General features: G+C 64.5%; 102 protein-coding genes (1 of these 102 cut by a window edge). 63 read left to right on the forward strand and 39 right to left on the reverse strand.

Translation table 11 applies throughout. The features are described 5' to 3' along the window. The first annotated feature begins 288 nt into the window (after positions 1-288). The 4 genes from LFL96_RS29760 to LFL96_RS29775 all read left to right on the forward strand — a co-directional run bounded on the left by LFL96_RS29760 (position 289) and on the right by LFL96_RS29775 (position 3091). On the forward strand, positions 289-714 hold the full coding sequence (locus LFL96_RS29760) for a phasin family protein (protein ID WP_281001477.1): 426 nt from the start codon (positions 289-291) through the stop codon (positions 712-714). 59 nt (positions 715-773) lie between these two features. Continuing rightward, positions 774-1028: a hypothetical protein gene (locus tag LFL96_RS29765; protein ID WP_281001478.1), complete on the forward strand. Its 255-nt coding sequence runs from the start codon at positions 774-776 to the stop codon at positions 1026-1028. A gap of 291 nt (positions 1029-1319) precedes the next feature. Next, a complete protein-coding gene (locus LFL96_RS29770; RefSeq protein ID WP_281003894.1) occupies positions 1320-1769 on the forward strand; it encodes a DUF2844 domain-containing protein in 450 nt (149 codons plus the stop codon). 11 nt (positions 1770-1780) lie between these two features. Continuing rightward, positions 1781-3091, forward strand: a complete 1311-nt coding sequence (locus LFL96_RS29775) for a DUF3443 domain-containing protein (protein ID WP_281001479.1) — start codon at positions 1781-1783, stop codon at positions 3089-3091. A 76-nt stretch (positions 3092-3167) separates the two neighbouring features. On the opposite strand, the gene LFL96_RS29780 is transcribed toward LFL96_RS29775, so the two are convergent. Beyond that, entirely contained in the window at positions 3168-4319 is a 1152-nt protein-coding gene (locus LFL96_RS29780) for a putative zinc-binding metallopeptidase (protein WP_281001480.1), read from the reverse strand. A 334-nt stretch (positions 4320-4653) separates the two neighbouring features. On the opposite strand from LFL96_RS29780, the gene LFL96_RS29785 reads away from it, so the two are divergent. From LFL96_RS29785 to hutG, 8 genes are all read left to right on the forward strand, one after another. Next, positions 4654-8127 carry a transglutaminase family protein gene (locus LFL96_RS29785; protein WP_281001481.1) on the forward strand — a complete coding sequence of 1158 codons (3474 nt, stop codon included), beginning with the start codon at positions 4654-4656 and terminating at the stop codon, positions 8125-8127. A 32-nt stretch (positions 8128-8159) separates the two neighbouring features. Next, on the forward strand, positions 8160-10865 hold the full coding sequence (locus LFL96_RS29790) for a circularly permuted type 2 ATP-grasp protein (protein ID WP_281001482.1): 2706 nt from the start codon (positions 8160-8162) through the stop codon (positions 10863-10865). Beyond that, a complete protein-coding gene (locus LFL96_RS29795) occupies positions 10862-11752 on the forward strand; it encodes a transglutaminase family protein (RefSeq protein WP_281001483.1) in 891 nt (296 codons plus the stop codon). The genes LFL96_RS29790 and LFL96_RS29795 overlap by 4 nt, the downstream gene beginning before the upstream one ends. Before the next feature lie 182 nt (positions 11753-11934). Continuing rightward, positions 11935-12684: an IclR family transcriptional regulator gene (locus LFL96_RS29800; RefSeq protein WP_281001484.1), complete on the forward strand. Its 750-nt coding sequence runs from the start codon at positions 11935-11937 to the stop codon at positions 12682-12684. A gap of 95 nt (positions 12685-12779) precedes the next feature. Further along, a complete protein-coding gene (locus LFL96_RS29805) occupies positions 12780-13535 on the forward strand; it encodes a transporter substrate-binding domain-containing protein (RefSeq protein WP_281001485.1) in 756 nt (251 codons plus the stop codon). Between the two features lie 17 nt (positions 13536-13552). Next, positions 13553-14221 (forward strand): amino acid ABC transporter permease, encoded by a 669-nt coding sequence (locus LFL96_RS29810; protein ID WP_281001486.1) that lies wholly within the window; start codon positions 13553-13555, stop codon positions 14219-14221. Further along, positions 14218-15003, forward strand: a complete 786-nt coding sequence (locus LFL96_RS29815) for an amino acid ABC transporter ATP-binding protein (RefSeq protein ID WP_281001487.1) — start codon at positions 14218-14220, stop codon at positions 15001-15003. The genes LFL96_RS29810 and LFL96_RS29815 overlap by 4 nt, the downstream gene beginning before the upstream one ends. Then, positions 15000-15968, forward strand: a complete 969-nt coding sequence (hutG, locus tag LFL96_RS29820) for a formimidoylglutamase (protein ID WP_281001488.1) — start codon at positions 15000-15002, stop codon at positions 15966-15968. Before LFL96_RS29815 ends, hutG begins: the two co-directional genes overlap by 4 nt. A gap of 74 nt (positions 15969-16042) precedes the next feature. Here hutG and LFL96_RS29825 read toward each other — a convergent pair whose 3' ends face one another. After that, a complete protein-coding gene (locus LFL96_RS29825; RefSeq protein ID WP_281001489.1) occupies positions 16043-17665 on the reverse strand; it encodes a DUF2957 domain-containing protein in 1623 nt (540 codons plus the stop codon). A gap of 686 nt (positions 17666-18351) precedes the next feature. Here LFL96_RS29825 and LFL96_RS29830 point away from each other — a divergent pair. From LFL96_RS29830 to LFL96_RS29875, 10 genes are all read left to right on the forward strand, one after another. After that, positions 18352-18774 carry a MarR family transcriptional regulator gene (locus tag LFL96_RS29830; protein WP_281001490.1) on the forward strand — a complete coding sequence of 141 codons (423 nt, stop codon included), beginning with the start codon at positions 18352-18354 and terminating at the stop codon, positions 18772-18774. A 148-nt stretch (positions 18775-18922) separates the two neighbouring features. Next, positions 18923-19375: a MarR family winged helix-turn-helix transcriptional regulator gene (locus LFL96_RS29835; protein ID WP_281001491.1), complete on the forward strand. Its 453-nt coding sequence runs from the start codon at positions 18923-18925 to the stop codon at positions 19373-19375. 130 nt (positions 19376-19505) lie between these two features. Continuing rightward, positions 19506-20621 carry an HlyD family secretion protein gene (locus LFL96_RS29840; protein ID WP_281001492.1) on the forward strand — a complete coding sequence of 372 codons (1116 nt, stop codon included), beginning with the start codon at positions 19506-19508 and terminating at the stop codon, positions 20619-20621. 7 nt (positions 20622-20628) lie between these two features. Next, a complete protein-coding gene (locus tag LFL96_RS29845) occupies positions 20629-22218 on the forward strand; it encodes a DHA2 family efflux MFS transporter permease subunit (RefSeq protein WP_281001493.1) in 1590 nt (529 codons plus the stop codon). Positions 22219-22228: 10 nt separating this feature from the next. After that, positions 22229-23716: an efflux transporter outer membrane subunit gene (locus LFL96_RS29850; RefSeq protein ID WP_281001494.1), complete on the forward strand. Its 1488-nt coding sequence runs from the start codon at positions 22229-22231 to the stop codon at positions 23714-23716. A gap of 139 nt (positions 23717-23855) precedes the next feature. Then, positions 23856-25133 carry a NupC/NupG family nucleoside CNT transporter gene (locus LFL96_RS29855; RefSeq protein WP_281001495.1) on the forward strand — a complete coding sequence of 426 codons (1278 nt, stop codon included), beginning with the start codon at positions 23856-23858 and terminating at the stop codon, positions 25131-25133. A gap of 16 nt (positions 25134-25149) precedes the next feature. Next, positions 25150-25539: a cytidine deaminase gene (locus LFL96_RS29860; RefSeq protein WP_281001496.1), complete on the forward strand. Its 390-nt coding sequence runs from the start codon at positions 25150-25152 to the stop codon at positions 25537-25539. After that, positions 25536-26510, forward strand: a complete 975-nt coding sequence (locus LFL96_RS29865; RefSeq protein WP_281001497.1) for a nucleoside hydrolase — start codon at positions 25536-25538, stop codon at positions 26508-26510. The genes LFL96_RS29860 and LFL96_RS29865 overlap by 4 nt, the downstream gene beginning before the upstream one ends. A 124-nt stretch (positions 26511-26634) precedes the next feature. Beyond that, complete coding sequence (gene panE, locus LFL96_RS29870; RefSeq protein ID WP_281001498.1) at positions 26635-27570, forward strand: 2-dehydropantoate 2-reductase; 936 nt, start codon at positions 26635-26637, stop codon at positions 27568-27570. 113 nt (positions 27571-27683) lie between these two features. Further along, on the forward strand, positions 27684-27983 hold the full coding sequence (locus LFL96_RS29875; protein WP_281001499.1) for a hypothetical protein: 300 nt from the start codon (positions 27684-27686) through the stop codon (positions 27981-27983). A gap of 75 nt (positions 27984-28058) precedes the next feature. On the opposite strand, the gene LFL96_RS29880 is transcribed toward LFL96_RS29875, so the two are convergent. The 7 genes from LFL96_RS29880 to LFL96_RS29910 form a co-directional block, all read right to left on the reverse strand. After that, positions 28059-29105 carry an ABC transporter substrate-binding protein gene (locus tag LFL96_RS29880; protein WP_281001500.1) on the reverse strand — a complete coding sequence of 349 codons (1047 nt, stop codon included), beginning with the start codon at positions 29103-29105 and terminating at the stop codon, positions 28059-28061. A 31-nt stretch (positions 29106-29136) separates the two neighbouring features. Further along, positions 29137-30330: an FAD-binding oxidoreductase gene (locus LFL96_RS29885; RefSeq protein ID WP_281001501.1), complete on the reverse strand. Its 1194-nt coding sequence runs from the start codon at positions 30328-30330 to the stop codon at positions 29137-29139. Beyond that, positions 30323-31768 carry an NAD(P)/FAD-dependent oxidoreductase gene (locus LFL96_RS29890; RefSeq protein ID WP_281001502.1) on the reverse strand — a complete coding sequence of 482 codons (1446 nt, stop codon included), beginning with the start codon at positions 31766-31768 and terminating at the stop codon, positions 30323-30325. Before LFL96_RS29890 ends, LFL96_RS29885 begins: the two co-directional genes overlap by 8 nt. Next, positions 31765-32124, reverse strand: a complete 360-nt coding sequence (locus LFL96_RS29895) for a (2Fe-2S)-binding protein (protein ID WP_281003895.1) — start codon at positions 32122-32124, stop codon at positions 31765-31767. Before LFL96_RS29895 ends, LFL96_RS29890 begins: the two co-directional genes overlap by 4 nt. Before the next feature lie 125 nt (positions 32125-32249). Next, positions 32250-33044 (reverse strand): ABC transporter permease, encoded by a 795-nt coding sequence (locus tag LFL96_RS29900; RefSeq protein WP_281001503.1) that lies wholly within the window; start codon positions 33042-33044, stop codon positions 32250-32252. A 106-nt stretch (positions 33045-33150) separates the two neighbouring features. Beyond that, positions 33151-33972 carry an ABC transporter permease gene (locus tag LFL96_RS29905; protein WP_281003896.1) on the reverse strand — a complete coding sequence of 274 codons (822 nt, stop codon included), beginning with the start codon at positions 33970-33972 and terminating at the stop codon, positions 33151-33153. A gap of 127 nt (positions 33973-34099) precedes the next feature. Next, positions 34100-35191 carry an ABC transporter ATP-binding protein gene (locus tag LFL96_RS29910; RefSeq protein ID WP_281001504.1) on the reverse strand — a complete coding sequence of 364 codons (1092 nt, stop codon included), beginning with the start codon at positions 35189-35191 and terminating at the stop codon, positions 34100-34102. Between the two features lie 301 nt (positions 35192-35492). Here LFL96_RS29910 and LFL96_RS29915 point away from each other — a divergent pair, with 301 nt between their 5' ends. Continuing rightward, positions 35493-36377 (forward strand): IclR family transcriptional regulator, encoded by an 885-nt coding sequence (locus LFL96_RS29915; RefSeq protein ID WP_281001505.1) that lies wholly within the window; start codon positions 35493-35495, stop codon positions 36375-36377. A gap of 79 nt (positions 36378-36456) precedes the next feature. Here the strand turns inward: LFL96_RS29915 and LFL96_RS29920 are convergent, their stop codons facing one another. From LFL96_RS29920 to LFL96_RS29950, 7 genes are all read right to left on the reverse strand, one after another. Beyond that, on the reverse strand, positions 36457-38040 hold the full coding sequence (locus LFL96_RS29920; RefSeq protein WP_281001506.1) for an OprD family outer membrane porin: 1584 nt from the start codon (positions 38038-38040) through the stop codon (positions 36457-36459). 269 nt (positions 38041-38309) lie between these two features. Continuing rightward, positions 38310-39344, reverse strand: a complete 1035-nt coding sequence (locus LFL96_RS29925; protein ID WP_281001507.1) for an oligopeptide/dipeptide ABC transporter ATP-binding protein — start codon at positions 39342-39344, stop codon at positions 38310-38312. Then, the gene (locus LFL96_RS29930; RefSeq protein ID WP_281001508.1) at positions 39341-40339 is read right to left on the reverse strand and encodes an oligopeptide/dipeptide ABC transporter ATP-binding protein; all 999 of its coding nucleotides are present in this window, start codon (positions 40337-40339) and stop codon (positions 39341-39343) included. The genes LFL96_RS29925 and LFL96_RS29930 overlap by 4 nt, the downstream gene beginning before the upstream one ends. A 1-nt stretch (position 40340) precedes the next feature. Continuing rightward, positions 40341-41255 carry an ABC transporter permease subunit gene (locus LFL96_RS29935; RefSeq protein ID WP_281001509.1) on the reverse strand — a complete coding sequence of 305 codons (915 nt, stop codon included), beginning with the start codon at positions 41253-41255 and terminating at the stop codon, positions 40341-40343. A 3-nt stretch (positions 41256-41258) separates the two neighbouring features. Next, on the reverse strand, positions 41259-42197 hold the full coding sequence (locus LFL96_RS29940) for an ABC transporter permease subunit (protein WP_281001510.1): 939 nt from the start codon (positions 42195-42197) through the stop codon (positions 41259-41261). A 16-nt stretch (positions 42198-42213) separates the two neighbouring features. Further along, on the reverse strand, positions 42214-43833 hold the full coding sequence (locus tag LFL96_RS29945; RefSeq protein ID WP_281001511.1) for a peptide ABC transporter substrate-binding protein: 1620 nt from the start codon (positions 43831-43833) through the stop codon (positions 42214-42216). A 171-nt stretch (positions 43834-44004) separates the two neighbouring features. After that, the gene (locus LFL96_RS29950; protein WP_281001512.1) at positions 44005-44577 is read right to left on the reverse strand and encodes a cupin domain-containing protein; all 573 of its coding nucleotides are present in this window, start codon (positions 44575-44577) and stop codon (positions 44005-44007) included. 419 nt (positions 44578-44996) lie between these two features. Here LFL96_RS29950 and LFL96_RS29955 point away from each other — a divergent pair, with 419 nt between their 5' ends. From LFL96_RS29955 to LFL96_RS30000, 10 genes are all read left to right on the forward strand, one after another. Continuing rightward, on the forward strand, positions 44997-45260 hold the full coding sequence (locus LFL96_RS29955; RefSeq protein ID WP_281001513.1) for a hypothetical protein: 264 nt from the start codon (positions 44997-44999) through the stop codon (positions 45258-45260). A 91-nt stretch (positions 45261-45351) separates the two neighbouring features. After that, positions 45352-46893 (forward strand): oligopeptide:H+ symporter, encoded by a 1542-nt coding sequence (locus LFL96_RS29960; RefSeq protein ID WP_281001514.1) that lies wholly within the window; start codon positions 45352-45354, stop codon positions 46891-46893. Between the two features lie 248 nt (positions 46894-47141). After that, complete coding sequence (locus tag LFL96_RS29965) at positions 47142-48620, forward strand: PLP-dependent aminotransferase family protein (protein ID WP_281001515.1); 1479 nt, start codon at positions 47142-47144, stop codon at positions 48618-48620. A gap of 181 nt (positions 48621-48801) precedes the next feature. Continuing rightward, entirely contained in the window at positions 48802-50895 is a 2094-nt protein-coding gene (locus tag LFL96_RS29970; RefSeq protein ID WP_281001516.1) for a bifunctional 2',3'-cyclic-nucleotide 2'-phosphodiesterase/3'-nucleotidase, read from the forward strand. A gap of 8 nt (positions 50896-50903) precedes the next feature. Next, a complete protein-coding gene (locus LFL96_RS29975) occupies positions 50904-51662 on the forward strand; it encodes a tetratricopeptide repeat protein (RefSeq protein ID WP_281001517.1) in 759 nt (252 codons plus the stop codon). 497 nt (positions 51663-52159) lie between these two features. Beyond that, positions 52160-52612 (forward strand): HU family DNA-binding protein, encoded by a 453-nt coding sequence (locus tag LFL96_RS29980; protein WP_281001518.1) that lies wholly within the window; start codon positions 52160-52162, stop codon positions 52610-52612. Between the two features lie 433 nt (positions 52613-53045). Further along, a complete protein-coding gene (locus tag LFL96_RS29985; protein WP_012426335.1) occupies positions 53046-54455 on the forward strand; it encodes a circularly permuted type 2 ATP-grasp protein in 1410 nt (469 codons plus the stop codon). 103 nt (positions 54456-54558) lie between these two features. Then, entirely contained in the window at positions 54559-55509 is a 951-nt protein-coding gene (locus LFL96_RS29990; protein WP_281001519.1) for an alpha-E domain-containing protein, read from the forward strand. Between the two features lie 13 nt (positions 55510-55522). Next, entirely contained in the window at positions 55523-56323 is an 801-nt protein-coding gene (locus LFL96_RS29995; protein WP_281001520.1) for a transglutaminase family protein, read from the forward strand. A gap of 201 nt (positions 56324-56524) precedes the next feature. Beyond that, positions 56525-57397, forward strand: a complete 873-nt coding sequence (locus tag LFL96_RS30000) for a proteasome-type protease (protein WP_281001521.1) — start codon at positions 56525-56527, stop codon at positions 57395-57397. A 239-nt stretch (positions 57398-57636) separates the two neighbouring features. Here the strand turns inward: LFL96_RS30000 and LFL96_RS30005 are convergent, their stop codons facing one another. Next, positions 57637-58803, reverse strand: a complete 1167-nt coding sequence (locus LFL96_RS30005; protein WP_281001523.1) for a porin — start codon at positions 58801-58803, stop codon at positions 57637-57639. A gap of 425 nt (positions 58804-59228) precedes the next feature. After that, positions 59229-60626: a YihY/virulence factor BrkB family protein gene (locus LFL96_RS30010; protein ID WP_281001524.1), complete on the reverse strand. Its 1398-nt coding sequence runs from the start codon at positions 60624-60626 to the stop codon at positions 59229-59231. Positions 60627-60867: 241 nt separating this feature from the next. Between LFL96_RS30010 and LFL96_RS30015 the strand changes: the two genes are divergently transcribed. Further along, positions 60868-61416, forward strand: coding sequence for a YbaK/EbsC family protein (locus LFL96_RS30015; RefSeq protein ID WP_281001525.1), 549 nt, complete (start codon positions 60868-60870; stop codon positions 61414-61416). A gap of 223 nt (positions 61417-61639) precedes the next feature. Then, positions 61640-63196: a methyl-accepting chemotaxis protein gene (locus LFL96_RS30020; RefSeq protein ID WP_281001526.1), complete on the forward strand. Its 1557-nt coding sequence runs from the start codon at positions 61640-61642 to the stop codon at positions 63194-63196. A 226-nt stretch (positions 63197-63422) separates the two neighbouring features. On the opposite strand, the gene LFL96_RS30025 is transcribed toward LFL96_RS30020, so the two are convergent. Together LFL96_RS30025 and LFL96_RS30030 are read right to left on the reverse strand one after the other, a co-directional pair. Then, complete coding sequence (locus LFL96_RS30025) at positions 63423-64013, reverse strand: YSC84-related protein (RefSeq protein ID WP_281001527.1); 591 nt, start codon at positions 64011-64013, stop codon at positions 63423-63425. Between the two features lie 195 nt (positions 64014-64208). Continuing rightward, on the reverse strand, positions 64209-64970 hold the full coding sequence (locus tag LFL96_RS30030; protein WP_281001528.1) for a 3-oxoacyl-ACP reductase: 762 nt from the start codon (positions 64968-64970) through the stop codon (positions 64209-64211). A 10-nt stretch (positions 64971-64980) separates the two neighbouring features. On the opposite strand from LFL96_RS30030, the gene LFL96_RS30035 reads away from it, so the two are divergent. Then, the gene (locus LFL96_RS30035; RefSeq protein ID WP_281001529.1) at positions 64981-65211 is read left to right on the forward strand and encodes a hypothetical protein; all 231 of its coding nucleotides are present in this window, start codon (positions 64981-64983) and stop codon (positions 65209-65211) included. Positions 65212-66519: 1308 nt separating this feature from the next. Here LFL96_RS30035 and LFL96_RS30040 read toward each other — a convergent pair. The 3 genes from LFL96_RS30040 to LFL96_RS30050 form a co-directional block, all read right to left on the reverse strand. Then, positions 66520-67818, reverse strand: coding sequence for a hypothetical protein (locus LFL96_RS30040; RefSeq protein ID WP_281001530.1), 1299 nt, complete (start codon positions 67816-67818; stop codon positions 66520-66522). A gap of 225 nt (positions 67819-68043) precedes the next feature. Further along, a complete protein-coding gene (pdeM, locus tag LFL96_RS30045; RefSeq protein ID WP_281001531.1) occupies positions 68044-68706 on the reverse strand; it encodes a ligase-associated DNA damage response endonuclease PdeM in 663 nt (220 codons plus the stop codon). Then, on the reverse strand, positions 68703-71444 hold the full coding sequence (locus tag LFL96_RS30050; protein WP_281001532.1) for a ligase-associated DNA damage response DEXH box helicase: 2742 nt from the start codon (positions 71442-71444) through the stop codon (positions 68703-68705). The genes pdeM and LFL96_RS30050 overlap by 4 nt, the downstream gene beginning before the upstream one ends. 248 nt (positions 71445-71692) lie before the next feature. Between LFL96_RS30050 and LFL96_RS30055 the strand changes: the two genes are divergently transcribed. Further along, on the forward strand, positions 71693-72550 hold the full coding sequence (locus tag LFL96_RS30055) for a carbon-nitrogen hydrolase family protein (RefSeq protein WP_281001533.1): 858 nt from the start codon (positions 71693-71695) through the stop codon (positions 72548-72550). Between the two features lie 37 nt (positions 72551-72587). On the opposite strand, the gene LFL96_RS30060 is transcribed toward LFL96_RS30055, so the two are convergent. Further along, the gene (locus LFL96_RS30060; RefSeq protein ID WP_281001534.1) at positions 72588-73928 is read right to left on the reverse strand and encodes an MFS transporter; all 1341 of its coding nucleotides are present in this window, start codon (positions 73926-73928) and stop codon (positions 72588-72590) included. A 72-nt stretch (positions 73929-74000) separates the two neighbouring features. Then, entirely contained in the window at positions 74001-75572 is a 1572-nt protein-coding gene (locus LFL96_RS30065; protein WP_281001535.1) for a sulfatase-like hydrolase/transferase, read from the reverse strand. A 219-nt stretch (positions 75573-75791) separates the two neighbouring features. Here LFL96_RS30065 and LFL96_RS30070 point away from each other — a divergent pair, with 219 nt between their 5' ends. From LFL96_RS30070 to LFL96_RS30080, 3 genes are all read left to right on the forward strand, one after another. Then, positions 75792-76298, forward strand: coding sequence for a MarR family transcriptional regulator (locus LFL96_RS30070; protein ID WP_281001536.1), 507 nt, complete (start codon positions 75792-75794; stop codon positions 76296-76298). A gap of 192 nt (positions 76299-76490) precedes the next feature. Continuing rightward, positions 76491-76841, forward strand: a complete 351-nt coding sequence (locus LFL96_RS30075; protein ID WP_281003897.1) for an FKBP-type peptidyl-prolyl cis-trans isomerase — start codon at positions 76491-76493, stop codon at positions 76839-76841. 230 nt (positions 76842-77071) lie between these two features. Continuing rightward, positions 77072-78145: a DUF6765 family protein gene (locus tag LFL96_RS30080; RefSeq protein WP_281001537.1), complete on the forward strand. Its 1074-nt coding sequence runs from the start codon at positions 77072-77074 to the stop codon at positions 78143-78145. A gap of 69 nt (positions 78146-78214) precedes the next feature. Here LFL96_RS30080 and LFL96_RS30085 read toward each other — a convergent pair whose 3' ends face one another. Next, positions 78215-78463, reverse strand: coding sequence for a hypothetical protein (locus LFL96_RS30085; RefSeq protein ID WP_281001538.1), 249 nt, complete (start codon positions 78461-78463; stop codon positions 78215-78217). Positions 78464-78772: 309 nt separating this feature from the next. Here LFL96_RS30085 and LFL96_RS30090 point away from each other — a divergent pair, with 309 nt between their 5' ends. The 11 genes from LFL96_RS30090 to LFL96_RS30140 all read left to right on the forward strand — a co-directional run bounded on the left by LFL96_RS30090 (position 78773) and on the right by LFL96_RS30140 (position 90981). Then, positions 78773-79057, forward strand: coding sequence for a hypothetical protein (locus LFL96_RS30090; protein WP_281001539.1), 285 nt, complete (start codon positions 78773-78775; stop codon positions 79055-79057). A 267-nt stretch (positions 79058-79324) separates the two neighbouring features. Continuing rightward, complete coding sequence (locus LFL96_RS30095; protein WP_281001540.1) at positions 79325-80194, forward strand: H-NS family nucleoid-associated regulatory protein; 870 nt, start codon at positions 79325-79327, stop codon at positions 80192-80194. A 22-nt stretch (positions 80195-80216) separates the two neighbouring features. Beyond that, a complete protein-coding gene (locus tag LFL96_RS30100) occupies positions 80217-80702 on the forward strand; it encodes a hypothetical protein (protein ID WP_281001541.1) in 486 nt (161 codons plus the stop codon). A gap of 154 nt (positions 80703-80856) precedes the next feature. After that, complete coding sequence (cls, locus tag LFL96_RS30105; RefSeq protein WP_281001542.1) at positions 80857-82119, forward strand: cardiolipin synthase; 1263 nt, start codon at positions 80857-80859, stop codon at positions 82117-82119. 399 nt (positions 82120-82518) lie between these two features. Continuing rightward, positions 82519-83466 carry an alpha/beta hydrolase gene (locus LFL96_RS30110; protein WP_281001543.1) on the forward strand — a complete coding sequence of 316 codons (948 nt, stop codon included), beginning with the start codon at positions 82519-82521 and terminating at the stop codon, positions 83464-83466. Then, positions 83463-84032, forward strand: coding sequence for an isoprenylcysteine carboxylmethyltransferase family protein (locus tag LFL96_RS30115; protein ID WP_281001544.1), 570 nt, complete (start codon positions 83463-83465; stop codon positions 84030-84032). The genes LFL96_RS30110 and LFL96_RS30115 overlap by 4 nt, the downstream gene beginning before the upstream one ends. Before the next feature lie 10 nt (positions 84033-84042). Then, a complete protein-coding gene (locus LFL96_RS30120) occupies positions 84043-85386 on the forward strand; it encodes a nucleotide disphospho-sugar-binding domain-containing protein (RefSeq protein ID WP_281001545.1) in 1344 nt (447 codons plus the stop codon). 113 nt (positions 85387-85499) lie between these two features. Continuing rightward, positions 85500-87053, forward strand: coding sequence for a DHA2 family efflux MFS transporter permease subunit (locus LFL96_RS30125; protein WP_281003898.1), 1554 nt, complete (start codon positions 85500-85502; stop codon positions 87051-87053). Positions 87054-87063: 10 nt separating this feature from the next. Next, positions 87064-88068 (forward strand): glycosyltransferase family 2 protein, encoded by a 1005-nt coding sequence (locus LFL96_RS30130; protein ID WP_281001546.1) that lies wholly within the window; start codon positions 87064-87066, stop codon positions 88066-88068. Positions 88069-88085: 17 nt separating this feature from the next. After that, a complete protein-coding gene (locus LFL96_RS30135; protein WP_281003899.1) occupies positions 88086-89648 on the forward strand; it encodes an efflux transporter outer membrane subunit in 1563 nt (520 codons plus the stop codon). Between the two features lie 61 nt (positions 89649-89709). Beyond that, on the forward strand, positions 89710-90981 hold the full coding sequence (locus LFL96_RS30140) for an HlyD family efflux transporter periplasmic adaptor subunit (protein ID WP_281001547.1): 1272 nt from the start codon (positions 89710-89712) through the stop codon (positions 90979-90981). Here LFL96_RS30140 and LFL96_RS30145 read toward each other — a convergent pair. The 5 genes from LFL96_RS30145 to LFL96_RS30165 all read right to left on the reverse strand — a co-directional run bounded on the left by LFL96_RS30145 (position 90978) and on the right by LFL96_RS30165 (position 96577). After that, the gene (locus LFL96_RS30145; RefSeq protein ID WP_281001548.1) at positions 90978-91865 is read right to left on the reverse strand and encodes a hypothetical protein; all 888 of its coding nucleotides are present in this window, start codon (positions 91863-91865) and stop codon (positions 90978-90980) included. The two genes, LFL96_RS30140 and LFL96_RS30145, sit on opposite strands and share 4 nt — an antisense overlap. Positions 91866-91951: 86 nt before the next feature. Further along, entirely contained in the window at positions 91952-92770 is an 819-nt protein-coding gene (locus tag LFL96_RS30150) for a MetQ/NlpA family lipoprotein (RefSeq protein ID WP_281003900.1), read from the reverse strand. 38 nt (positions 92771-92808) lie between these two features. Beyond that, the gene (locus tag LFL96_RS30155; RefSeq protein ID WP_281001549.1) at positions 92809-93924 is read right to left on the reverse strand and encodes a formylglycine-generating enzyme family protein; all 1116 of its coding nucleotides are present in this window, start codon (positions 93922-93924) and stop codon (positions 92809-92811) included. Between the two features lie 7 nt (positions 93925-93931). Next, a complete protein-coding gene (locus tag LFL96_RS30160; protein WP_281001550.1) occupies positions 93932-95875 on the reverse strand; it encodes an arylsulfatase in 1944 nt (647 codons plus the stop codon). Between the two features lie 159 nt (positions 95876-96034). Next, on the reverse strand, positions 96035-96577 hold the full coding sequence (locus tag LFL96_RS30165; RefSeq protein WP_281001551.1) for a hypothetical protein: 543 nt from the start codon (positions 96575-96577) through the stop codon (positions 96035-96037). Between the two features lie 114 nt (positions 96578-96691). On the opposite strand from LFL96_RS30165, the gene LFL96_RS30170 reads away from it, so the two are divergent. Continuing rightward, entirely contained in the window at positions 96692-97798 is a 1107-nt protein-coding gene (locus LFL96_RS30170) for a catalase family protein (RefSeq protein ID WP_348638430.1), read from the forward strand. 56 nt (positions 97799-97854) lie between these two features. On the opposite strand, the gene LFL96_RS30175 is transcribed toward LFL96_RS30170, so the two are convergent. Then, positions 97855-98514 carry a response regulator transcription factor gene (locus tag LFL96_RS30175; protein WP_281001553.1) on the reverse strand — a complete coding sequence of 220 codons (660 nt, stop codon included), beginning with the start codon at positions 98512-98514 and terminating at the stop codon, positions 97855-97857. Between the two features lie 7 nt (positions 98515-98521). After that, entirely contained in the window at positions 98522-99931 is a 1410-nt protein-coding gene (locus LFL96_RS30180) for a cache domain-containing protein (RefSeq protein WP_281001554.1), read from the reverse strand. A 159-nt stretch (positions 99932-100090) separates the two neighbouring features. Here LFL96_RS30180 and LFL96_RS30185 point away from each other — a divergent pair, with 159 nt between their 5' ends. Continuing rightward, on the forward strand, positions 100091-100288 hold the full coding sequence (locus tag LFL96_RS30185) for a DUF3311 domain-containing protein (RefSeq protein ID WP_074286653.1): 198 nt from the start codon (positions 100091-100093) through the stop codon (positions 100286-100288). Next, positions 100285-101766: a sodium:solute symporter gene (locus tag LFL96_RS30190; protein WP_281001555.1), complete on the forward strand. Its 1482-nt coding sequence runs from the start codon at positions 100285-100287 to the stop codon at positions 101764-101766. Before LFL96_RS30185 ends, LFL96_RS30190 begins: the two co-directional genes overlap by 4 nt. A gap of 155 nt (positions 101767-101921) precedes the next feature. Here the strand turns inward: LFL96_RS30190 and LFL96_RS30195 are convergent, their stop codons facing one another. Together LFL96_RS30195 and LFL96_RS30200 are read right to left on the reverse strand one after the other, a co-directional pair. After that, entirely contained in the window at positions 101922-103163 is a 1242-nt protein-coding gene (locus tag LFL96_RS30195; RefSeq protein WP_281001556.1) for an FAD-binding oxidoreductase, read from the reverse strand. Beyond that, a complete protein-coding gene (locus LFL96_RS30200; protein ID WP_281001557.1) occupies positions 103160-104071 on the reverse strand; it encodes a LysR family transcriptional regulator in 912 nt (303 codons plus the stop codon). Before LFL96_RS30200 ends, LFL96_RS30195 begins: the two co-directional genes overlap by 4 nt. A gap of 259 nt (positions 104072-104330) precedes the next feature. Between LFL96_RS30200 and LFL96_RS30205 the strand changes: the two genes are divergently transcribed. The 5 genes from LFL96_RS30205 (at position 104331) to LFL96_RS30225 (ending at position 110229) form a co-directional block, all read left to right on the forward strand. Beyond that, positions 104331-105272 (forward strand): aromatic alcohol reductase, encoded by a 942-nt coding sequence (locus LFL96_RS30205; protein ID WP_281001558.1) that lies wholly within the window; start codon positions 104331-104333, stop codon positions 105270-105272. A 204-nt stretch (positions 105273-105476) separates the two neighbouring features. Continuing rightward, positions 105477-106289, forward strand: a complete 813-nt coding sequence (locus LFL96_RS30210) for a DUF3348 domain-containing protein (RefSeq protein ID WP_281001559.1) — start codon at positions 105477-105479, stop codon at positions 106287-106289. A 10-nt stretch (positions 106290-106299) separates the two neighbouring features. Then, positions 106300-108918 carry a DUF802 domain-containing protein gene (locus LFL96_RS30215; protein ID WP_281001560.1) on the forward strand — a complete coding sequence of 873 codons (2619 nt, stop codon included), beginning with the start codon at positions 106300-106302 and terminating at the stop codon, positions 108916-108918. Continuing rightward, positions 108915-109544 carry an OmpA family protein gene (locus LFL96_RS30220; protein ID WP_281001561.1) on the forward strand — a complete coding sequence of 210 codons (630 nt, stop codon included), beginning with the start codon at positions 108915-108917 and terminating at the stop codon, positions 109542-109544. The genes LFL96_RS30215 and LFL96_RS30220 overlap by 4 nt, the downstream gene beginning before the upstream one ends. A 7-nt stretch (positions 109545-109551) precedes the next feature. Further along, positions 109552-110229, forward strand: coding sequence for a DUF2894 domain-containing protein (locus tag LFL96_RS30225; protein WP_281003901.1), 678 nt, complete (start codon positions 109552-109554; stop codon positions 110227-110229). Here the strand turns inward: LFL96_RS30225 and LFL96_RS30230 are convergent. Together LFL96_RS30230 and LFL96_RS30235 are read right to left on the reverse strand one after the other, a co-directional pair. Beyond that, entirely contained in the window at positions 110201-110587 is a 387-nt protein-coding gene (locus LFL96_RS30230) for a zf-TFIIB domain-containing protein (RefSeq protein ID WP_281003902.1), read from the reverse strand. The genes LFL96_RS30225 and LFL96_RS30230 overlap by 29 nt on opposite strands. Positions 110588-110629: 42 nt before the next feature. Further along, positions 110630-111376 (reverse strand): TerC family protein, encoded by a 747-nt coding sequence (locus LFL96_RS30235; RefSeq protein ID WP_281001562.1) that lies wholly within the window; start codon positions 111374-111376, stop codon positions 110630-110632. Between the two features lie 181 nt (positions 111377-111557). Here LFL96_RS30235 and LFL96_RS30240 point away from each other — a divergent pair, with 181 nt between their 5' ends. After that, positions 111558-112436: a LysR family transcriptional regulator gene (locus LFL96_RS30240; RefSeq protein ID WP_281001563.1), complete on the forward strand. Its 879-nt coding sequence runs from the start codon at positions 111558-111560 to the stop codon at positions 112434-112436. Here LFL96_RS30240 and LFL96_RS30245 read toward each other — a convergent pair. Further along, a complete protein-coding gene (locus LFL96_RS30245) occupies positions 112394-112873 on the reverse strand; it encodes a TerB family tellurite resistance protein (RefSeq protein ID WP_281001564.1) in 480 nt (159 codons plus the stop codon). The two genes, LFL96_RS30240 and LFL96_RS30245, sit on opposite strands and share 43 nt — an antisense overlap. A gap of 213 nt (positions 112874-113086) precedes the next feature. Here LFL96_RS30245 and LFL96_RS30250 point away from each other — a divergent pair, with 213 nt between their 5' ends. After that, positions 113087-113824, forward strand: coding sequence for a helix-turn-helix domain-containing protein (locus LFL96_RS30250; RefSeq protein WP_281001565.1), 738 nt, complete (start codon positions 113087-113089; stop codon positions 113822-113824). 120 nt (positions 113825-113944) lie between these two features. On the opposite strand, the gene LFL96_RS30255 is transcribed toward LFL96_RS30250, so the two are convergent. Next, positions 113945-114367: a 4-oxalocrotonate tautomerase gene (locus LFL96_RS30255; RefSeq protein WP_281001566.1), complete on the reverse strand. Its 423-nt coding sequence runs from the start codon at positions 114365-114367 to the stop codon at positions 113945-113947. A 177-nt stretch (positions 114368-114544) separates the two neighbouring features. On the opposite strand from LFL96_RS30255, the gene LFL96_RS30260 reads away from it, so the two are divergent. Both LFL96_RS30260 and LFL96_RS30265 read left to right on the forward strand, forming a co-directional pair. Beyond that, positions 114545-115144 carry a TetR/AcrR family transcriptional regulator gene (locus tag LFL96_RS30260; RefSeq protein ID WP_281001567.1) on the forward strand — a complete coding sequence of 200 codons (600 nt, stop codon included), beginning with the start codon at positions 114545-114547 and terminating at the stop codon, positions 115142-115144. A 136-nt stretch (positions 115145-115280) separates the two neighbouring features. Then, on the forward strand, positions 115281-115343 hold the 5' portion of the coding sequence (locus LFL96_RS30265; RefSeq protein ID WP_281001568.1) for a RidA family protein. 336 nt of this gene lie beyond the right edge of the window; 63 of the gene's 399 nt are visible here — the first part of the coding sequence; it begins with the start codon at positions 115281-115283; the stop codon falls past the right edge of the window.

A 115343-nucleotide genomic window follows, 5' to 3' on the forward strand; every position in this document is an offset into this window, starting at 1 on the left:
GCGTTACCGCGCGCCGCGCCACGACTTGCCGGACCTTGCAACGGCACGCGGCCGCCTCCGCTGGCGCATTGAAGCCGGATAGCGCATGATTGACCCGATGTGCCGTCCGACCCCAGATGCCGCGAGGCGGGATGGGCCGTGCGGTGCACGCCGCGCCGGCGGCGCATCGCGATGGCTTCGCGTCATGACGCAGGACGCCGCGATGCAGCACACGTACGCAGGGCAGCGTGATGCAGGGCGCCGCCCACGCGCCGCCGGCGAGTACTCAACCGTTAAGGAGGATTTCGCATGGACCGACCTGACGCCGCCAATCCGTTTGGCGATTTCACCAAAATGCTGGAGCAGTTCAAGCTCCCCGGCTTCGACGTACCCGCCATCATGGAAGCGCGACGCAAGGACATGGAAGCTCTCGTTCAGGCGAACCAGACGGCTTTCCAGGGCATGCAGTCGCTCGCGCAGAAACAGGCTGACATGCTGCGCACCACGTTGAGCGAATTGCAGTCGTTGACGGGGCAGTTGTCGACGGGCGGCGCGGCGCCGTCGTCGAAGGCTGCCGAGTTGATCCAGCAAAGCCTGCACAAATCGCTTGCCGACATGCAGCAGCTCGCGCAAGCCGCGTATCAGACGCAAGCCGAGTCGTATGCGGTGATCGCGAAACGCGTGGAAGAAAACGTGCAGGAATTGAAGTCGCTGCTTCAGCAACAGAAGAAGTAAGCGCGCGCGCGTCGCGCGTAATCGCCGGTCTTCGCATTGCGCGATGCCGGACCGATGCCGTGAATGACACTTTGTCATTCACGGCATTTTTTTCTGGCCTCCGAAGCATCACCGGGGCGGCTGGTTTTCTTCCCGCGTCTCTTCACACGAAAGCCACCTGCGCGCGGCTTATCGTCAGAGGAAAATCGGCATCCGCGAGGTTTTATTCAGCGCCCGCTTACATGAAAAACAGCGATGCGGGATGCATGGATGTTTTTTTGCCACAGCCGCTCGATTTCATGCGCGTGTTCGCTTTAAACGGCCTTGAACGCTAAAACGCACGCCTAAGCAGCGTCCTCTGGCGATCCACTTCCCGCCTGTCAAACAGCGACAAACGACGCCACGTCCCGCAGCGGTTTAAATCGCGCGGCAAACGATTGCAACGTCACGCCCCGCTAGCTAAAGTTTCGCGCCGCCACTCCGTTGACGCATTCACGCAACCCAACCGGTGTGAATGCAGAACCGGCACCGCCGATCAGGAGTGCGCCCCTGGATATTCCCGTTCATGACAGGTTTTCCCGGCTCGTCATGAGCGTTTCACCTCGAAGGAAACTCTCTTGAAACCGATGCTTTCTACCCGCATTGCGCGAGCAATGCTCGGGGCCGGCTGCGTGTTGTCGTTTGCCGCGCATGCCACGCTCGGCCAGAACGTCAGCACGATCGGCAGCGATCAGGCGCGTCTGCATGCCGTCGCGCACACGGCCACTACGCAAAGCGCGTATTCGGTACACCTGATCACGATGCCGTCCGGCACCCAGGTGCGCGAGTACGTGGCGTCCAACGGCATCGTGTTCGGCGTCGCGTGGGACGGTCCCACGCTGCCCGACCTCAAGTCGATGCTGGGCGCCTCGTTCGACACCTACGTCGCCGCGACCGCGACGCGCCGCGCCACGCCGCTCGCGGTTTCGACCAGCGATCTGGTGGTGTACTCGGGCGGCCATCTGCGCGCGTTCGCCGGTCACGCGTATCTGCCGCAAGCGGTGCCCGCGGGCGTCGATGCCGGCGTCATTCAATAACGGAGCGAATCATGCGTGACCATACTTCGCTTGCTCGTTCGCTTTCCGGTTCGCTTTCCGGTTCATTGCTGGCGTCTTCGTTGAAGACCTTCTTCGCCGCGACGTTGCTCGCGCTGCTGGTCGCCGCGTGCGGCGGCGGAGGCGGCGGCTCGGGCGGCACCGCTGCGTCGAGCAGTTCGGGCGGCACGACCACCGCGCTGTCCGCGCCATCGTCGCCGGCGCTCGCCGCGAATGCGGTGCGCGTGACCGTCGATTCGGGCGTGAGCAACGTGCCGAACATGCCGTTCGTCAGCATCACGATCTGCACGCCGGGCACCTCGCAATGCCAGACCATCGATCACGTGCTGGTCGATACCGGTTCGTGGGGCGTGCGCATTTTCGCGTCGCAACTGCCGGCCTCGGTGGCGCTGCCGCAGGAGAAGGACAACGCGGGCAACTCGCTGGCCGAGTGCATGCAGTTCTTCGACGGCTATACGTGGGGCTCGGTGCGGCTCGCCGATATGCAGATCGCCGGCGAAAAAGCCGCGTCGCTGCCGGTGCAGGTGATCGATCCGAACTACGCGTCGCTGCCGTCGACGTGCGCGAGTTTCGGCGCGTCGCGCAACACGCCGTCCGCATTGCAGGCCAACGGCATTCTCGGCATCGGCGTGTTCAAGCACGACTGCGGCGCGAACTGCGTGCAGCAGGCGGTGGACGGCACGTACTACGCGTGCAACGGCAGCACGTCGTGCACCTCGATTCCGCTGGCCGAGCCGTATCAGGTCGCCAACCCGATTCCGTATTTCGCCACCGACAACAATGGTTCGATGCTGAGCTTGCCGACCGTCTCGGGCGGCGCGCAATCGGTGAGCGGGCAACTGGTGTTCGGCATCGGCACGCAGACCAACAATACGTTGGGCGGCGCGCAGGTGATCGGCGTGAGTCCGTCGAACGGCACCTTCACGACCGTGCAGAACGGCACCACGTACTCGCAAAGTATTCTCGACAGCGGCTCCACCGGGCTGTTCTTCGCGACCAGCGCGATGCCGGTCTGCGCGAGCCCGAACAGCTCGTACTACTGCCCGGCCTCGACCGAGCAGATGAGCGCGATGATCCAGGGCGTGAACGGCGTGACGAGCGCGGTGAATTTCAGCGTCGGCAATGCGACCGCGATTGCGCAGACGTACAGCGGCAGTTCGGCGCTGCCGCTGCTCGCGGGCCCGGCGTTCGTCAAGTCGACGATCTTCGATTGGGGTTTGCCGTTCTTCTACGGCCGCAACGTGTATGCGGCGGTGGAACAGCAGGTGACGCCGGGCGGCACGGGGCCTTACGTCGCGTATTGAGCGATGGGAGGACGGGGCTGCGTTGAGTTGCCGGCGCGGCGAACAAGCGTCGGCTCGGCAACACGCCAGGACGGCGCTAGCCCGCCGCCGCATCAGGCGATGGTGACGGCGGCGATAGCGACGGCGGCGGCGCCACGGCACCCGCCGCCGTTTCCGTTTGCCGCGACCGGTCGCCCGCTTCCGCGATCACGCGATGCACGAAGCGCAGCTTGTCCACCACCGGCGCGGCGAGCGTAAACGGATAACCGTCCGGCATGCCGAGACTCCGGTTCAGGCTGTTCAACGCGTAGGTCAGCGGAAACCAGCGCTTCATCAGGTTCTCGAAGCTCGCATCCTCCACCGGCGTGCGGTCGGTCAGCGTCGGCTCGCTCGGATCGTCGGGCAGCAGCGCGACGCCGTACGACGTCGACGTATCCAGCACGTCGACGATCAGCATGTAGTGCGCCCACGTCTCCGCCCAGTCTTCCCATGGATGCATCGTCGCGTACGCGCTGATGTACGACGCCTGCCAGTCGGCCGGCGCACCTTCCGCGTAATAGCGGTTCAGCGCTTCGCCATAGTCCGCGCTTTCGTCGCCGAACAGTGCGCGGAAGCGCTCCAGTCGCCGCGGCTCGTGTTCCACCAGCTGGCTGAAATAGTAGTGGCCGGTCTCATGACGGAAGTGACCGAGCAGCGTCCGGTACGGCTCGCCCATCGCGGTGCGGACCTGCTCGCGGTGCGCGTCGTCCGCCTCGGCGATGTTCAGCGTGATCAGCCCGTTGTCGTGTCCGGTCATCACATGGGCGCCATCGCCGCCGTCTTCGAGAAACTCGAATGCGAGACCATGCTCGGGGTCGGTCTGCCGCGACGGCACGTCGAGTCCGAATTCCGCCAGCGTGTACAGCAGGCGTCGCTTCGCCACTTCCAGCCGGTACCAGTAGAGCCGGTTGTCCGGCGCGCCCAGATTCGGAATGGTCAGCGTCAGCTGGCACGAGCGGCACAACGTGTCCGGCGAATCGGCCGGGATCATCCAGTTGCAGACGTTTTCGACCGCGTAGTTATGGCACTGGCGGAACAGCTTGCCTTGCACGCCGGGATGCAGGCTGCGCCAGGCGCCGTCGCCGGCGTCCTCGAACGCGCTGATCTCCCTGACCTCCGGCACATAGCCGAGCAGCGATTCGCACCGCTCGCAGCGCACGTTTTCAAAGAAGACCAGATGCGAGCAGTGATTGCAGTGGAAGGTTTTCATCGACAAAGCCCGGTAGGTGGATGACGCGAGGAGCGACGTGTCGCCGCAATCTTTATGCCGCATTTGCCAGACGTCACCGGTTTAACGCACATTACATGCATGATCGTGGACGACGCTGCGCCGCTTTGGTGCGCGTCGCGGTAGAAGGCAATCGAAAGGCGGGGCGATCCCGAGGCGCGCGGCTCGCGTGTCCGGACGGCCGGCGGACGCGACACACCGGATGACGGGCGATGTGTCGCGCACGGCGGGCGGTTCGCGGGATTCGTCGCGTCTGTCCCTAAAACGGCATGAAGCTTGCTTTTTGGCGGGCTGCCCCTTCGTCCAGGAGTCCGGTGTGTCCATACGCGTCGCGTTGCATCACGTCACTCATTACCGCTACGACAGGCTGGTCGCGCTGTCGCCCCAGGTCGTGCGCCTGAGGCCTGCACCGCATTGCCGCACGCCGATCCACGCGTACTCGATGCGGGTCGAACCGGCGCAGCACTTCATCAACTGGCAGCAGGACGCGTTCGCCAACTATCAGGCGCGGCTCGTGTTTCCCGAGAAGACGCGGGAATTCAAGGTGAAGGTGGACCTCGTCGCCGAAATGGCCGTGTACAACCCGTTCGACTTCTTTCTCGAACCGTCGGCCGAGCAATGTCCGTTCGATTACGCGCCGGGCCTCGCGCAGGAGCTTGCACCGTACCTCGTCAAGCGGCCGATGACGCCGCGCTTCGCCGAATTCGTCGCGAGCATCGACCGCACGCCGACCGGCACCGCCGACTTTCTCGTCGCGCTCAACCAGCGGCTGCAGCGCGAGATCCGCTATCTGATCCGGATGGAGCCAGGCGTGCAGACGCCCGAGGAAACGCTGGTGAACGGCTCCGGCTCGTGCCGCGATTCGGGCTGGCTGCTGGTCGAAACGCTGCGGCAGCTCGGGCTCGCGGCGCGCTTCGTGTCGGGCTATCTGCTGCAGCTCGCGCCGGACGTCAAATCGATCGACGGCCCGAGCGGCACCGAAGTCGACTTCACCGACCTGCATGCGTGGTGCGAGGTGTATCTGCCGGGCGCCGGCTGGATCGGCCTCGATCCGACTTCCGGGCTGCTGGCCGGCGAAGGCCATATCCCCGTCGCGTGCACGCCGGAACCGGGCAGCGCGGCGCCGATCTCCGGCGCGGTCGACGAATCCGAGGTCGAGTTCGAGCACACCATGTCGATCGAGCGCGTGCTGGAGACGCCGCGCGTCACGCGGCCGTTCAGCGAAGCGGTGTGGGCCGACGTGCTGACGATGGGCGCCGAAGTCGACCGTCAGCTCGACGCGATGGACGTGCGCCTGACCATGGGCGGCGAGCCGACCTTCGTGTCGGTGCGCGACCGTGACGCGCCCGAATGGAACACCGACGCGCTGGGGCCCACCAAGCGCGGCTATGCGGTCGCGCTGATGGACAAGCTGCGTGCGCGGTACGGCGCGAACGGCTTCCTGCACATCGGCCAGGGCAAGTGGTATCCGGGCGAGCAACTGCCGCGCTGGGCGATGTCGTTGTACTGGCGCGCGGACGGCGAGCCGTGCTGGCAGGACCCCGCGCTGTTCGCCGACGAGCGCGATCCCGGCGCGTACACCGCCGCCGACGCGCAACGCTTTCTCGCGCATCTCGCGAACAAGCTGGACCTCGACACGGACTGCATCCAGCCCGGCTTCGAGGATGTCTGGTATTACCTGTGGCGCGAGCGCCGTCTGCCGGTCAACGTCGATCCGCTCGATGCGCGCCTCGACGACGAACTCGAACGCGTGCGCCTGCGCCGCGTGTTCGACTCGGGTCTGGGCAGCGCGACCGGGTTCGTGCTGCCGCTCGCGCGCGAACGCGACGTGCCGCACGCGGCGCCGAAATGGGTCAGCGGCCGCTGGTTCTTCCGCGACGAACGCATGTTCCTGATTCCCGGCGATTCGCCGATGGGGTATCGCCTGCCGCTCGATTCGCTGCCGTGGGTGTCGAAGACCGACTATCCGTATCAACACGCGCACGATCCGTTCGCGCCGCCGGTGCCGTTGCGCTCCGCCGCGCAGTTGCGCCTGCAGTACGACAGCGACGCGGGCGCGCTGAGCCCCAGCGCCGCGCGACGGGCGGCGGCCTTGTCTTCGTCGGCCGCGGATCTGTTGAGCGGCATGGCGGGCAGCGGCGTGCTGGCGTTCGCGCCGCAAGCCGGCGACGAAGCGCCGCCGGCGCGTGGGCAGTCGTCGACGGCAACGCTGCGCACGGCGATCTGTGTCGAGGCGCGCGACCCGAAACGCGCGGCCGGTCCGAAGGCCGAGACCGATGCGTTCGGCAGCGGCCGCTCGCTGCTGCACGTGTTCATGCCGCCGCTCACCGAACTCGACGATTATCTCGACCTGCTCGCGGCCGTCGAGGCAAGCGCCGCCGACCTGCACATGAAGGTCGTGCTCGAAGGCTATCCGCCGCCGCGCGATCCGCGTCTGAAGCTGCTGCAGGTCACGCCCGACCCCGGCGTGATCGAAGTGAACATTCATCCGGCGGCGAACTGGGGGCAACTGGTCGACCATACCGAGTACCTGTACGAGTCCGCCGCGAAAAGCTATCTGAGCAGCGAGAAGTTCATGACCGACGGCCGCCACACCGGCACCGGCGGCGGCAATCACTTCGTGCTCGGCGGGGCGACACCGGCCGACAGTCCGTTTCTGCGGCGGCCCGATCTGCTCGCGAGTCTGATCGCGTACTGGCACAACCATCCTTCGCTGTCGTATCTGTTTTCCGGCCTTTTCATCGGACCGACCAGCCAGGCGCCGCGTATCGACGAGGCGCGCAACGACCAGGTCTACGAACTCGAAATCGCGTTCCGCGAGTTGCAGCGGCAGATCGATCTGCTCGGCGGCCGCGACAGCGCGAACCTGCCGGCGTGGATGATCGACCGCGCGCTGCGCAATATCCTGATCGACGTGACCGGCAATACGCACCGCGCCGAGTTCTGTATCGACAAGCTGTATTCGCCCGACGGTCCGACCGGCCGCCTCGGCCTGCTCGAATTGCGCGGCTTCGAAATGCCGCCGCACGCGCGCATGAGCCTCGTGCAGCAACTGCTGTTGCGTGCGCTGGTGGCGCGCTTCTGGCGCACGCCGTACACGCAGCGCCTCACGCGCTGGGGCACCGAACTGCACGACCGCTTTCTGCTCGGCAGCTTCGTGAAGATGGATTTCGACGACGTGCTCGACGACCTGAACCGCGCGGGTTTCGCGTTCGACGGCGAATGGTTCGCGCCGCACTTCGAATTCCGCTTCCCGCTGGTCGGCGAGACCACGGTGGACGGCGTGTCGCTGAGCGTGCGCAATGCGCTCGAACCGTGGCACGTGATGGGCGAGGAGGGCTCGGCGGGCGGCACGGTGCGCTACGTGGATTCGTCGGTGGAACGGCTCGAAGTGCGCGCGCTCGGTCTGAACGACAACCGCCACGTGCTGACCGTCAATGGCGTGCCGGTGCCGTTGCAGCCGACCGGGCGCGTCAGCGAATACGTGGCCGGCGTGCGGTTTCGCGCGTGGTCGCAGCCATCGGCGCTGCATCCCACCATCGGCGTGGACGCGCCGCTCACGTTCGATCTGATCGACACGTGGACCGGCCGCTCGCTGGGCGGTTGCCAGTATCATGTCGCTCATCCGGGCGGGCGCAATTACCAGACCTTCCCGGTCAATGCGTACGAGGCGGAAAGCCGGCGGCGCGCGCGCTTCTTCGCGACGGGCCATACGCCCGGGCCGCTCGCGGCCGGCGCGCCGCAACGCAGCCTGGAGTTTCCGTTCACGCTGGATCTGCGCTACTGGTAAAACGCGGCACGCTCTCATACAACGACACGACCTTGGCCTTTCAATCGACTTTTCCCTTCGAGACGTCCGCGGCCCGCGCGGACGCTTCATCCCTGTTGCGCCTGCTGCCGGCCTACGAGGGACATTGGGACGAGTTGCGCGACGTGTCGGGCGCGTTGCGCGAGCCGTGGCGGCAGTTCTTCGAGCGGCTCGGCGAAGACGGCATCGCGCGGCTCGACGATCATCGCGCGTCGGTCGCGCAGCAGATCCGCGACAACGACATCAGCTACAACGTCTACGCGGATAACGGCGAACCGCGGCCGTGGGCGCTCGACCTGCTGCCGTTCCTGATCAGCGAGGACGAATGGGCGCACATCGAGCGCGGCGTGACGCAGCGCGCCCATCTGCTCAACGCGATCGTCGCCGACGTCTACGGCCCGCAGACCTTGCTGGCGCGCGGGCAGTTGCCGCCCGCGCTGGTGTTCGGCCACCCTGGCTATCTGCGTCCGGTGAAGGGTTACACGCCGCCAGGCGGTCAGTTCCTGCAGGTTGTCGCGGTGGATCTTGCGCGCACGCCGGGCGGCGACTGGACCGTGATGGCGCATCGCACCGAGGCGCCGTCGGGGCTCGGTTACGCGCTCGAAAACCGCCTGATCGTGTCGACGCTGTTCGCCGAACCGTTCCGCGCGATGCGCGTGAGCCGCCTCGCGCCGACCTATTCGCAACTGATCGCCACGCTCGTGCAGGCCGCGCAGGCCACCATGCTGCACGACAGTCCTGGCGCCGAGACCTCGCCGCATATCGCGCTGCTGACACCGGGGCCGTTCAGCGAAACCTACTTCGAGCACGTGTTTCTCGCACGCTATCTCGGCGTCACGCTGGTGGAAGGCAAAGACCTGACCGTGCGCGACGACAAGCTGTATCTGAAGACATTGGGCGGCCTCGAACGCGTGCACGTGGTGCTGCGCCGTCTGGACGACGCGTTCTGCGATCCGGTCGAGTTGCGCGCCGATTCGAGCATCGGCGTGCCGGGTTTGCTGCAGGTGATGCGCGCGGGCAACGTGATCGTCTCGAACGTGCCGGGCTCGGGTTTCGTCGAGTCGCCCGCAATGCACGGTTTTCTGCCCGGCATCGCCGAAGTGCTGCTCGACGAAGATCTCGTGCTGCCCAGCGTGCCGACCTGGTGGTGTGGCGAAGCGGCCGCGCGCGAGCATGCGTTCACGCGTCTGGACGAAGCCTTCATCGTGCCGACCTGGCCGCTCGGCGCGCGCGATGCGCCGCCCGGTATCGAGCAGGGCCGGCAAAAACTGTCGGCATGGCGCGAGCGGATCGATGCGATGCCCGACAGCTTCACGATCCAGCAGGCGCAGCGTTTTTCCTGCACGCCGCGTTACGAGGACGGCACGATCGGGCGGCGTCCGTCGGTTCTGCGCGTGTATGCGATCGCCGACGTCAACGGCGGCTGGCATGTCATGCCGGGCGGCTTCACGCGCATGGCGGCGGAACGCCAGACCACCGTGTCGATGCAGTTCGGCGGCAGCAGCGTGGACACCTGGGTGCTGTCGAGCCAGCCGACCTCGACCTTCACGCTCCTGCCTTCGCCGATGCAGCCCGCCGACCTCGCGCGCAAGCATCGCACCGTGTCGAGCCGCGCGGCGGAGAACCTGTTCTGGGCCGGACGTTACGGCGAGCGCGCGGAAAACAATGTGCGTCTGCTGCGGCTGATTCTCGGCTCGCTGGAAGGCAACGACGCCGACGCGATGTTTCCCACGCTGGTCGAACTCGCGCTGTATTGCGGGCTCGTGCAGAGCGGCGACATGGCCGCGCCGCATTCGCCGCAGGCGTTCGAACGCGCGCTGGTCGCGAATCTGAGCGAGAGCACCGGCGCGGCGAGCATCGGTCAGAATCTGACGTGTCAGGCGCGCTCGAACGGCGAGGTGCGGGGACGCTTGTCGAACGATCATTGGCGCACGATTCTGGCCGCGCGCAACGATTTCCGCGATGCGTTGCAGACGTTGATGCCGGGCGCGGGGGCTCACCTGGGGCCGGGCGGCGGCGTGGCTGCAAATGGCGCGAACGGTGTAGGCGAAGCGAGCGGTGCGGGCGCCACGAACGGCGCCCATGGTCTTTCGGGGCGCGCCGACCGCAGCGAGCGCTACAACCGCTATGACCGCGTCACGCTGATGAACGCGCTCGAACACCTGTCGGTGCAGCTATCGGCGATCAGCGGCGCGCAAGGCGACCGCATGACGCGCGACGAAGCCTGGCGTCTGCTGTTCGTCGGCCGGCATATCGAACGCGTATCGGCGATGACGTCGATCCTGCGCGTCGTCGCCGACAAAGGGCAACTCGGCACGCCCGCAGGCTTCGATCTGCTGCTGCAACTCTTCGACAGCACGCTGACGTATCGCTCGCTGTATCCGGGCCGTTTCGAAGTGCCGGCCCTGCTCGATCTGCTGGTGTGTGAACCGACCAACCCGCGCGGCATCTACGGCGTCTACGCGCGGCTGCGCAAGAAGCTCGACGAGATCTCGGCCGCGGCGGGCAGCGTGCGGCATCGGCCGTTCGCGGAATTGATGCCGCCGGCGGTCTCGTTGCCGACGCTGGAAAAACTCTGCACCGTCGATGAAAACGGCGCGTACAGCGATCTGATCGCGGTATGCGATCAGATCGGCGGTTTCGTCGGCGCCGCCGCGCATGAGATCAGCGCGCGTTACTTCAGCCACGCGAGCACGGTCGCCTTGCAGGTGTGGTCATGAAGAACGCGCCGACCGTGCTGTCCGTCTCGCATCGCACGACCTATCACTACTCGACCTACGTCGAGACCGCGCAGCATCTCGCGACGATCCGGCCGATCGCCTGCGCGTGGCAACGCGTGGTGTCGCATAGCGAAAAGATCGAGCCGCGGCCGTCGTATCTGAACAGCCGCACCGACGCATTCGGCAACGACGTGCTGTATTTCGCGCTCGACGCGCCGCACGAACGCCTGCAACTGGTCAGCGAAACCACGGTCGCGCTGACGCCGCGCTGGACCGATCTCGATCCGGAGGCGACGCCCGCGTGGGAAGAGGTCGCCGATGCGCTGCGCTTTCGCGTCGGCGGTCAGTTCCGGCCGGAAGCGGAGTTCTGTTTCGCGTCGCCGAACATCGTGCCGCGGCCGTCGCTGCGCGAATACGCCGCGCCGAGTTTTCCGGCGGGCATGCCGGTCGTCGCGGGTGCGATCGACCTGATGCATCGCATTCATCGCGACTTCGCATACAAACCGTCGGCGACGATGTTCGATACGCCCGCCGAACGCGCGTTCGAGTTGAAGAGCGGCGTGTGCCAGGATTTCGCGCAGGTGATGATCGGCTGTCTGCGCTCGCTGGGTTTGCCCGCGCGCTATGTGAGCGGCTATCTGCGCAACGATCCGCCGCCGGGGCAGCCGCGCCTGATCGGCGCGGACGCGTCGCATGCGTGGGTATCGGTGCATTGTCCCGACAGCGGCTGGATCGATCTCGATCCGACCAACGACGTGCTCGCGGATACCGACCACGTGACGCTCGCGATCGGCCGCGATTACAGCGACGTGTCGCTCCTGCGCGGCATGATTCTCGGCGGCGGCGCGCACCGTGTCGAAGTCGGCGTGACGGTGCTCGCGCTGTAGCCGCCGCTTTTTTCCGTCAGACAAATTCTCTATACGTGCAGGCGAAATTACCGCTGCACGCTCATTTTTACCTCATTCGGGAAATCCCTTGCTTCCTATTCCCATTGAATGGGAATCCTATTTTTGAAAAGCGAGAACGTTCTGGCATTCTGATTCCGTGATTGATAGCGGTGGTGGTCGACGTGAACGCGGAACAAGGTGTGACAGGAGCAGAACGGGTCTTGCTGGTGCTGGCGGCGCTCGCCAGTCATGGCAAGGCTATGTCGGTAAAGGATCTGCTGGGCGTGACCGGTCTCGCGCAGAGCACCTTGTACCGGCAGATCGCGCTGCTCAAGCGCTGGGGTTTCGTCGCGGAAAACGCCGGGCATTACGCGCCGGGGCCGATCAGCCTGCAACTCGCGCTCGGTTTCGACGTGAACTCGCTGCTGGTCGAAGCGAGCCGCAGCGAGATGCAGCAACTGGCGCGCGCGTCGCAGGAAAGCATCGGCCTCGTGGTGGCCGTCAAGCATCAGGTGATGTGCCTCGAAATGGTCGACAGTCAGCACTCGCTGCGCTGCTCGTTCGAAAAAGGCCGCGCGGTGCCGCTCAAGGCGGGCGCGTCGGCGAAATCGCTGCTGGCCTTCATGGCCGACAAGGCCCGCAGCGAAGTACTCGACAGCGTGTTCGACGACGACCCCGCCGGCCGCGCCGCGATCGAAGCCGAGCTCGAACAGATTCGCGCACAGGGTTACGCCGTCAGCGACAGCGAAGTCGACCCGGGCGTGTGGGGCGTGAGCGCACCGATCTTTCATCGCGGCGGACGCAGCGCGGGCAGCAGCGCGTCGATCACGCTGATGGCGCCGTCCACGCGCGCCGCGGGCCGCGAGAGCCAATTCATCGACGGGACGCTACGTACGGCCCGCGCCATTTCCGGGCACATGCAAACCGATTGAAACCTTGAAGCCGTTGGCGTCTCGTCGTCGATACGGATTCCGAATGAACGAGCTCACCGACAAACAAATGTGAAGAACCACAAGGAGCCTACCCCATGAAACTGCACCGCCTGCTGTCCCTTGCCTGCGTCACCTTTGCCGTGACCTTCGCGGGCTTCCCCGGCGCGGCCTCCGCGCAAACGCCGGACGTGCTGAACGTCGCCACCGACGCCACCTTCCCGCCGATGGAATTCACCGAGAACGGCGCGCGCACCGGCTTCGACGTCGACGTGATGAACGCGCTCGCCAAGGCCATGGGCAAGCGCGTGCAATGGACCGACATCGACTTCAAGGGGCTGATTCCCGGCCTGATCGCACATCGTTTCGACGCCGCGATCTCCGGCATCTACATCACCGACGAACGCGCGAAAGTGGTCGACTTCACCGATTCGTACTACGCAGGCGGCCTCGTCGTGCTGGTGAAGAGCGATTCGCCGATCAAGTCGGTCACGGATCTGAACGGCAAGAAGGTGTCGGTTCAGGTCGGCACGAAGTCGGTGAACTTCCTGCGCGACAACTTCCCGCAGATCAACCGCGTCGAAGTCGAGAAGAATCAGGAGATGTTCGACCTCGTCGGCATCGGCCGCGCGGACGCCGCCGTCACCGGCAAGCCGGCCGCGTATCAACTGGTGCGCACGCGCGGCGGTTTCCGCGTGCTCGACAAGCCGCTCACCACGGAAGCCTACGGAATCGCGGTTCGCAAGGACGAGCCTGAACTGAAGGCGTCATTCAACACCGCGCTCGCGAAGATCAAGGCGGACGGCACGTATGCCGCGTTCGTCAAGAAGTGGTTCGGCGCGAGCGCGCAATAACAGGTTGAGTCAACATCATGGCACTTGATTTTTCGCCGGTCCTCGCCGGCTGGACAGACATCATGCACGGCGCGCTCGTGACGGTCGAAGTGACCGCCGCGTCGCTCGCACTCAGTTGCGTGCTGGGTCTGCTGATCGGCATCGGCCGGCTGTCGCAGCAGCGGCGCGTGGTGTACGGCTTCTGCACGGCCTACCTGACGTTCTTCCGCGGCACGCCGTTGCTGGTGCAACTGTTTCTGCTGTTCTTCGGTTTGCCGCAGTTCGGCATCCTGCTGCCCGCTTTCGTCTGCGGGATGCTCGGGTTGGGTTTGTACTCGGCGGCCTATGTGTCGGAGATCGTGCGCGGCGCGATCCAGTCGGTGGATCGCGGGCAGATGGAAGCCGCGCGTTCGATCGGTATGTCGTCCGGCCAGGCGATGCGCGCGATCATTCTGCCGCAGGCGATCGTGCGGATGATTCCGCCGCTCGGCAACGAGTTCATCGCGTTGATCAAGAACTCGGCGCTGGTGTCGCTGTTGACGATCGACGATCTGATGCACGAAGGCCAGAAGATCATCAGCGTGTCGTATCGCTCGCTGGAAGTGTATCTGGCCATCGCGCTGGTTTATCTGGTGTTGACGCAGGCGACCAATTACGCGCTGCATCGCGTCGAGCGTCGTTTGCGTGCAGGAGGGATGGTGCAATGAATACCGTGAATACGGCGGCCCAGACGAATGGCCCCATCGTCAGCATTCGTGGGCTGACCAAATCGTTCGGCACGCACACCGTGCTCAACGGCATCGATTTCGATATCCAGCCGCAGCAGGTCGTGGTCGTGATCGGACCGAGCGGCTCGGGCAAGAGTACTTTTCTGCGCTGCTGCAACGGCCTCGAAGAGGCGGAAGGCGGCACGATCGATATCTGCGGGCACCGGCTGGTCGATCATGGCGCGATGCTCAAGGACCGCTCGCTGAACGCGCTGCGCACCGAAGTCGGCATGGTGTTCCAGTCGTTCAACCTGTTTCCGCATCTGTCGGTGCTGCATAACATCACCGTCGGCCCGCGCATGTTGCGTGGCGCCAGCAAGGCCGATGCGGAAGCCGCCGCGCTCGCGCTGCTCGAAAAGGTCGGGCTCGCGCACAAGGCGAATGTGATGCCGGCGAGTCTGTCGGGCGGTCAGAAGCAACGCGTGGCGATTGCGCGCGCACTGGCCATGCAGCCGCGCGTGATGCTGTTCGACGAACCGACGTCGGCGCTGGACCCGGAACTGGTCGGTGAAGTACTGCAGGTGATGAAGCTGCTCGCGAGCGAAGGCATGACGATGGTGGTCGTCACGCACGAAATGGGCTTTGCGAAGGAAGTCGCCGACGTGGTCGTGGTGATGGACGGCGGCGTGATCGTCGAAGCCGGGCCGCCCGCCGAGATCTTCTCGGCGCCGACGCAGCCGCGCACGCGCGCTTTCCTGCAGGCCGTGCTGTCGCGAGCATGAGAGTTCCTTTCGATGACAAGCTGTGGTCCGGTCGCGTCGACGACGGCGAACCGGGCGACACGCGGCGGGTTTTCAATCAGGTCGTGCCGTTCGGCGACGGCGTTCAGGTTTGCGATGACACGCCGGTGATCGTCGGTTTCGGCTCCGATGAAGGCGTGCGCCGTAATCAAGGCCGTACCGGCGCCGCGCACGCGCCGAAGGAATTGCGGCGCGTGCTGGCGGGTCTGCCGGCCAAGCTGGCGCTGACCTCGCTCGCCGATGCCGGCGATGTGGTCTGCGACGACGGCGATCTCGAAGGCGCGCAGGCCGAGCTGGCCGGCGTGGTCGGCGAGGTGCTGGCGAGCGGCGCGCGACCGCTGGTATTCGGCGGCGGCCACGAGGTTGCGTGGGGGACATACTGCGGTTTGCGTCTGCATCAGGAACGCAAGGCGATCGCGGATGCGACCTTCGTCGCCTCGCGCGAGTTGCTGATCATCAACTTCGACGCGCATTTCGACCTGCGCCGCAAGCGTCCGGCGAATTCGGGTACGCCGTTCGATCAGATCGCCGACGATTGCGCCGAACGCGGCGTGCCGTTCAACTACGTGTGCTTCGGCATCAGCGATCTGGGCAATACCGCTTCGCTGTTCGCGCATGCGGTCGAACTCGGCGTGCACTACGTGCTCGATACCGACATGCAGGACGTGCACCTGCCGCAGCGTCTGATCGATCTGCAGACCTTGCTCGATGCGGCGGACGATGTCTATCTGACCATCGACCTCGACGTGCTGCCCGCCGCGACTGCGCCTGGCGTTTCGGCGCCCGCGGCCCTGGGTGTGCCCCTGTCGGTAGTCGAGGCGATGGTGCAGCGCGTGCGCGCGTCCGGCAAGCTGCGTGTGGCGGATATCGCGGAGTACAACCCCTCGCTCGATCAGGACAAGCGCACGGCGAGGGCGGCCGCGCGGCTTGCATACCGGTTGCTTTGATACCGGTTGTCCTGAAACAGAACGGCTCGCCGGATCACTCCGGCGAGCCGTTTTACTTTTCCCGCACCGCGCGCTTATTCCACGAACGCGCCGATCGACAGATACGGATTCACCTTGCCGATGTTGTTCGCCGGATCGTTGGTCGTGAAGGTCGGGTTGATGCCGTTCATCAGCAGGCCGTACACGGGGCCGACCTTCACCATCACGCCGGTATCGCCGACGTTATAGAGCGCCGTGCTGCCCGACATCAATGCCTTGGTGGCGGTCACGTTGACGAGGCCCGGCTGCGTCTGCGTGAAGTCGAGCGAGAAGTTGCTCGACACCGACGACGTGAACGGATTGAGCAACGCCGCCGCCGGACTCTGGAACAAGGTTGCGCCGTAATTCACGCCCGGATTGAACGACGCGCTGCCGTCGGTACAGGTGCCCGACGCCGCGTAGATCGGCTGACCGTTCACGTAGATCGGATTCGGGCTTTGACCGATGGTCGTGACGAGCGCGCAGGCCGAAGCGCTGTTCGCACCGATGTAACCGCCTTTCAGCCCCGTGCTTGCATCCACTTTGGTGGCGGGCGCCAGCAGCGAGATGCCGAGCTGATCGTCGAGCGCGTTGTTCAGGATGTTGACCGGATTGTTGTCGGTATGTGCGTAGCCGACGCGGATCATCACCGGCACCAACTGGTTGTTCACCTTGCCGACGATCATGATGCCGTGCGCCTGACTCGGCGAGAACAGCAACTGCAACACGCCGACGCCGGCCACCGGATAGCCCATGTTCGGCGACGTCGGGCTCACCTTGCTGATGAACACGTTGTCGGGCGAGCCGTCGGCATTGGTGCGCAGCGTCCACGGCGCGCCGGTGAGCGTGCACGAGTACGGCGACGAATCCGGCGTACAGGTGCCGTCCGCGTTCAGCGTTTCGCTCGCCTGCACGGCTTGCGGCGCCCAGCCGGTGGTCGTCAGGCCGTCCGTGCCCTGGGCGGGATTGCCTTCGGGATTCATGCGGAAGCCGACTTCGTTATACGCGCCGGCCACCTGCGTGAAGTCGGTGACGGTCTCGCTGAAGCCAAGGAACGGGTACGAGTCGAACGTGCGTTGCGGCACCACGCCGATCGGAAAACCGAGCGACGTCACGCCGGCAAACTGGATCGTCGCGCCTGGAATGCCGCCGCCGATAATGCCCTGGCCGACGAACAGGATCGGCGGGTCCGCCGGGTTGATGGTCACGCTATACGTGCCGTCGGCGGTCGCGCCGTTCTTCAGCACGATCGCGCAGCGGTTCTGTTCGGCGGTCGGCAGCGCGAATGCGCCGCTCGGATTGTCGTAGTCGCCGGTGATCGTCAGGCCGGCGCGCGTGACGTTGACCTGACCGACGGAGCTGGGCACCGCCGATTCGACGAAGGTCATCTGATACTTCTTGGTCGCCGAATTGAACTGCATCTTGATGTATTCGCCGCTGCCCGAGCCGCCGGTGTAGGTGGTCGAGTAATCGAGCGAGGAGGGGCACAGCTGGGCCGTGACGGGTTGCGTGCTGGGCGGCTGACCCTGCGCCGGGCAGCTGCTGCCCGAGCATTGCGGCACGGCGACCGCGCCCGGCGTGTCCGCCTTGCCGCCGCCGCATGCGGCCAGCACCACGGATAGCGCAAGCGCGCCCGTCAGTGTCGAAGCGGATGAGCCTGCCCATATTTTGAACGCCATTCTTTGTCTCCTCGTCAGTCGTCGTTCGTTATTTAATGTGCGCGATTTTAAAGTGCGCCATCGTCACGCAGATACTGTCGTCCGTATATCGGTGCAATCATCGACGCGCATTCCGGCTGGCCGGTTTTTGCATTCTGGCTTGTCCGCGCTCAGCGAAAATCAACTCAATCACGTCGGGTCGGATGGATGGGTTATTGCGTTGCATCAAACTAAATATCCGCCTTGATTAAACCCCCACGCCTTGCGCGAATTGCCCCGGGTCCGCTTCGAGGCATGGCACGCCGGCCGGTCCCGTCAATCGGAAAACCTCGCCGGATACTATGCCGAACCGTGGAGCTTGAACGCGGTGTCGATGTCGTTAATGCCGTGAATCGAATGGGCGCATGCAAATGGCATCACGCTATGCGCGCTGACTATCTGGAATGGCATTAATGTCTCCGTGGCCTGTTATTAGATTTAATGGTTGCGGCTGAACATTAAGCCGCCACTTCGGACTTGTATATAGTGGCGCCAATCCAAACCCATGCAATCAGCTTTCGCGCCGTGTGGTGGGGCCTCGCGGCGAGAATTCAAACACACGTATGGTTCGGCGTTCTACCAGCCGGTACAGATTGCCGACGCGTCGAGTGGCATGCCGAATAAATTTCTCCTTGACTCTGTGCGTATGCACACATAAACTGCATCGCATGAATCGCCCACTCTCTTACGACGAATGCAATTGCTTCGCGCTGCGCCAGGCGGCACGGCACGTCACGCAAATCTACGAGCGCCATCTGAGCGGCGTGGGGTTGACGGCTGCGCAGTTCACCATTCTGGCCAAGCTTGCGCGCGCACCCAATTTGCCGATGGCGGATCTGGCGGATGCCATGGTCATGGAGCGCACCACGCTGGTCCGCGCGATGAAGCCGTTGCAGCGCGACGGTCTGGTGGTCGCCGAGGCGGCCGAGCATGACGGCCGCACGTTTCTGTTCAGTCTGACGGAGCAGGGCGAGACGACGTTCGACCAGGCTGCGGTGGCGTGGCGCGCGGCGCAGGACGAGTTCGAGAAGCAGTTCGGACATGGGCGCGCGAAGGCGCTGCGCAGCGAGTTGTTCAGCATCACCGGGTGAGTGACGGAACTGAGTGACGTAACTGAGTGACGAAACCAGGTCACGAACCTGAGCATCGAATTTAAGCGGTCAGCGCATCGACCCGTTTGAACGGGCAACGGTGCATCCTGATATGTGCATACGCACTCACGAACAAGGAAGTGCAGCAATGGAAGGGCTCTTCGACGACGACTGTTTCGCGATCCGCCAGGCTGCCCGCTACGTGTCGCAACTGTACGACCGGCATCTGTCGAACGTCGGGCTAACCATCACGCAGTTTTCGCTGCTGGGGCGCCTGAAGCGCACCGGTCCGATGTCGATGAAGCAGATGGCCGAAGCGATGCGGATGCAGCGCACCACGCTGGTCCGCACGATTCAGCCGTTGCGCCGCAACGGCCTGGTGTCGAGCGACGCGCTCGGCGCGGACGCGCGAGCCCTGCGGATCGCGTTGACCGCGGCGGGCGAGGAGCGGCTGAGCGCCGGCCGCTCGCATTGGTACGCGGCGCAAGCCGAATTCGAACACCGCTTCGGCGAACAGCGGGCGGCGGCGCTGCGCAGCGAGTTGTTCGCGATCACGCAGGAACTGCCACCCGTTCCCGTTCCCGTCGACGGCAGCGGATGAATACGATCCGGACACGCTCTAAACACACAGCCTGAACACAGCTCGCATCACCTTTAACCACGCACAGCCGGCGCAATAGCAACGCGCCGTTTTTTTCAATCTGACGAGTGCATACGCACATATCGACACCATGTCCACAACTCCTTCGACCATCGCGCCACCCAGCGCGGCGCAGACCGCCAAACCGGCGCGACGCATTCCCTGGATGCTGCTCGCGGTGCTCACGGTGCTGGCCGTGCTCGCGCTGGCGGCGTCGTACTGGTTCTTTGTCGGCCGTTTCGTCGAGACGACCGACGATGCCTATGTGGGCGGCGACGTCACCGTGATGGCGCCGAAGGTCAACGGTTTCGTGACGGAGGTGCTAGTGCGCGACAACCAGTTCGTGCACGCGAACCAGGTGTTGATCCGCCTCGATTCGCGCGATTACGACGCGCGCCTCGCGCAGGCCAGCGCGGAAGTGGAAAGCGCGCAGGCGTCGGTGATCGAATTGCAGGCGAAGAAGACCCTGCAACTCGCGACCATCAACGAGCAGGCCGCCGAGGTGCGCGCGTCGGGCGCCGACCTGACGCGCACGGCCGCCGACCAGACACGTTACCGCGCCCTCGTGAAGGACGACGCGGTCTCGAACCAGGTGGTCGAACGCGCGGACGCGGATCTGACCAAGGCGCACGCCGCGGTCGATCGCAGCAGCGCCGCGCTGATCGCCGCGCAACGCCAGATCGCGGTGCTCGACGCGCAGATCGGCGACGCCCAGGCGCGCGTCGCCACCGCCCAGGCCGCGCAGCGCGTCGCGGCGCTGAACGTCGAGTACACGACGATCCGCTCGCCGATCGACGGCTATGTCGGCAATCGCACCGCGCGCGTGGGGCTGCTGGCCAACACGGGCGTATCGCTGCTGACCGTGGTGCCCGCGAGCGGCCTGTGGGTCGACGCCAACTTCAAGGAAGACCAGTTGAAGAAGATGCACGTGGGCGACAGCGTGGACGTCGCGCTCGACGCATCGAGCAAGCGGCTGCACGGCGTGGTGGAAAGCCTCGCGCCGGCCACCGGCGCGACCTTCAGCGTGCTGCCCGCCGAGAACGCCACCGGCAACTTCACGAAGATCGTGCAGCGCGTGCCGGTGCGGGTGCGTCTGGACGTGCCGAAGGACATGCAGGGCGTGCTGCGTCCCGGCCTCTCGGCGACGGTGAAGGTGCACGTCGATGCCGATGCCGGCGCCAACGGTCAAACGCCGGCCCGCGGATAAGCCGATCATGAATTCCGCCCTCGCCAATCCCGCCGTCCCGGCGAACCCCGCCGACCTGCCGACCCGCACCAAGGTGCTGGCCTTCACGCTGATGTGCATCGGCTTCTTCATGGCGACGCTCGACATCCAGATCGTGGCGTCGTCGCTTAAGGACATCGGCGGCGGTTTGTCCGCGAGTCAGGACGAACTTTCGTGGGTGCAGACCTCCTACCTGATCGCCGAGATTCTGGTGATTCCGATGTCCGGCTGGCTGACCCGCGTGTTCTCCACGCGCTGGGTTTTCGCCTTCTCCGCGCTGGGCTTCACCGTCACCAGCATGCTGTGCGGCCTCGCGTGGGACATCAACTCGATGATCCTGTTCCGCGGCTTGCAGGGCGCGCTCGGCGCCGCGATGATCCCGACCGTGTTCACGACCGCCTTCGTGCTGTTCCCCGGCAAGCAGCGGCTGATCGCGTCCACCACGATCAGCGCGCTCGCCACGCTGGCGCCGACGGTGGGCCCGGTGATCGGCGGCTGGATCACGTCGCAATGGTCGTGGCACTGGCTGTTCTATCTGAACCTCGTGCCGGGCGTCGCCGTCACGCTGATGGTGCCGAAGTACGTGCACTTCGATAACGTCGATCTGTCGCTGTTGAAGAAGGGCGATTACCTTGGCATTCTGCTGATGTCCGGTTTCCTCGGCTGCCTCGAATACGTGCTGGAAGAAGGCCCGCGCAAGAACTGGTTCGGCGACGACGCGATCGTGTTCTGCACCTGGGTGTCGGCGATCTGCGGCTTTCTGTTCATCGTGCATGCGTTCACCGCGAAGGAACCGATCGTCGATCTGCGCGCGCTGGCGATCCGCAACTTCGGTATCGGCAGCCTGCTGTCGTTCATCACCGGCATCGGGATTTTCTGCGCGGTGTTTCTCACGCCCGTGTTCCTGTCGCGCGTGCGCGGTTTCGACTCGTTGCAGATCGGCGTCGCGTTGCTGTCGGTCGGCTGTTTCCAGTTGCTCGCGATGGTCGCGTATTCGCTGCTCGCACGCGTGGTCGACATGCGGCTGCTGCTGGTGTTCGGCCTCGTGCTGTTCGGCGTGGGCTGTTATCTGTACGTGCCGCTGACCAATCAGTGGGGCTGGCAGGAGCTGCTGATTCCGCAGGCGCTGCGCGGCATCGGCCAGCAGTTCTGCATTCCGCCCATCGTGACGATGGCGCTCGGGTCGCTGCCGATGTCGCGGCTGCGCTCCGCGAGCGGCCTGTTCAACCTGATGCGCAATCTCGGCGGCGCGATCGGCATCGCGGTCAGCAGCACGATGCTCAACGACCGCCTGAACCTGCATTACGAGCGGCTCGACGAACATCTGAACGCCGGTCGTCCGGCGCTCGAAGCGATTCTGCAGCAACAGGCCGCGCACTTCGCGGCGGTCGGCGGCGATGCCTTGAACGCCGCCAATGCAGGGCTCGGCGCATTGCACGCGGTGCTATTGCGCGAAGCGCTGGTGCTGACCTTCTCCGATACGTTTTACGCGCTGTCGATGTGTTTCGTGGTCGGCTTGCTGAGCGTGCTGTTCTCGCGCCCGTTCGGCAATTCCGCGCCGCCGCCCGACGCTCACTGAGGAATTCAACATGAAACCGATCGTAGTCAAACTCCTCGCGAGCGCCGCCCTGCTGACGCTCGCGGCCTGCGCGGTTCAACCGGCCACGCACGCGGATCTGCCGCAGACGGTGAAGACCGTCGCGCCGGAAAGCTGGAACGTCGACGCGCCGCAAGACAGTGTGAGCGCCGACGCGTGGTGGGCGCAATTCGGCGATCCGGCGATGCATCGCCTCGTCGAGTCGGTGCTGACCGGCAATCTCGACGTGCAGGCCGCGATGGAGCGCGTCCGGCAGGCGCAGGATCTGGCGACGCAAAACCGCGCGGCCCTGCTGCCCGAACTGAACGCGAGCGCGACTGCCGCCGACTCGCGGCAGAACACGCCGCCGCCGCTCGGCTATGTGCGTCAGGCCGGCGCCGGTGTCACGGCGAGCTGGACGCCCGACGTATTCGGCGGCGAACGCCTCGCCGTGCTCGCGGCGCAGGCGCAGGTGTCGGGCCGTCAGGCAGCGTTGAATCAGGTGCGGCTCGCGCTCGCGGCCAACACGGCGGCGGCGTATATCGATCTGCGCTGGGCGCAGGCGCAATTGCAGATTCTCAGCGAGAACGAACAGATTCGCGCCCGCGCGCTGAAGCTCACGCAGCAGCAATTGCACTACGGCCTGGCGACGCAACTCGACGTCTCGCGCGCGCAGAACCAGTTACAGGATCTGCAGGCGCAGATTCCGCGCATGCAATCCACCGTGCAGCATCAGTTGAGTCTGATCGCGGTGTATTCGGGCCGTACGCCGGAAAGCGTCGATGCGTTGCTGCTCGCCGACGCGCACGACATTCCGACGCCGGCGCAAAGCGTGCCGCGCATGTTGCCTTCCGAAGCATTGCTGAAGCGGCCCGACGTCCGCACCGCGTATGCGACGGTCGAACAACGCGCCGCCGAAGTGGGCGTGTCGCGCGCGCAGCGCTATCCGCAATTCCGCCTCGATCTCGCCGACGGCCTGCTCGCTTCGTCGTACCTCGGTTTGCCGACCTTGACCGACAACCTGTTCAGCGCGGCGTTGAGCGCGACGAGCCCGATCTTCAACGCGGGCCGCATCACCGCGAATATCGACGCGAGCGAGAGCCGCATGCGCGAATCGCAACTCGGTTTGCAGCAGACCCTGCTTCAGGCGCTGAAGGAAATCGAGGACAACCGCAGCGATCTGGTCAGCGGTTCCGTGCAGGTGCAACGTCTGGGCGGCGCGCTCGACGCGTCGAACCACGCGCTGAAGCTGTCGACGGAGCTGTACAAGAACGGCGCGTCGAGTTTCCTCGACGTGCTGACCGCGCAGGAGGTGTATCTGCGCGACTCGGAGTCGTTGAACCAGGCGAAACGCGAGCATGCGCTCGCGGCGGTCGCGTTGTACCGCTCGCTGGGCGGCGGATGGGATGCGCACGACACGCCCGACACGCCCGATACGCCGGGTACGCCCGCGTCCGTGACGGCCGTCACGGCCGTCACGGCCGTATCGTCGAACAACTGAGCGGCGGGAGAGAAGCATGCACCCCGCATCGACGCGTGCCGCTTTCGTGAGCACGCGCGCGCCGCGCGCTGCAAAACCTTTTTATCTACCGCCGGTTTCGTTTAGCATCTGTGCCACTTTCACAAGAACGTCACGAGACATGGCACTCATCGCACGAAACCTCCTCGGTATTGCCGTCCTGTTGTTCATCGCGTATCTCTTCTCCGCCAACCGGCGCGCGATCCGCTTGCGCACCGTGATCGCCGCGCTGCTCACGCAGATCGGCATCGGCGCCTTCATTCTGTTCGTGCCGGTCGGCAAGTCGATTCTCGACGCCGCCGCGTCCGGCGTGAATCACGTGCTCGCCTACGGCAACGCCGGCATCGAGTTCCTGTTCGGCGGCCTCGTTCAGCCGAAGATGTTCCAGGTGTTCGGCGACGGCGGCTTCGTGTTCGCCGTGCGCGTGCTGCCGGCCATCATCTTCGTGACCGCGCTGATCGCCGTGCTGTACTACCTCGGCGTGATGCGCTGGATCGTGCTGGTGCTCGGCACGGTGTTCCAGAAGCTGCTGGGCGTGTCCAAGCTCGAATCGTTTTCCGCGGTCACCACGATCTTTCTCGGCCAGAGCGAAATGCCCGCGGTGGTCAAACCGTTCGCGCGCGACATGACCGGCGCCGAACTGTTCGCGGTGATGTCGAGCGGCATGGCGGCGGTGGCGGGCTCGGTGCTGGCAGGCTACGCGGGGCTCGGCGTGCGGGTCGACTATTTGCTCGCCGCGTCGTTCATGGCGGTGCCGGGCGGGCTGCTGTTCGCGAAGATCATTCACCCGAGCACCGAACCGAGCCGCGTGCAGCTGCAGCATCTGAACTTCGACGAGAAGCGGCCCACCAATGTGATCGAAGCCGTGACGTCGGGCGCCACCGTCGGCCTGAAAATCGCGGTGATGGTCGGCGCGATGCTGATCGCTTTCGTCAGTCTGATCGCGCTGCTCAATGGGATTGTCGGCGGCATCGGCGGCTGGTTCGGGCATCCGGATCTGTCGATGCAGTCGATCCTCGGCATGGTGTTCGCGCCGCTCGCGTATCTGATCGGCGTGCCATGGAACGAGGCGGTGATCGCGGGGAATTTTCTCGGCCAGAAGGTGATTCTCAACGAGTTCGTCGCTTACGCTTCGCTGTCGCCGTATCTGAAGGACGCTGCCAGCGTCACGGCGGCTGGCCTGCAGGCGCTCGATCCGCGTACCATTGCAATCCTGTCGTTTGCGTTGTGCGGCTTCGCGAATTTTTCGTCAATCGCGGTGCTGACGGGCGGGTTCAGCGCCGTCGCGCCCGAACGCCGCGCCGAAGTCGCGCGCTACGGCCTGCGTGTCGTGCTGGCGGGCACGCTCTCGAACCTGATGAGCGCGACCATCGCGGGCATGTTCATTACGCTGCATTGAAGCGAGGATTGGCTGGATGAAGATGGAACAACTGCTGGAACGCGCGGGCGTCGCGCGAGAAAAGGCCTACGCGCCGTACTCGAAATTCAGGGTCGGCGCCGCGTTGCTGACGAAGGACGGCACGGTATTCGACGGCTGCAATGTCGAGAACGCGTCGTACGGTTTGTGCAATTGCGCGGAACGCACCGCGTTTTTCAGCGCGATCGCGGCCGGCTATCAGCGCGATCAGTTCGCCGCGCTGGCCGTGATCGGCGACACCGACGGACCGATCGCGCCATGCGGCGCATGCCGCCAGGTGATCATCGAACTGGGTGGTCCGGACCTGCCGATCCGACTCGGTAATCTGCACGGCGCGACGCGTGACACCACCGCGCGCGAACAACTGCCGGACGCGTTCTACCTATGAGCCCGGCAAGCAGGCACAAGGTCATCTACGACACCGACCCGGGTGTGGACGACGCGATGGCGCTGGTATTCCAGGCGTTGCATCCGGATATCGAACTGCTCGGTCTGACGAGCGTGTTCGGCAACGCGACGATCGAGACGACCACGCGCAACGCGCGCTTTCTCGCCGGCCGTTTCGCGCCAGGCGTGCCGGTCGCGCAGGGCGCGGCCGCGCCGCTCGCACGCGTGGCGCCCGAGCCGCTGGCGTGGATTCACGGCGACAACGGCCTCGGCAATATCGCGCTCGACATGAACGCCGCCGCCGCGCTCGACGAGCGCCCGGCGCACCGTTTCATCATCGACACGGTGCGCGCGCATCCCGGCGAGGTCACGCTGGTGGCCGTCGGCCCGTTGACCAACCTGGCGCTCGCGCTCGCCGACGATCCGCACATCGCCACGCAGGTCAAGCAGGTGGTGATCATGGGCGGCGCATTCGGCACGGATGGCGTGCTCGGCAATGTGACGCCGGCTGCGGAGGCGAACATTCTCGGCGACCCGCATGCGGCCGATATCGTCTTCGGCGCGGGCTGGCCGGTGGCGATCGTCGGGCTCGACGTCACGCAGCGCACCATCATGAGCCGCGCGTATCTGGCGTCGCTGCGCGAACGCGGCGGCGCGGCGGGACAGTTCGTGTGGGACGTGTCGCGTCATTACGAAGCGTTCCATGAAGAGAGCGCGCAGCTCGAAGGGATCTACGTGCACGATTCGTCGGCGGTGACTTACGTGCTCGCGCCGCATCTGTACACCACGCGCAGCGGGCCGGTGCGTGTGGTCACCGAGGGGATCGCGATAGGTCAGACGATCCAGAAGCCGTCGACGATGCCGGTTCCCGCACCCGACTGGGACCGCCGTGCTTCCTGCGAGGTGTGTCTCGGCGTGGACGTCGCGGGCATGCTGGCGCTGTACGAAAGCACGATCCTCGGTACGCTTTGAAGCAATCGCGGGGAACGCGTTGCGCCAGGTCGCGTCAGGCGCGGCGCGTTCCGCCCATTCACTGCATGCGATGCGCGGCGCCACGGCCGCCGCGCGAGCGGCATCAACAATCGAGGAACCAACGATGCGAATTCTTGTTGTAGGAGCGGGCGCGGTGGGCGGTTACTTCGGCGGACGGCTCGCCGAGGCAGGCCAGGATGTGACCTTCCTCGTGCGTCCGGGCCGCGCGGAAAAACTCCAGCGCGACGGACTCGTGATCCGCAGCGCGCGCGGCGACCTCACGCTGCGCGACGTCAAGACGATTCTCGCCGGCGTGAGCGCCGAACCGTTCGACGTGGTGCTGCTCAGTTGCAAGGCGTACAGCCTGGACGACGCGATCGATTCGTTCGCGCCGTTCGTCGGCGAGAACACGGCCGTGCTGCCGCTGCTGAACGGCATGCGTCACATCGACGTGCTGAGCGAGCGGTTCGGCGCCGCGCGCGTGCTGGGCGGTCAGTGCGTGATCGCCGCGACGCTGAACCCCGAGCAGCAGATCGTGCATCTGAACGAGTCTCACGCCATCACGTTCGGCGAACTGGCGGGCGGTGCGTCCGCACGCGTCCAGGCGATTTCGGACGCGATGGCGGGAGCGAATTTCGACGTCGCCGTCAGCGACAACATTCTGCTGCGCATGTGGGAGAAGTGGGTGTTCCTGGCCACATTGGCGGGCAGTACGTGCTTGATGCGGGGTGCCGTCGGCGATATTCTGGCTGCGCCGGACGGCAGACGCGTGATCGAGACGCTGCTCGGCGAATGCCGGGCGGTCGCCGCCAACCAGGGCTTCACGATGGGCCCCGACTTCGAGGCGCGCGCCACGCAGACGCTGTTCACGCCGTCGCCGCTGACGGCGTCGATGCTGCGGGACGTGGAGAACCACTCGCATACCGAGGCGGATCACATTCTCGGCGATCTGATCGCGCGTGGCGGCGACGCGCAGCAGGGCGAGCACGCGCTGTCGTTGCTGCGCATCGCCTATAGTCATCTGAAGGCGTATGAAGCGAGGCAGGCTCGCACGTCCTGAGCGAACGCGGTTGCCGGCCGGCATCGACCGGTAACCGGGCACCGGCCAGCGGCCACATTCGGCGTCAGGGACGAGGCAGGCCGCATCGCACTAGCCAACTTCGGAGGTGCAGCATGCCGAGTCCATCCGGATCGGTGGCGGCGCTCAGCAGCGCGTCGGCCACGATCTTTTCGATCGGGATCGTCTTTCTCGGCTACTGGGGCATGTACGAGCCGACCACGTGGCGTTTCGCCGACGTGATGGTCGTGCTGATCGCGCTGGTCGGCTTCGGCTGTCTCGGCCTCGTGCCGTGGATGGCGACCACGCCCGTCGATTCGGAGAGCAACGACACCCGCATCCGCATCGCGCGGCATCTGTTTCTGGCCGGCGTATGCGCGATCTGGCTCGCGGTTGGGGTGTCGCTGGTTTTCTGATCAAATGACGCGGCGTGACTTCGCATTACGCCGCGTCCCTCGCTCCACTTCCCTCGACGTTCCTTCCACGCTCGATCAACGCTCGATCTGCCGGTTCCAGCGCGTATCCCACTGCGCGCGGTGCGCATTGATCGTGTCCCAGTCCACCACCGTCACCTTTTTCACGAGGTCGTCGACATTGCCGAGGCTTTGCTGCATCGGCGGCGTCATCTTCGCGAGACGGTTGGTCGGAATCTGCTTGCCCGCTTCGGCGGCCTTGGTCTGCGCCGGCGCCGACAGCAGGAATTGCGCGAGCTTCTGCGCGAGTTGCGGGTCGGGGTTGTTGTTGACCACGCACAGATCGACCAGCAGCAGCACCGGCCCTTCCTTCGGATTCACGTACGCGACCGGAATGCCCTTGTCCTGCAGATCGCTGACACCGGTCGGGGTGAGCGGAAACAGACCGGCCTCGCCCGTCTGAACCATTTCGGAAATCTTCGCCGAGTTCGGCACGTACTCGACCACGTTGGGTCCGACCGTGCTCGCCCATTTCGTGAAGGCGGGTTCGACGTTCTGCTCGCTGCCGCCCATCAGACGGTTGATCGCGAGAAAGCCGTGCAGGCCGAAGGTGCTGCTCGAGGCCGACTGGAACACCACCTTGCCCTTGTATTTCGGATCGGCGAAATCCATCCACGAGGTGGGCGGCGCCCAGCCTTTCTCGGCAAACAGCTTCTTGTTGTACGCGATGCCGGTCATGCCAAGCTGCACGCCCGCGCCCATGTCGTCCTTCATGCGCGCGAACGGGTAGAGCTCCTTGAGCACCGGCGCGTCGTCGAGCTTCTTGCACACGCCCATGCTGACCGCGCGCGCCATCACGCCGTCGTCGAGGAACACCACATGAATCTGCGGGCTGGCCTTGTTGGCGAGTAGCTTCGCAAGAATGTCCGACGACGTGCCCGGCACCACCACCACCTTCACGTTGTTGGCTTTCTCGAAGTCGGGCAGCACCTGGCTCGTGTACATCTTTTCCATCGGGCCGCCGTTCATGCCGATGTAGATCGTTTTGGTCTCCGACCACGCGGAGGTCGCCGCGCCGAATGCGCATAAGGCGGCCAGCGCCGCGATCGTCTTGAACAGTTTCATGGTGGGGCTCCTGGGTAGCGCTGCGCGGACGTCAAGCCGCGGATGAGAGGTTGGATGAATGAGCGGATGAAGCAGCGGCATGGGTTGGGGTATGGAGGCCGGCGAGGGCGTCGCTGCCGGTTCCGGCAAACCGCCCGATCGAAAACGCGTCGAGCGGGGTGGCCGTGACGCCGTCGATCACGAGATCGGCGAGCACGTCGCCGACGCCCGGCGCCAGCAGAAACCCGCCGCCCGAAAAACCGAACGCATGCAGCAGACGCGGCACGCTGCGGCTCGCGCCGATCACCGGATTGCTGTCCACGGTCTCGCCTTCCACACCGCTCCACGTGCGGATCAGCAGCGCCTCGCGCAACCCGGGCAGCAGCGCGCAGGCGTCGCGCATCACGGTGCGGGTGGTGTCGGCGGAAGGCTGGCCGTATTCGCCGTCGCCGTGTCCGCGGCCGCCGCCGATCACGCAATTGCCGCGCGCGACCTGCCGCGCGTAGATGCCGCCGCCGTACACGCCGAGGTTGTGCGTGATGAAAAGCGGCAGCGGCTCGGTGACCCACATGTTCGGGTAGATCGGTTTCATCGGCACGGTCTCGCCGAAATAGCCGGCTACCGTGTTCGCCCACGCGCCGGCCGAATTGATCAGCCAGTCGGCGCTGATGCGTGCATTGCCGGCGCGCATCTGGAAGCGTTTGCCGTCGTGATGCAGATCGCCGAGTTCGGTTTGCTCGCGTACGTCGGCACCGGCCGCACGCGCGGCGCGTGCGAACGCGGGCGACACGAGGCGCGGATTCGCGTGCCCGTCGCTCGCGCACAGCGAGCCGCCCACGGCCGCCGGGCCCAGCCACGGAAAGCGCGCGCGGAATGCGGCGCCGTCGAGCAACTGCGTGTGCAGTCCGTGCTCGCGTGCCATGTCGGCCCACGCCTGCAATGCGGCGAGATCCGCGTCGCTGCGCGCGAGCCGCAAATGACCGGACACCGTGAATTCGCCGTCGATGCCGATCAGTTCCGGCAAGCGGTCCCAGATACGCCGCGCGCGCAGCGCGAGCGGCAACTGTTCGGCGGAGCGGCCCTGGCAGCGCACGCCGCCGTAGTTCACGCCGCTCGCCTGCGCGCCGCAATAGCGCCGTTCGAACAGACCCACGCGCAAGCCGCGCCGCGCGAGCGCCAACGCCGCCGACGAACCGACCAGCCCGCCGCCCGCAATCGCGACATCGTAGTGTTGCGTGTCACTCATCGCGCGCCTCCTCGGGAATCTCGGCGAGGTCTCCGGCGATCATCTCCGGCGAGAGGGGAATCGGCTTGATGGGCGCCTGACCGCGCAGACGGCCAACGTCGGCGAGCGGCTTGCCGGTTTCTTCGGCGAGCAGGGTCATGGCCGCTTCGCCGCACATGCGTCCCTGGCAGCGGCCCATGCCGACGCGCGTGAGCGCCTTCAGACGATTGATCTCGCTCGCCTCGCCGCCGCGGATGCAGCGCCGCAACGTGCCCGCGTCGATCTCTTCGCAGCGGCAGACGGGCATGTCGTCGGGCCACTGCGCGGCGCATTTCGCGGGCGGCGCGAACGCGGTGTCGATCCCTTCGCGGAATACCGCGATGCGCTTGAGTGTGCGTTCGAGTGCGGGTGCGTCCCACGTCACGCCGGACCTGTCCGTATTCCGTGGATGCGCGATGCCCAGATCGTCGAGCAGCGCCAGCGCGACGCGGCGGCCCGCGAGTTCGGCGGCGTCCGCGCCCGCGATGCCCGCGCCGTCGCCGGCAAGATAGAGACCGGGCACGGAGCTGCGGCCGGCCGCGTCGAGTTCGGGCAGCCAGCAGCGCTGGGTCGCGTCGAAGCGGAAGCGGCAGCCCGCGAGGTCGGCGAGTTGCGTCTCGGGCTTCAGGCCGAAGCTCATGCCGAGCGCGTCGCAAGCGAGGGTTTCGCCCGGCGAGCCGGCTGCTGGCGCGCGAAACTCGATGCCGCTCACGCCCCGTTCGCCGCGAACGCCGAGCAGGGTCACGCCGCGTTCGATCCGCACGCCGCGCGTCTTCAGCCAGCCGACGTAGTAAAGCCCTTTCGCGAAGGTCGACGGCTGACGCGCGAGCTTCGGCGCGGCGGCGATCTGGCGCGACAGCGGGCTGGTATCGAGCACGGCGGCCACCTGCGCGCCGGCCTTCACGTACTGATACGCGACCAGATACAGCAACGGACCCGTGCCGGCCAGCACCACGCGCCGGCCGATCGCGCAGCCTTGCGACTTCAGCGCCACCTGTGCCGCGCCGAGCGTGTAGACGCCGGGCAAGGTCCAGCCAGGTAGCGGCAGGACACGATCGGTCGCACCGCTGGCGACGATCAGATGCGAGTACGGCACGCGAATTTCGCGGCCCGCGTGCAGCGTGTCGAGGTGAGCGGATTCGCAGGCCCACACCAGGGTGTCGGGACGATAGTCGAGTTGCGGCAGGAGCTTCGCCATCGTCGAATGCAACGCGTCGGCCTTGTGCGCCTCGAAACCGTACAACTCTTTTTTCGTGCGCTGGAAGCCGCCGTCCGCCGGCGGCTGCCGATAGATCTGGCCGCCCCAGCGCGCGTTTTCGTCGAGCACGAGCGGGCGGACGCCGGCTGCGACCAGGGTCTCGGCGGCGCGCACGCCGGCCGGTCCCGCACCGACGATCACCACGCGGCGGTCGTCCGTCATCGCGATGCTCCGGCGTTGCCTTGAGGTTGCGATGGCGTTTGCGCCTGCAATCGCGACACGACGCGCATGCCTTCGGTCACCAGCGTCGAGCACGCGCGCAGACGCTTGCCGTCTTCGCCGCGCATCCAGCAGTCCTGGCAGGCGCCGATCAGACAGAAGCCGGCACGCGGCGCGCCGCTGAATTCGCTGTCGCGCACGCGGCGTTGATGCATCAATACGGCGGTGAGCAGCGTGTCGCCTTGCAGTGCCTCGACTTCCCGGCCATCGAGAAAGAAGCGCAGCGGTTCACGCCGCATTTCCGCGACGCGAACGAATTGCGGCTGGTCGGCATCGCGCGCGGCGGAATCGATCGTCATCGCGGCAGGCGACGCGAGCGGCGAATTCGCGGCGGCACCCGAGGCTGAAGGCGACGGCGGAGGGGAGGACGGATCGAACGACATAAGCGTGTAACCGGTGAATGCCATCAATGCGGTGAAAGCCATCAATGCTGGCCAATAAGAATGCGGTTGAGCCCGTACACGCGATCGAGCAGCAGCATCGCGCCGCCGGTGATGAAGATCACCAGCGCGGACACGGAAGCCATCATCGGATCGATCGATTCGGTCGCGTACATGTACATACGCACCGGCAACGTGACGGTTTGCGGCGAGGTGACGAAGATCGACATCGTCAATTCGTCGAAGCTGTTGATGAAGGCCAGCAGCCAGCCGCCGGTGATGCCCGGCAGAATCATCGGGAAGGTGATGCGGCGGAACGTGGTCCACGCATCCGCGCCGAGCGAGTTCGCCGCATGTTCGACGCTGCGGTCGAGACCGCTGACCGACGCGAGCACCAGCCGCATCACGAACGGCGTGATGATGATCATGTGCGCGAGCACGAGCCACGCGAACGAGCCGGTCGCGCCGATCAGCGCGAAGAAGCGCAGCAATGCGATGCCGAGTACGAGGCCCGGGATCACCAGCGGCGACAGCAGCAACCCGTTGAGAAAGCCGCGCCCCGGAAAGCGCGCGCGGCCGATCGCCAGCGCGGCGGGCAGCGCGACGATCAGCGACAGCGTGGCCGACGCGAACGCCAGTTTCAGGCTGTTGAAGAACGCCGAGATGAAGTCGGGGTATTGCAGGATCGCGCGAAACCAGCGTAGCGACAGACCGTGCGTGGGCAGCGTCAGCGTTTCGTCGGGCGTGAACGCGACCAGCACGACGATCACGAGCGGCGCGAGCACGAACGCGATGACGAGCGTATGGAAAATCAGCGCAATGGGGCCGTTCTTTCTCATGATGGGGGCAGCCGATGAGGTGACGAAGTGAACCGCTAAATGAGCCGTTGGATGAGCCGTTGCGGCGAATCGACGCGGGAAGCGAGACGCAGCATCGGCATCGGCGTCAGCCGAGGCTTCTCGTATAGCGCCGCTCCAGCACCCGGTAATACGTGAGCATCACCACCAGATTCGCGACGAGCAGCAACAGCGCTATGGTCGCGCCGAGCGGCCAGTTCAGCGAGCCGAGGAATTCGTCGTAGACGGCGGTGGCGGCGACTTTCAGGCGCCGTCCGCCGAGCAGACCGGGAATCGCGAAGGCGCTCGCCGACAGGCCGAACACCATCAGACTGCCCGACAGGATGCCCGGCGTCAGTTGCGGCAACACGATACGGCGCAGCATGGTGGCGGGCGACGCCATCAGCGACAGCGCGGCGTTTTCGGTTTGCGGGTCGAGCTTCTGCAGCGCGGTCCACACCGGAATCACCATGAACGGCAGCATCACGTGCACCAGGGCGATGACGATCGCGAAGGTCGTGTACTCCAGCTTGTAGGGGCCGAGGCCGAACAGACCGAAGGCCTGGTTCACGAGGCCATTGCTGTTCAGCAGCATGCTCCAGCCGAACGCGCGCACCACCACCGACACCAGCAGCGGCGCGAGGATCACCAGCAGAAACAGCGAACGATACGGGTCGCGCATGCGCGACAGCACATACGCTTCCGGCGTGCCGATCGCGACGCACAGCAGGGTCACCAGAAACGCGATGCCGAAGGTGCGCAGGAAAATCGTGTGGTAGTACGAGGAGCCCAGCACTTCCGCGTAATTGCCGAACTGGAAGGCCGCGATGGGGCCGCTCGCCGGATCGAAACGGTAGAAGGTCAGCACCAGCGTCATCAGCAGCGGCACCAGCACCAGCGTCGCGAACAGCAGGAATGCCGGCGCGCACATCACCCACAGCGGCAGGAACGCGTGCCACGGCGCGCGCTTCGCGTTACCGGTCTGGCCGGCGTTGCCCGGGGTGCCGCGATCGACGTCGCCGCGCTTCGCGTCGTCCTGGCCGGCGGTGCGAAGCGTACTAGCCATGATGCGCATCCCGTTGAATGAAGCGGATCGCGTCGCTGTTCCAGTCGACGCCGACTGCCGCGCCTTCCGGCAGCGGCTCGGTGCCTTCGTTCTGGCAGCACACCAGCACTTCGCCGAGCCGGCTATCGAGCCGGTACAGCCACTGGCTGCCGAGGAAGAAGCGGCTTGTCACGGTGGCCGGCACGCGGCCGCCGTCCGGTGCGCACAGGCGCAACTTTTCCGGGCGGATGCACAAGGTCACCGCGTCGCCGACGCCGACCGCGCGTTCGCGCGCCGGCATCTGCGCGGTGCGGCCCGTTTCCGCGAGATCGTGACCGAGGTCGATACGGATCGCGTCGCCGTCGCACGCCACCACGGTGCCGGGCAGCATGTTGGCCTTGCCGATGAACTGCGAGACGAAGCGATTTTCCGGGCGCTCGTACGCTTCGTACGGCGTGTCGATCTGCGTGATGCGGCCGGCCTCCATCACCACCACGCGGTCGCTGATCGACAGCGCCTCGGACTGGTCGTGCGTGACCATGATCGTGGTCGTGCCGATCTTGCGTTGAATGCTGCGCAGTTCGAATTGCATGTCTTCGCGCAGCTTGGCGTCGAGATTCGACATCGGTTCGTCGAGCAGCAGCACCGGCGGCGCGATCACGATCGCGCGGGCAATCGCCACGCGTTGCCGCTGACCGCCGGACAGCTCGCGCGGAAAGCGGTGCGCGAGCGCGTCGAGCCGTACCAGCGCAAGCGCCTCGCGCACGCGTTCCTTGCGCTCGGCCTTGTCGATATTGCGCATCTCCAGGCCGAAGCCGACGTTGTCGGCCACGCTCATGTGCGGGAACAGCGCGTAGCTCTGGAACACGATGCCCAAGCCGCGCTTATTCGGCTTCATGTGCGTGATGTCGCGGCCGTCGAGCGTGATGCGCCCGCGCGTCGTTTCGACGAAGCCCGCGATCATTTGCAAGGTGGTGGTCTTGCCGCAGCCGGACGGCCCGAGCAACGACACGAACTCGCCTTTTTCCACCGACAGGTTCACGTCCGCGACTGCATGCAGATCGCCGAACGATTTCGTGACGTCCGTGAGTGTGAGAAACGACATGGTCTGGCCTTTGGATGTTGCGACGCCGATTCGAGCGTTGCTGCCTCGATGGAGCCGACTCTAGCTAGCCAAATTGCAGGACGTCAATTTCAAATTCCGTTCAACGGTATAAAACTAAGAAAAATTCCGATTGATGAAATGTTTTACGAGATTAGCCTTGAATAGTTCCGATCCGTGATGTCCGGAATACCCCTAAGAATCAGCGTATGAGTGCGTCACCGGCGAATTTCGTGCACTATTTCGCTGACGGATAAAACATCTTATAGTGTTCCACTCAATGAAATAAATGCGAGCGAACTCAATGAAATCTGCCGCCCAACGAGATACCGCGGATGCAACGGCAGACGCTGCCGCGTCGCCCGGTCCCGGCATGCTGGAGCGCGGGTTCGCGGTGATCCGTGCGCTGTCGGAAGCGCAGGCCGACGGCGGGCGCGTCACGCGACTCGCGAAAGCGGTGGGGCTTACGCAGGGCACCGTGCACCGCATCCTGCACGCGCTGATCGCGGAGGGCATCGTCGAGCAGGACGAGAACAGCAAGCTGTACCGGCTGAGCGTCGACTTCTTCGCGCTCGCCGCGCAGGCGGGCAATCCGAGCGGCATGCGCACGCTGTGCCGGCCGGCGCTGCTGCGCTTGTGCGCGAGTCTCGGCGATACGATCTTCCTGCTCGTCAAAAGCAGTTTCGACGCGGTGTGTCTGGACATCTGCGAAGGGCCGTTCCCGATCCGCTCGTTCACCGGCGACATCGGCGGGCGGGTGGCGCTGGGCGTCGGGCAGGGGAGTCTGGCGATTCTCGCGTTTCTGCCCGAGGCGGAGCGCGAGGAGATCATCCGCTTCAACGTGCCGCGAATTCGCGGCTATGGCGTGCTCGACGAGGTGTATTTGCGCACCGAGATCGAACGTGTGCGGCAACTCGGCTACGCGGGGCGCAACAGCGGCGTGCTCGACGGCATGGCGGGGGTGGCCGTGCCGATTCTGGATCGCACGGGCGTGGCGGTGGCGGCCTTGAGCGTGGGCACGCTGGCCGCGCGGCTCGGCGACGATCGTCTGCCGATGGTGGTCGAGTTGCTGCGCCGTCAGGCCGAGGCGATCGGCCCGCAAACCAATCCGTTCGACGTCGCGCTGCGCCGGCCGATGCACGGTCTGTCGCGCGCGATGACCACCGGGCGCATCACCGGCGATGCATGATGGGGATTGCAGCGGCGCAAAACAAAAAAGGCGTCGCGTCCTCCTTCGCGGAGAGCCGTGACGCCTCGCAGCCTTAACCTTAGAACACCTTCACCGGCACATTCACGACCAGACGGTATTCCATGTTGTTGCCGTCCGAGTAGTGATACTGGCTGTTGTGCCACATCGCGATGAACGTGATCTTCGTGTCCTTGAAGCGGCCGCTTTGCAGCGTGTAGCTCGGAATGAAGCCGAACTCGTGGTGATGGCCGTGCACCGGTTCGCCGTTCTTCCAGTACAGGTCATGCAGTGCCGCCGTCGGCGACGCATTCTGCGCCGCGCCCGCCGATGCATCCGCGTTCCAGCCGTACTCGCCCCAGAACATCGCCTTCAGACCCGGCAGACCGGCGTACTTGCCGTCGAACGTATAGCGCAGTTGCAGCGATTGCTCGTGCGGCGCGTTGTAGTCCACGTCCATCGAGTTGGTCAGGTAGATGCCGTTGGTCTCGTTCACGTAGTCGAAGAACTGGTCGCCGAGCACCTGCTGATAGCCGAGCAACAGCGCGTGCGGACCGTGCTGCGCCGAGATCGACACGCTGTACGCGTTGCTGTTGATGTGGCCTTGCTTCGACGCGCCGGTGTCGTGCGTCGAGTAGATGTTGGCGAAGCCGCTCCACTTGATCGTCGACGGATCGCCGAACGACTGCGCGACCGAACCGTAGTACTGACGCCAGACATCGTCGGCCTGATCGACGTAAAGCGACGCATCGCCGTTCTGCGCGTAATGCCACGTGCCGCCCACATACGTCAAACGGTCGATACGTGTGCCGCCATACGACGTGGTCAGGTTGGTCAGGTTTGTGTGGCCACGCGCGTCGACCCGGGTGAAGCTACCGGCTTCGAGCGTGGTGTGCACGAGGTCGTTGCTGACCATCGAGACGCCGAGGAAAGTCGGCGGCAGCGCGCGGTTGTCGTGCGGTTCGAGAAACGGATTGGTGACGGTCTGCAAACCGTATTTCACGACCGTTTCCGAAATGCGTCCCTTGATGTCGTACATGCCGGGGTAGGCCCACGCGAGCTGCTGCGAGCCGCCGCCGTCCTTGCCGACGTGCACCATGTTGCTCGCGCCGTTGCCGCCGTCGAGCTTCAACGCCGCGAACAGCGACGCGTCCACGCCGAAGCCGACCACGCCCTGCGTGAAGCCGGACTCGTAGTTGGCCTGCGCGCCCTGGATCCACGCGTGACGGTAGATCGTGTTGGGCGCCTGGAAGTAGTCGGAGTAATTGCGGAATTGCAGATTCAGATGACTGTCGGCGATAAAGCCCTTGCTGGCCGCCTGGCTCGACAGCGGCGTGGCGGGCTCGACGGTTTGAGCGGCCTCGGCGTTGACGACCGCGTTGGTGGTGTCGGGCTGATCGGCCGGCACCTGACCGCCCTGATCCGCGCGGCGCTTGCCGGATTTATTCGCCGAGGCGCCCGGCGCCGTTTCTGCCGCGTGCTGCGTGGTGGAAGGCGACGCCTGCGCGAGCGTCTGGGTACGCGACGTGGTGGAGGTGGGCTCCGTGACGCCGTCGTCGGCATACGCACTGGCGGCGAGCGTCAGCGCGGGCAGCGTGAATGCGCAATAAAAAAAGGTCGCTGCGCCGGACTTTTTCGTCCGGTTTTTTGTTCGGCTAGCTTTCATTGAGTACGTCTCTGATTATTGTGGTGAATCTTTGGCTGGCGGTTAGCCAGTCCACGCTTATCGCCTGTTCTGCTGATGGCAGGACGAGCGAATCCATCGGCGCGATTGGCGGTCGCGCCGGGAAATCGGTTTTTTTATCGGTGGAAGCTTTATCTGTTGCGGTCTTGCGTTGGCGCTGTATGACGGAATCGGATGCGGTGAAGTCGAGTTGATGCCGGTGCCTGAATGCAGGCGGTTTGATTGCGGTGGATAGAATGACGGGTATTGCTTCAAGCCGTCGGTTTCGCCACCTCCCCGACGCGAATGCACGCGATGCGCGTGGCGCTCGCGCCATGCGTGACGGCCTGCGGAATGTCGGTGGCGCAGGCTTCGATCGCATCCGGACAGCGCGTGCGGAACGCGCAACCCGAAGGCGGACTCAGCGGCGAAGCGATCTCGCCGCGCAGCAGCAGATGGCGTCGCGCGCGCTCCACCACCGGATCGGGCACCGGCACCGCGGACAGCAATGCACGCGTGTACGGATGACGCGGCGCGCCGTAGACCTCGCGCTTCTCGCCGAACTCCATCACGCGGCCGAGGTACATCACCAGCACGCGGTGACTGATCGCCTTCACGACCGCGAGATCGTGCGCGACGAACAGCAGCGACAGCGACAGTTCGCGTTGCAGATCGCGCAGCAGATTGACGATCTGCGCCTGGATCGACACGTCGAGCGCGGAGACCGGCTCGTCGCAGATCACCAGTTGCGGCTCGCCGATCAGCGCGCGCGCGATACCCACACGTTGACACTGGCCGCCGGAAAACTCGTGCGGATAGCGGCGCAGATGCTGCGCATTCAGGCCGACGCGTTCGAGCATGGTCAGCACGCGCCGTTGCACGTCCGCGCGGGCGACGTGCTGGCCATGCGTGAGCAGCGGTTCCGCGACGATCTGTTCGATCGTCATGCGCGGATCGAGCGAGGCGAGCGGGTCCTGGAAAATCATCTGCACGTCGCGGCGCAAACGCGACGTGTCGCGCCGCGCGCCGCTCAGCACGGTCTCGTTGCCGAGCCAGCGCACGCTGCCGCTCGCGACCGGCGCGAGGCCGATGATCGCGCGCGCGAGCGTGGACTTGCCGCAACCCGATTCGCCGACGAGGCCGACGGTTTCACCGCGTCGTACGTTGAACGACACGCCGTCCACCGCGCGCAGCGTCGCCTTGCCCGACCACGGGTAGCCGCCGCGCGCCACGCTGAATTGCACCTTGAGATTGTCGACGGACAGCAGCGTCGCTGCGTCGTGATGTGCGCCGGGCATCGCGTTCATACGTGTTGTGCCTCCAGGATTTCGCCTACCGGTTTGAAGCACGCGCGCAGCGCGCCGGGATTGCCTTGCGCGGCCGCGAGCGGCGGACGCGCTTCGAGGCAGCGCTCGGTGCAGAATGCGCAGCGCGGCGCGAACGCGCAGCCCTGGCCGACTTCGCCGGGTAGCGGGGGATTGCCGGGAATGGTTTGCAACGGCGCTTCGTCGTCTTCGTCAGTGAGACGCGGCAGCGCGTTCAGGAGACCCAGCGTGTACGGATGCGTGGGCGCGGCGAACAGCGTTTCGGCGCTCGCCTGCTCGACGGTCTGGCCCGCGTACATCACCATCACGTCGTCGCACAGACCAGCGACCACGCCCATGTCGTGCGTGATCAGGATGATCGCCGTGCCGCGTTCGCGGTTCAGCTCGCGCAGCAGTTCGATGATCTGCGCCTGCACGGTGACGTCGAGCGCGGTGGTGGGTTCGTCGGCGATCAGGATCTCGGGCTCGGAGAGCAGCGCCATCGCGATCATCACGCGCTGGCGCATGCCGCCCGAGAATTCGTGCGGATACATGCAGATGCGCCGCGCGGCGTCGGGAATGCGCACCGACTCCAGCGTTTCGATCGCGCGGCGGCGCGCTTCGCGGCGCGACATCCGGCGATGCAGTTGCAGCATCTCGGTCATCTGCCGCTCGATCGTCAGGAACGGATTGAGCGAGGTCATCGGGTCCTGAAAGATCATGCCGATGCGGTCGCCGCGAATCCTGTTCAACGCCGCTTCGTCCATGGCCAGCAGGTTGTCGCCGCGATACGTGGCGCTGCCGGACACCTTGCCGTTGCCGGCCAGCAGGCCGAGCAGCGCCATCACGGTCTGGCTCTTGCCGGAGCCCGACTCGCCGACGATGCCGAGCGTGCGGCCCGCTTCGAGCGAGAACGACACGCGTTGCACCGCGTCGACCGGTGCGCCTTCGCGGCGCGTAAAGCGCACGCTGAGGTCTTTGACTTCGAGTAGCGGCATGTCAGCGGTCCTTCGGGTCGAACGCGTCGCGCAAACCGTCGCCGACGAAATTCACGGCATACAGCGCGACGCACAGCATCACGGCGGGGCACAGCAGCAGCCAGGGCATCGAATCGAGTTTCTGCGCGCCGTCCTGAATCAGCACGCCCCAGCTCGTCATGGGTTCCTGCACGCCGAGGCCGAGGAACGACAGCACCGATTCGGTCAGCACGATGTTCGGCACCGTCACGCTCGCGTAGACCACCACCACGCCGAACAGATTCGGCACGATATGGCGCGCGATGATCGAGCGCGAGTTCACGCCGATGGCCCTGGCCGCATCGATGAATTCGCGCGAGCGCAGCGACAGCGTTTGACCGCGCGCCACGCGCGCCATGTCGAGCCACGAGAACGCGCTGATGGTGAGCACCACCAGATAGAACGCGCGGCCGAACAGCGTCATCATCAGAATCGCGATCAGCATGTAGGGGATCGCGTACATCATGTCGACGATGCGCATCATCACCGCGTCGACGCGTCCGCCCAGGTAGCCGGCGGTCGCACCGTACGCGACGCCGATGAGTCCCGACACCAGCGTGCCGAGCAAGCCGACTTCGAGCGACACGCGCCCGCCTTGCAGCGTGCGCGCGAGCAGATCGCGGCCGAGTTCGTCGGTGCCGAACCAGTGCATGTTCTGCAGCGTGGGCGGCAGGCTGATCGCGCTCCAGTCGCTATCGATCGGGCCGTTCGGCAGCAGCCACGGACCGGCCACGCAGGCGATCACGATCAGCAGCAATACGACGAGGCCGGTGAACGCCGCGCGGTTGCGCACGAAGCGCGCGGCGGCGGTGGCGAGCGGGCCGCGCGAACGCGGCGCGTTGGCGATGGCCGCGAGCGGATCGAGCGCCGCGGCAGCCGTTTGAAGAGAGCGGGCCATGGATCAGTACCGGATGCGCGGATCGAGCCACGCGTACGCGAGGTCGACCAGCAGGTTGAACAGCACGGCGACGACCGTCGTCAGCACGACGAGGCCGAGCACCAGGGTGTAGTCGCGATTGATCGCGCCGTTGACGACCAGTTGGCCGAGGCCCGGCAGCGCGAACACCGACTCGGTGACCACCGCCGCGGTGATCGACGAGATGCAGATCGAACCGAGCAGCGACACGACCGGCATCAGCGCGGGCTTCATCGCGTGCCGCAGGACGATCGTGCGGCCCGGCAGACCCTTGGCGCGCGCGGTGCGGATGAAGTTGCCCGACAGCACTTCGATCATGCTGCCGCGCATGACCCGCGCGATCCCCGCCACGTTGATGATGACGAGCAGCACGATCGGCAGCACGCGGTAGCGCCATTCGCCGTCGCCCCAGCCGCCGGCGGGCAGCCAGCCCTGGCCTTCGGAAGTCTTCAGCAGGATCGCGAAGATCCACACCAGCACCGGGCCCAGCACGAACGGCGGCACCACGTTGCCGAGATTGCCGAGCACCATCACGAAGTGATCGATGAAACGATCGCGCCGCACCGCGGCCAGCGTGCCGAGCGTGACGCCGATCACGAGCGCGATCGGCACCGATACGCCGCCCACGCCGAGGCTCACCGGCAACGCTTTCCACACCAGATCGTTGACGCTCCAGTCGGCGTAGCGGAACGACGGCCCGAGGTCGCCGTGCAGCAGCGCGCCGAGGTAGTGGACGTACTGCAGCCACAGCGGTTCGTCGAGGTGATACTTGGCGTTGAGGTTCGCCATCACGGCCGCCGACAGGTGTTTCTCCGTGTCGAACGGGCCGCCCGGGGTGAGATGCAGCAACAGATAGCACGCGGTGATCACGGCGAGAATCGTCGGGATCGCCCAGAGCGTGCGGCGCAGCGTATAGGCCAGCATGACGGTGCTCCCGCGCTTAGTGCTTGATCAGATACATGTCTTGCGTGGCGCGCATGTCGAGGTAGTTGGTCGGCTTGTAGCCGCCCACGTACGGCTTGACCAGACGATCCGCGGAGTACTGGAACAGCGCCACCAGCGGGTAATCGTTCATGGCCAGGTCGTGCGCCTGCGTGAACAGCGCGGTGCGCTTCGTGTCGTCGAGCTGCTGGTTGCCTTCGTCGATCAGCTTGTCGACCTGCGGGTTGCAGTAGTGCTGGTCGTTCTGCACGCTGTTGCAGCGGATCAGATCGAAGAACGAGTTGGCGTCGTTATAGTCGACGAACCAGCCGTCGCGCGAGGCCTGCACCTTGCCGTCGTGACGCTGCTTGAGCAGTACCTTGAATTCGACGTTTTCGAGCTTGGCGTTCACGCCGAGCTTGGTGCGCCATTCCGATGTCGCGAACAGCGCGACCTTCTTGTGCAGGTCGTTGGTGTTGTAGGTGAGCGAGAACGTCAGCGGCTTCGCGTCCGAATAGCCCGCGCTCTTCAGCAGATTGCGCGCGTAGTCGACGCGTTTGGCCATCGGCCAGCTCGCCCATTCCGGCTTGAAGACGCCGGCGCCTTGCGTGCCCGTGGCGATCAAGCCGTACAGCGGCACTTCGCCGTCGGCGGTCAGCCGCTTGGTCAGCAGGTCGCGGTCCAGCACCATCGCCAGCGCCTGGCGCACGCGTTTGTCCTTGAAGGCGGGGTCGTCGTTATTCAGGCTGTAGTAGTAGGTGGCGATCTGCAGACCGGTCTGCAATTCGGAGCCGAACTGCTTGCTCACCTGCGTGTAGATGCCCGACGGAATCGTGTACGTATAGTCGAACTGGCCGGCCTGATACATGCGCATCGCCGTCTCGTCGTTTTCGATCGGCAGGTAGGTCACTTTCGTGATCACGACCTTGGCGGCGTTCCAGTAGGTCGGGCTTTTGGTCGCCACGAGGCGGTTGTTCGGCTGCCAGTCGGCGAGCACATACGGACCGTTGCCGACGAAGTTGCCCGGACGCGTCCAGTCGCTGCCGAACTTCGCGACGACCGCGCGGTTGACCGGCGTCATCGGCGCCATCGCCGTCAATTGCGTGAAGAAGGTCGCGGGGACTTCGGTCGTCACTTCGAGCGTGTACGGATCGACCGCGCGCACGCCGAGGCTCGACAGCGGTGCCTTGCCCGCCAGAATCGCCTTCGCGTTCTTCACGAATTCGACCAGCACGGTGTACTTCGAACCCGTCTTCGGATCGAGCACGCGCTGCCACGAGTACACGAAGTCGGCCGCCGTGACCGGCTGACCGTTGCTCCAGCGCGCGTCGTGGCGCAGCTTGAAGACCCAGGTGGTCGGCCCGGTACGGGTCCACGATTCGGCGACGCCCGGCACGATCGCGCCGCTCGCGTCCATGCGCGTCAGGCCTTCGAGCAGATCGAACGCGATCGTATTGCCGGTCCACGATTCGATGTGCGCGGGGTCGAGCGATTCGGTTTCGCCCGGCACCTGGCGCGTCATTTCCTGCGTGGCGGCAAGCGTGACGCCCGGGGGCACCGTCACGGCGAAGGAGGCGGAGGGCTGAAACGTGAGGACGAGCGCGGTCAGCGCCGTCGCGTGGACGAACGGGATTTTCATCGGTTGAAGTCGCAGGAAAGGTCGAGAGAAGAACGCTGACGCCGGAGCGCCCGGTTTATCCGCGGTGCCCGGGCCAGGGCGGCCCTTGTTGCTTGTCCGGCATACAGGATTCCTTACATGTTGTAATGCAGGCAATCCCTGGCCGGTTCAACCGGAAAAGATGCCTGCTTTCTAAAACAGCCTTGGTGTGCCCACCCAGACGACCACCGACTCGATCTTCGCGGTGTTCACCCAGCTGTGCGGCACCGTCGATTCGTAATGCGCGCTGTCTCCCGCGTGCAATTCGAACGTTTTGCCTTCCAGCGTCAACGACACTTCGCCGTCGATCACATACATGAACTCTTCACCGGCATGCGTCGTGACTTCGGAGCGCTTCTGCCCGGGTGGCATCCTCACGAGGATCGCCTCGAGCTGACGGCCGCCCGTCAGATTGGTCAGCCGTGCAAACAGATTGGCCGAGTCCGCAAAACCGAAAAACTTCAACTGCTCGCCGCGGCACACCGAGCGTTCTTCGCTGGGCGTGTCGACGAAATACTGCACCGTTACCCCGAGGGCGTGAGCAATGCCGGCCAGCGACGTGATGGACGGCGACGCGAGACCGCGTTCCACTTGCGACAGAAACGGCTTGGAAATGCCTGCCGCCGTTGCCGTGTCATCCAGGGTGCGTTTCAGCCGATGGCGAAGCGCGCGAATCTTGCTGCCGATTTCAAGTGCCGGATTGCTCTTACGAATTGTCGTGACCATAGCAGGAGGAAATTAGCCCGTCAAAATTTGTTTGATATAAGTAAATATGGTTTGATTACGGTCCGGACTGGGCTGCGGGCCGTTTGAGCCCCCGGAAATGCTAAAGACCGCAATTTGGAGACAACGCTCTATGTTGCCAGAACTGAAAGTCCGGAAGCCATATTGACCGGATTATTGTGAGAAACGGCAGCAACTCGGCGGTAAAAGTTGCTGTTTGCACGATGATACGTGCAGATATGCCATCCAGGTGTCAGGGAACGTCGGCCGGAGAGATTACCGAATCTTTCGGGGGCGGATGGAGGGCTTGACAACGCGAAAGTGGGAAATGAATCGGAAGGGTGTCGTTTAGGTGGTTTCCCTGAGTGACGCGAGACGTTTCTCTTCGGAGAATCGCCCCGCCTGGCGGATCGGCTCCGCGCATGCGCATCGCATGCAGAGACCGGCCGCCACTTAACTTTCCGCGCGTAGCGATCCTGCGCGGCGGAGCACTGACCGGCACGTTCCATCCGAACGGCGTCCGGCGTAAGGACTTGACCATCACTGCCGACCTTTTTCCGCCGCAGGCGCACGGCCTGCCGCCGCCCGACGCGGCCGCCGCGTGTGAACCCTCGGCGCGTCGCGCGCCCGAGCTTTGCCTCGCGATGCGCGTCACTTTCATTCCCCGCTTGTCCCGATTGCCCTGACTGTTTTGCCGGCCTGCTGGTCGAGGTCCTGTTTTTCGCGCCGCGCGGCACTTTCGCGCGGCGTCGCAACCGTTTGAACTAGAGGTACACGATGAATTCATTTACGCCACCGGGCGCTCGCGTCTCGCAGACCCGCTCGTTCTCGACGGTCTTTCTGATCGAACTGTGGGAACGTTTCGGCTACTACGGCATGGCGGCCCTGCTCGTGCTGTTCATGATCGACAAGCTCGGCTTCACCGATAGCCACGCCACGCTTACGTGGGGCGCGTTCACGGCGCTGGTCTATGCGTCGCCGTCCATCGGCGGCTGGATCGGCGACAAGATTCTCGGCGCGCGCCGCACGATGATCTTCGGCGCCGGCGTGCTGGCGGCCGGCTACTTCATGCTGGCGCTGCCGAACGAGCAACTGCCTTATATGTATGCGACGCTCGGCGTGATCGTGGTGGGCAACGGTCTGTTCAAGGCGAATGCCGCGAATCTCGTACGCCGTATCTACGAAGGCGACGATGCGCGCATCGACAGCGCGTTCACGATTTACTACATGGCGGTCAACATCGGCTCGACGGTGTCGATGCTCGCGACGCCGTGGATCAAGGACCATTGGGGTTGGCACACGGCGTTCGCGGTGTGCTGCGCCGGCATGCTGCTGTCGATGCTGAACTACGTGATCATGTTCCGCACGCTCGCGCATATCGGTTCCGCGCCGGACGCCGAACCGGTGCGCTGGAAGCGCGTCGGCGCGGTGGCGCTGGGCGGCCTCGCGCTGGGCGCGGTGACGATGTTCGTGCTGCAGCACAAGGCGATCGCGGTCGCGTGCGTGTACACCGCGGGTATCGCGATCCTGGCGATCTTCGGCTACATGCTGTTGAAGTGCGAACGCTCGGAGCGCTCGGGTCTGGTGGCCGCGCTGATCCTGACCGCGCAGGTGATTCTGTTCTTCGTGTTCTACGTGCAGATGTCCACGTCGCTCACGCTGTTCGCGCTGCGCAACGTCGATCCGCGTTTCATCCTGTTCGGTCAGACCTGGTTCACGTGGAGCGCCGCGCAGTTTCAGGCGCTCAATCCCATCTGGATCATGCTGCTGAGCCCGCTGCTCGCGCTGCTGTATACGAAGCTGGCGAAGAGCGGCAAGGACGTGCCCGTCGCGGTGAAGTACGCGTTCGGTTTCGCGGTCGTCGCGGCCGGCTTCTTCGTCTACGCGGCGAGCGGCAACTACGCGGTCAACGGCCGCGTGTCGTCGTGGTTCATGGTCGGCGGCTACGGTTTGTACTCGCTCGGCGAACTGCTGGTGAGTGGCCTGGGTCTCGCGATGATCGCGCGCTACGTGCCGGCTCGCATGAGCGGTTTCATGATGGGCGCTTATTTTGTCGCGACCGGCGTGTCGCAGTATCTCGGCAGCGTGGTGGCGAATTTCGCGCAGATGCCGTCGGGCAATATGGATCCGCTCGAATCGCTGCCGCTGTACACCAAACTGTTCACCGGCCTCGGCTGGCTGGCGGCGGTCGGCGCGCTGGTCGCCGTGCTGCTGCTGCCGCTGATGCGCAAGCTGTCGCGCGAACATCAGCGTTGCGCCGACGAGGCGCGCGCGGATGCGCATCGCAATGCGACGTTGAGCGGCGCGGTGGCGGAGTAAATGACGCCGGCGTGCCGGCACGCCGGCACGTAGACCTGTCGACCTCTGGCAAGGCGGCGCACCTGCGCTGCCTTGCCGACAGCAACGCACCCTGCAAAACGGCGCGCCTCGAACGAGGCGCGCCGTTTTGCATTGATAAGCCGCGACCTCGTTCCGGGAATTGCAGCTTCCTCCCGCGGAGGTAAGCTTAGGGCCGTCACTGGTCTTTCGACCTGATCATTTGCCGGATAGTTGAGGTAGCCAATCGGATGGACATCCATATCGTCGTCGAAGGACATCACGACCTGTCCGGACAGATCTATCGGCAACTGCGCGCGGGCATTCTCGAAGGGCGTCTTGCCGGCGGCACGCGCTTGCCGTCCACGCGCGATCTCGCGACGCAACTGGGCGTGTCGCGCAAGACCACGCTCGACGTGTTCGAGCGCCTGCTCGCCGAGGGCTATCTCAGCGCCCGCGCGGGCTCGGGCACCTTCGTCGCGGAGGGTCTCGAACGCCTGCCGGCAGCGAGTTCCGCGCACGCGCGCGAGGTCGACTCCGCGCGCGAACACGCGAAGCCTGGCGCACGCAGCGCGGCGCGCGCGCAGCCGCTCTGGGACGAGATGCCGGACATCCTGCCGCTGCCACGCGCGACGGTGCCGTCGCCGCTCGATTTCGTCGGCGGCGCGGTCGACAAGTCGCTGTTTCCGTTCGACGTGTGGCGCCGTTGCGTGAATCACGCGCTGCGCGCGCAGGCGCGCAGTCCCGGCACTTATCGCGAGGCGGGCGGCGAACAGGAACTGCGTCTCGCGATCTCGCGTTACCTCGCGTTCAACCGCGCGGTGTCGAGCAACTGGGACGACGTGATCGTCACGCAGGGCGCGCAGAACGCGCTCGATCTTATCGCGCGCATCACGTTTCGTCCCGGCGATGTCGCGGCGATCGAAGACCCCGGGTATCCGCCGGTGCATGCGTGCTTCCAGGCGGCCGGCGCGCGCGTCGTGCCGGTGCCGGTGGATAGCGAAGGCTTGATCGTTGCCCGGCTGCCGGACAACGCGCGGCTCGTGTATGTGACGCCGTCGCATCAGTTTCCGCTCGGCATGCCGATGAGTCTGGAACGGCGCGTCGAGTTGCTCGAATGGGCGCAGAAGCGCGGCGCGGTGATCATCGAGGACGATTACGACTGCGAGTACCGCTTCGAAGGCCGGCCGATGGAGCCGCTGAAGAGTCTCGATCGCGCGGGACTCGTCGCATACGTGGGCACGTTTTCCAAGACCATCTTTCCGGAGTTGCGCATGGGCTACGTGGTGCCGCCCGCGTCGCTGCGCGGCGCGCTGCTCAAGGCGCGCCAGATCGTCGATGGACATGGCTGCACGCTCACGCAGACCGCGCTCGCGTCGTTCATGCTCAACGGCGATTTCGCCAAGCATCTGCGGCGCATGCACAAGACCTACGCGGCGCGTCGCGCGATGCTGCTGCATCACTTGCAGGGCGATCTCGCACGCTGGTTCGAACCGATCGTGCCGACGGCGGGCATTCACATGGCGGCGCACCTGAAAGCGCCGTTGAGCGAGGCAGCAGTAGTCGCCGCGGCGCGCAGCGAAGCCGTCGGCATCTATGGGCTCGCGCCGTTTTATCTGCGCGCGAAACCGCGGGCGGGACTGATCTTCGGCTACGGCAGCATCGCGGTCGAACACGTCGATGCGTCGCTCGCGAAGCTGGCCGAGGTGCTGCCGCGCATCGCGCGTTGAGATGAAGCGCCGGCCTCACCGTAGTCGCCAGCAGTCACGATAAACATTACTTAAGCCTATCGACTTCCATACAAATCATTGTCACAAAGCAGCCGTACGCTTGCGCCTCTGTAATTGTTTGTAATGCAAAGCCGGCCTCACCGACCGGCACGACAACATAACGAACTGGAGGGCAGTCAGGATGCAAGTGAAGTCGATGGCAGGAAAGTGGCAGCGTGCACGCGGCGCGTTGAGCGCGATAACGACCCTTGGCACATTGAGCGCGCTCGGTCTGTCGGCATGCGGCAGCGGCCTCGATGCCGACAAGCCGGCGTCGACGGCCGCGCAGCAAACGACGGTGGCGAACGGCACGACCGCGACGCTCGCGTTGCTCGAAACGACCGACATCCACACCAATCTGCTCAGCTACGACTACTACAAGCTGGCCGAAGACAAGTCGCTCGGGCTGGAGCGCACGGCGACGCTGATCGCGGCGGCGCGCAAGGAATTCCCGAACACGATGCTGCTCGACGACGGCGACACGATCCAGGGCACCGCGCTCGCCGACTACCAGGCGCAGGTCGCGCCGATCGATTGCAAGACCACGCTGGGGGTCTACAAGGTGATGAACCTGCTGAAGTACGACGCGGGCACGATCGGCAATCACGAATTCAACTACGGCCTGCCGTTTCTCGCACAGGTCACGGGCAACGCGTTCGACGTGCCGAACATGAGCCCGGTGGCGTCGCAACCGAAGTGCGCGGGCCCGCAATTTCCGCTGGTGCTGTCGAACGTGCTCGGCGCGAAATCGCAGCAGCCGATCTTCAAGCCGTACACGATTATCGAACGCACGCTGACCGCCAGGTCGCCCGACGGCAAGACCGTCAGCGCGCCGGTGAAGATCGGCGTGATCGGCTTCACGCCGCCGGCGATCATGTCGTGGGACAAGCGCTGGCTCGATGGCAACGTTTACACGCAAGGCCTCGTGGAAAGCGCGTCGAAGTACGTGCCGGAAATGAAGGCGAAGGGCGCGCAGATCATCGTCGCGATGTCGCACGGCGGCCTCGACAATTCGACCTATTCGCCGTCGATGGAAAACGGCAGCTACTATCTGTCGAAAGTGCCGGGCATCGACGCGATGCTGATCGGCCACTCGCACCAGGTGTTCCCGGACAAGAACAGCACCGTCACGCAGTTCAACCTGCCGGGCGTCGACAAGGTGAAGGGCACCGTCAACGGTGTGCCGACCGTGATGGCGAATTTCTGGGGCAAGCACCTCGGCGTCATCAAGCTCGCGCTGAACTACGCGAACGGCACGTGGACAGTCGATCGTAATTCGAGCACCGCGGAAGCGCGCGCGATCCAGAACGCGGACAACAGCTACGTCGCGGTCGATCCGTCGATCTCGCAGGCGATCGCGGCCGAACACGCGGCGACCATCAACTACGTGAAGACGCCGATCGGGTCGACCGATTTCCGCATGACGACCTACTTCGCCGACGTGGGCGACGTGTCCGCCATCGAGATCGTCAACCAGGCGCAGGCCGCGTACACGCAGGACTACATCAGCGCGAATCTGCCGCAATACGCGGGCATTCCGGTGTTGTCGGTAAGCGCGCCGTTCAAGAGCGGTTTCGGCGGCGGTAACGATTTCACCGACGTCGCGCAAGGCAACGTGGCGATCAACAACGCCGCCGACCTGTACCTGTACCCGAATACGATCTACGCGGTGAAGGTGACGGGCGCCGACCTGAAGGCCTGGCTCGAAACCGCGGCGAAGCGCTTCAACAAGATCGATCCGGCCAACACGGCGGCGCAGGCGCTGGTCAGTACCTACCCGGGCTACAACTTCGACATGATCACGTCGAAGGACTTCAGCTACGAAATCGACGTGACGCAGGCGGTCGGCAACCGGATTCGCAACCTGAGCTATCAGGGTGCGCCGATTTCGGACACGCAGTCGTTCATCGTCGCGACCAACAACTATCGCGCGAGCGGCGGCGGCAATTTCCCGGGTCTCGACGGCAGCAAGACGATCTACGCGTCGCCGGATGCGAGCCGCGACGTGCTGATCGCGTACATCAAGAAAGTGGTGGCGATCAAGGCGGCGACCAACGGCAGCGATCGTAGCTGGCGCTTCACGAAGGTCGCGACCGCCGGGCCGGTGACGTTCAAGGCGGCGCCGAATCTGGTCTCGCTTGCACAGGCCAACGGCATCAACAACGTCGCGCAGATCCAGGCCGACGACGGCACCGGCAAGGGGCTTGCGGTGTACTCGGTCAACCTGAATCAATGAGCGCGCCGATGAAAGCGCCGATGAGCGCGCGATTCGCGTTGACGCTGGCGGCGGCTTTCGCGGTCGTCGTCGGCACGCTCGCCACGCTGGCGGCCACGCACGTGTCCGATGCGCAGATCGACGACTGGCAGATGCAGGGTGCGTCCACGCACGATGCGTCGCCGGTGTGGCGATTGCGTCTGACGGCGGCGTTCGGCAACGCGGCGGCGCGCGAGGCGCTGGCCGACGTGTCGATCAGCTCGACACGACTCGACGAGCGCCGCGATGGCGTCGAGTTGTATCGGCAACTTGCGCTCGACGGCGCGCCACGCGCGCAAGCCACGCTGGGTCATCTGCTGCTGCGCGGTGTGCCCGGCATCGCGCCGGACTACGCGGAGAGCCGCCGTTGGCTGGAGCAGGCCGTCACGCACGCGCCGCTCGACGCTCAGGCCGCGTACGATCTGGCGACGCTGCATCGCAACGGCTACGGCGTCGCGCGCGACGATGCGCTGGCATTGCACTGGCTTGCGCGCGCCGCGCAGGCGGGGCTGCCGCTCGCGCAATTCCAGCTCGCCAACGAGTACCGTTTCGGCGCGACATTGCCGCACGACGATGCGCTCGCGCTGCAATGGCTGACGCGCGCGGCCAACGCGGAGTTACCCGAAGCCAACCTCGCGCTGGCGATCGCGTATCGCAACGGCGAGCTCGGCCTGAAACGCGACGTCGACGAATACTGGGCGCACGTGAAGGAAAGCGAGCACGATCTGAAGCACGTCAGCCGACAGTAAGCGGCGTCGAGCGCGGGTTCGATTCACGCTTCGAACGCCGCATCGGAACGCGCTGCGCGTTTCTGCCGCAGAGGAAAATTAGCCGCCCCCGGCAGCGAAACAGGCTGCCGGGGGCGTGTTTTTTCCGCTGCGTGGAGATGAACGGCGAGCGCTTGACGAGTGCGCGACGGACGCGATCGTCCACCCGTTCATGCGTTTTCGCGCCGCACACCGCCGAATCCGTTATCGCCGGATAGGTCGATACGCATGCATCGAAACGCCTTGTAACGTGCGTTACCGATTTGTGTTGTCGGCCTCGACGACCTGCTCCGACACACGTTTACCCGCTAAAACAAGCATCAAAATGTGTTGCGAAGTCTGCACGACGCAACAAACCCTGGGCGTTATACACAAAAGAGTCGCGCAAATCGTATTAGCGCTTGTAGAATCCGGCCTTGAAGCGTGCACATACCGTGTGCGCTTCGTGCTATTCACTGACCACAACAGGTAGGAGAAACATGCCGACTTCCGCAAAAAAGGTGGCCAAGAAGGCTGCTGCCCCGGTACCGACCAAGAAGGTTGCTGCAAAGAAAGTTCCTGCGAAGAAAGCTGTCGCAGCTAAGAAGGTCGCCGTGAAGGCGTCCGGCGCTCCGTCGCCGATCAAGGACACCTTCACGAAGGCCTCGCTGGCTGCACACGTCGCGGAACGCGCCGCTGTGGAACCGAAGACCGCCAAGGCCGTGCTGGCCGCGCTCGAAGATACGATCCTCGGCGCCGTGCACAAGAAGGGCGCTGGCGAATTCACGCTGTCGGGTCTTCTGAAGATCGTCGTGCAAGCTGTGCCGGCGAAGAAGAAGCGCTTCGGCAAGGACCCGTTCTCGGGTGAAGAGCGCTGGTTCCCGGCCAAGCCGGCTAGCGTGCGCATCAAGGCACGTCCGCTGAAGAAGCTGAAGGACGCTGCTGCGGGCTAAATGCGTTTGGAGCGTTGGCGGGTTTGGACATCGGGCTTAAACATCGGGTTTAAACATCGTTAACGTTTCATCCATTCCGCGGTACAGGTTGTTCGAAATCCCCGTGAGTGCAAACTCACGGGGATTTTTTCATGGGCGCGACGCGCCGCTCGCCGGCCTTCGTCCGCATTCGGGAACGTTCGATCGCACCCATCGCGCACCGCGAATCGAACGACACACGCACCGCCATGCTGCGGATGCACCGTACTAGCGCATCATGAGCCGCCGCAGTACGATGGCAGCGAAGCCGTGCCGGTCGGGATGCGCTGTTAGCGTGCACGTATCGTGGGTTGTGCGCGAAAAGCTCAATGGCATAGCGCTTGCTTGATCGATTGTCGAACACCGAATGCGCAGCGCATTCGCCTTCTATCCGACAACAAGAGCGGGGCGTGACATGCGATGCTATGACGAGATGCGTCATCATGACGATGCCGTGCGGCCACACTACGCGCGCTTTGAGCGGTGGCTGGTGAAGCAGGGCAACGAGGCGATCGCACGCAAGCGTGCGGAAGCCGACCTGCTGTTTCGCCGGGTCGGCATCACCTTCGCGGTGAACGGCGACCTGTCCGGCACCGAACGGCTGATTCCCTTCGACCTGATTCCGCGCATCATTCCGCGCGGCGAATGGCAAACGCTCGAAGCGGGTTTACGTCAGCGCGTGCAGGCGCTCAATCTGTTTATCCACGACGTCTATCACGATCGCAACATCGTGCGCGCCGGCATCGTGCCGGCCGAGCAGGTCTATACCAACGCGCAGTATCGTCCCGAGATGCAGGGCGTGAATGTGCCGCTCGGTGTTTACGCGCATATCGCCGGTGTCGATGTGGTGCGCGCGGGCGACGAGGGCGAGTTCTACGTGCTCGAAGACAACTTGCGCGTGCCCTCCGGCGTCTCCTACATGCTCGAAAACCGCAAGATGATGATGCGGTTGTTTCCCGAGCTGTTCGTGCAGAACCGCATCGCGCCGGTCGCGCATTATCCCGACCTGTTGCTCGATACGCTGCGCTCGGTCGCGCCGGAAGGCGTCGACGATCCGGTGGTCGTGGTGCTCACGCCGGGCATGTACAACTCCGCGTATTTCGAGCACACCTTCCTCGCGCAGCAGATGGGCGTCGAACTCGTCGAAGGCAAGGACCTGTTCGTCGACGACAACTATGTGTTCATGCGTACCACGCAAGGACCGAAACGCGTCGACGTGATCTACCGTCGCGTCGACGACGATTTTCTCGACCCGCTCGCGTTCCGCAACGATTCGGCGCTCGGCGTGCCGGGCTTGCTGACCGCGTATCGCGCGGGCCGCGTCGCGCTCGCGAACGCGATGGGCACCGGCATCGCCGACGACAAATCGATCTATCCGTATGTGCCGGAAATGATCGAGTTCTATCTCGGCGAGAAGCCGATTCTCAACAACGTCCCCACGTTTCAGTGCCGCAAACCCGACGATCTGGCGTACACGCTCGCGCATCTGCCGGAGCTGGTCGTGAAGGAAGTGCATGGCGCCGGCGGCTACGGGATGCTGGTGGGACCGGCCTCGACGAAGGCCGAAATCGAGTCGTTCCGCGAGCGGCTGATCGCGCGGCCGGCGGGTTATATCGCGCAGCCCACGCTCGCGCTTTCCGCGTGTCCGACCTTCGTCGAAGCCGGCATCGCGCCGCGCCATATCGATCTGCGGCCGTTCGTGCTGTCCGGCAAGACCGTCACGATGGTGGCTGGCGGCCTCACGCGGGTCGCGCTGCAGGAGGGTTCGCTCGTGGTCAACTCGTCGCAGGGAGGCGGGACCAAGGACACCTGGATGGTCGACTGAAGCGGTTGTCCGCGCAGACCCGTTACGTGCTTCGATAGGTTCGACGCGGGTCGCTTGTCATCAGCTAACTCATCAGCTCATTCATCAGATACGGAACGCCGTCATGCTAAGCCGCACCGCCGATCACCTCTTCTGGATGGCCCGCTACATGGAGCGCGCGGAGAACACCGCCCGCATGCTCGACATCAACCTGAAAGCGCTGCTATTGCCGCAGACGCCCGAGCAGGAAGCGCGCGCGCAACGTTCGGTGCTGCGCATCTCCGAACTCGAAACCGCGTTCGCGCAACGCTACGACGAACCGACGCGCGAACACGTGCTCGATTTCATGGTGGCGGACGCCAACAATCCGTCGAGTATTCACTCGTGTCTGCAGGCCGCGCGCGAAAACGCCCGCGCGGTGCGCGGCACGCTGACCACCGAATGGTGGGAAACCATTAACGATACGTGGCTCGAATTCAACGAACGGATCGCGTCGGGGCAGGCGGCCGGCAATCCGGGCGCGCTGTTCGAGTGGGTGAAGTTCCGCTCGCATCTGTCGCGCGGCGTGACGATCGGCACCGCGTTGCAGGACGACGCGTTTTTCTTCACGCAGCTCGGCACCTATCTCGAACGGGCCGACAACACCGCGCGGATTCTCGACGTGCGCTTCGCGGATGTCGAGCCGAATTCACGCGATGCCGCGCGCCAGCTCGAAGACTTCTACTACTGGACGTCGATCCTGAGTTCGGTGTCGGCGCTGGAGATCTATCGCAAGGTTTATCGCGACGTGGTCACGCCCGCGCGCGTGGTCGAGTTGATGATCCTGAACCAGCAGATGCCGCGCTCGCTGCTCGCCTCGCTCGACGGGGTCTGCGCGAATCTCGCGATGTTGCGCACCTCGGGCTCGAACCAGACCGAACGTTTCGCCGGCAAACTGCGCGCCGAACTCGTGTACTCCGACATCCGGCAGATTTTCGAAGCCGGCCTGCACGCCTATCTGACGCAGTTCCTGGCTCGCGTGTTCGAGCTCGGCAATCTGGTCGCGCGTACCTATCTGATGCTGCCCGTTGCCTGACGGAGTTCTCTTTATGTTTCTGACGATCCGCCACGACACGTCCTATCGCTACGAAGCGACGGTTCACTATTCGATCCAGCAGCTACGTCTGACGCCCGCGAGCGGCGCCTCGCAGGTGGTGCGGCGCTGGAGCATCGACGCGCCGGGCAAACTCGACGCCACCTTCGACGCGTACGGCAACGTGCTGCATACGCTGGTCATCAACAAGCCGCACAACGAAATCCGTCTACATGTGTCCGGCGAAGTCGACACGCTGCCGCTGATCGACGGTCATTTGCCCGACGGCGTCGGTCCGATCCCGCTCGAACATTTCACCTGCTCGACGCGGCTGACCGAGGCCGATGCGGCGATTCGCGAGCTGGCCGCGACGGTGCCGGCGCTCGCCAGTGCATCGAATCTGATCGCCTTGTCCGAGCAGATCGTGCAGCGCGTGAAGTACAACCCGGGCGTCACCGAGGTCACCAGCACGGCCGGCCAGGCGCTCGCGCTCGGCAACGGCGTGTGTCAGGACCACGCGCATCTGATGCTCGCCTGCTGCCGCGCGCGTGGCGTTCCGGCGCGCTACGTGAGCGGCTATATCGAACCCGGCGAGGTCGAACATGCCGCGAGTCATGCGTGGGTGGACGTGTGGCTCGAAGGCAAGGGCTGGATTTCCGTCGACGTCACGCATGCCGCGTTTGCGAGCGAGATCTATTGCCGGCTCGCCGTCGCACGCGATTACGAGGCCGCCGCGCCGGTACGCGGACGGCGTGTTGGGGGGCTGGAGGAACAACTGAAGGTGTCGGTGACGGTCAGTTCGCAGATGCCGCAATAGCGGCATGGCGTCATCGCGCAGCGATGCAGTCGCGTATGGCACGCGGCCGGGCATGAGCATGAGCATGAGCGCCCCGGCAGCGAGCGTTAGCCCACATTGCCATTCAGTTTGCCCGCGCCGCCGCCGTAATACGGAAGAGCGGTGCGTGCGCGCCGCATTACAATAGCGCCGTTCAGCAGCCTCCAGCGGGATCTTTTCCTCATGACTTACTGTGTCGCGATGACCGTCGACGACGGCCTCGTGTTCCTCTCCGATACGCGCACCAATGCGGGCGTCGATCACATCAGCACCGCGCGCAAGATGTCGGTGTTCGAGCAACCCGGCGAGCGCGTGCTCGTGCTGCTGGGCGCGGGCAATCTGTCGCTCACGCAGGCCGTGCTGCACGAATTGTCCGAACCCACCGATCCTACCCAGCCGACGCTGTGGAATGCCCCCACCATGGCCGACGCCGCGCGTGTGATCGGCCGCGCGGTGCGGTGCGTGCATCAGCGCGAGGCGGAGGCGTTGCAGGAATTCGGCGTCGATTTCAATTGCAGCTTCATTCTCGGCGGGCAGATTGCGGGCAGCCGGCCGCGTCTTTTCATGATTTACGCGGCGGGGAATTTCATCGAAGCGTCGGCGGTGAATCCGTATTTCCAGATTGGCGAAGCCAAATACGGCAAGCCGATCATCGACCGGGTGCTGACGCCGTCCACGCCGCTCGACGAAGCGGCCAAGTGCGCGCTGATCTCGATGGATTCGACGCTGCGCTCGAATCTGTCGGTCGGCTTGCCGCTCGATCTGCTGGTCTACGAGAAGGATTCGCTGCGCGTCACGCGCTTCGTCTCGATCGATCACGACAACGCGTACTTCGAGATGATTCATCGCACCTGGGGCGAGCGGCTGCGTCAGGTGTTCGGCGAGATTCCCGATCCGGACTGGCGGGAGACGACTGGCGCGCCGGTGTTGCGTCAGGAGCGTGCGCTGGTGCTGCATCGCGCGCCGGTCGGCGCGGATGGCGTCGAGCATGAATTCGATGCCAAGCCCGCGCAGACGTTGGCGCAGGCTGAGAAGGGGAAAGCGCAGCGGCGCTAGGCGCGAGTAGTCGATGGACGCCGCGCCGGCGTGCTGGCGTGGGACGAAGGTCGTTACGCGGTTCGACAAGGCCGCTGACGGCCTTTTTTGTTATCTATCGCGCCAGTGTGAGTCCGGTATCGATTTTTCATGCTGAAGGGCTACGTGCTCAAAAACCCCAGACGAAAAAAAACCAGCCACCGGCTTGCGCCCGCGGCTGGTTTTGAACTGCCTCACCATCAGCAGTCCATCAAGTCCATTTAGAACTTGTGGCGGATACCCAGGCTAACGATCGTCTGGTTGATGCTGTTCGACTGTGCGCCGTAGTCAGCGACCGAAGCCGTTGCCGACACGATCGGACCCGGAACGCCGGTCGAGCTGACGCTGCGCTGGTTGCCGTTAGCATGTTGCCATGCGCCGACCAGGTAGACGTCCGTGCGCTTCGACAGGTTGTAGTCGCCGCCCAGCGAGATCTGGTGGTACGTTGCCGTCGCGTCGCCGTTGCCGTGCGTGTACGTGTAGCCCAGGCCCAGCAGTGCTGCCGGCGTGACCTGATAGTTCACGAAACCAGCGCCGACGTTGTACTTCTGCGTCGTGCCGAAGCCCGAAGCTGCGTCAGGCTTGTACTGCACGTTGCTGTAGCGCAGGCCGGTCGTGATCGGGCCGACCACGTATTGCGCTGCGATCGAAGCGATACCGATCGACTTGGCCGATGCGTACGCTGCGTTTTCCAGGCCGCCGTCGAACGTACCGTCCGACGTGCCACCCCAGCCAGCGCGCGGCACTGCCGACGACGCGTTCTGCAGGCGGAAGTAGCCGGCTGCAACGCTGAACGGACCCGTTGCGTACGTTGCCGCGCCTGCCCACGATTGACCCGAGCCCGTTTGGCCTGCGACGCCGCCCAGCGCGTACATGCCTTCGAACTGGAAGCCGCTCCACACCGGCGAGGTGTACTTGATTGCGTTGTTCGTGCGCGAGCTGTTGTCGTTGTTGTCGACGTCGCCTGCGGTCGTGAACGTGCTGCCCCAGTAGTTGTCAGCCGTCAGCGGCTGAACCAGGTCGACCAGCGGGTCGTACTGGCGGCCGAGCGTGACCGTACCCCATTGGTCGCCCGTCAGACCGACGTAGGCTTGACGGCCGAACATCTTGCCACCTTGACCCAGCGAGCCGTTATTCGGGTTGAAGCCGTTTTCCAACTGGAAAATCGCCTTCAGGCCGCCGCCCAGGTCTTCCGTACCCTTCATGCCCCAGCGATTGCCCTGCAGGTTGCCTGCAGCCATCTGGTATTGGCTCTTGCCGCCGTTGTTGGACACGTACTGGATCGAGTCATCCAGAACGCCGTACAGGGTAACGCTGCTTTGTGCATGTGCCACGCCGGTAGCGCCCAGAAGCGCCAGCGAGAGGGTAGACAGTGCGATTCGTTTCATCCATTTCTCCACGCAGATGATTAGTTTCGTTGTTGCGGAAAGGAGAATAGCGCAGGGGGTCTACCGGTACGAACTGGAAAAAAAAGACTGTCTCCAAAAACTGACAAACGCGCAAAGCCTTGTATTTAAAGCCTGTTAACGATTATTTCTGTTCTTGCAATATTAATTCGTAAATTGCGCATTATTGTTGTTTTGTAGACAGTGAGTGTTTGGTTACCTGTACTTTCGACACTTGTTTGAAGGTATTTCGTAATGCAGTTGTCTAGCTGCCTGCCGTACTTTGCAGTAAACGTATAAAAATCGAGCACTGCTTCCTTGACGGGGGCGCTGGACAGAACCTGGGTGGTATGAGCAGGCGCAACCGTGCCGGCGACGCGGCGCAACCCTGCTGGTTGCACGTCGTTGCGTGATGGTTGGCGTTTTTTTTAGCGGTCGCGCGAATCGTTGTCGTTGCGACGGCGCGCAACGGTCGCGGCGGCCAGACCTGCCGCTGCCGCGAACAGCACCGAGGTCCACGGGTGGCGTTTGACGTAGCGATCGGCCGCGACCGCCTTGCGGCTCGCTTCGATCAGCGTGACGGCGGCGAGTCGAGTCGCTTGCGCTTCGGCGAGCACCATCGTGCGGCCGACCTTGAGTGCAGTTGCGCGTGCCGACGCCTTCTTGCGGGCTTGCACGCGAAACGCCGCGGCCGGCGCGGCGCCGGGCGCCGAACCGGCGGCCGCGCGGGCGGACGGAATCGCGAGTTTCGCCGCTGCAGTCGCCGCGGCAGTCGTATCCGCCACTCCATCCGACGCCGCAAGGGCAGCCGCAGCCGCAGCCGCGTCGCCGCGCGGCAGACGTTGCTCGGCGTGGCGCCGTGCATCGGCGGAAACCGTCGATGCGGCCAATACCGACGCCAGCTTCGCGCGGCTACCCGGCGGCAGATTGTCCTGCATGCCCCAGCCGCCACGCGGATCGTGCATGCGTCCGCGTGCCGCCGAAAATTCCGCGCCGAGCAGCAGCACTGCCGCCGAGAAATACAGCCACATCAGCAGCACCGCGAGCGACCCGGCCGCGCCGAACGAACTGGCCATGCCGGCGTGCGCGATATACAGCGCGAAAAGTTTTTTGCCCGCCGAGAACAGCACGGCCGCGACGATCCCGCCGACAAACGCATCGCGCCATCGCACCTTGTCGTCGGGCAAAAATTTGAGCAGGCCGGCGAACGCGAACGCGAGCACCAGCAGCCCGACGCCAAGCTGCATCAGATTGCCGATCACGACGTACGGCGAGTTGCCCCACAACCATTTGCCGATGAACGTGATGACCGTATCGAGCACCAGCGAAACGATCAGCAGAAACGCGACGCCGAGCACGAGGCCAAACGAGATCAGCCGCACCCGCACCAGCGCGATCACGCTCGACGAACGCGGCCCGGAGTACGGCCACACTATATTGAGTGCGCTATTGAGCGACGAGAACGTCGCCGACGCGCCGATCGCCAGCATCGTGAACGAGATGATCGCCGCGACGCCGCCCGCGCTGCCGCTGTGATGCGCGTTTTCGACGATGGTCTGCACGCCCGCCGCCGCCTGGTCGCCGAGCAGGCCGTGAATGTGATTGAACAGTTCGCCGCGTGCGGCTTCGGCGCCGAAGAACCAGCCGGCCACCGCGATCACCATCACCAGCGTCGGCGCGAGCGAGAACGCCGCATAAAAAGCGATGCTCGCGGCCATGGCCGCGCAGCGGTCCTCGGCAAACTGTTTGAATGCGCCGATGGCCCAGTTCGCCTGCTTGCGGGCCACGTGCTGAAGGTTCTCGGCGGAAAGCGTGTCGATGTCCATGGTCGTCTTCTCGATGGGTGCCTACGTCGCCGTGCGGGCATGCGAGGCGTTGAAACCGCCTCCGACGCACGCAATGCCGGTGATGCCCCAGGCGCGGCGTTCATACAGCCAACCTTTCGCAAAGCCTGTGCCTGTCACTATAACAAGCGTGCCGCGCCGGCGCGGCCGCGGCGACACCGGTATTTCGTCCCGTTAGAATGTAGATCGCCTTCCATCTTCTTCCGCTTATTTTCCGCCCGCCATGCACTCGCACGAACCCGTTCAGCAGCTCGAGATCATTCCGCCCACGCAATGGAGCGCGCAGTTGCCCGCGCACGTCGTCGAACAGTTGCCCGCGCAGGGCGTGACGGTGTTCGCCGTCAGCGACGATGCGTCGGATACCGCCGCGTTCAGCGCGCGCTACGGCTTCGGTCTGGAAGATTGCGCGAACACGATCGTGGTCCGCTACAAGAAAGACGGCGGTGAGCATTACGCCGCGCTGGTGTCGCTCGGTTCGCTGAGGCTGGACATCAACGGCGCGGTGAAGGCCGCGCTGGGCGCGCAACGGCTTTCATTCGCCAAACGGGAAGCGGCGGTCGAACACAGCGGGATGGAGTTCGGCGGCATCACCGCCTTCGGTTTGCCGGACGACTGGCGCGTGCTCGTCGATGCCGCCGTGATGGAGCGCGCGCAGATCGTCATGGGCGCGGGCGTGCGCGCCGCCAAGCTGTTATTGGCGCCGGACGTGCTGCGCCAATGGCCGCGCTGCGAAGTGGCGCAGCTGACGTTGCCGGCGCAGTCGATGGAGTAAGCGGGGCAGCGACGCTCAGCGGCATTGCCGCAAAAGCCGCCATGACTGCGTCGCTTTTCCAAAGATAGTTGCACGCGCAATCAACCCACGCCCCACGCCGTCCTGAAGTTTTTCTCCGTCTCGCCGTTAATCCAGAGAGTGCCATGAACCGCCGGGGCGTTCGCCTCGCGCGGCGGGTCGACTCATAAAGACAACGCAAGACAAAGCGACAAGGGACACGGAGATGGAAAGGTTTCGCCTGAAAGTGCGGCTCTGGCTCGCACTCGCGGTTATGTGCCTGGGCATTCTGGCAATCGGCCTTTGGGGCGCGTTCAAGGCGCGCGACACGATGATCGCCGGCCGCGAGGCCGAGTTGAAGAGCGTGGTCAGCGTCGCCTATAGCGTGCTGGATCGTTACAACGGCCTCGCTGCGGCGGGCACCATGCCGCTCGCCGAAGCGCAACGCACGGCCATGGCCGATCTGCGCGCGATGCGCTACGACGGCGCCGGCGGCTATCTCGTGATCGAAGACGCGCACGCGCGGGTGCTGATGCACGGCGTACGCGGCGATCTCGAAGGCAAGGACATGAGCGGCTTCACCGATCCGCAAGGGCGCCACGTATTCAAGGACGGCTCGGATCTCGCCGAACGCGACGGCGACGGCTTCATCCATCTGCAATTTCTCAAGCCGGGTTCCAATCAGATGGCGCCGAAGATCAACTACGTGCGCCTCTACAAACCGTGGGACTGGACGATCGTCACCGGCGTCTTCACCGACGATATCGACGCCGTGTTCTATTCGACGCTGCTGCAATACGTCGGCGCCGCACTGATTCTGTGCGTGGTGGTGTCGCTGGTGATCGGCGTGATTCTGCGCAGCATCCTGCGGCAACTTGGTGGCGAACCCGCTTACGCGGCGGAAATTGCCGCACGTATCGCCGATGGTGAACTCGATCTCGTGGTCGACACGAAACCCGGCGATGAAAGCAGCCTGCTGGCCGCGATGCAGCGGATGCAGCACCGCCTCGCGCAGGCGATCACGCAGATTCGCAGCGGCGCCGCGTTGATTTCGTCGGTGTCGCATGAGATTGCGGCAGGGAACGCCGATCTGTCGCGACGGACCGAGCAGCAGGCGAGCGCGCTCGGCGAAACGGCGTCGAGCATGGAGCAGATCACCGCGACCGTGAAGCAGAACGCCGACAACGCGAAACAGGCGAGTCAACTGGCGCACAACGCGTCCGAAACGGCGGCGCGCGGCGGCGAGGTGGTGGGGCAGGTGGTCGAGACGATGCGCGGGATTTCACAATCGTCGCATCGAATCGGCGACATCATCGGCGTGATCGAGGGGATTGCGTTTCAGACCAATATTCTCGCGTTGAACGCGGCGGTCGAGGCGGCGCGCGCGGGCGAGGAGGGCCGTGGTTTTGCGGTGGTGGCCGGCGAAGTGCGCAGCCTCGCGCAACGCAGCGCCGCGGCCGCGAAGGAGATCAAGGCGTTGATCGAGGAATCGGCGGCGCAGATCGACGGCGGGTCGCAGTACGTGGGCCGCGCGGGCGAAACCATGCAGGAAGTCGTGCAGGCGGTGCGCCGCGTGACCGACATCATGGGCGAGATCAGCGCGGCGTCGGTCGAACAGAGTTCGGGCATCGAGCAGGTCAACATCGCGGTGGCGAGCATGGATCAGACGACCCAGCAGAACGCCGCGCTCGTCGAGGAAGCGAGTGCATCCGCCGAAGTGCTGAAGACGCAGACGGGTCAATTGGCCGAAGCGATCGCCGTGTTTTCGTTACCGCCTGCGTGAGAAAGGCAGTGACGGTAAGGCGCCGAACCGGCGATTCGATGCGGTAAAAAAGAAAAGAGCACGGGAGAATTTACTTTCGGAGGACACGACGCGCAACCGGTTGGCCGGTTGCGCGTTGCGTCTTTCCGGTCGTGCTCATATCGAAGTATCGAAATATCGAAGTACGTGATCTCTTCGATTCGATTTCGATTCGATACGGCGACGACCGTCTTTGCCCTGCCCAGACTTAGATGACGAGGCGCGACACCTTCGTGCCTTCGAGCGACACGCCGGCCATCAGGCCACCGTTCGTCAGCACGAATGCTTCGACCGGGCTCGTCGCGGTCGACGTATCGACCGCACCGTTCGCGCCGACCTTCAGCACGGCGACTGTCGCATCGGCGCCGGCTGCCCAACCCTGGCTGCCGAGGAATTTATCGAGCGCTTCCTGCGTCATGAACAGGAACACCAGCGCCTTCGACTGCGCGCCGATCTGCAAACCGAATGAACCCGCGACGGTGCTGTAATAGCCCGACGTGCGGCCGCCTACGCGCAACGCGCCTTCGCCATACTGACCACCGACCCAGAAGCCGGCCGAAATGACGGACGGAAACACCAGCACGCCTCGCGCTTTCGCGACCAGCTCACGCGAACCGCCGACGTTCTGATACAGCCGCGCCAGCGTCGAGTCGACGCCCGCGTTGATCGTGTCGCGCTTGCCGGCGTTGGCCGAAGGCGAGGCGCTCGATGACGGCGAGGTCGTCGTGCAGCCGGCGAGGCTGAGGCCTGCGGTGGCCAGGGCGGCGCTGCCGGTGAGGATGAATTGTCGTCTGCGCATGATTGTTTTCCTTTGCGTTATTGAAGTTGCGTAGGCTCGATGCTTCGTCGTTGACTTCGTCGTTGCTTTGCGAGCGGTCTGCCGTGACGCCGGCATGTGCGTACGTCGCTTGCTAACCAGCATTTCGCGTGCCTGAGCCTGGAGCATCGATCGCGGCGAAAAGTTGCGCGAGGGAAATGTCCGTGCGACGTCGACTCAGCCTTTCACCAGACCACCGTCGACGATCAGGTTCTGGCCGGTCACGGCGCGCGCCCATGGCGACAGGAAGAACAGCACGGCGTCGGCAAATTCCTCGGGCGTCGTGACGCGCCGCACCGGCGTCGAGTTGGCGATCAGGTCGAAGACGAATTCCGGCGTGGCCGAACTGGCGTCGGTGGTGCGCAATAGACCGCCCGACACCATGTTGACCGTGATGCCGTCGGGACCGAGATCGTGCGACGCCGTACGGGTCAGCGATAGCAGCGCCGCCTTGGCCGCCGTGTAGTCGTGGTACGGGACCACGGGATTCTGAAACAGATTGGTACCCACGTTGACGATGCGGCCGAAACCGCGCGCGCGCATGCCCGCGGCGGCCGCCTGAATCGTGTTCAGCGCGCCCTTGAGCGAGCCGTCGAGTTGCTGCTGCATGCGGGTCCAATCGAGGGTGTCGATGGTGGGGCGCGCGTCGCCGTCGAAACGGAAGTCGGCCAGCGCGTTGTTCACCACCGATACGATCGGCTGCCCCGTTTGCGCCTGGGCCGCGTCGAACAAACGCGTGACGGCCGCTTTATCGGTGACGTCGGCCTGAAGCGGCACGACGCGTTCGCCGAGTTCGTCCCGTAGCGCGAGCGCTGCTTTCTCGCTCCGGTGATAGTTGACGACCACGCCCGCGCCTTCGCGCACGAGCGCACGCGTGATCGACGCGCCGAGTCCACGGGCGCCGCCCGTTATCAGCACCCATTGTTCGGATAGAAGCATCGCTTTCCCCATGGTCGATGAAATGTCGGTCGCTATTGTCGCGCGATTCGGCGCGCGGCCGCGTTTTCATTGCATGGGTGACGTGGTGGATGGCTTTACGTTTGAACGCCTTCTGTTTTGCAGACGAATGCCGGTGTGCGGCGGCGTTGCCGGGGTGTCGAAGATTTCTCTCCTCTGTTTGAAACCGATGACAGGGCAGCGGAATTCTATTGACGTCGTGTTTCTTCTGTCTGTGTGGTGACTCTCAGTCCTTGCGCGAAAGCTGCGTGTTGATATCGGGACTAATACCTAGGTGTTTCGTTTGTGCGCGCCAATGGAATTCATCTGATCAGGCGATCTAGATAGTTTGGAGTGCGTATATGGTGGAGTTTTTACGTTTTGGTGGTGTATCGGTAATTAACGATCCTTAGCAATTAAAAATCATTTTTTACACAAAAAGAACCGGCTATTTCGCTTTGCGTGGGATAGCGCACGGTCGCTGCATGGCGCTCCGCATAACTTCAACTTTCATCAGGCCCAGCTACGTCATTTCAATTCTTCTTAACGCGTAGCCAGTCGTTGCTCTCGGATCACGTCGAATCGGACCGGGGTTTTTCGCGACAGAGATGCCGGGCGCCATGCGAATCAGGTGTGGTGTCAGGTAATACCGACCGGGCTTTGAGTTTGGGTCTTTAACGATGAATGCAGAGTCATCGGTTATTCGGGCCGGTCATTCGACGCATATAGTTAGGAGCATGAAATGAAAAAGCAAAATAGCGACAAGCGCACGCTGGGGACTCGCCGCGCGGTATTGGCGATGGCTGTGAGTCTGTACGCGGCGATGGCGGGGGCGCAAACGAATACGCCGGTGCCGGGCCCGGCCTCGGGCAAGGCGCCGAAAGTGGTGGTTGCGCAGTTGCCGATCGATTGTCCGCAGTACGACACTCCGCAATACGACACGCTCGGTTGCAAGCGGGAAAGCGCCGGCTTGCTGACGACGACGGGTGTCGGCGTGTCGGCCGCCGCGGGATCGGGGACGGCGGCGGGGTCGCAAAGCGGGTCGGGTAATGGGTCGGGCAACGGGGCGGCGTCGGGCGGGAATGGCGATAGCGGCGCGAATGGTGCTGGCAATTCGGGGAATTCGGGGTCCGCGGGATTGGGTGGATCGGCGGCGGGGGGGAGTGGTAGTGGTAGTGGCGGTAATGGGGGGAAGGGTAGTGGCGGGTCTGGTAGTGGCGGGTCTGGTAACGGCGGGTCTGGTAGTGGTGGTTCGGGCAGTGGCGGTTCGGGTAGTGGCGGGTCTGGTAGTGGTGGTTCGGGTAGTGGCGGGTCTGGTAGTGGTGGTTCGGGCAGTGGCGGGTCCGGTAATGGTGGTTCGGGCAGTGGCGGGTCTGGAAGTGGCGGGTCTGGCAGTGGTGGCTCGGGTAGTGGTGGCTCGGGTAGTGGCGGGTCTGGCAGTGGTGGTTCGGGCAGTGGCGGGTCTGGTAGTGGCGGTTCGGGTAGTGGCGGTTCGGGCAGTGGCGGGTCCGGTAGTGGTGGTTCGGGTAGTGGTGGTTCGGGTAGCGGCGGATCAGGTAGTGGTGGTTCGGGTAGTGGCGGTTCGGGCAGTGGTGGTTCGGGCAGTGGTGGGTCGGGCGACGGCGGCTCGGGTAGCGGCGGCTCTGGCGGTCACGGCTCTGGCGGTCACGGCTCCGGTGGCCACGGCGATGGCGGTCATGGCGATGGCGGTCATGGCGACGGTGGTCATGGTGACGGTGGTCATGGCGATGGCGGTCATGGCGATGGTGGTCACGGCGATGGTGGTCATGGCGACGGCGGCCACGGTGATGGCGGTCATGGCGACGGCGGCCACGGTGATGGCGGTCATGGCGACGGCGGTCACAGCTCCGGTGGTCACGGCGATGGCGGTCATGGTGACGGTGGCCACGGCGATGGCGGTCATGGCGACGGCGGCCACGGTGATGGTGGTCACGGCGATGGTGGTCACGGCGATGGCGGTCACGGCGATGGCGGTCATGGTGACGGTGGTCACGGCGACGGCGGTCATGGCGACGGCGGTCACGGCTCCGGTGGTCACGGCTCCGGTGGTCACGGCGATGGTGGTCACGGCGATGGCGGTCACGGCGATGGCGGTCATGGTGACGGTGGCCACGGCGATGGCGGTCATGGCGACGGCGGCCACGGTGATGGTGGTCACGGCGATGGTGGTCACGGCGATGGCGGTCACGGCGATGGCGGTCATGGTGACGGTGGTCACGGCGACGGCGGTCATGGCGACGGCGGTCACGGCTCCGGTGGTCACGGCTCCGGTGGTCACGGCGATGGCGGTCACGGCGATGGCGGTCATGGTGACGGTGGCCACGGCGATGGCGGTCATGGCGACGGCGGCCACGGTGATGGTGGTCACGGCGATGGCGGTCACGGCGATGGCGGTCATGGTGACGGTGGTCACGGCGACGGCGGTCATGGCGACGGCGGCCACGGTGATGGCGGTCACGGCGATGGCGGTCACGGCGACGGCGGTCATGGTGACGGTGGTCACGGCGACGGCGGTCATGGCGACGGCGGTCATGGCGACGGCGGTCACGGCTCCGGTGGTCACGGTGATGGCGGCCATGGCGATGGCGGTCATGGCGACGGTGGCCATGGCAATGGTGGCCATGGTGACGGCAGCCATGGTGATGGCGGTCACGGCTCCGGTGGTCACGGCGACAGCGGCCACGGTGATGGCGGCCACGGCGCAAGCGGTCACGGAGATGGTGGTCACGGCGACAGCGGTCACGGCGACAGCGGCCACAGCGGAGGCTTCGGCGGCTTCGGTGGCCATAGCGGCGGCTTCGGCGGTGGCAATGGCGGCAGCGGCGGTCACGGCCGCGGCCACTAAGCGCGGACTGGATTCCGCAGCACCTCCGCAGCACGAGCAGCGTGGACGTCCAGCTTACTGGCCGGTCACGCTGCCCGAATCGCTCATCGGCGCAAACGCATCAGTCAACAAACCTCACCAACCCAAACGAAAAAGAGCGGACATCCCTCGTCCGCTCTTCTCCCACCTGACTCCACAAATCAAATCACCACCCCCCCCAACATCCATAAACTACCCACCCACCTCAATCACCCTCTCCTGCACCACCAGAAAAACCCGCTCCCCCGCAACCCTCCCATCCTCCCGCGCCCCGCCCGTAAACCCGCCAAACGCAGGCAACACGCCATAGCGAGCCTGAAACCGGAAACAGGGCACCCGCACGGAATCGATCCGCGTCGACACCCGATAAACCGGATGCACGTGCCCCGCGAGCGCGTAGGCCTCATCGACCACGCACGGGTAATGACACAAAGCCCACGGCCCAAGCCGCCACGGCTCCCGCACGCACTGAAAATCCAGCGTCTGCGGCAACGCGCCCGCATGCCGATCGTGATTTCCCTCGACCAGCACGACCCGCAACGCGGCGTGCCGTGCCCGCCACACATGCAACGCGCCCAACGTCTCCACCGCATGCGCCTCGCGCGCATGCATCAGATCGCCGAGAAAGACGAGCATTGCCGGTGCAAACTCGTCGATCAGCCGATCGAGCCGCCGCAAATTGTCGGCGGTCGAACCAACCGGCACCGGAATGCCGCGCGCGCGAAATACAGCGTCCTTGCCGAAATGCGCATCGGCGATGAAAAGACATCGCGACGCGGGATCGAACGCCGCCCGCAAGCTCGACAACACGAGCGGCTGCCCGGCGACCTCGATCTTCAACGAACTCGTCTTCATGAACGCGCCGCCTTTTCGAGTTCCGCCAGCATGCGCTCGACGCGATCCGCGAGCTTCTCCGTGCTCACCTTCTCGCGCAGACGTCCGACGATCAGCGGAAACGCGAACGGCGTCGGCTTTTTCGGCCGCATCACGACAACGCGGCTGGCGCTCATCCGTTCGAGCGCGATGCGGATACGCTGCGCGTCGAGTTCCTGCAGCAGAACTTCGGCATCGGCCTGACCGAGCAGCAGATTGTCGCTATCGTGATGGCGAAAGATCTCATAGAACAATCCACTCGACGCCTGCAATTGCCGCGCACTTTTCTGTTGCCCAGGATTGCCCTGGAACACGAGTCCCGACACGCGCGCAATTTCGCGGAACCGCCGCATCGACAGTTCGGATGAATTGAGGCTGGCCAGAATGTCGTGCTCCAGCGCATCGGACGAAAGCAGACCCGCGTCGAGCTGCGCGGCCCAATCGAATGGTTGCGCGGACAACAGCTCGAAGCCGTAGTCGTTCATCGAGATCGAAAAAGTACCGGGCTGTTCGCGCGCGACCCGCCACGCAAGCAGCGCGCCCAATCCAATATGCGCCGTGCGCCCGGCAAACGGATAGCAGAAGAAATGATGCCCTTCCCGCGACTTCAACAATTCCACCACCAGTACCCCGGGTTCGGGCAATGCCGACCACTTCTGCTGCAATTCGAGCAGCGGCCGCACCGCGCGCATTTCCGGCTCGTCGTAGATGCCATGGGCGGCACGCGCGAGCATCGTCAAGGTCGCATCGGCAAGTTCGGACGAGAGCGGCATGCGGCTGCCTGCCCATTGCGGCATCGCGCCGCGCGAGGACGTCGCGCGCCGCACCCACGCGGTCATGTCCTGCACGCGAATCAATTCGAGCGCGCGTCCGCCGAAGGTAAAGATATCGCCGGGCTTGAGCCGCGAAATAAACGACTCCTCGATCGCGCCGATCCTTCCACCCGACAGATACGCGACGTTCAACGTCCCATTCGCGACGATCGTGCCGATGTTGTTGCGATGCCGCCGCACCAGATCCTCGCGCGGCACGCGATACAGGCCATCGCTCGCGAGCGCCACGCGATGGTAGTCCGGATACGCACGCAACGCGGTGCCCCCGCCTTCCACGAAGCCGAGCGCCCAGTCGAACTGCGCCTGGGTCAGATCGCGGTACGCGTAAGTGCCGCGAATTTCGCCATACAGTTCTCGCGCATCGAACCCGCCGCCGATCGCCACCGTCACCAGATGTTGCACCAGCACGTCGAACGGTTTGTCGGGCGTATCGCGTCCTTCTATCCGGCGCTTCTCGACGGCTTCTCGCGCGGCGGCGGCTTCGACCAGTTCGAGCGCATGCGTCGGCACGATCGTCACGCGCGACGGCCGGCCGGGCGCATGCCCCGAACGTCCCGCACGCTGCATGAGCCGCGCGACGCCCTTGGGCGAACCGATCTGGAACACGCGGTCCACCGGCAGAAAATCGACGCCGAGGTCCAGGCTCGATGTACACACCACCACCTTCAACGCGCCACTCTTGAGACCGCGTTCGACCCATTCGCGCACCTCCTGATCGAGCGAGCCGTGATGCAGCGCGATCAGTCCGGCCCACTCGGGTCGTGCTTCGAGCAGCGCCTGATACCACAGCTCGCATTGCGAGCGCGTGTTGGTGAAGACGAGCGAGGTGTGCGCATCGCCGATCGCATCGGCCACCGCGCCGACCTGGCGCATGCCGGCATGGCCGCCCCATGGAAAACGTTCGATGGTTTCCGGAATGATCGTGTCGACGATCAGCGCCTTGGGCAACGCGCCGTGCACGCTCACGCGCGCGGTTTTGACCGGGGCGAGCAGAACCTCGGCGGCGAAAGGCAGATTGCCGAGCGTCGCCGACAGACCCCATACCTGGAGCTCGGGCCGCCAGTGCGCGAGGCGGGCGAGCGCGAGCTGGGTCTGCGTGCCGCGCTTGTTGCCGAGTAATTCATGCCATTCGTCGACGACCACGAGGCGCACGTGAGAAAGTACTTCCCGCGCGTCGGGCCGGGTGAGCATGAGCGACAGGCTTTCGGGCGTGGTGACGAGCGCCGACGGCATGCGCCGGTTCTGCCGCGCGCGTTCCGCCGACGTCGTATCGCCGGTACGCATGCCGACGCTCCACGGTACCGCCAGGTCGAGCGCGGAACTTTGCAGCGCGCGGGCGGTGTCGGCGGCGAGCGCGCGCATCGGCGTGATCCAGAGTACGGTAAGCGGATCGGGTTGCGTGCGCGGCGGCGCGACGCGCTGGATCGAAGCCGTCGTGGCCTTCTCCGTGGTTTTCTTCATGGCCTTATTGGCGGCCTTCTTCGTGTTCTTCCCCGCCAACTGCTCGATCGATTGCGCCGCCGCGAACGTTGCGAGCGCACCGAACCACACCGCCCATGTTTTGCCCGCGCCCGTGGTGGCATGCAACAAGCCGCTTGCACCATGGGCAATCTCGCGCCATACGTCGCGTTGAAACTCGAACGGCTGCCAGCCGCGCGCGTCGAACCATGCGGCGAGGCGGTCGGCGAACGGACGCTGCGCAGCGGTTTCGTCGAACGTGAAGGGGAGTGGTTCGAAGGCTGGCTCGTGCGCGTCGAGTCGTGCCTGCTGTGCGCGGCTGCGCGGAATCCGCCGCGGTCGTGGGCGCGACCGCGGCCTGGCGCCCGGTTCGGACGAAGCGTCCGGCCCGATGGCTTCGGGGTTGTCGGAATCAGCCGGCTCGGTCATCGAAAGCGCTCGTTGGCATTGGATTCACCGGGCGGTGCGGAGCATGCCGGGTTCGCTGATCAATATCTTCTGTGGACCAAAGAAATGAGCGGGGAGTTCATCGACATATCTTCGCACTTACCCGGCGCGGGGAGTCCGTGTTTAAATGCGGTGGCCTCGCGTGGCCTCGCGTGGCCAGAGTACAAAGAGAATCGCGAGTGCTTGCTGGCGTCCATTCCAGAACACAACTAGACGAAACGGAGTTCACGTTGAATCGCATCGAGCCCGCAATACCGCAAGTGTCGTTATGCATTGCCGCCGCGCAGGCCCAACCGGTATCCGGCGACGTCGCCGCCAACATCGCGAAAACGGTCGAACTGACCGGTCTCGCGGCCGATCGCGGCGCGAAAGTGGTGGTTTTTCCCGAGAAATTCCTGAGTGGCTATGAACCGGATCTGATTGCCGGCGACCCGGCGAAGTACGCCTTCGAAACGCACGATGCGCGTCTCGAACCGATTCGCGACATCTGCCGCCGGCGCGAGATCGTGGTGATCGTCGGCGCGGCAACACGCGATGCGGGCGCGCTACACATTTCCTCGCTGGTATTCGATCGAAGCGGCAAGGAGATCGAGCCGTATCACAAGCAGTATCTCTACAGCAGCGAGAGAACCATTTACACGCCGGGCACGCGGGGCCGCATGCTGGAACTGAATGGCTGGCGTCTCGCGCTCGGCGTCTGCTACGACTCGGGTTTTCCGGAGCATGCGAGACTCGCGGCGCTCAATGGCGCGCATGCCTACCTGGTCAGCGCGCTCTTCAGCGTGAAGACCGGCTATCACCAGTCGCGCGTCTGGTTTCCGGCGCGGGCGTTCGACAACACGCTTTACGTGCTGCTGTCGAATCACGTCGGCACGACCGGCGGCTGGGCGACCTGCGGGTCGAGCGCGATCTGGCGTCCGGACGGCGATGCGATCGTGGAAGCGGACCGCGAGCACGACGGCGTGATTACCGCGCTACTCGATCCCGCTGTACTGGCCGACGTGCGGGCGCGCGAAACGGTGCTCGCGGATTTCGCCGCGCGCGACGAGGGGCCGAGCGGCGAGTACATCGTGTCGCGTCTCGACTGACGCGTGTGCAGTACGCTTTCTCCGGCTTCTATGGCTTCTATGGCTTCGGCACGGCCGGTTGCGCGGTGCCGAGCGGACTGCGTCGTGGAGAAGGCACGGCCCACAGCAATGCGATCATGCCGGCGATCAACAGCACGGCGATCACCGCAAAGCCGGTGTAAATGCTGCCGGTTCGCGTCGCCAGCGAGCCGATCAGCGAAGGACTCACGGCGCCGCCGATCGCACCGATCGCGGTAATCGTCGCGATGCCGGCCGCCGCCGCGCCGCCGTCGAGGTCCGCGGTCGGAATTGTCCAGAAGATGCTGAGCGTCGCGTAAATACAGATCGAGGCGACCACCAGCAACGCGACGGTGAAGGGCACGCTGCGCGCGGCGAACGGCAATAACAGAAAACTCGCCGCCACCGCGAAACCGCAAGCCGCGACGTGCCAGCGCCGTTCCGCGCGACGATCCGAACTATGTCCGATGACAACAATGCCGATTGCCGTGCACACCGACATCCCGCCGCTGATCCAGCCGATGTGACCGAGCTGCTGCACGCCGACATGGCGCAATAGCGTCGGAATCCAGAAGCCGATTGCATTGAGTCCCATGAACACGCAGAAGTAAATGGCCGAAAGAAGATAGATGCGCGGATTGCGCAATACGTCGGCGAGTCCTGCCGGTGGCGTGTACTGCGTGCCGCGCGTTTTCCTGTCCGCATCGAGTGCCATCGCGACGAAACGCTTTTCTTCATGGCTGAGCCATTTGGCGCTCGCCGGACGATCGTCGAGATAAAGCAGTGCCATGACGCCGAGTGCAATGGCCGGCACGCCTTCAATCAGGAATAGCCACTGCCAGCCGCGCAAGCCGAGTAGGTCGTGGAAATGCACCATGATCCAGCCTGACAGCGGACCGCCGATAATTCCGGCGAGCGGCACCGCCATGATGAACAGACTCGTGATGCGCCCACGCTGCCGGTCGGGAAACCAGTACGTGAGGTACAGAATGATGCCGGGAAAGAACCCGGCTTCCGCGGCGCCTAGCAGAAAGCGCAGCAGATACAGCATGCCCGCACTCTTCACGAACATCAGCAGCACGGTCAGGCTGCCCCACAGCACCATGATGCGCAGCAGCGTTTTGCGCACGCCGATCTTCTCCAGCAGAAGATTGCTCGGTACTTCGAACACCAGATAGCCGACGAAGAACATGCCGGCCGCCAGTCCGAACACGGCATCGTCGAGCTTGAGATCCTGCAGAAACTGCAGCTTCGCGAAACCGATATTCACGCGGTCGATGAAATTGACGACGTAGCAGAAGAACAGAAACGGCACGATACGCCGCGCGATCTTGCGATAGATCGCGTCTTCGGGCGCGGCGGCTGACGAACGCTGCATCATGGTGTCTGGCGCTCCGGGCGCGGGTGAGGGGATTCGCTTGAAAGCTTCTGTTCCAGTGCCGCTTGCCTCGATTTACCACTCGCCGAAAAAGACGCCCCAATCCTTGTGCGTGTTGGTTTTACTCTCCACCGTCGGATTGTCGATCGTCACGCGCTGTTTCAACGAGGCGTACCAGTCCGCGAGTCTGGCGTGCATCTGCTCGCGTATCGGGGCGTGACTCGCGTCGGCGCCGAGATCGGCATACTCGTGCGGATCGTTCGCGAGATCGAACAGTTGCGGCCGGTAACCAAGCCAGTGGATGTATTTCCAGCGCGCGTCGCGCACCATCCAGCCGCGGCACTCGTCGGGCTTGCGTTGCAGCGCAAGGCGCGCGCCCCGGAAGCTGTAGTCGAGCTCCGAGACGACATAGTCGCGCCAGCCGTCCGCACGTTGCGCGTCATTGCGCGTGAGCGGCAGGACCGAACGTCCTTCGATCCGCTCGTCGCAGGCCGGCAGCCCGAGCGCGTCGAGTACCGTCGGCACCACGTCGATGCAGGACATGAAGCGGTTCTCGACGCCGCCGCGAGTCGCATCCGCGGATGCCGACGGATCGTAGACGATCATCGGCACGCGCTGCACGGTGTCGTAGAACAGTTCTTTTTCGCCGAGCCAGTGATCGCCGAGGAAATCGCCATGGTCGGCGGTGAAGACGATCAGCGTGTCCTGCCAGCGGCCAAGTCGTTCGAGCGACTCCCACAGACGGCCGAGATGGTCGTCGATCTGCTGGATCAAGCCCTGATAGACGGGCCGCACGGTATTCGAGACTTCCTCGCGCGCGAAATTCACGCATTCTTCCTGCGTGCGGTACGCGGCCGTCACCGGGTGAGCATTGTCGAGTTCGGCTGCGCGGCGTTGCAGCGGCAGGCATTGGTCGAGCGAATACAGATTGTGATACGGGCGCGGCGCGACGTAAGGCCAATGCGGCTTTACGTACGACAAATGCAAAGCCCACGGTTCGTCCCCGCGTGCCTCGATATAGCGGATCGCCTGATCCGTCATATAGGCGGTTTCCGAATGCGGCTCGGCGACGCGCGCGGGCCAGCGGACATTGCGCATTTTCCAGCCGGAATGCACGGCGCCATTGTCATCTTCGACGCTGATGGCAAAGTCGCTCCATGGCTTGTCGCTGACATAGCCGTGTTCGCGCAGAAAGGCGGGGTAGCCGCTTTCCTTACCGGGTTCGTGATGGCCGTCGTAACGGTCCAGCTCGTCGAACGATCCGCTCGACAGGCGGCGCCCGAGCGGACTTTGCCGCGCAATGTCGAGCCGTTCCATGCCATGCGCGTCCGCCATCACGTGCGTTTTACCGGCCAGCGCGAGCGAGCGGCCATTCAGACGCAGGTACTCGCCGAGCGTCATTTCGCCGATCGATAGCGGCACGCGGTTCCAGTTCGCGCCGTGACTGCTCATCGTGCGGCCCGTGTAATAGGACATACGCGACGGACCGCACACGCCGGAGCTGACGAACGCGTTGTCGAAACGCAGCCCGCGCGCGGCGAGCGCATCGATATGCCGGGTGCGCAGATAAGGGTGACCGTAGCAACCGAGGTGATCGCGGCGTAACTGGTCGCACATGATAAAGAGAACGTTGCGGGTGTCGGCCATCTGTCAGTACCTTCGCGGCCTCTCGGCCTCAAGAAGAAAGCGCCGGCGAGAAGAAACCGGCAAGATGTCCGATGCTAGAAACGAACCTCACGATTGACCTAATCAAATGTATGTGCGAATGCACAATAAGCCGGCGTGGACGCGGAAAAAGCACGTCATAATGACCGGCGAGCCAACATTTACCCTACATTCACCGTGTCCGATTTCCCCACGCGGCCTGTGCTGAAACATCCCGAGCACATCGACGAATTCCTGCTGTATCGCTTGCACAACCTCGCGCGGGTGGCCGTGCAGGGCGCCGGTTTGATGTTCCGCCGGGAACTTGGCATTAGCCGGCGCGACTGGCGCATTCTCGCGTTCGTCGGTAAATACCCGAATGCGAGTCTGAGTCAGCTCGCCGAACAGGCCGCATTGGATACGGTGGTGGCGAGCCGTTGCGTCGCCAATATGGTGAAGAAAGGCCTGATCGCCAAAACACGGTTGCCGGAGAATAAACGCTTGACGGTACTCGCGCTCACCGACACCGGCCACTGGGTCTACGAACAGGCGCGGGAATGCGGGCAACGCTATAACACCGAGTTCGCCGCCTGTTTAAGCGACGAGGAAGCGCAGTTACTCGATGCATTGCTCGACCGGATGGAGCAACAGGCCGTGCTATTGAATCAACGCGAAATGGCGAAAAGCGGTGCGTTGCTGGAAGAAGATCCGGACGCGGCGGCGGAGTAGTTGCGGGGTAGATTCCAATCGGATTCGAATGGTCGATCGCGTGCCCGTCATGCGCCACCCGAATCGATTGGCTGCCGGCAGCGGCGGATCGCTTCGGTCGATCCGTTACAATGACCCGCACCTTTCACCTGGAGACTTGCTTTGAAATCTATCGTTGCTTTGGTCGCCGCCGCTGTGTTGTCCTCGTCGGCAATGGCCGCACCCACCACCGAGAAACTGCCGTCCGGCGTGATCGTCGAACATCTGAAGCAGGGTACCGGTGCGCAACCGGTCGCCACCGACGTCGTGAAAGTGAACTATCGCGGCACGCTCGCCAACGGTACCGAATTCGATAGCTCCGCGAGCCATGGCGGCCCGGCTACGTTTCCGCTGAACCGCGTGATTCCGTGCTGGACGCAAGGTGTGCAGAAAATGAAAGTGGGCGGCAAGGCGAAGCTGACCTGCCCGGCGGCCACCGCTTATGGCGATCGCGGCGTCGGCGTGATTCCGCCGAACAGCGACCTGACTTTCGAGGTCGAACTGGTCGACATCGTCAAGCAGTAACGCGCAATTCGCTTCAAGGCAAAGCCCCGCTCCGGTTATTTCGCAGCGGGGCTTTTGTCATTGGGGCGACTTTTTTGTGTGGCCATCAATATAGTTGGTTGTTTTAAAGTGACGAACCGCTGCTTCGTTTACTGTCTGCCCGTGCGCCGAAACGATATGGCATTCGTCGCGCAGTCTCGAAGATCTCCGCTGTCCTTCCTCTTTTTTGTTGCGCATCGGGAGCGCCGGTCATGAATATCGACTTTCACTATGGTGTGGTCTATATCGTCGCTCGCACGGCCGGCATGACGGCCGGCGATGCGCTTACCGTCGCGCATGCCTGCCAGTATGTGGACGACGCGACGACTTCAGGAATATTGCGCTTCGAAGGCGGCGAAACCTTCGAGCGTTTCGCCACCGCGCACAAGATGTTCGACTATGCGAACACGGAGAACGATCAGAACCGGCTGGTCTGGGCGCCATTTCATTTTCTGCCGGCGGGCGAGGGCGATACGCTTCAGGAACGAGCCATCTGTCGCGCCGACAGCGCCGTCGCGCGCGAGACCGTGCGGCGGGCAATCCGCCAGCGCGGCGCCGATACCGCGTTGCACCGGCTGGGCGTGACGCTTCACACGTATGTGGATACCTGGGCGCACCAGGGGTTTTCCGGCATCGAGAGCCCGTCGAACCGCGTGCATTTGCTGGAGTCGCAGGATTGCACGCGCAAAGGCTGGTTTGCCCGATTAAGCGAGGCGACTCGTCATCTGATCGAGCACATCGAGGAAGATGTATTGACCGTGGCGTTACCCGTCGGCCATGGCGCCGCGTTGCATTATCCCGACCAGCCATGGGCGAAATGGCATTACATCGACGGCAGGAATGCTTTCGTCGAACGACACAACTTGCCGGAGTTCGTGCAGGCTGCCGAGATGGCATGCCGCGCGGTGCGAGCCTGGCTGGCCGGCACGGAAGATTTCGAAACGCAGGAGGGTTTGCCGCCAGACGTCAAGGATGCACTCACCGAGCTGCTGAATACCAACCGGAATCTGGACGATAACCAACGCTTGCGGACCCTTTGCGACGAGGTAAGCCAAGGCCGCATTCCGGGTTTGAAAGAGACGATCCCGGTCTATGTGCCGAAAGGCCCCGGCTCGTGGAAATGCAATGCCACCGGTTTGCGATTCGACGACGACACCGGCGACCGGCCGGCATGGACGGATGCGTTCGAGAAGAGCGATTACCGGCTCTTTCACGACTCGGTCAAGGAACACCGGTTCGTGACGACGCAGGAAATCCTGCCGGCTCATGGGTTGCGTATCGCTTGAGGGTTGCGAATCGCTTGACCGCGTGAGCGCACCGGTACGAATACCGGTTTTCTCCGGCGGCTCCAACCGCTATTCGGCTTTCGCCTGTTGACGCTGCCCGGCCCGTTCCTGCGCCTGTTCCTGAGCCTGCTTCTTCGCCATATGGCGTCCCACCAGACAGCCGCCCACCGCGCCGACTACCGCGTGATGTCCGGCATAGTGACCCGCCACGCCGCCGACCACCGCTCCCTTCACGCAACCCGCCGCGTTTGCGGTGCCGACTGTCGCGCAAGTGAGGGCGAATGCCGCGAGTGCGGTCTTGATGTAACCCGCTTTCATCTGAAAGTACCGTGCTATTGAGAGTGTCGAAGTGTAGAGGGGCGTGCCGCGCGGAGGTGAAACAGCGCTGCGAGATTAGTAACGCACGGTTACCGGTAATCGGGTTTGTCAGAGCCAAGGTGCGCGCAAATCCACGCCGACGGTAAAAAAGTGCGCTCTGTCCTTTGAATCTCCGAATGCTTGCCTATAGTAGAAGCGACAATTGCCGCTGTTGACGGCGGCCGCCTTCTCGCTGCGTGTCACGGGGAAACGCAAATGATGTTAGCCAACAATGCAATCTATTCGCCTCGGAGTTGCACGCCGGAGTCATTGCGGACCCTGGCCGGCTATCTCGAACTGGCACTCGACGAAGGTAAAAGCGTGGTCCTGATGCGAATCGGCACGCAAGTGCGTAGCGTCTATATCGGCGACCCATCCGGCGTGCTGGAAGCGCTGACCGATCATGGTGTCGTGGCCGCGTTTCAGGCAGACGAAATGCTTTCGTTGACCCGTTTAGGCCTCAACCGGATCACCGCCGACGATCAGCAATACCGTTTCATTCGTAGCGTCCGGTATATCGCCGATCGCCAGGCGGTGGTTTTTACGCCTGCTTGAAGATTGGGAAAAGGAGTGGGAAGTAGAAGAAGGCGACGGAAGAAGAGGAAGCAATCAACGCAAAAAGAAAGACGGCGAGAGCTGGAAAGTGTCGGGAAATGTCTGGAAAACGACATTTGCCGGCGAGCCGTGCGGAACCAATTCGAAAGATTCGGACTCCACGGGATACGTCATGCAGTACGGAAGCTGCTTTATCGCCACATAGATCTGCCTTTCTCCTGTTATTCATGGCATAGTTCGATCGATCAACACATAAGGAGGAATCAAATGCCCACATTAGAGCAAATCCAGGCAAAGCTTAAGAAGCTCCAGGCGCAGGCTGATGTCCTTATTGCAAGGAAAGCGCAAACGGCGGTCGACCAGATTCGCGATCTGATGCTTAAGCATGGCCTCACTACCGAAGATATCGAAGCGAAAGCGAAAGCACGCCGTGCCGCGAGAGGGCTGAATGGCCACGCGGGAAATGGCAAGGTGAAAGCGGCCTCCGGCGGCAAGCCGGCCAAGTACCGCGACCATAAAACCGGCGCGACCTGGACGGGTCACGGCCGCGCACCGGGTTGGATCGCCAACGTAAAAGACCGCACGCAATATCTGATTGAAGGCGCGAGCGAAATCAAGTCGGTCGCTAAAGCGGCATTGACCGGCCCGAAAGGCGGTAAAGGGCAACCTAAAGGCGCACAGCCGCCCAAGTACCTGAATCCGAAAACCGGCGCGACCTGGAGTGGCCGTGGTCCGGCGCCTGCATGGCTGGCTTCGGTCAAGGACCGCAGCAAATTCTTGATCGAAGGCGCGGCGGCAGCGGTGAAAGAAGCCGGACATCAATCGGCCGCGAAAGCCGGCAAGGCAAAATCCGCCGCGACGAGCGGCGCGGTGAGCAAGAAAGCCGCAGCGAAGAAAGTCGTCGCCAAGAAAGCAGCGGCTAAAAAAGCCACCGCGAAGACCGCTGTGAAGAAGGCCGCAAAGAAGGTCAGCGCGGCAGCCCGGAAAGTCGCGGCAAAGAAGCCCGCCGCCAAGAAGCGCACGGTGACTCGCGCCGCCACTCAGGTCGCGCGAAAGAAGCCGGGTCGTCCGGCCGCGGTGAAGCAGGCCGCAGCAACGGCAGCAGCACCGCAAGCCACCGAGCAAGCCGGCGCATAAGCGCCACGGAGTCGAGAAGTCGATGACCAGCACGTTTGCAGTATCCCGGCAGGAGGACCTGGTCGTCCTGCTGGACTCCGTTCCGCAACCGGCGGCGGACGCCGCCGATCCCTTCATCGTTTCGAGTGCCCGCCGGGTGATTCTGTCCTACCCGATCGCGCAAGCCGACTTCGATCGCTTCGGCCCTTTCGATCCCGACGACGACCCGTTCTGCGCGGTACTTTTTCCAGACACGGTATTTCATCGCCTTGGGCCACCGGGCGCGGCCGATCTCGACATTCACCCGCTCACGGCGCAAGGCTTGACCGCGTATTCGGTTCATGAAGTCACGAATTCGTCGCTCGTGGCCGAAATAAGCGCGGTGGAAACCGGCGGCATCGCACAGCGGCATTTCATCATTACGTTCGCCGACGCGACATTCGAGTGCGTCGCGTCCGACTATACGGTGGTCGGCGTATTCGGCGCGGGTGAGATTGCCAGCCGCGAGGCCTTCTCGCTTGTCAGATAAAGCAACTGGGTAGCAAGGCGCGGGCCTGCAACGGGCACGCGCCGTGCGTCCTGTCTTCGCGATAACAACCGGACCCTCTTCTGGGTCCGCGTTCGTTCAACGAAGCGCGGGGCGCGCACACGACGCGTCGCGCCGATTAGCATCGAGGCCACGCATGCTGACCATACCCATCACCGCCTTTGTTACGCTCGTCATCGTTCTATTGATCGCCAATTTATCGAGTGGCGAAAAGAAGATCGAACATAAGATCGACCGGCTTTATGCGAGCGACGATCCGCAATTCCTGCGCTCGATGGGTCTTCTACTCGGACCGCCGGTGATCTCCGGCAATCGCTTCGACATGCTGCTGAATGGCGAGCAGATCTTTCCGTCGATGCTCGACGGTATTCGCGCTGCGCGCCGTACCATAACCTTCGAGACGTTCATTTACTGGTCCGGCGAAATCGGCGAACAGGTTGCCCAGGCGCTCGCGGATAAAGCACGCGAAGGCGTCGCCGTGCATGTGCTGCTCGATTGGGTCGGCTCGTCGAAAATGGACAAGCGCTATTTGAAAATGTTGCGCGACGGCGGCGCGCAGGTCATTCAGTATCACAAGCCGCATTGGACCGGACTCGGCCGCATGAACGACCGCACGCACCGCAAGTTGCTGGTGATCGACGGAAGGATCGGCTTTACCGGCGGAGTCGGTATCGCGCCGGAATGGACCGGTCATGCGCAGGATGAAAAGCACTGGCGCGACACGCATTTTCGCGTCGAAGGTCCGGTCGTCGGTCATATGCAGGCGGTGTTCATGGACAACTGGGTAAAGGCGTCGGGCAATGTACTGCACGGTGCGGAGTACATTCCGGAAGTCGGCAAGGTCGGCGACGGACTCGCGCATATGTTCAGCAGCTCGCCTTCGGGCGGCAGCGACGACATGCAGTTGATGTATCTGATGGCGATCACCGCCGCCACGCGCAGCATTCATCTGGCGAGTGCGTACTTCGTGCCCGACAAGCTGACGATCAACGCAATCGTCGAAGCGGCGAAACGCGGCGTGAAAGTACAGATCATCACGCCGGGCAAGCGCATCGATACGCACACCGTACGCGAAGCGTCGCGTGCATGCTGGGGGGATCTGCTCAAGGCCGGCGTGGAGATGTTCGAATATCAACCGACCATGTTCCACTGCAAACTACTCGTGGTGGACGAGTACCTGGTGTCGGTCGGCTCGACCAATTTCGACAGCCGTTCGTTCAAGCTCAACGACGAAGCGAATCTGAACATTTACGACCGCGAATTCGCGATGCTGCAAACGGCCACCTTCGCCGACGACCTGAAGCATTCGCGGCAAGTCACGCTCGAAGACTGGATGCGACGTCCGCGGCGCGAGAAGCTGATCGAGAAGTGCGTGTCGTTACTGGATACGCAACTCTGACAATTCGACTACAACGAAACTACAGCGGCTTGAACACCGTTTGCTTGATGCCCTCTGCATGAATTAGACGGGATAAAAAAATTGTTTTGAAATTGTTTTAAAAATCGGTTTGCTAACGTATATTGACATCAAGTCTTCACGCACAAACGAGAGACTCGCATTGAATGAAAAGCACGAATGGCCGTTTTCTTCGTGCATTCTATTAGTGCATATAAGATATATCACGAGGCGTCGAAGGCTAAGACTTCGATGCAGCAGCGACCGTCACGGACCGGACTTGCCGGGGTACAACGCAAGTCGCATGGGCCCGCTCCGTGGTAGTCCGGCCGCATGGCGTCCGCACGCGCGGGCGCGGTATCGGTACGCACTTGCCGCGACGCAAGTGCATGCGAATACGCCATGCCCATCGAAAAACTCCTTGTTCCGCTGCCGGCGGGCCTGAAAGTCTACGTTGAACGTCACGTATTCGATCCGGCCTTCGAGAGTGTCATTCTGATCAACGGCGCGCTCGCCACTACCGCTTCGTTCGGGCAGACAATCAAATATCTCGGCGAGCGTTATAACCCGATCTGTTTTGATTTGCCTTATGCCGGTCAATCGAAAATGCATAATAAATGCGACTTCGTCCTGACTAAAGACGATGAAGTCGACATTCTGATTTATCTAATACGCTTATTCGAACCGAGTTTTCTATTGTCCGTTTCATGGGGCGGGGTGGCGTCGCTGCTGGCGTTGTCGCGGGCGCGCACCAGCGTGAGGCGCGCGGTGATCGCATCGTTTTCGCCGTGCCTGAACGCACCGATGATCGATTACGTGAGCACCGCCCGCGACCATATCGCCGCCGGCGAAAACCTGAAGGCCGCGCAGTTGCTCAACGACACGGTGGGCAAGCATCTGCCGCGAATCATGAAGCTCTACAACTTCCGCTATCTGTCGACGCTGCCGCGCGAGGAGCAGGACCAGGTGGCGTTTCACGTCGAGCAGATCCTGGCGATCCGGCCGGAGCACTACCTGCATGAGTTCCGGCATATCGACTGCGGGCTGAAGTTCATCAACGGTGAACTCGACGAGTACACCACGCCGGTGGACGCGCGTTCGTTGTGCGCGCATCTGAAGAGCGCCGAGTTCGAGACGATCGCGCAGGCCGGGCACTTCCTCGATCTGGAGGGCAAGGCGGCATTGCGCCAGGTGCGCGCGGCGATTCTCGACTTCTTCGGGCCGCCGCCGGTGCAACGCGCACTCGACTGCTTCGAAACGCAGGCGGACGTAGCCACCCTGGCCAATGTGTCCAGCGTGGCATTGCAAACCACCGCCGATCACTCGTTCCAACAGGCCGAACTACCATGAATCTCGCTCAGAGCATTGCCATCGTCGTCCCGTGGATGGTGTGGGTCGCGTACTGGACTGCGACCTCGAACCGCGTCAAGACGACCGCGCGCCGGGAGGCGTCGATCTCGCGCACGTTGCAGTCGATTCCGTTGATCGTCGGCGGTGCGTTGATCGTATTGCCGGACTTCGACCGCGCCGCGTGGTCGTTCGATCCGCATTCGCCCGGCGTACCGCAACTCGCCGGTTTTGCGCTGCTGCTCGCCGGACTCGCGTTTTCCGTGTGGGCGAGGTTGCATCTCGGCGCCAACTGGAGCGTGTCGGTCACGCTAAAAGAGGATCACGAACTCGTGCGCAGCGGACCCTATGGCTGGGTGCGCCATCCTATCTATACAGGTTGTCTGCTGGCATTGGCCGGTGCGGTGCTGATCGGCATGCAATGGCGCGGCGCGGCCGGGCTGCTGCTGATCTTCGCGTCGCTTGCGTATAAGGTGCGGGTCGAGGAAAGCTGGCTGAGCGGCTATTTCGGCGGGGCGTACGCGCAGTATCGCCGTGACGTGGCCGCCTTGATTCCCGGTCTCTTTTGAGCCGCCCGTCATGACCCGAGTGATCATCACCGCGATCGGTTCGTCGGGCGACGTGCATCCGCTGCTCGGTATCGGCGCGGCGCTCGCGGCGCGTGGCCATGAGGTCGTGTTCTGCAGCCATGCGCCATTCGAGGCGGCGGCGCGTCGACAGGGTTTCGCGTTCGTGCCGATCGGCACCGCCGGCGAATACGCGGCTGCCATGGCGAACCCGGCGCTCTGGCATCCGCGTACGTCGTTCCGCACCTTGTGGGCGGTGATCGCGCCGACGTTGCAGCCGCATTTCCAGACGCTCGTCTCGATGATCGACGACGACACGATGATGGTCGGCACGTTATGGGCGTTTTCGGCGCGGCTGGTCCAGGAGTTGTACCGCGTACCGTTGGTGTCGGTGCAGGTGTCGCCGTCCACCTTGCTGTCCACGCATGCGCCGCCGACGCATCCGCGTCTGACTATTCCGCGCGGCTTGCCGCTTGGATTGAAGAGGGCGTTGCTGTACGTGATCGAGCGACAGGTACTCGACAAGGTATGCGGGCCGGCACTGAATACGTTGCGCGCGCAACTGCGGCTCGATCCGGTCACGCGCATTTTCGGGCAGTGGCTGCATTCGACCGACGGCGTGCTGTGCCTGTTTCCCGAATGGTTCGCGCAGCCGCAGCCGGACTGGCCAACGCCACATCGATCGAGCGGCTTTCCGCTATTCAACGAAACGGGCGATGCGCAATCCGATCCGCAACTGGACACGTTTCTCGCGACCGGCGAACGACCCGTGGTGTTCACGGCGGGATCGACGTTGATCGATCACGGGCGCTACGAAGAAGCGGTGCGTGGCGCGTTGCAGGAGAGCGGGCTGCGCGGCATTCTGCTTACGCCGCAAGCGCCCGCGTCGGCACCGGAGTCCGCCGATCCGCACGGACCGATGCCCACCGTGCTGCTCAAACGACGCTACGTACCCATGCGAACGCTGTTGCCGCGCTGCCGCGCGCTGGTGCATCACGGCGGCATCGGCACGGCTGCGCTCGCGTACGCCGCGGGCATCGCGCAGGTGGTCACGCCGTTCGCGCACGATCAGTTCGACAACGCGGCGCGAGTCGTGGCGAGTGGCTGCGGCGTACGGCTCGATGGACCCTTGCAGGCGCGCACGCTTGCGCGCGCATTGAAGCAGGTGCTCGGCGATCCCGCCATCGCGACGCAGTGCGGACGCGTGCAGGATCACATCGCCGCCGCGCCGGACGGTTGCGAGGCGGCTGCGCAATTCATCGAGGGTTTCATGCGACGTGGCGCACGCGTACCGTGGGGCCGCGCCGATGCGGCAGTGACGCGCACGGCGATGGTGGTAACGGGGCACGGCGCATGAGTACAAGCACGCCTTCGTCCAGCGACATGAGTTGGCCCGACGCCTCGGGCAACGGTCCCGATACGAAGGATCGTGCCCAGGCGAATGTCTCGGCCGCGCCACGACTGCACGGCATGCGGCTCGCGTTGCTGACTTTCGCGTTGTCGCTGGCCACCTTCATCGAAGTACTCGATTCGACCGTGACGAATGTTGCCGTGCCCGCGATTTCCGGTGGCCTCGGCGTCGCCAATAGCCAGGGTACATGGGTCATCAGTTCGTATTCGGTCGCCGCCGCGATCGCGGTGCCGTTGACCGGTTGGCTGTCGCGGCGGGTCGGCGAAAGACGGCTTTTTCTCACGGCCGTGATTCTTTTCACGCTCACGTCGCTGCTGTGCGGCGTGGCGGGCGACCTGCACGTGCTGGTGGTGTGCCGCGCGTTGCAGGGACTATTTTCCGGGCCGATGGTGCCGCTGTCGCAAACCATTCTGTTGCGCACGTTTCCTCCGGACAAGCGCGTCGTCGCGCTTGCGCTGTGGGCGATGACCGTGTTGCTCGCGCCGATCTTCGGGCCGGTGGTCGGCGGCTGGATGATCGACAGCTACTCGTGGCCGTGGATCTTTCTGATCAACCTGCCGATCGGCATCTTCTCGTTCGTCGTGTGTCTGACGTTGCTGCGGCCTGAAACACGGCCTGAACCACGACCCGAAACGCGACCGGACACGCTGTCCGATTCGCGCCGCCATGCCCGAACCGCTCCCATCGATCTGCCAGGTATCGTCCTGCTGATCGTCGGTGTCGGCTCGCTGCAGGCGGTGCTCGATCTCGGCCATGATCGCGGCTGGTTCGATTCGCCGCTGATCCTGACACTGTCGATCATCGCCGCGCTGGCGCTAGTGTCGCTGCTGATCTGGGAAGCGGGCGAGCAGCATCCGGTGATCGATTTGAGTCTGTTTCGCGATCGCACGTTTTCGTTTTGCGTGTTGATCATCTCGCTCGGCATGATGAGTTTCTCCGTGGTCGGCGTGATCTTTCCGCTGTGGCTTCAGGCGGTGATGGGCTACACCGCGTATCAGGCCGGACTCGCGACCGCACCGCTCGGCGTGCTCGCGCTGGTGTTCTCGATCCTCGTCGGTCTCTTCGCGGCGCGCTTCGACGCCCGCGTGCTTGTCACCTTCGGCTTTCTCGTGTTTGCAGGCGTGCTCTGGTGGGACGCGCATTTCACGCTGACCATGACCTTCACGCAGATCGTCACGCCGGGCCTGATCCAGGGTATCGGCCTGCCGTGCTTCTTCATTCCGTTGACGGCCGCGACCCTCTCGCGTGTCGCCGACGACAAACTCGCGGCCGCGTCCAGTCTGTCGAATTTCCTGCGCACGTTGTCGGCGGCATTCGGCACGGCGATGAGCGTGACGCTGTGGGACAACCGCGCGCTCTATCACTACGACGTGGTCGCGCAATCGGTCACGAAAGCGTCGGGCAATACGCAGCGCTTTGTGCAAAGTCTGCATGGCATGGGGATCGATGGCGCGCGCGAACTGGTCACCTTGCATCACGTGGTGCAGCAGCAGGCGTACATGATGGCGACCGGCGACATGTTCCAGATGGCGAGCGTCACCTGCCTCGTGCTCGCCGCGATGATGTGGCTCACCCGGCCGAAGCGCGGCGCGGCGATGAGTCTGGGTCACTAGGGAGATCACGATGACGACGCTAGGCGCACTGATCGTTCTGTTCCATCCGAGCGACGCGCAACTCGCGCGTGCCGTCGCTTTGCGTGATGCGTGCGATGCGGGCGATGCGTGCGATCACCTGCTGGTGGTCGACAACTCGCCGCAACCCGACGCGCGCGCGGCTGCGTTGCTGAAAGAGGCGGGCATCGCGGTGCTTCACCACGGCAACCGTCACGGCATCGCGGGCGCTTTCAATTGCGGATTGCAGGCGCTGTTCGAGCAGGGCGCCGATGCGGTCGCGCTGTTCGATCAGGACTCGGAGACGCCGGCCGATTACTTCCCGGTGATGCGCGCGCGGTGCTCGTCGATCGGCCGTCACGCGTATCTGCTGGGGCCGCGCATCTTCGACGAGAACGATCAGCGCTTCTTGCCGGAGCTGGCCACGAGCGGCCTCGCGGTCGAACGCCTGAACGTGTCTGCCGGGGTCGCGTTGCAGCGTTGCGCTTTCCTGATCTCGTCGGGCTGTGTGATTTCGCGCGAGGCATTTGCGGCACTGGGACGCTTCGACGAGTCGCTCTTCATCGATCACGTGGATACCGAATACTGTCTGCGTGCGCTGTGGCGCAATGTGCCCTTGTACGTGGTGCCGACGCTGGTGCTGTCGCATCGTATCGGCGCGCGGCGTCGCCACCGCTTCGGGCCGTTCGAATTAACGACGATGAATCATCCGGCGTTTCGCCGCTATTACAGTGCGCGCAACGCGATGCAACTGGCGCTGCAATATGGCCTGCGTTTGCCGGTCGCGGTCGTGCCGAATCTGCTGACGGTCTGGCAGATCGTGCAGATCGTGCTCGCCGAACGGAACAAGCGGATCAAACTCACGGCCATTGCGTTGGGCGTCTGGGACGGCCTGTTCGCGAACATGGGGTCGCTCGACGGAACGCATCCACGATTCGCGGCGAGGGCGGCGGGCGCGCGCGCCGTGGCAACACCGGCCGCAAGTGAAGCCGCATTACACCGGCCGCGTCATTCATGATGAAGCGCGATACGTTCATGTCGATCCGGCGGTCGCGCTGCCGTTACAGGCGATGCCTGGCGGCGACGCTGCTGGTTGCTGCGTCGCTTAGCGGTTGCGTCAGCGACGCGGGTCTGCACACGACGGTCCAACCGCTCAAGCCTTCGGTGGACGCGCTCGCCAAAACCGCCGGCCGTGGCGCGAATGGCGCGAACGGCGCGTGGCCCGCGCCCGATTGGGTCAAGCGCTACAACGATCCCCAACTCGACCGCCTCGCCCAGGAAGCCCTGGAGAACAACCCCGACCTGCAGATCGCCAGGGCGCGAGTCGGTTCCGCGCAGGCGCAGCTCGACCAGTTTGCGTCATTGACCGGCCTGACCGGCACGGCGGCGGCCACGGTCAGCAAGGCACGGCTCCCGCAGCCGAACAACGTCGCCAATGTGTCGGTGGCCGGCCAGCAAATTCCGGTGCAGCTATTCGACGATTCGACGGTATCGCCCGCCGCCGTCATCGCGGGCCTGAGTTACCAGCTCGACCTGTGGGGCAAGAATGCCGCGCTGACCCGCAGCCTGTTGTCCACGCGCGACGCGACGCGCGTTGACGCCGAGCAGGCCCGCCTCATGCTGACCGTCGCACTGGTCACGCTCTACTGCGAACTCGACCGTGCTTTCGCAATGCGTGACATCCTGCTGCAGAAGCAGCAAGCGGCGGAACACGTCGACGCGGTATTGCGCGAGCGCGGCGCACGCGGCATCGACAACGCTTACGACGCGGCGGACGCTGCGCTCAAGCGCAGTCGTCTCGCGTCGCAACAGGCGCTCAATGACGAGCGCTTGCAGTTGACCGAATTGCAGATCGGCGTGCTGACCGGGCGTGGACCGGAGCGCGGTTTATCGCTGCAACGTCCGCGTCTCGCCGCCGCGACTGCCAATCCACCGTTGCCTGCGCAACTACCGGTCGATCTGCTGGGCCGCCGCCCCGACATCGTGGCGGCGCGCCTGCGCGCCGAAGCGGCGCTCGCGAACACCGACGCAACGCGCGCGCAGTTCTATCCTGATGTGAATCTGGTCGCCTTCGCCGGACTCACCGCGCTGACGCCGGCCGCGTTGTTCTCGCGCGCCGCGCTGACCGGCTCCATCGGCCCGGCGATTTCGCTGCCGATCTTCGATCGCAGCCGCTTGCGCGCGCAACTGGGCGGCGACTATGCGAACGTCGATGCCGCCGTGGGTCTTTACAACAAGACCCTCGACGAAGCGCTCGGCGATGTCGCGCGCCAGCTCACGTCGCTGCGCACGGTCGATACGCTGGCAGCCGAACAGTCGCGCGCGGTCGATGCGGCGACGAAGATCGTCGCAATTGCCGAGGAACGGCATCGACGCGGCATCGGCATGCAGAAGGACGTCACGCTGGCCGACCTGTCGCTGCTCGACGAACGCGCGCAGCAGATCGATCTGCAGGGCCGCCGCCGTTTGCTGCAAGTGGCGTTGGTCGGCGCACTGGGCGGCGGCTTCGACGAACGCCAGATGGCGGGCCCGGCGGTCGCGCATTCACAGGCGGCATTCTTCTCTCACGCACGCGTAATGGACACGCACTTCGAATGAACTTCGACTGAACGCCAACCGAACGCACAACGCCGATGAATAACGCCAATGCACAACGCTAATGCACAACGATAAACAGGCCCAGCACGCCGCCGGCTGGATACAGGAACAACAGGAACAGCCCGACACGGCCGGCGAGACGAACGACGCGCTCACGCGCAAACGCGCGACGCGGCGTCGCCGTTTCGCGCTCTTTCTCGGCGTGGTGGCGCTCGCGGGCGCGGCATGGGCGACGTACTGGGGATTGAGAGCGCGCTTCTACGAAGAGACCGACGACGCCTACGTGGCCGGCAACATCGTGCAGATCGCCGCGCAAATCCCGGGCACGGTCACCGACATTCTGGTCGACAACACGCGTCAGGTGCGCGCCGGTCAGCCGCTCGTCAAGCTCGACGATACGGAAGCCGCCGCCGCGTTCGCGCAGGCTCGCGCGCAACTCACGCTGGCCGTGCGCCAGGTGGCCAACGCGACGATCTCGCGCAAGCTGTACGTGCAATCCATCGACGCGCGCCGCGCCGAACTTGCGCTCGCGCAGCGCGCGTTGGCGGCGCGCGATCATGCGTCGGTCGAGGTCGTGTCGCCGGAAGAACTGGCGCGCGCGAGGGAAGCGGTGGCGGTCGCGCAGGCGAACCTCGCGTCCGCGCAGGTTCAGCTCGACGCGGCGCGCGCGCTCGGCGGCAAGTTTCCGGTCGAAGCGAGTCCGACGGTATTGCAGGCCGCCGCGCAGGTGCGGCTCGCGTATCGCAATCTGCAGCGCACGACCGTGGTGTCGCCGGTGGACGGCACCGTCGGTCAGCGCTCGGTGCAGATCGGGCAGCAGGTCGGTCCGGGTCTCGCGCTGATGTCGATCGTGCCGCTTGAACGTCTGTGGGTGGAGGCCAACTTCAAGGAAGGACAGATTCGCGGCATGCGGGTCGGGCAACCGGTGCGGATCGTGTCGGACGTGTATGGGTCGCAGGTCGTGTATCGCGGCCATGTGGAAGGTTTTTCGGCGGGCACCGGCAGCGCGTTTTCGATGCTGCCGCCGCAGAACGCGGCGGGCAACTGGATCAAGGTCGTGCAGCGCGTGCCGATCGTGATTTCGCTCGACGCGGCTGACTTGGCCGCGCATCCGCTACGGCTTGGGTTGTCGATGCAGGTTTCGGTGGATACGCGCCAACGTGGCGGTCATCTGATCGGCAACGACACGCCGGCGGTCGCGCAGACGACACGCGTGCACGACAACGTGTCGCGCGATGCCAACGCGTTGATCGCGCGGATCATCCGGGACAATAGCAACGACGGCGCCCACGGCGGCGAGCGCGCTAACTCGCAACATGCCGCGACGGACTAAGGTTGCACGCCAAAGAGATAGTCTTCGACGCCCGCGTTCTCGACATGCTCATGCTCGCCGCGTCGATCAAGCGGCGTGTTCAGTAACGCTTTAGCTCTCTGGTAAGCGCCGGCAAACCCTCGCAACGTCTGCGTCACCGGCCGGTCGTCCAATCGGCGCCGCAGCAGCGCATCCGCAATACGCCGCTCGATCAACCCAAGCTGACTGTCGATAAAGTCGATGCATCCTTGCCTGCAACGCTCGGATGCACCCGCTACCGCCAGCAGCGCAGGCACAAGCGAGATCGTCAGAAAACCGCCAGCGGGAATGCGGGCCAACGCGGCGGGCGATTCGAACAGCTCCCTGCGCAGCGATTCGAACACGGCGCGACCCCAGACGGCTTTCTCGCGCTCGAGTTGATGACGGCGTCGCGCCAACGCATCGCGCGCGTTCGCATCTTCCACGCGACCCTCGGCCACCAGCAGCGGCGCGTCATCGCGCACGCCGGGTTGAATGCACTCGGCGCCGAGAAAATGCGCGCTCTGATTGCGTCCCGCCAGCACCAGATGTTGCAGCGAGTCCGGCAGCAGCGGATCGAGCGGGACAACTTCGCACGTGACCGGCTTGCGGTCGAAGTGAATACCGCAACGCCCGTCGTCTTCGAGTGCGGGGCAGCGCGCGAGAGACGAATAGTCGTAGCCCTGCACGACGATGCTGAAGGTATCCCCGGCACGATGCAGCGTGGCATCCGCGATCGAGTCGACACTCGCGGCGTGTGCGTCGTCGAGGACTTGTTCGTGCAGGCCGGCGCGCAGCCGTTCACCCGCGCGCCGGCGCGGCACGCGGCCGATAGCGAGACAGCCGACGAACAGGTCGCGATGCCGGAACAACTCCGGCAAGGTCATCGCAGGCGCACTATTGCAGCATTTGCCGCAAGCGGAACACGCGAACGAATACGACTGCGAGTGCGAAAGCGGAATCGAAGACGCGTTCACCACGGCCGGCGCACCGAGTCCTGATAGAACGTCAGGATGAAATGCGCGACGTCGTTCGAGTGATACGCGGCCACGAGTTGCGAGACCCACGGCTGCGCACGGTCGGCGTCACGCACCGTCAGCACGTTCGCGTACGGCGAGCGCGCGTCTTCGATGCCGAGACCGTCGCGCGCCGGATAGAGTCCCGCGCGCGCGGCATCGTCGCTGTCGATCACCGCGAACGCCACGCTGTTCAACGTATCGAACAGCTTCGCGCGCGGCGCGCGGCGAATCTTCAGCTTCAGACGATTGCTGGTGATGTCGCCGAGTTTCGCATGCAGACCCGCGCTGTCCTTGAACGTCAGCAGCGTGAAGTTCTGCAGCAGGATCAGTGCGCGCGACGTGCCTTCGGCGTCGTCGGGAATCGCGATCGTCGCACCGCGTTGCAACTGCGCGAGATTCGTCAGCTTGCGCGAATACAGTGCGATCGGAAACGTCACCGTGGTCGCGACGCTCGTCAGCGGATAGCCGTGCTGGTTGCGTTGCGCGTCGAGGCTCGGGCCGTCTTCGAAACTCGCTGCGTCGATCTGCTTCGCGGCCAGCGCTGAGTCGATGTTCTCGGGCCGGTCGAAGACCACGACGTCGAGCGTGAGTCCCTGGCTCGCGGCGACACGGCGCACTTCCTCCATGATCTGCGCGTGCGCGCCGGGAATCACGCCGACCTTGACGACGGTGGGCGCTGACACTTGAGCCGGCTCCGATGCCCGCGCGTACTGAAATGGCAGCGCGGTCGCAATTGAAAGCGCGAACGCAAACGGCAGCGCAAGCGCCGACATCGCGCCGGGCCGCCGCCCGGTGGAAAAAGACAAACGCTTCATGACGCGTCCCTCGCCACCGTGCGAAAGCCGATATGCGAGGCCGGCAAATCCGCTTCCTGCTGTTCCCGCGACGCCGCGCGATACCGCACGCAATAGTCGCGCGAGCACAGGAACGAGCCGCCCTTGATGACCATCGGCGTGTCGTGTTTGCGGCCGGCCGGCGCGACCGCCGCCGTGTCGCCATTGGTGTGCGATTGATGCGGACCGGTGTAGACGTCCCGGGTCCATTCCCATGCATTGCCGATCATGTCGTAGAGCTTGAAATCGTTCGCGGCATAGCAACCCACCGGCGCGAGACCGGTGTGGCCATCTTCGTTGGTGTTCAGCACGGGGAATACGCCTTGCCAGTAATTCGCGCTTGGTTTGCCGTGTTCGTCACGCGGCGCGGTGTCGAGATCCGCACCCTCGCGACCGGCCTTGCCCGCGAATTCCCACTCGGCTTCCGTCGGCAGATCGCGGCCGAGCCAGCGCGCGTAGGCGAGGGCATCGGCCTGCGTGACGAGCGTCACCGGTTGATTCATGCGGCCGTCGAGTGTGCTGCCGGGTCCGTCCGGATGATTCCACGCGGCGCCCTTCACCCACGTCCACCACGCGAGGTCGCGCGCATTCATCTCGTCGCGGGTCGGCGTGTGGAACACGACCGCGCCGCCCTGGCGCTCCGAATCGCTGACATAGCCGGTCGCCTTCACGAAGGCCGCGAACTGTGCGTTCGTCACGTCGGTCTGATCGATCCAGAAACCGTCGACATGCGTCCTGCCGTCGCCGGCCGGGCGCTCGTCTTCGTAGCCGAGCTTGCTGCCGAACACGAACTCGCCGCCGCGCAGATGCACCATGCCGGCGCGCGGATCGTCGCGCCAGCGCGCCGGCAAACCGCCGTAGCGCTCGCACTGCGTTTCGCTGCCGAGCGCGAGAAGCGGACGGGAACGGTTGAGCGCGTCGAACGCACCGGCCCGGCCGCCGCCGAACGCCGCCGAAGCGGCTGTAGCAGTGGCGGCGGTGACGGAGGCAACGGCAGGCGCGACGCTATAGGCGGCGACGAAAGCGGCCGCCGCGATCGCGGCATACGCGCCATACAGCGCGGCGCCGCGTTTGAACCTGAAGCGAACGGTCATGGCGCGCTCAGTAGTAACCGCGCGGCCGCAATGGCTCGACGCCGCCGACGCTGCTCATATAGCTGTTCCACTGCTGAATGAGCGTATCGACCACGGACTGGTTCTGCGTCGCGACGTCCTGCGTTTCGCCGCGGTCGGCGGTCATGTCGAACAGTTGCCAGTGACCGTCGACGGGACCGAGCGGCGGCTCCGTCCACAGCGCTTTCCAGCGGCCGTCGGCGCTGCGCAGATAGCCGCGTCCGTACGCTTCGTCGCCGAACGACGCGCTATGCACCGCCGCCGTGGTCTGATCGTTGAGCAGCGGCAGCAGCGATTGCCCGGTGATGGGATACACGTAGCGATTGTTGTAGATCACCTTGCCTTTGTTCTGATCGACGCCGGTCAGCGTATTGATCAGGGGCGGCGCGGCTTGCGTCGGCGGCGTGATCTGCGCGACCGCCAGGAAGGTGGCGGTGTTGTCGGTCACGTGCGTGAACGAACGCAGCGTCGTCTTCTGCGTGGTCTGGCCGGGCAGGTGCACGATCAGCGGCGTGGACACGCCGCCTTCGCCGGAATAGCCCTTGGTCAGACGGAACGGTGTGGCGCTGACTTCGGCCCAGCGCAAGCCGTACTGCAGACGTTGTGCATTCTGCTGACCGTTGTCGGTGCCGAGTTGCGAATAGACCGGATCGATGGAGTTGGCGGTATCGGTGGCGGTCGGGTCCGCGCCGGAATCGATCGGCCAGCCTTCCGCGCCGTTGTCCGACTGGAACATGATGAAGGTGTTGTCGTACTCGCCGATGTCCTTCAGATGCTGGATCAGCAGGCCGATGTTGTGATCGAGGTTCTCGACCATGCCCGCGTAGATTTCCATGTAGCGCGCCTGCGCCTTCTTCTCGGCCGGCGACAGACTCGCCCACGTCTTGTTGACCGTGCCGGGACCGTAGTCGGTATAACCCTGCGCCGCGCTATGCACCGCGCTCACGTACTTCGCGCTGGGCGTGCCGTTGTTCGGCGTGGCCGGGCTCGCGACCAGCGTCTCCGATGCGCCGCCGTACGGCACGAAGTCGTTCGGAATGATGCCGAGCGCTTTTTGCCGCGCGATGCGTGCGTTGCGGATCACGTCGTAACCCGCGTCGTATTTGCCGACGTAGTTGTGCAGATAAGGATCGGGTACCTGCAATGGCCAATGCGGCGAGGTAAAGGCCGCGTACGCGAAGAACGGCTTGCCGTCGCCTTTGTTCGAATCGATGTACGAGATCAGGCGCTGCGTGTAGAAGTCGGTCGAGTAGAACACCGCGGGGCTGCCGCCCGCGCCGCCCGGTTGACCCGGCTGGCCGGGCTGCACGTACTTGCCGTCTTCGGTGTAGTTCTGCGAGTTCGCGAGTTCGTGCGCGAAGTGATTGGTCGCGGCGCCGCCTAGCAACGCATAGCTATGTTCGAAACCCCATTGGTCCGGTGTCTGTCCGCCGCCGGTCGCGCTGCCGACGATCCCCGAGCCGATGTGCCACTTGCCGGCCATGTACGTGTGATAGCCGCCGTCCTTCAGCAATTGCGCGACCGACAACGCGCGGTCGTTCAGATAGCCTTCGTAGCCGGGCAGGCCCTTGCGTTCGTCGGTCGGCACGCCCATCGTGCCCTCGCCGACCAGATGGTGGTCGGTGCCCGAGATCAGCATCGAGCGCGTGATCGCGCAGACGGTGCCGGTGTGATGATTGGTGAGGATGCGGCCCGATTGCACCAGCGCGTCGAGATTCGGCGTGTTGATTTCGCCGCCGAACGCGTGGATGTCGGAGTAGCCGAGATCGTCGGCCATGATGTACAGAATGTTCGGACGCTTCTGCGCGACGGGTGGGGTCGCGCTGCCAGGCAGACTGCCGTCGCCGCACGAGGCGAGCGTGACGAGGCTGGCGATGGCCGCGCCGATAAGACCAAGGCGAAAACTCGAGTGTTGCGATCGTTGTGTTGTCATTGTTCTGGTTGACCGGATATGTCGGGTCGCCGATGGTAACAATGACGTAAGGATGGCCAAAGATCGATTTCTGCGTTGCTATGTTCGATTGCGGATATAGGTGCTTTAGCGAAATATTGGTTATTGGGGGCGGGGTGTTGTCGTGTGCGACGACTTTCATTAGTTGCCGGGATCGAGCACGGGCCGGTCCGGATCGGCGAGCGTTTTATACGGCAATTGCGTCGCTTTCGGATTAGGCGTCGTGTTGTCGATCACGCGCTCGACGTCGGCGGTCTTGCCGAGTTCGTTGAGAAAGGTCTGCTTGTCGAAGCCGGGCGCGACGCAGCCTTCCACATAGATGAAGCGGCGTTGTAGCGTGAGCCATAACGTCGACTGTTCGCGCCAGTGGGTCGCGTAGTTGATGTTGGTCAGACGCCGCTGCACGGCCTCGGCAATTTCCGTGTCGTACAGATAGCCGTTCGGCAGACGGCAACGGCCCTCCACCCAGCAACTGTTGCCGCGCTCGATCCGGTAGTGGCTGTCGTCGAGCCATTCCTGTTCGGTTTCGAGCGGACCCAGCGGTGCAGGGCAACCGTCGATCGCTTTGGATATCTGGAAGAACGGATCGTGGCCGCGATTCGCGCGCGCCGGGTCGGCGTAGGTGTGAGTACTCGCCGTGAAGATCAGAAGAAAAGCCAGTCGCAACGATGCACTACGTTTCATGGGCAAACGCTCCTGGGGCAGGTTGCTTGGAGTGTGGAACACCCCTTGCGGAGTCTGGATTATCGCGCAGCAGCCGAAGCTCTTGCGAGACCCCACCAATACCTGGAGTTGATGATGGCCGACCCACTTATGATTCAACCGTTGCGCTTCGACCCTTCCTTCGAGCAAATCCCCGACGACGAGGCGGAGACGACCCGCGAACTGGTCGAGACGTTACGCAGCATCATCGAAACCACGTACAAGGACTATGGACACGCGGTGCGAAGCGTCCACGCAAAGAGTCACGGTCTGCTGCAAGGCGAACTGGAAGTGTTGGCGAATCTGCCACCCGTTTATGCTCAAGGCGCGTTCGCGCGTGCCGGAAAATACCCGGTCGTGATGCGCTTTTCGACCAACCCCGGCGATATTCTCGACGACGGCGTGTCCACGCCGCGCGGTCTGGCGCTGAAGATGATCGGTGTGGATGGCGAGCGTTTGCCGGGAAGCGAAGACGCGGTGACCCAGGACTTCGTGATGCAGAACGCGCCCGCATTCGGCGCGCCGACGCCGAAAAAATTTCTCGGCATGCTGAAGATGCTGGCAAAGACGACCGATAAAGCGCCGGGGATGAAGAAGGCGCTGTCCGCTGTGTTGCGCGGCGCGGAATCCGCGGTGGAAGCGTTGGGCGGGGAAAGTCCGACGCTGCGCAATCTGGGCGGACATCCGAAGACCCATGTACTCGGCGAGACGTACTACACGATGGTGCCGTTTCTGTATGGGCCTTACTACGCGAAGCTGAGTGTGGTGCCGGTGTCGGCGAGCTTGACGGCGTTGACCGATGCGCCCGTGGACCTGGACGGCAAACCGAACGGCCTGCGCGACGCCGTCAACGCGTTTTTCGTCGATAACACCGCGCAGTGGGAGGTGCGTGTGCAACTCGCCACCGATCTCGACAGGATGCCGATCGAGGACGCATCCGTTAAATGGCCGGAGGACGAAAGCCCGTACGTGACGGTCGCACGGTTGACCGTTCTGCCACAGCCGGCATGGACCGATGCACGCGCCGCAGTGGTCGACGATCGTCTGGCTTTCAGCCCGTGGCAGGGTTTGAGCGCGCATCGGCCGTTGGGCGGCGTGATGCGTTCGCGTAAGCCGGCGTATGAAATGTCGTCGGCCTTTCGCGGGCAGCACAACGGTTGTCCGATGCATGAGCCGCGTTCGGCCGAACCGCTGCCGGATTGACGAATCCCAGGCCGGCGCGCGGAGCCTTTTCCGCGCGAGTGTTCAACCGCGAGCATTCAACGCTTCGTGCGCCGGTTCTCCACCGCGAACTTGATCAGTTCCGCCTGCCCTTCGATATCGAGCTTGCGCTTCAGATTCAGCCGATGCGTTTCCACCGTGCGCACCGACAGATCGTTACGCTGCGCGATCTGCTTGCTCGAGAGTCCTTCGGCGAGCGCGTCGAGAATATCGCGCTCGCGCGGCGTGAGCCGTTCGACCGGCGCTTGATTCGCCGAAGCCTGAATCAGGCGCGCGCCGAGCCCCGCGCTGAAGAACTGCTTGCCGTCGAGCACCGCGCCGATCGCCTGAATGATCTCCGTGGCGGGCGAATCCTTCAGCACGTAGCCGCTCGCACCGGCCCGCACCGCCTGGGTCACGTATTCGAGGTTGTCGTGCATCGACAGCATCAGCACGCGGATACCCGGGAACTGCTCGTGAAACAGACCGGCGAGCGCAATGCCGTTCATCCCGTTCATGCCGACGTCCATCAGCACGAGGTGAGGGGTCGCGTGCGCAGCGAGTGCGAGCGCTTCTTGCGCATTACCCGCTTCGCCGACGATTTCGAAATGGCCGCTGGCTTCGAGCCGCGCGCGCAGGCCGTCGCGCACCAACGGGTGATCGTCGACAAGCAGTAGACGGGCGAGGGCAGGCGCGAGGGCAGACGATGTGTCGGTCATGATGAAATTAATGTACCTGCAGGGGGGCCACATCGGCCACGCGCGTGCCGAGCGGCACGCGCGCGCTCACGAGCGTATGGCCAGGCTGCGAGCTGAGCGACAGGTTGCCGCCGAGCGCTTCGAGCCGCTCGCGCATGTTGCGCAGACCGACGCCCGCGCGCCGGCCGACGAATGCATCGGTCACGTCGAAGCCGCGCCCGTTATCGGTGATCGTCAGCGTGACGGCGTCGTGCGAGATTTCCAGCGTGAGCGCGGCGCTGGTGGCCTGCGCGTGCCGCACGATGTTGGTCAACGCCTCCTGCGCGATCCGGAACAGCACGGTGTTCACCACGTCGGGCAGCACGGCGGCGTGCGTATGCGCGATCTGCGTGAAGCCGATCTCGATCGACGACTGCTCGCCAAGCTCGCGCCTGAGTTGTTCCAGCGCGGCGGCCACGCCGAGATCGTCGAGCATCGACGGACGCAGCGCGTGCGAAATGCGCCGCACCTCGCGCAAGGTGTCGCCGAGCCGCGTGAGACTCGTGGCGAGCGCGGCCTCGGCGGCGGGCACGCGCACGTCGCTGCGCTCGAAGCGCGCGAGCGCCGATTCGAGCAGCAGCTTCACGGACACCATCATCTGGCTGATGCCGTCGTGCAGTTCGCGCGACAGACGCGCGCGTTCGTTTTCCTGCGACTCGACCACCTGCTGCGCGAGCCGCTTCAGCTTCGCGTCGGCGCTGCGGTATTCGGTGACGTTCAGCACCAGCGCGCACAGCGCGATCACGGCGATGCCGGCCACCGCGATCGCGTCGATCCATTTCATCGTGCGATCGATATTGGCCGCCGCGCGTGCATCGAGGTCGGCGAGCGCCGCGTCGACATCGTCGAGATAGATGCCGGTGCCGATCATCCAGCCCCAGCGTTCGAGCGGCACCACGTAGCCGAGCTTCGACGCGAGCTTGCCGGTGGACGGCTTGTGCCACACGTAGCGCACGTAGCCGCCGCCGCGCGCGGAGGCCGCGAGCAACTGCTGGATGGTGAGAATGCCCTGCGGATCGCGCAGTTCCCACAGGTCGCGCCCGACGAGATCGGGTTCGCGCGGATGCATCAGCGAGCGGCCGTGCGTGTCGTACACGAAGAAGTAGCCGTCCTTGCCGTAGTCCATTTTCTGCAGCACGTCGAGCGCGCGGGTACGCAGCATCGAGTCGTCGCGGGCGTTCTCCTGGCCGGCGTCATACAGCGGCGCGATGGCCGTCGACGCGAGTTCGACGTAATGCTTCAGTTCGAGCTGCTTGCTGGCCATGTAGGCCGCCTGGGTGGTCGCGTGCTGCGCCTCGGCGAGCGCGATCGCTTCTTCGCGCACACCGATTTCAATGCTCGCCATGGCCCCCAGGAAGGGCACGATCGCCAGCAGGACAATCTTCGCTTTGAGTTTCATGGCAGGAGGGAGCGGCGGCGGCTACGTAGTATTACGTAGCCGCCGTACGTAGTTGCGCGCTTGTGAGGACGCTTACGAAGGCGAATACTACATCCCCGCGACGTGGTTTGCCTCGCGTGCCGCCGTGCGCGGCGTCACTATTAGACTTAGGAGAAGTGTGTGGAGACCTCCCCATCCGCCGGCCGTTCATGGCTCTGGCTCATTCTGCTGATCCCGTACATCGCGCTGTTGTGGCTGCCGTTCTATAACGACACGCGTCCCTCGTTCGCGGGCTTTCCGTTCTTCTACTGGTATCAGTTTCTGTGGGTGCCGTTGACCTCGCTGCTGATTTACGTCGTGTACCGAGGTGTCAAATGAGCGACCTGAATCCCGTCAATCCGGTTGCGATGACCGTCTTCATCGCCTTCTTCGTGCTCGTCACCGTGATCGGGTTTTTCGCCGCGCGCTGGAAGCGTGGCGATCTGACCCAGTTGCACGAGTGGGGTCTCGGCGGCCGTCAGTTCGGCACCGTCATTTCGTGGTTCCTCGTGGGCGGCGACTTCTACACCGCGTACACGGTGATCGCGGTGCCCGCGCTGGTCTATTCGGTCGGTGCATATGGGTTCTTCGCGCTGCCGTACACGATCATCGTCTATCCGTTCGTGTTCGCGGTCATGCCGAAGCTGTGGAAAGTCGCGCATGCGAAAAACCACATCACGGCAGCGGACTACGTGCAGGGCGAATACGGCGGCAAGTGGTTTCCGGCCGCCATCGCGCTGACCGGCATTGTCGCGACCATGCCGTATATCGCGCTGCAGCTCGTGGGCATGCAGGTCGTGATCAAGGGGCTGGGCGTGAGCGGCGAAATGCCGTTGATCGTCGCGTTCGTGATCCTCGCGCTGTACACGTATGCGAGCGGTTTGCGGGCCCCGGCCATGATCGCGTTCGTCAAGGACATCATGATCTATATCGTCGTGATCGCGGCGGTGTGGCTGATTCCGGCGAAACTCGGCGGCTATGCGCACGTGTTCGACGCGGCCGATACGTATTTCAAGGCCAAGGGCGGTGCGACCGGCATCATCCTGAAGCCCACGCAGTTCACCGCGTATGCGTCGCTCGCGCTGGGCTCGGCGCTGGCCGCATTCATGTATCCGCATACGATGACGGCCGTGCTGTCGTCCGCGTCGGCGAAAACGGTGCGCAAGAACGCGATTTTCCTGCCGGCGTACACGCTGTTGCTCGGCCTGATCGCGCTGCTGGGTTATATGGCGATTGCCGCGGGCGTGCATGTGAAGTCGGCGTCTGACATGGTGCCGGCGTTGTTCAACACGCTGTTCCCGTCGTGGTTCGTCGGCTTCGCGGCAGCGGCGATTGCGATCAGCGCGCTGGTGCCGGCCGCGATCATGTCGATCGGCGCGGCCAATCTGTTCACGCGTAATCTGTGGCGTCCGCTGGTGTCGCCGAACATTTCGCCGGCGGGTGAGGCGTCGACCGCGAAGATCGTCTCGCTGGTCGTGAAGTTCGGCGCGCTGCTGTTCATCGTGTTCCTGCCGACGCAGTACGCGATCGACCTGCAACTGCTCGGCGGCGTGTGGATTCTGCAGATTTTCCCGGCCATCGTGTTCTCGCTGTACACGCGCCGCCTGAATACGCCGGGTCTGTTCCTCGGCTGGCTGGTGGGCATCGTGATCGGCACGAGTCTCGCGATCATTCAAGGTCTGAAGCCGGTGTACGCGCTGCATCTCGGCGATGCGGTCTATCCGCTGTATATCGGCCTGATCGCGCTGGCGGCGAATATCGTCGTGAGCTTTGTCGTGTCGGTGGTGTCGCCGCGCAGGGTGGCGGCTGCGGCTTGATAGACGGCCTTAGTCGATCGGTCGAATTGCGGAATCGCTGAAACAAAGAACGCCGCGATGCTTTCGGGCATCGCGGCGTTTTGCTTTTTGCCCACGGCGCGGGGCGACTGCCGACGTTGCAGGCCGAGCTGCATGCGAACGCTTTCGAGCCGACGCTAGAACCGCTCCACGCTGAACGGACGCGGATCGACCAGCGTCTCTTCTCCCGTCATCATCTCGGCAATCAACCGACCCGTGACCGGCCCGAGCGTGAGGCCATGATGCGCGTGGCCGAACGCGAACCACAAACCGCGATGACGCCGCGCGGGCCCGATGATCGGCATCATGTCCGGCGTGCAGGGGCGGCGCCCCATCCACGGTTCCGCGTCCAGCGGCTCGCCAAGCGGAAACAGCGTGCGCGCGACCGGTTCCACCATCGCGAGTTGCACGGGCGTCTTGGGCGCATCCGGGAAGGCGATCTCCGCGCCGGTGGTCAGACGGATGCCGCGCGCCATCGGCGCCAGCAGGTAGCCGCCTTCGGCGTCCAGCACCGGATGATTCAGGCGCGCCTCGGCCTGCGCCGCATAGTGCATGTGATACCCGCGTTTGACCGCGAGCGGCAGCCGGTAGCCGAGCCGTTCGCTCAAGCGATCGGACCACGGCCCCAACGCGACGACCGCCGATGCCGCCGCGATCGTGCCTTCCTGCGTCTGCACTTCCCAACCTTCGCGCAGCGTCTGCGCATCGCCGGTGAAAAAGCGGCCGCCCAGCGCTTCGAAATGCTTTGCGTAGGCGGTGACGAGCGCGTTCGGGTCGCTCACGGAATCGGATTGCGGATAGTGGACCGCGCCGTGCAGCGTGCGGTCGAGATCGGGTTCGGCCTGTTGCAGGCGGGTGGCGTCGAGCGCGTCGAACTGGATGCCGTACTCGTCGTGCCAGCGTTGCGCGGTCCGCACTTCTTCGTCGTGCACGGCCGGGGTGCGGAACACCTTCATCCAGCCGATCGGGCGCAACAGATCGCGCGCACCCGCGGCGGCGGCAAGCGCGTGATGTTCGCTCACGCAATGTTCGATCAGCGTCGCGTACGACCTGGCGATCTGCGCGTGACGGGCCGGGTCCGAGTTGCGCCAGTACTGGAACAGGAACGGCGCGACCTTGAAAATCGCGTCGGCGTGATAGCGCACGTCGGGCGACCGGTTCAGCGCATAGCGCAGCAGCGCGCCGACACCGCGCGGAAACGCGTACGGATAGACCCCTTCGCGTTGAATCAGCCCGGCGTTGCCGAACGACGTTTCGTTGCCCGGCGGCTTGCGGTCGATCAGCGCGACCTGGCGGCCGCGCTGTTGCAGATGCACGGCGGTGCACACGCCGACAATGCCCGCGCCGAGTACGACGGTATCGAATTCGAGTTTGCTCATTGGCCTCGTCCAATGTTGCTGTTTTCAAGTATCTCGACCACCCAGTCGACGAACGCCCGGGTCGCGCCGCTCGCGTTTCTGCCGTCCGGATATACGACCGAGACGGGCACCGGCGCGCTTCTCGCGTCGGCCAGCACTTCCTTCAACCGTCCCGATTGCAGATACGGCAACGCGACGAATTCGGATAACTGGATCAGCCCCAATCCTTCGAGACCGCATTGCAGATAGGCCTCGGTTTCGTTCACCGCGAAACGGCCCGGCAGACTCAGCGTGAACGGCTCGCCATGCACGCGAAAGCGCCAGTCGACCGGCCGGCCCGTGGCGTTCGACAGGTAATTGACCACGCGATGATGGATCAATACGTCGACGCTTGCCGGTTCGCCGTATTCGCGCAGATAGCGCGGCGATGCGCAGGTGATCCAGTTCAACTGGCCGACACGCCGGCCGGTCAGCGTCGAGTCCGCGAGTTCGCCGGTGCGAATCACGCAATCGATGCCGTCGTAGATCAGGTCCGCGGGACGGTCGCTCAAACCGAGCACGAGGTCGATGCCGGGAAAACGCTGCTCGAATTCGCGGAGCCTCGGCACCACCAGCGCGCGCCCGAGTACGCCGGGCATGTCGGCCCGCACGCGCCCGCGTGGCGCCGCCGGGTCGCTCGACAGCTCGCTTTCCGCGCGCGCGATGTCCGCGAGAATCGCACGGCACGACGCGTAGTAACGCTCGCCCGCATCGGTCAGGCTCAGCGTGCGGGTGCTGCGGCGAAGCAAGGCGGCGCCGAGTTCCCGTTCGAGTTGCTTGAGGAGCGTGGTCACCGACGAGCGCGGTAGCGCAAGCGTCTCGGCCGCCTTGCTGAAACTCTGCGCTTCGACGATGCGCACGAACGTGGTCATCGCTTGGAGTTTGTCCATGAGGAGGCGGGTAGCTGTGCGGTTCGTCGGGCGGTGGAGCGGGGTTCATCTTACAGGCTTATGGGGGCGCATTGCGTTCGATCGGCGCGGTGCGTTGTAGCGTGCGTTGCAGCGTGAGATGCAGGCGACACGTATCACTACCGCGATCGACGCGACGACGTTCGACAAGCCTGTTTTGTCATTTCAGCCGCGCCGAACAATGGCCGGACGACCCGCCACTACACTCGGTTCTCCCGTTAGTCGAAAAGGTCACTCCATCATGTCGCATCCTCGATCCATTCTCGTCCTTGGCGCCGGTGAACTCGGCATGGCCATGTTGCGCAGCCTCGCGCGCCGTACCGCCGGCATGCCCGGCGTCTCGCTCGCCGCGCTGTTGCGTCCCGCCGCGCTCGAATCGACCGACCCGGCGAAACGCCGCGACGTCGACGAACTGCGTTCGCTGTCCATCGAACTGGTGCCCGGCGATCTCGCCGCGCAGTCAGAGGACGAACTGGCTGGGCAGTTCCGACGCTTCGATACCGTGATTTCCTGCACCGGCTTCGTCGGCGGCAAGGGCGTGCAGCTCAAGCTCGCACGGGCGGCGCTCGCGGCCGGCGTCGAACGGTATTTTCCGTGGCAGTTCGGCGTCGATTACGACGTGATCGGCCGGGGCAGCGCGCAGGACCTGTTCGACGAACAGCTCGACGTGCGTGCTTTGTTGCGCGCGCAACAACGCACGGAATGGGTGATCGTGTCGACCGGCATGTTCACGAGCTTTCTGTTCGAGCCGTCGTTCGGCGTGGTGAACCGCGAACGCGATACGGTCCATGCGCTCGGCAGTTGGGACAACGCGGTCACCGTCACCACCGCCGACGACATCGGCATGCTCACCACGGAGATCGTTTTCGCGGCGCCGCGCATCGCGAATGAGATCGTCTATGTGGCGGGCGATACGGTGACCTATCGCCAGCTCGCCGATGCGCTCGATGCGTGGCGCGGCGTGCCGGTGCAGCGCGCCGAATGGAGCGTGCCGTATTTGCGCGACGAACTCGCGGCGCAGCCTGACGATTCGCTGCGTAAATACCGCGTCGTGTTCGCCGAGGGCGCGGGCGTGTCGTGGGAGCCGGCGCGGACTTTTAACGCGCAGCGAGGCATCGCGGTGTGTGGGATGACGCAATGGATGCGCGAGAACCTGCCGGTGGTGGATGGCGTAACCGTGTAACCGTGTAACCGCGCTAAAGGCGAACGCAACCGCAACCGCAACCGCGTTAAAAAACCCTCGCCGTCCCCGGCGCGGCCCGTCCCAGCAGGGTTTCCGGCCGCGCCACCCCCTCCCGCGGCTCCCTCCCGCACCCCCGCGAAATCGCATCACGGCGGCATCCACCCCGGCAGCGTGTAAACTGCTGACTTTTTTGAATCCGGTGGTATGTTGCAAGCCCCCCAGCGCACAGCTCTCAGCGGCCCGGCGCTCATCCGCCTGCTCGCTCGCGTGGCGGATGTCGATGTCCCCGAATCCCGGCAAACGCTCTCGGACCGGCTTAGCCAATGGCTCGGCTGGACCGACGCCATTGCACTGTCGTCGGTGCTGAACGGCGCGCCGCCGGCAGTGCCCGCGGGCGCGCGGGCGGCGCGGCCGTTCGGTCGCGCGGAAGAGGAGGAATGCGCGCGCGTGCGGATCTCGCTGGCGCAGTCGGTGGCCGGCGACAGCGTGCTGGGCGGCGCGCGGCGCCGTGGGACTGGGGCCGCGTCCGGGCCCGCACAGTCGCGCGCGCCGCTTCATGTGCAAAGCCCGATGTCGCTGCAAGCGTCGTTGCAAGCCGCGCCGGCGGAGCCGCCGCCCGATTACGCGATGTTCAGGCAACGCTACCTCGCGTTGCAGCAGTCGATGGAAACCGCCGTCGGCACGCTGCGCGTGCGGCTGCGCGGCCTGCTGGCCGCCCGCACGCCCGAGTTCGCGCGGCTCGCGGTGGTCGATGCGGTGATGGAGCGCGCGCTGGCCGAGCGCGAGCGTGGTCTGCTGGGCGCGGTGCCCGGCCTGCTGGCCACGCATTTCGAGCGCCTGCGCGCGGCGGAAAAGGCGGCGCTGGCCGGCTCCGCCGCTTCGGACGATGCCGCGGCGGTCACGCCCGGCGCCTGGCTGGACGTGTTCCGCAAGGACATGCAAAGCGTGTTGCTTGCCGAACTGGACGTTCGTTTTCAACCGGTCGAAGGGTTGCTCGCGGCTCTTCGCACCTGCTAACTGGGACACTATGTCCAGATATCGTATTGACCTCGTTGTGTTTCTGGCGGGCCTCGCCGCCGTGTGCTGGATCGCCGCGGGCTACCTCGGCTCGAATCCGCTGGCGCTGGCCGTCACGCTGTTGATCGCCGTCTGCTACGTGGCGGGCGCGCTCGAACTGCATCGCTACAACCAGGCGACTGCCTCGCTGACGGGCGCGGTCGCCGGACTGTCGGGACCGCCGGCCAGCTTCGGCGGCTGGCTCGAGTCCTTGCATCCGAGCCTGCGCAACGCGGTGCGGTTGCGGGTCGAAGGCGAGCGCGTGGCGCTGCCCGGCCCGGCGCTCGCGCCGTACCTGGTCGGCCTGCTGGTGCTGCTGGGCATGCTCGGCACCTTGCTCGGCATGGTCGCGACCCTGCGCGGCACCGGCATGGCGCTCGAAAGCTCGACCGATCTCGAAGCGATCCGCGCTTCGCTGGCCGCGCCGGTGAAGGGGCTGGGCTTCGCGTTCGGCACCTCGATCGCGGGTGTGTCCACTTCCGCGATGCTCGGACTGCTGGCTGCGCTGAGCCGTCGCGAGCGTCTGCAGGCCGCGCAACAGCTCGACGTGAAGATCGCGACGACGCTGCGGATTTTTTCGCAGGCCCATCAACGCGACGAGAGTTTCCGTCTGCTGCAGCGCCAGGCCGATGTGATGCCGACGCTGGTCGAGCGTCTGCAGTCGATGATGTCGGCGATCGAGCAGCAGAGTCTTGCATTGAACGAGCGGCAGCTCGCGAGTCAGGACGCGTTTCATGGCCGCACCGAGGCCGCGTACACGCGCCTCGCCGGCTCCGTCGAACAGTCGTTGAAGCAGAGTGTGGCCGACAGCACGCGCGCGGCCGGCGCCGCGCTGCAACCGGTAATGGAAGCGACCCTGGCGGGTCTCGCGCGCGAAACCGCCGCGTTGCACGAGAGCGTGTCGCAAGCGGTGCAGCGGCAACTGGACGGGCTGTCGAGCGGGTTTGCCGCGACGAGCGCGAACGTGAGCGGCATCTGGAATGATGCATTGGCCGGGCAGCAGCGTTCGAGCGAGGCACTGACCGAACACGTGCGGACCTCGCTGGATCGTTTCGCCGACAGCTTCGAGCAGCGTTCGGCCGGGCTGCTGGACGGCGTGTCTGCGCGGCTCGATGCAGCCACGCAGGGCGTGTCGCAAGCATGGAACGATGCGTTGGCGCGCCAGGAGCGCGCCGGCGAAACCCTGGCGGACAGCAACCGGCAGGCGCTGGTCACGGCGGCGGCGAGCTTCGAGCAACATTCGGCGGCGCTGCTGGCGAGCGTCGGCGAGTCGCACGCGAATCTGCAGACGACACTCGGTGCACGCGACGAGCAGCGCCTTGCCGCCTGGACCGAAGCGCTGGGTGCGATGGCGGTGGCGTTGAACGAGAAGTTCGAGCGCGTGGGCGAGCAGGCGGCGGCGCGTCAGCAGGCAATCTGCGCGACGTTGGAGCAGACCGCGCGCGACGTCTCCGCGCAAACGCAAACGCATGCGAATGCAACGATCGCCGAAATCGGCCGTCTCGTGGATGCCGCCGCCGAAGCGCCGAAGGCCGCTGCGAATCTGCGTGCCGAATTGGCCGAGCAGGATGAAAAGCGACTTACGGCATGGACCGAGCAATTGGGCGCGATCGCTGCGACGCTGAGCGAGAAATTCGAGCAGGTCGGTGAGTTGGCGGCATCGCGTCAGCAGGCAATCTGCGCGACGTTGGAGCAAACCGCGCGCGACATCTCCGCGCAAACGCAAACGCATGCGAATGCAACGATCGCCGAAATCGGCCGTCTCGTGGATGCCGCCGCCGAAGCGCCGAAGGCGGCTGCGAATCTGCGTGCCGAACTGGCCGAGCAGGACGAAAAGCGACTCACCGCATGGACCGCGCAACTGAGTGCGATCGCCGCCACGCTGAGCGATAAATTCGAACAGGCCGGCGAACGCACGGCAACGCGTCAGCAGGCAATCTGCGCGACGTTGGAGCAGACCGCGCGCGACGTCTCCGCGCAAACGCAAACGCATGCGAGTGCAACTATCGCCGAAATCGAGCGGCTGGTGCTGGCTGCGTCCGAAGCACCGAAGGCGGCTGCCGAGGTCGTCGCCGAATTGCGGCAGAAGCTCTCCGACAGCATGGTCCGCGATACCGCGATGCTGGACGAGCGTGCCCGTCTGCTGGAGACGCTCGAAACGCTGCTCGATGCGGTCAATCACGCCTCCACCGAACAGCGCACGGCGGTCGACGCGCTCGTCGCCACGTCGGCGGACTTGCTGGAACGCGTCGGCACGCGTTTCACGGACAAGGTCGAACTGGAAACCGGCAAGCTCGGCGAGATCGCCGCGCAGGTCACGGGCAGCGCGGTCGAGGTAGCGAGCCTCGGCGAAGCGTTTGGCGCGGCCGTGCAGGTGTTCGGCGAGTCGAACGACAAGCTGGTCGCGCATCTCGAACGGATCGAAACCGCGCTCGACAAGTCGCTCGCGCGCAGCGACGAACAACTGGCCTACTACGTCGCGCAGGCGCGTGAAGTCGTCGATCTCAGCGTGATGTCGCAGAAGCAGATCGTCGAAGATCTGCAGCAGCTTGCCGGGCGGCGCGCGTCAGCCGGAGCCGAGTCCGCATGAGCGAGGAAATCGACGGCGGCGTGGAGACCGTCGCGCCGATCTGGCCGGTGTTCGGCGATTTGATGTCGGTGCTGCTGGGGGCGTTCGTGCTGATCCTGGTCGGCGTGATCGGCGTGCAGCTAGAGCTGTCGACGCGGCTCGCGCAGGAGGTCAAGCAGCGTCAGGCGGAAACGCAGCGGCGCAAGACGCTCGAACAGGCGCTGGCGGGTCCGCTCGCGGCGGGGCGCGTGACGCTGGTCAACGGGCGTATCGGCATTAGCGGCAACGTGTTGTTCGCGCTGAATTCGGATCAGTTGCAGCCCGAGGGGCGCGAGGTATTGAAGAGTCTGGCCGGGCCGCTGACCGCTTATCTGCATGCGCGCGACGAGATTCTGATGGTGAGCGGCTTTACCGACGACCGTCAGGTGCGCGAGGCGAATCGCCGATTCGCGGACAACTGGGAACTGTCGGCGCAGCGCGCGCTGACCGTGACGCGCGCGCTGATCGACGATGGCGTGCCGGCGTCGTCGGTCTTCGCGGCGGCGTTCGGCTCGCAACAGCCGGTCAGTTCGAATGCGGACGATCAGGGGCGGGCGAAGAACCGGCGGGTGGAAATCGCGCCGGTGCCGGGGAAAGCGCGTGAATAACGACGGGATGGGTGTGGGCGGCGGGAGCGAGCAGGGCGACGGAAGCGCAGCGTTCGACGCAGTCGGCGCGACGCTCGACGCGTGGCGCAGGCAGGGTGCCGATCGTCACGACCCGATCCGCTTCCATTTCATCGACGCGTTGGCGCGTCGCGCACGGGTCCATGGCGGCGCCACGCGGCGCGTGCTCGATGCGAAACTTGCCACATTGGTCGATGCGTATGCGGTCAGTCTTGCGAAGGCCGAAGCCGAAGCCGAGGCCAAAACCGAAACGGCCAGCTCGACTACGCCTTCGGCAACCGGTGAACCCACACCCAGCGCGTTGACCGCATTGACCACGCTCCTCGCCAGCCACTTCCCCGCCGAAGGCGAGCACCGCGTCACCGCACACGGCTTGCCGACCGCCGCGTCTTATCCGGAACTGCCGGCGCTCGATCACTTTCGCGACATCTGGTCGAAGGTTCGAACCGAGAAACAACTGCGTCAGTCGTTCGAACAGGTGCCCGGCAACGCGGGGCCGCTCAATTCGAACAGCCTCGTGCATCGTGCGCTTTCGTTGATGCGCGAATTGTCGCCGGGTTATCTGAAGCAATTCATGACTTATGTCGATGCCTTGTCGTGGATGGAGCAGATGAACGCCACGCCTGCTCCCACCACGGTCAGTCGAAATCGAACACATCGAAAATAGAGCGCTTTTTCCGGTAGCCACTGCGCTCCTGGCCGCGATGACCGTCGTATGGGCGATGTCTGTCGTGGTCGCGGCTGTGATCCCGATGGTCGCGATCGTCCCGATGGTCGCGATCGTCACGCTCATGACGGTAATCACGGTTGTCGCGGTACTCCCGGCTATCGCGCGCCACTGCATTCGCACCCGCACCTGCATTCACGCTCGCGCTCGCAACGCCATCGTCATGGTCCTGCGCGATCAGCTTGTCGAGTTCGCCCCGGTCTAGCCAGACACCGCGGCAGTCCGGGCAGTAATCGATCTCGACGGAGCGGCGCTCGGCCATCAACAGATCGGTGGTTTTGCAGACGGGGCATTTCATGATGTCGCTCCTCAAAAGTATCAAGTCAACCAACGCTCACGTTTAAGCATTCGCCGCGCGCTTCGATTTCGCGCGGCGGACCAGCATGTTCATCGCCTCGACGAACGCGGAGAACGCCATGGCCGCGTAGATGTAGGCCTTCGGCACATGCGAGCCGAAACCCTCGGCGATCAGCGTCATCCCGATCACCAGCAGGAAGCTCAGCGCGAGCATCACGATGGTCGGATTGCGGTCGATAAAGCGCGACAGCGGTTGCGCGGCGAACAGCATCACCGTGACGGCGACGATCACCGCGATGAACATGATCGGCATGTGATCGGTCATGCCGACCGCGGTGATGATGCTGTCCACCGAGAACACGATATCGAGCACCAGGATCTGGCCGATCGCGGCCGCGGCGGTCAACTGAATCGTCTTGCCTGCCTTGCTGCCGACCGTCTCCACCTGCGTGACGTGATGACGGATTTCGCTGGTCGCCTTCCACACGAGAAACAGGCCGCCGCCGAGCAGAATCAGGTCGCGCCACGAAAACGCGTGACCGAACAGCGAAAACGCGGGCGCGGTCAACTGCGCGATCCACGCCACCGTGCCGAGCAGCGCGAGCCGCAGGCCGAGCGCCAGCGAGATGCCGATGCGTTGCGTCCGGGCGCGCTGCGCCTCGGGCAGCTTGTTGCTGACGATCGAGATGAAGATCAGGTTGTCGATGCCGAGCACGATCTCCATCACGACCAGCGTGAGAAGCGCGGCCCAGACGGCGGGATCGGAGAAAAGCGTGAGCAGGGTGTCCATGGGTGCGGGATCGGTCTGAAAAGAATGCGTGGAACGTTGCGATGGAGCTATCTTCGTCGTTTCAAGGATTCGGATAAATCAGCGATAATCTGACGGACATATCGGTTTTTTCGATGTATCCGAGAAACATCCGCGCAACATCTGCGCAACATCCGCGCAACGTTCCCGAGGCGATCACGTCATGCTCAACTTCCGCCATCTCTACTATTTCTGGATCGTCGTGAAGGAGGGTGGCTTCGCGCGCGCGGCCGAACACCTCGACATGGCAGTGCAGACCATCAGCGCACAGGTCCGCGAGCTGGAAAAATCGATCGGCCGGCAACTGCTGAAACCGGCGGGTCGCGGCGTCACCATGACCGAGGCCGGCGAAGCCGCGTTCAATCGCGCGGAGCAGATTTTTCAGCTAGGCGAGGCGCTGCTCGACGAGATGCGCGAAGGCGGCGAGGGCGTCGCGCGGCTGGCAGTGGGCCTGTCCGATGGCATTTCGAAGCTCGCGGCGCATGCGCTGCTCGCGCCGGTGCTCGGTACGCCGTCGCTCAGGCTGCTGTGCCACGAGGGCGAGCATTCGGAACTGCTGTCGGAACTGGCGCTGCATCGGCTCGATCTCGTGCTGGCCTGTCAGCCCGCGCCGCATAACGCCGATCTGCGGGTGTTCAGCCAGCGAATCGCCGGTTCGCCGGTCGATTGGTACGGGCCCACGGAGATCGTCCGCAAATCCGCGCGCGCGGGCTTTCCGCAGTGCCTCGCGGAGGTGCCCGTGCTGTTGCCCACGCGTCATGCCGCGCTGCGGGCGCGGCTCGATCGCTGGTTCGAAACGGCGGGCATCCGCCCGCGTATCGTCGGCGAGTTCGAGGACAGCGCGCTGATGGCGGTGTTCGCGGCGCGCGGGCTCGGCGTGTTTCCACTCGCGGAACTCGGCGCGGAAGATCTGACGCTGCTGCGCGGCCTGCGCTGGCTCGGCCGCGCGGAAGGCGTGATCGAGGAAATTCACGCGATCCGTTCGCGGCGCGGGCAGCATCACGCGTTGGCGTCCCAGGTGCTGGCCGCCGTGCGTTCGTAGGCGCGCAGCAGCGCGCCGCGACGCCCCGGAAGCGGGCCTGAAAGCGAGCTCGCGCTCGGCCCCCACGCATTGAGGATCGCGGCGAGCAGCGCAATTTCGCCGTCCGCCAGATAGTCGTCGGCGATCGTCACGGCGATACACAAGCGGATCACCTTGGCGCGCAGCGCGGGGTCGTCGATTTCGGCGATCAGCTTGGTGAGCATCGCTTCGTCGATAGGACTCACGGTCGGCGCGGGCGACGCCTGCGCCATCGCGTGGTCTTCGCACATCGCCTGCACGATCTGCGCGAATTGCGCCGGCGCGAGGCCGAGCTGGCCGGCGATGTCGAGTTTATCCAGCACGCGTTCTTCGGAACTGCACACGTGGCCGTCGGCGGTCAGCGCGAGCGCGACGATACGGGCGGCGGCTTGAGGACTGTTGCGCGGGTAGCTTCGCATGATCGAGGTTCCTTTCGCGGACCGTGTCCGCAGTGATGATGGACCTCAGTGTGCGCGACGCGCTGCATCGGATAAATCTGCTAATGACGAAGCGATGGTTCGTAAAAAACGAAGTGTCGAACTGATGCGCCCATGCTGCGGCATACTTCGACGCGCATCGAAACGTGCGCTATCAAATAGCGCTATGCTCGAACGAATCCCCGGGAGACCGCCATGCATGCCCAACCGAATCTGTCCGCCACCGCCTTTCTGATCGCCGACGCCGCTCGCGCCGCCATGCTGATGGCGCTGGTGGACGGCCGCGCGCTGCCGGCGGGCGAACTTGCGTATGCGGCGGGCGTGACGGCCCAGACGGCGAGCAGCCATCTGGCAAAACTGCTCGACGGCGGGTTGATCGCGGTCGAGAAGCAGGGCCGTCATCGCTATTACCGGCTCGCCGATCCGCATGTGGCGGTGGCGCTGGAAAGCCTGGCGTCGATCGGCACGCAACGCGCGGTGCGGCGCAAACCGCTGGGTCGTGAGGCCGGGCAACTGCGTTTTGCGCGGTGCTGCTACGACCATCTCGCGGGCCAGGCCGGCGTGGCGATTACCCAGCATCTGCTGGAACGCGGGTTGATTGCGGCGGCAGCGGACAAGCGCTTCGAGGTCACGCCGGATGGGCGCGCATGGTTCGCGGGTCTTGGGCTGGATGTCGGCGCGGTCAAGGCGGGGCGCTACGGGATTGCGCGGCAGTGCCTCGACTGGTCGGAGCGGCAGCATCATCTGGCGGGGCCGCTTGGCGTCGTGTTCCTCGATCTGCTGTGCGCGAAAGGATGGTTGCGGCGCGCCGCGTCGTCGCGAGCAGTGCAGATCACACCGGCGGGGTGGGTGGGGTTGCGCGAGCATCTCGGCGTGACGCCGGAGTCGATCGAGCGTTGCACGGAGACCGGAGCCGATGCGCTGGTGGCGTGACCTGGGCGGCATCACAGGACGCATCGCACGCCCTCCGACCCACACAACGGCGGCGACCGTGTCACCACGCCAATCGCCGCCCGGCACACCATCACTTCACGCCGTTGCAATGCGCGCGCATCAGTTCGCGCCGCGTTGAATCGCCTCGCCGAGTTCGGCATTGGAATAGGCCTTGCCGCCGATTCCCCACGCGCCGTCCACCGCGAAGGTCACGTTGACGAATGTGCGCTCGCGCGGATGCGAGCCCGCCTTGTGCCGGTCGACGATATCCGTGACCTCGCTGACGAACGCCTGCTTGACCTCGGCGTTCGGAAACGTCGCCGACGGCACCTTGACCTCGATGACCGCCAGCGATTGCGCCTTGCCGCCGACATAAGTCTTCGACTCGTCGCTCACGACCAGGTGGCCGATCACGTTCGGCGCCATGAAACGGTTATCGGTAAGGCCGTGAACGCGCAGCAGCGCGTCCGCGACGAGCGGGAGTACGTCGCGTTCTCCTTGTTGACTGAGTAGACCCTGAGTGACGTTGACGGTAATCGGCATGGCTGCAAACTCCTTGATCGGATATCGAAGGGATGAATCGACGCATGGATGCGTCGAAGCAGAGCTATTGCACAGGCGTCACGCTCGTTATATAACGGTCGTGATGTCGCGATATTTTCATAACGATCGTGATGTCGTCAAGCACAAAATAGCGATCGTTATGTGGAGGGCGTTCAGATGGCACATCGGGCAGGTCGGAAGGAAGAGAGCAAGGCAAGAATTCTGGACAGCGCGGGCCGGGGATTTCGCAGCCGGGGCTTCGGCGGGTCGGGCGTCGACGGGCTGGCGAAGGATGCGTCGGTGACCTCGGGCGCGTTCTACGCGCATTTCAAATCGAAAGCGGCGGCCTTTCAGGCGGCTGTCGTGGCGGGGCTCCACGATCTGCGGCGCGGCGTCGATCACACGCGGGCGGAAATGGGCGGCCGCTGGCGCGAATGGTTCATCGACTTTTATCTGGGCGATCGGCGTACCTGCGATCTCGCGGAAAGCTGCGCGCTGCAGAGTCTGTCGAGCGAAGTCGCGCGCGCCGACGACGACACCCGCGAAGCGTATGAAAAGGAGCTGGCCGCGATCATCGAATCGGTGGCGGCGGGGCTGGAAGGCAAACCGAAGGCGCGGCGCGAGGAAGCGACGGCCTTGCTCGCGATGCTGGTGGGTGGCGTGACGCTGTCGCGCGCGGTGAAGGACCCGGCCGTGGGCGAGGAGATCGCGGCGGCGGTGCGCAAGGCGGCGTTGCAGTTGGGCGCGCATGAGAGCAAGGGCGATCGCAAGGCGTGAGCGCAGCGACCGCGGCTGCGGCCAATGGCCGCTTTCGTGGCGCCGTTCAGCGAAGCGGGCGTATAGTCGCTGCCGCCGCCGGGCCGAACCAGGCCTTCAACCCCGACTTTCACCCCACGCCCAAGGAAGCCATCCCATGTCAGACCGCGAGATCATCGTTCCCGAATCGATGCGGCCGATCGTCGAACGCGCCGGCTAT

The organism is Paraburkholderia sp. D15 (assembly GCF_029910215.1).
Lineage (GTDB): Bacteria > Pseudomonadota > Gammaproteobacteria > Burkholderiales > Burkholderiaceae > Paraburkholderia.

Coding starts and splice junctions, on each gene's coding strand:
- LFL96_RS29940 (WP_281001510.1), bottom strand. CDS start 42,197: ATGCTGGCCTATACGCTGCGCCGCACGCTCTGGGCGATCCCGACGATT.
- LFL96_RS29815 (WP_281001487.1), top strand. CDS start 14,218: ATGAATACCGTGAATACGGCGGCCCAGACGAATGGCCCCATCGTCAGC.
- LFL96_RS29920 (WP_281001506.1), bottom strand. CDS start 38,040: ATGAAAGCTAGCCGAACAAAAAACCGGACGAAAAAGTCCGGCGCAGCG.
- hutG (WP_281001488.1), top strand. CDS start 15,000: ATGAGAGTTCCTTTCGATGACAAGCTGTGGTCCGGTCGCGTCGACGAC.
- LFL96_RS29885 (WP_281001501.1), bottom strand. CDS start 30,330: ATGAGTGACACGCAACACTACGATGTCGCGATTGCGGGCGGCGGGCTG.
- cls (WP_281001542.1), top strand. CDS start 80,857: ATGCTGACCATACCCATCACCGCCTTTGTTACGCTCGTCATCGTTCTA.
- LFL96_RS30155 (WP_281001549.1), bottom strand. CDS start 93,924: ATGACCGTTCGCTTCAGGTTCAAACGCGGCGCCGCGCTGTATGGCGCG.
- LFL96_RS30205 (WP_281001558.1), top strand. CDS start 104,331: ATGTCGCATCCTCGATCCATTCTCGTCCTTGGCGCCGGTGAACTCGGC.
- LFL96_RS30095 (WP_281001540.1), top strand. CDS start 79,325: ATGCCCACATTAGAGCAAATCCAGGCAAAGCTTAAGAAGCTCCAGGCG.
- LFL96_RS30245 (WP_281001564.1), bottom strand. CDS start 112,873: ATGCGAAGCTACCCGCGCAACAGTCCTCAAGCCGCCGCCCGTATCGTC.
- LFL96_RS29830 (WP_281001490.1), top strand. CDS start 18,352: ATGAATCGCCCACTCTCTTACGACGAATGCAATTGCTTCGCGCTGCGC.
- LFL96_RS29970 (WP_281001516.1), top strand. CDS start 48,802: ATGCAAGTGAAGTCGATGGCAGGAAAGTGGCAGCGTGCACGCGGCGCG.
- LFL96_RS29980 (WP_281001518.1), top strand. CDS start 52,160: ATGCCGACTTCCGCAAAAAAGGTGGCCAAGAAGGCTGCTGCCCCGGTA.
- LFL96_RS29810 (WP_281001486.1), top strand. CDS start 13,553: ATGGCACTTGATTTTTCGCCGGTCCTCGCCGGCTGGACAGACATCATG.
- LFL96_RS30215 (WP_281001560.1), top strand. CDS start 106,300: ATGTCCAGATATCGTATTGACCTCGTTGTGTTTCTGGCGGGCCTCGCC.
- LFL96_RS29890 (WP_281001502.1), bottom strand. CDS start 31,768: ATGACGGACGACCGCCGCGTGGTGATCGTCGGTGCGGGACCGGCCGGC.
- LFL96_RS29835 (WP_281001491.1), top strand. CDS start 18,923: ATGGAAGGGCTCTTCGACGACGACTGTTTCGCGATCCGCCAGGCTGCC.
- LFL96_RS29915 (WP_281001505.1), top strand. CDS start 35,493: ATGAAATCTGCCGCCCAACGAGATACCGCGGATGCAACGGCAGACGCT.
- LFL96_RS30165 (WP_281001551.1), bottom strand. CDS start 96,577: ATGAAACGTAGTGCATCGTTGCGACTGGCTTTTCTTCTGATCTTCACG.
- LFL96_RS29775 (WP_281001479.1), top strand. CDS start 1,781: ATGCGTGACCATACTTCGCTTGCTCGTTCGCTTTCCGGTTCGCTTTCC.
- LFL96_RS30175 (WP_281001553.1), bottom strand. CDS start 98,514: ATGACCGACACATCGTCTGCCCTCGCGCCTGCCCTCGCCCGTCTACTG.
- LFL96_RS30170 (WP_348638430.1), top strand. CDS start 96,692: ATGGCCGACCCACTTATGATTCAACCGTTGCGCTTCGACCCTTCCTTC.
- LFL96_RS29760 (WP_281001477.1), top strand. CDS start 289: ATGGACCGACCTGACGCCGCCAATCCGTTTGGCGATTTCACCAAAATG.
- pdeM (WP_281001531.1), bottom strand. CDS start 68,706: ATGAAGACGAGTTCGTTGAAGATCGAGGTCGCCGGGCAGCCGCTCGTG.
- LFL96_RS30060 (WP_281001534.1), bottom strand. CDS start 73,928: ATGATGCAGCGTTCGTCAGCCGCCGCGCCCGAAGACGCGATCTATCGC.
- LFL96_RS30135 (WP_281003899.1), top strand. CDS start 88,086: ATGTCGATCCGGCGGTCGCGCTGCCGTTACAGGCGATGCCTGGCGGCG.
- LFL96_RS30015 (WP_281001525.1), top strand. CDS start 60,868: ATGCACTCGCACGAACCCGTTCAGCAGCTCGAGATCATTCCGCCCACG.
- LFL96_RS30025 (WP_281001527.1), bottom strand. CDS start 64,013: ATGCGCAGACGACAATTCATCCTCACCGGCAGCGCCGCCCTGGCCACC.
- panE (WP_281001498.1), top strand. CDS start 26,635: ATGCGAATTCTTGTTGTAGGAGCGGGCGCGGTGGGCGGTTACTTCGGC.
- LFL96_RS29795 (WP_281001483.1), top strand. CDS start 10,862: ATGAAGAACGCGCCGACCGTGCTGTCCGTCTCGCATCGCACGACCTAT.
- LFL96_RS29825 (WP_281001489.1), bottom strand. CDS start 17,665: ATGGCGTTCAAAATATGGGCAGGCTCATCCGCTTCGACACTGACGGGC.
- LFL96_RS29910 (WP_281001504.1), bottom strand. CDS start 35,191: ATGTCGTTTCTCACACTCACGGACGTCACGAAATCGTTCGGCGATCTG.
- LFL96_RS29960 (WP_281001514.1), top strand. CDS start 45,352: ATGAATTCATTTACGCCACCGGGCGCTCGCGTCTCGCAGACCCGCTCG.
- LFL96_RS29925 (WP_281001507.1), bottom strand. CDS start 39,344: ATGAACGCGATGCCCGGCGCACATCACGACGCAGCGACGCTGCTGTCC.
- LFL96_RS30140 (WP_281001547.1), top strand. CDS start 89,710: ATGCACAACGATAAACAGGCCCAGCACGCCGCCGGCTGGATACAGGAA.
- LFL96_RS30080 (WP_281001537.1), top strand. CDS start 77,072: ATGAATATCGACTTTCACTATGGTGTGGTCTATATCGTCGCTCGCACG.
- LFL96_RS30130 (WP_281001546.1), top strand. CDS start 87,064: ATGACGACGCTAGGCGCACTGATCGTTCTGTTCCATCCGAGCGACGCG.
- LFL96_RS30010 (WP_281001524.1), bottom strand. CDS start 60,626: ATGGACATCGACACGCTTTCCGCCGAGAACCTTCAGCACGTGGCCCGC.
- LFL96_RS30190 (WP_281001555.1), top strand. CDS start 100,285: ATGAGCGACCTGAATCCCGTCAATCCGGTTGCGATGACCGTCTTCATC.
- LFL96_RS30000 (WP_281001521.1), top strand. CDS start 56,525: ATGACTTACTGTGTCGCGATGACCGTCGACGACGGCCTCGTGTTCCTC.
- LFL96_RS30235 (WP_281001562.1), bottom strand. CDS start 111,376: ATGGACACCCTGCTCACGCTTTTCTCCGATCCCGCCGTCTGGGCCGCG.
- LFL96_RS29900 (WP_281001503.1), bottom strand. CDS start 33,044: ATGAGAAAGAACGGCCCCATTGCGCTGATTTTCCATACGCTCGTCATC.
- LFL96_RS29850 (WP_281001494.1), top strand. CDS start 22,229: ATGAAACCGATCGTAGTCAAACTCCTCGCGAGCGCCGCCCTGCTGACG.
- LFL96_RS30075 (WP_281003897.1), top strand. CDS start 76,491: ATGGCCGCACCCACCACCGAGAAACTGCCGTCCGGCGTGATCGTCGAA.
- LFL96_RS29905 (WP_281003896.1), bottom strand. CDS start 33,972: ATGTGCGCGCCGGCATTCCTGCTGTTCGCGACGCTGGTGCTGGTGCCG.
- LFL96_RS29955 (WP_281001513.1), top strand. CDS start 44,997: ATGCGCATCGCATGCAGAGACCGGCCGCCACTTAACTTTCCGCGCGTA.
- LFL96_RS29930 (WP_281001508.1), bottom strand. CDS start 40,339: ATGCCGCTACTCGAAGTCAAAGACCTCAGCGTGCGCTTTACGCGCCGC.
- LFL96_RS29845 (WP_281001493.1), top strand. CDS start 20,629: ATGAATTCCGCCCTCGCCAATCCCGCCGTCCCGGCGAACCCCGCCGAC.
- LFL96_RS30230 (WP_281003902.1), bottom strand. CDS start 110,587: ATGAAATGCCCCGTCTGCAAAACCACCGATCTGTTGATGGCCGAGCGC.
- LFL96_RS29975 (WP_281001517.1), top strand. CDS start 50,904: ATGAAAGCGCCGATGAGCGCGCGATTCGCGTTGACGCTGGCGGCGGCT.
- LFL96_RS30225 (WP_281003901.1), top strand. CDS start 109,552: ATGGGTGTGGGCGGCGGGAGCGAGCAGGGCGACGGAAGCGCAGCGTTC.
- LFL96_RS30020 (WP_281001526.1), top strand. CDS start 61,640: ATGGAAAGGTTTCGCCTGAAAGTGCGGCTCTGGCTCGCACTCGCGGTT.
- LFL96_RS30050 (WP_281001532.1), bottom strand. CDS start 71,444: ATGACCGAGCCGGCTGATTCCGACAACCCCGAAGCCATCGGGCCGGAC.
- LFL96_RS29780 (WP_281001480.1), bottom strand. CDS start 4,319: ATGAAAACCTTCCACTGCAATCACTGCTCGCATCTGGTCTTCTTTGAA.
- LFL96_RS30120 (WP_281001545.1), top strand. CDS start 84,043: ATGACCCGAGTGATCATCACCGCGATCGGTTCGTCGGGCGACGTGCAT.
- LFL96_RS29935 (WP_281001509.1), bottom strand. CDS start 41,255: ATGGCCCGCTCTCTTCAAACGGCTGCCGCGGCGCTCGATCCGCTCGCG.
- LFL96_RS30260 (WP_281001567.1), top strand. CDS start 114,545: ATGGCACATCGGGCAGGTCGGAAGGAAGAGAGCAAGGCAAGAATTCTG.
- LFL96_RS30180 (WP_281001554.1), bottom strand. CDS start 99,931: ATGAAACTCAAAGCGAAGATTGTCCTGCTGGCGATCGTGCCCTTCCTG.
- LFL96_RS29770 (WP_281003894.1), top strand. CDS start 1,320: ATGCTTTCTACCCGCATTGCGCGAGCAATGCTCGGGGCCGGCTGCGTG.
- LFL96_RS29965 (WP_281001515.1), top strand. CDS start 47,142: ATGGACATCCATATCGTCGTCGAAGGACATCACGACCTGTCCGGACAG.
- LFL96_RS30035 (WP_281001529.1), top strand. CDS start 64,981: ATGGTCGATGAAATGTCGGTCGCTATTGTCGCGCGATTCGGCGCGCGG.
- LFL96_RS29985 (WP_012426335.1), top strand. CDS start 53,046: ATGCGATGCTATGACGAGATGCGTCATCATGACGATGCCGTGCGGCCA.
- LFL96_RS29995 (WP_281001520.1), top strand. CDS start 55,523: ATGTTTCTGACGATCCGCCACGACACGTCCTATCGCTACGAAGCGACG.
- LFL96_RS29860 (WP_281001496.1), top strand. CDS start 25,150: ATGAAGATGGAACAACTGCTGGAACGCGCGGGCGTCGCGCGAGAAAAG.
- LFL96_RS29990 (WP_281001519.1), top strand. CDS start 54,559: ATGCTAAGCCGCACCGCCGATCACCTCTTCTGGATGGCCCGCTACATG.
- LFL96_RS29855 (WP_281001495.1), top strand. CDS start 23,856: ATGGCACTCATCGCACGAAACCTCCTCGGTATTGCCGTCCTGTTGTTC.
- LFL96_RS29805 (WP_281001485.1), top strand. CDS start 12,780: ATGAAACTGCACCGCCTGCTGTCCCTTGCCTGCGTCACCTTTGCCGTG.
- LFL96_RS30005 (WP_281001523.1), bottom strand. CDS start 58,803: ATGAAACGAATCGCACTGTCTACCCTCTCGCTGGCGCTTCTGGGCGCT.
- LFL96_RS30240 (WP_281001563.1), top strand. CDS start 111,558: ATGCTCAACTTCCGCCATCTCTACTATTTCTGGATCGTCGTGAAGGAG.
- LFL96_RS30030 (WP_281001528.1), bottom strand. CDS start 64,970: ATGCTTCTATCCGAACAATGGGTGCTGATAACGGGCGGCGCCCGTGGA.
- LFL96_RS29840 (WP_281001492.1), top strand. CDS start 19,506: ATGTCCACAACTCCTTCGACCATCGCGCCACCCAGCGCGGCGCAGACC.
- LFL96_RS29875 (WP_281001499.1), top strand. CDS start 27,684: ATGCCGAGTCCATCCGGATCGGTGGCGGCGCTCAGCAGCGCGTCGGCC.
- LFL96_RS30115 (WP_281001544.1), top strand. CDS start 83,463: ATGAATCTCGCTCAGAGCATTGCCATCGTCGTCCCGTGGATGGTGTGG.
- LFL96_RS29895 (WP_281003895.1), bottom strand. CDS start 32,124: ATGACGATCGATTCCGCCGCGCGCGATGCCGACCAGCCGCAATTCGTT.
- LFL96_RS30255 (WP_281001566.1), bottom strand. CDS start 114,367: ATGCCGATTACCGTCAACGTCACTCAGGGTCTACTCAGTCAACAAGGA.
- LFL96_RS30250 (WP_281001565.1), top strand. CDS start 113,087: ATGCATGCCCAACCGAATCTGTCCGCCACCGCCTTTCTGATCGCCGAC.
- LFL96_RS30110 (WP_281001543.1), top strand. CDS start 82,519: ATGCCCATCGAAAAACTCCTTGTTCCGCTGCCGGCGGGCCTGAAAGTC.
- LFL96_RS30125 (WP_281003898.1), top strand. CDS start 85,500: ATGCGGCTCGCGTTGCTGACTTTCGCGTTGTCGCTGGCCACCTTCATC.
- LFL96_RS30160 (WP_281001550.1), bottom strand. CDS start 95,875: ATGACAACACAACGATCGCAACACTCGAGTTTTCGCCTTGGTCTTATC.
- LFL96_RS30145 (WP_281001548.1), bottom strand. CDS start 91,865: ATGACCTTGCCGGAGTTGTTCCGGCATCGCGACCTGTTCGTCGGCTGT.
- LFL96_RS30200 (WP_281001557.1), bottom strand. CDS start 104,071: ATGGACAAACTCCAAGCGATGACCACGTTCGTGCGCATCGTCGAAGCG.
- LFL96_RS30085 (WP_281001538.1), bottom strand. CDS start 78,463: ATGAAAGCGGGTTACATCAAGACCGCACTCGCGGCATTCGCCCTCACT.
- LFL96_RS29880 (WP_281001500.1), bottom strand. CDS start 29,105: ATGAAACTGTTCAAGACGATCGCGGCGCTGGCCGCCTTATGCGCATTC.
- LFL96_RS30220 (WP_281001561.1), top strand. CDS start 108,915: ATGAGCGAGGAAATCGACGGCGGCGTGGAGACCGTCGCGCCGATCTGG.
- LFL96_RS29865 (WP_281001497.1), top strand. CDS start 25,536: ATGAGCCCGGCAAGCAGGCACAAGGTCATCTACGACACCGACCCGGGT.
- LFL96_RS29950 (WP_281001512.1), bottom strand. CDS start 44,577: ATGGTCACGACAATTCGTAAGAGCAATCCGGCACTTGAAATCGGCAGC.
- LFL96_RS30065 (WP_281001535.1), bottom strand. CDS start 75,572: ATGGCCGACACCCGCAACGTTCTCTTTATCATGTGCGACCAGTTACGC.
- LFL96_RS29945 (WP_281001511.1), bottom strand. CDS start 43,833: ATGAAAATCCCGTTCGTCCACGCGACGGCGCTGACCGCGCTCGTCCTC.
- LFL96_RS30100 (WP_281001541.1), top strand. CDS start 80,217: ATGACCAGCACGTTTGCAGTATCCCGGCAGGAGGACCTGGTCGTCCTG.
- LFL96_RS30195 (WP_281001556.1), bottom strand. CDS start 103,163: ATGAGCAAACTCGAATTCGATACCGTCGTACTCGGCGCGGGCATTGTC.
- LFL96_RS30150 (WP_281003900.1), bottom strand. CDS start 92,770: ATGTCGGCGCTTGCGCTGCCGTTTGCGTTCGCGCTTTCAATTGCGACC.
- LFL96_RS30210 (WP_281001559.1), top strand. CDS start 105,477: ATGTTGCAAGCCCCCCAGCGCACAGCTCTCAGCGGCCCGGCGCTCATC.